The 115,343-nt window shown below is 40.4% G+C and carries 83 protein-coding genes and 1 CRISPR repeat array (2 of these 84 running past the window's edge); of the genes, 24 read left to right on the top strand and 59 right to left on the bottom strand.

Translation table 11 applies throughout. The features are described from left to right. A protein-coding gene (locus J7338_RS01100; protein WP_210794805.1) for an efflux RND transporter permease subunit crosses the window boundary here: on the bottom strand, positions 1–2,248 show its 5' portion. It extends 908 nt beyond the left edge of the window; only the first 2,248 of its 3,156 coding nucleotides appear in the window; its start codon is at positions 2,246–2,248; the stop codon falls past the left edge of the window. Between the two features lie 8 nt (positions 2,249–2,256). Further along, positions 2,257–3,423 carry an efflux RND transporter periplasmic adaptor subunit gene (locus tag J7338_RS01095; RefSeq protein WP_210794803.1) on the bottom strand — a complete coding sequence of 389 codons (1,167 nt, stop codon included), beginning with the start codon at positions 3,421–3,423 and terminating at the stop codon, positions 2,257–2,259. 118 nt (positions 3,424–3,541) lie between these two features. Here J7338_RS01095 and J7338_RS01090 point away from each other — a divergent pair, with 118 nt between their 5' ends. Next, positions 3,542–4,489, top strand: a complete 948-nt coding sequence (locus J7338_RS01090; RefSeq protein WP_210794801.1) for a LysR family transcriptional regulator — start codon at positions 3,542–3,544, stop codon at positions 4,487–4,489. A gap of 694 nt (positions 4,490–5,183) precedes the next feature. Further along, entirely contained in the window at positions 5,184–5,909 is a 726-nt protein-coding gene (locus tag J7338_RS01085; protein WP_210794799.1) for a tetratricopeptide repeat protein, read from the top strand. A gap of 40 nt (positions 5,910–5,949) precedes the next feature. Here J7338_RS01085 and J7338_RS01080 read toward each other — a convergent pair whose 3' ends face one another. The 20 genes from J7338_RS01080 to J7338_RS00985 all read right to left on the bottom strand — a co-directional run bounded on the left by J7338_RS01080 (position 5,950) and on the right by J7338_RS00985 (position 33,730). Beyond that, the gene (locus J7338_RS01080; RefSeq protein WP_228732887.1) at positions 5,950–7,380 is read right to left on the bottom strand and encodes a coniferyl aldehyde dehydrogenase; all 1,431 of its coding nucleotides are present in this window, start codon (positions 7,378–7,380) and stop codon (positions 5,950–5,952) included. A 199-nt stretch (positions 7,381–7,579) separates the two neighbouring features. Then, positions 7,580–9,055: an SLC13 family permease gene (locus tag J7338_RS01075; RefSeq protein WP_210794796.1), complete on the bottom strand. Its 1,476-nt coding sequence runs from the start codon at positions 9,053–9,055 to the stop codon at positions 7,580–7,582. Between the two features lie 12 nt (positions 9,056–9,067). Then, complete coding sequence (locus J7338_RS01070) at positions 9,068–10,030, bottom strand: porin (protein WP_210794794.1); 963 nt, start codon at positions 10,028–10,030, stop codon at positions 9,068–9,070. 228 nt (positions 10,031–10,258) lie between these two features. Next, on the bottom strand, positions 10,259–11,626 hold the full coding sequence (locus J7338_RS01065; protein WP_210794792.1) for a sigma-54-dependent transcriptional regulator: 1,368 nt from the start codon (positions 11,624–11,626) through the stop codon (positions 10,259–10,261). Next, entirely contained in the window at positions 11,623–13,362 is a 1,740-nt protein-coding gene (locus tag J7338_RS01060) for a sensor histidine kinase (protein WP_210794790.1), read from the bottom strand. The genes J7338_RS01065 and J7338_RS01060 overlap by 4 nt, the downstream gene beginning before the upstream one ends. 36 nt (positions 13,363–13,398) lie before the next feature. Continuing rightward, the gene (locus J7338_RS01055) at positions 13,399–15,375 is read right to left on the bottom strand and encodes a TonB-dependent receptor plug domain-containing protein (protein WP_210794788.1); all 1,977 of its coding nucleotides are present in this window, start codon (positions 15,373–15,375) and stop codon (positions 13,399–13,401) included. Between the two features lie 119 nt (positions 15,376–15,494). Further along, positions 15,495–15,758 carry a CBU_0592 family membrane protein gene (locus J7338_RS01050; protein WP_210794786.1) on the bottom strand — a complete coding sequence of 88 codons (264 nt, stop codon included), beginning with the start codon at positions 15,756–15,758 and terminating at the stop codon, positions 15,495–15,497. Between the two features lie 160 nt (positions 15,759–15,918). Beyond that, on the bottom strand, positions 15,919–16,248 hold the full coding sequence (locus J7338_RS01045) for a hypothetical protein (RefSeq protein ID WP_210794784.1): 330 nt from the start codon (positions 16,246–16,248) through the stop codon (positions 15,919–15,921). 8 nt (positions 16,249–16,256) lie between these two features. Further along, entirely contained in the window at positions 16,257–16,607 is a 351-nt protein-coding gene (locus tag J7338_RS01040; RefSeq protein WP_228732886.1) for a hypothetical protein, read from the bottom strand. After that, positions 16,604–16,939 carry a hypothetical protein gene (locus J7338_RS01035; protein WP_210794782.1) on the bottom strand — a complete coding sequence of 112 codons (336 nt, stop codon included), beginning with the start codon at positions 16,937–16,939 and terminating at the stop codon, positions 16,604–16,606. Before J7338_RS01035 ends, J7338_RS01040 begins: the two co-directional genes overlap by 4 nt. 21 nt (positions 16,940–16,960) lie before the next feature. Further along, complete coding sequence (locus tag J7338_RS01030) at positions 16,961–17,296, bottom strand: hypothetical protein (RefSeq protein ID WP_210794779.1); 336 nt, start codon at positions 17,294–17,296, stop codon at positions 16,961–16,963. A 34-nt stretch (positions 17,297–17,330) separates the two neighbouring features. Further along, positions 17,331–17,642: a hypothetical protein gene (locus J7338_RS01025; RefSeq protein ID WP_210794777.1), complete on the bottom strand. Its 312-nt coding sequence runs from the start codon at positions 17,640–17,642 to the stop codon at positions 17,331–17,333. A gap of 33 nt (positions 17,643–17,675) precedes the next feature. Next, positions 17,676–17,984, bottom strand: a complete 309-nt coding sequence (locus J7338_RS01020; RefSeq protein ID WP_210794775.1) for a hypothetical protein — start codon at positions 17,982–17,984, stop codon at positions 17,676–17,678. Between the two features lie 601 nt (positions 17,985–18,585). Next, on the bottom strand, positions 18,586–29,037 hold the full coding sequence (locus tag J7338_RS01015; RefSeq protein ID WP_210794773.1) for an FG-GAP-like repeat-containing protein: 10,452 nt from the start codon (positions 29,035–29,037) through the stop codon (positions 18,586–18,588). Positions 29,038–29,039: 2 nt separating this feature from the next. Then, positions 29,040–30,410 (bottom strand): hypothetical protein, encoded by a 1,371-nt coding sequence (locus tag J7338_RS01010; protein ID WP_228732885.1) that lies wholly within the window; start codon positions 30,408–30,410, stop codon positions 29,040–29,042. A gap of 124 nt (positions 30,411–30,534) precedes the next feature. Then, positions 30,535–30,786: a hypothetical protein gene (locus J7338_RS01005; RefSeq protein WP_149980101.1), complete on the bottom strand. Its 252-nt coding sequence runs from the start codon at positions 30,784–30,786 to the stop codon at positions 30,535–30,537. A 43-nt stretch (positions 30,787–30,829) separates the two neighbouring features. Then, a complete protein-coding gene (locus J7338_RS01000; RefSeq protein ID WP_210794771.1) occupies positions 30,830–31,234 on the bottom strand; it encodes a DUF1761 domain-containing protein in 405 nt (134 codons plus the stop codon). A gap of 282 nt (positions 31,235–31,516) precedes the next feature. Continuing rightward, a complete protein-coding gene (locus tag J7338_RS00995; RefSeq protein ID WP_210794769.1) occupies positions 31,517–32,047 on the bottom strand; it encodes a response regulator transcription factor in 531 nt (176 codons plus the stop codon). After that, complete coding sequence (locus J7338_RS00990; RefSeq protein ID WP_210794767.1) at positions 32,044–33,297, bottom strand: ATP-binding protein; 1,254 nt, start codon at positions 33,295–33,297, stop codon at positions 32,044–32,046. The genes J7338_RS00995 and J7338_RS00990 overlap by 4 nt, the downstream gene beginning before the upstream one ends. Positions 33,298–33,325: 28 nt before the next feature. Further along, a complete protein-coding gene (locus tag J7338_RS00985; RefSeq protein WP_210794765.1) occupies positions 33,326–33,730 on the bottom strand; it encodes a nuclear transport factor 2 family protein in 405 nt (134 codons plus the stop codon). Between the two features lie 390 nt (positions 33,731–34,120). On the opposite strand from J7338_RS00985, the gene J7338_RS00980 reads away from it, so the two are divergent. After that, the gene (locus J7338_RS00980; protein WP_210794763.1) at positions 34,121–35,194 is read left to right on the top strand and encodes a ketoacyl-ACP synthase III; all 1,074 of its coding nucleotides are present in this window, start codon (positions 34,121–34,123) and stop codon (positions 35,192–35,194) included. Between the two features lie 55 nt (positions 35,195–35,249). Then, positions 35,250–35,636 (top strand): SMU1112c/YaeR family gloxylase I-like metalloprotein, encoded by a 387-nt coding sequence (gene gloA2, locus J7338_RS00975; protein WP_210794760.1) that lies wholly within the window; start codon positions 35,250–35,252, stop codon positions 35,634–35,636. On the opposite strand, the gene J7338_RS00970 is transcribed toward gloA2, so the two are convergent. Both J7338_RS00970 and J7338_RS00965 read right to left on the bottom strand, forming a co-directional pair. Then, a complete protein-coding gene (locus tag J7338_RS00970) occupies positions 35,633–36,994 on the bottom strand; it encodes a leucyl aminopeptidase family protein (protein WP_210794757.1) in 1,362 nt (453 codons plus the stop codon). The genes gloA2 and J7338_RS00970 overlap by 4 nt on opposite strands. A 94-nt stretch (positions 36,995–37,088) precedes the next feature. Next, a complete protein-coding gene (locus J7338_RS00965) occupies positions 37,089–37,538 on the bottom strand; it encodes a hypothetical protein (protein ID WP_210794754.1) in 450 nt (149 codons plus the stop codon). A 152-nt stretch (positions 37,539–37,690) separates the two neighbouring features. Between J7338_RS00965 and J7338_RS00960 the strand changes: the two genes are divergently transcribed. The 3 genes from J7338_RS00960 to J7338_RS00950 all read left to right on the top strand — a co-directional run bounded on the left by J7338_RS00960 (position 37,691) and on the right by J7338_RS00950 (position 42,387). Then, a complete protein-coding gene (locus tag J7338_RS00960; protein WP_210794751.1) occupies positions 37,691–37,873 on the top strand; it encodes an oxidoreductase-like domain-containing protein in 183 nt (60 codons plus the stop codon). A gap of 303 nt (positions 37,874–38,176) precedes the next feature. Then, positions 38,177–40,825, top strand: a complete 2,649-nt coding sequence (locus tag J7338_RS00955; protein WP_210794748.1) for a TonB-dependent receptor plug domain-containing protein — start codon at positions 38,177–38,179, stop codon at positions 40,823–40,825. 107 nt (positions 40,826–40,932) lie between these two features. After that, positions 40,933–42,387 (top strand): tetratricopeptide repeat-containing sulfotransferase family protein, encoded by a 1,455-nt coding sequence (locus J7338_RS00950; protein ID WP_210794745.1) that lies wholly within the window; start codon positions 40,933–40,935, stop codon positions 42,385–42,387. Here the strand turns inward: J7338_RS00950 and J7338_RS00945 are convergent. Further along, on the bottom strand, positions 42,341–43,255 hold the full coding sequence (locus J7338_RS00945) for an alpha/beta fold hydrolase (RefSeq protein ID WP_210794743.1): 915 nt from the start codon (positions 43,253–43,255) through the stop codon (positions 42,341–42,343). The genes J7338_RS00950 and J7338_RS00945 overlap by 47 nt on opposite strands. Positions 43,256–43,379: 124 nt before the next feature. Here J7338_RS00945 and rlmF point away from each other — a divergent pair, with 124 nt between their 5' ends. Together rlmF and ltaE are read left to right on the top strand one after the other, a co-directional pair. After that, positions 43,380–44,315: a 23S rRNA (adenine(1618)-N(6))-methyltransferase RlmF gene (gene rlmF, locus J7338_RS00940; protein ID WP_210794741.1), complete on the top strand. Its 936-nt coding sequence runs from the start codon at positions 43,380–43,382 to the stop codon at positions 44,313–44,315. Between the two features lie 8 nt (positions 44,316–44,323). Continuing rightward, the gene (gene ltaE / locus J7338_RS00935) at positions 44,324–45,337 is read left to right on the top strand and encodes a low-specificity L-threonine aldolase (protein ID WP_210794739.1); all 1,014 of its coding nucleotides are present in this window, start codon (positions 44,324–44,326) and stop codon (positions 45,335–45,337) included. Here the strand turns inward: ltaE and J7338_RS00930 are convergent. The 11 genes from J7338_RS00930 to J7338_RS00880 all read right to left on the bottom strand — a co-directional run bounded on the left by J7338_RS00930 (position 45,314) and on the right by J7338_RS00880 (position 60,633). Continuing rightward, on the bottom strand, positions 45,314–45,904 hold the full coding sequence (locus J7338_RS00930; protein ID WP_210794737.1) for a thymidine kinase: 591 nt from the start codon (positions 45,902–45,904) through the stop codon (positions 45,314–45,316). The two genes, ltaE and J7338_RS00930, sit on opposite strands and share 24 nt — an antisense overlap. A gap of 132 nt (positions 45,905–46,036) precedes the next feature. Next, positions 46,037–46,510 (bottom strand): methylated-DNA--[protein]-cysteine S-methyltransferase, encoded by a 474-nt coding sequence (locus tag J7338_RS00925; RefSeq protein WP_210794735.1) that lies wholly within the window; start codon positions 46,508–46,510, stop codon positions 46,037–46,039. After that, the gene (locus J7338_RS00920; RefSeq protein WP_210794733.1) at positions 46,507–47,868 is read right to left on the bottom strand and encodes a DNA-3-methyladenine glycosylase 2 family protein; all 1,362 of its coding nucleotides are present in this window, start codon (positions 47,866–47,868) and stop codon (positions 46,507–46,509) included. The genes J7338_RS00925 and J7338_RS00920 overlap by 4 nt, the downstream gene beginning before the upstream one ends. A 78-nt stretch (positions 47,869–47,946) precedes the next feature. Next, positions 47,947–48,573, bottom strand: coding sequence for a superoxide dismutase (locus J7338_RS00915; RefSeq protein ID WP_210794731.1), 627 nt, complete (start codon positions 48,571–48,573; stop codon positions 47,947–47,949). 30 nt (positions 48,574–48,603) lie between these two features. Beyond that, positions 48,604–49,110, bottom strand: coding sequence for a hypothetical protein (locus tag J7338_RS00910; RefSeq protein ID WP_210794729.1), 507 nt, complete (start codon positions 49,108–49,110; stop codon positions 48,604–48,606). A 91-nt stretch (positions 49,111–49,201) separates the two neighbouring features. Continuing rightward, complete coding sequence (locus tag J7338_RS00905) at positions 49,202–49,684, bottom strand: GNAT family N-acetyltransferase (RefSeq protein ID WP_210794727.1); 483 nt, start codon at positions 49,682–49,684, stop codon at positions 49,202–49,204. Between the two features lie 21 nt (positions 49,685–49,705). Beyond that, positions 49,706–54,454 (bottom strand): PAS domain-containing protein, encoded by a 4,749-nt coding sequence (locus tag J7338_RS00900; RefSeq protein WP_210794725.1) that lies wholly within the window; start codon positions 54,452–54,454, stop codon positions 49,706–49,708. Positions 54,455–54,561: 107 nt separating this feature from the next. Beyond that, positions 54,562–57,702, bottom strand: a complete 3,141-nt coding sequence (locus tag J7338_RS00895; RefSeq protein ID WP_210794723.1) for an efflux RND transporter permease subunit — start codon at positions 57,700–57,702, stop codon at positions 54,562–54,564. Positions 57,703–57,713: 11 nt separating this feature from the next. Beyond that, the gene (locus J7338_RS00890) at positions 57,714–58,943 is read right to left on the bottom strand and encodes an efflux RND transporter periplasmic adaptor subunit (RefSeq protein WP_210794721.1); all 1,230 of its coding nucleotides are present in this window, start codon (positions 58,941–58,943) and stop codon (positions 57,714–57,716) included. Continuing rightward, complete coding sequence (locus tag J7338_RS00885) at positions 58,940–60,199, bottom strand: TolC family protein (protein WP_210794718.1); 1,260 nt, start codon at positions 60,197–60,199, stop codon at positions 58,940–58,942. The genes J7338_RS00890 and J7338_RS00885 overlap by 4 nt, the downstream gene beginning before the upstream one ends. Positions 60,200–60,252: 53 nt before the next feature. Beyond that, the gene (locus J7338_RS00880; protein ID WP_210794714.1) at positions 60,253–60,633 is read right to left on the bottom strand and encodes a hypothetical protein; all 381 of its coding nucleotides are present in this window, start codon (positions 60,631–60,633) and stop codon (positions 60,253–60,255) included. Positions 60,634–60,799: 166 nt separating this feature from the next. On the opposite strand from J7338_RS00880, the gene J7338_RS00875 reads away from it, so the two are divergent. The 5 genes from J7338_RS00875 (at position 60,800) to bfr (J7338_RS00855) (ending at position 65,800) form a co-directional block, all read left to right on the top strand. Further along, positions 60,800–61,663 (top strand): cation diffusion facilitator family transporter, encoded by an 864-nt coding sequence (locus tag J7338_RS00875; protein WP_210794712.1) that lies wholly within the window; start codon positions 60,800–60,802, stop codon positions 61,661–61,663. Positions 61,664–62,076: 413 nt separating this feature from the next. Continuing rightward, complete coding sequence (locus J7338_RS00870) at positions 62,077–62,358, top strand: hypothetical protein (protein ID WP_210794710.1); 282 nt, start codon at positions 62,077–62,079, stop codon at positions 62,356–62,358. 122 nt (positions 62,359–62,480) lie between these two features. Beyond that, a complete protein-coding gene (locus J7338_RS00865) occupies positions 62,481–64,619 on the top strand; it encodes a TonB-dependent receptor (protein ID WP_210794707.1) in 2,139 nt (712 codons plus the stop codon). Between the two features lie 232 nt (positions 64,620–64,851). After that, positions 64,852–65,325 carry a bacterioferritin gene (gene bfr / locus J7338_RS00860; RefSeq protein WP_149980077.1) on the top strand — a complete coding sequence of 158 codons (474 nt, stop codon included), beginning with the start codon at positions 64,852–64,854 and terminating at the stop codon, positions 65,323–65,325. Positions 65,326–65,335: 10 nt separating this feature from the next. Further along, positions 65,336–65,800 carry a bacterioferritin gene (gene bfr / locus J7338_RS00855; protein ID WP_210794705.1) on the top strand — a complete coding sequence of 155 codons (465 nt, stop codon included), beginning with the start codon at positions 65,336–65,338 and terminating at the stop codon, positions 65,798–65,800. A 95-nt stretch (positions 65,801–65,895) separates the two neighbouring features. Here the strand turns inward: bfr (J7338_RS00855) and J7338_RS00850 are convergent, their stop codons facing one another. From J7338_RS00850 to J7338_RS00825, 6 genes are all read right to left on the bottom strand, one after another. Beyond that, positions 65,896–66,090: a (2Fe-2S)-binding protein gene (locus J7338_RS00850; RefSeq protein WP_210794703.1), complete on the bottom strand. Its 195-nt coding sequence runs from the start codon at positions 66,088–66,090 to the stop codon at positions 65,896–65,898. A gap of 351 nt (positions 66,091–66,441) precedes the next feature. Further along, a complete protein-coding gene (locus tag J7338_RS00845) occupies positions 66,442–69,909 on the bottom strand; it encodes an ATP-binding protein (protein WP_210794701.1) in 3,468 nt (1,155 codons plus the stop codon). Position 69,910: 1 nt separating this feature from the next. After that, the gene (locus tag J7338_RS00840) at positions 69,911–72,205 is read right to left on the bottom strand and encodes a response regulator (protein WP_210794699.1); all 2,295 of its coding nucleotides are present in this window, start codon (positions 72,203–72,205) and stop codon (positions 69,911–69,913) included. 9 nt (positions 72,206–72,214) lie between these two features. Beyond that, positions 72,215–73,483 (bottom strand): ABC transporter substrate-binding protein, encoded by a 1,269-nt coding sequence (locus tag J7338_RS00835; RefSeq protein WP_210794697.1) that lies wholly within the window; start codon positions 73,481–73,483, stop codon positions 72,215–72,217. A gap of 98 nt (positions 73,484–73,581) precedes the next feature. Continuing rightward, entirely contained in the window at positions 73,582–74,502 is a 921-nt protein-coding gene (locus J7338_RS00830; protein WP_210794695.1) for a GGDEF domain-containing response regulator, read from the bottom strand. Further along, a complete protein-coding gene (locus tag J7338_RS00825) occupies positions 74,493–76,607 on the bottom strand; it encodes a GGDEF/EAL domain-containing response regulator (protein ID WP_210794693.1) in 2,115 nt (704 codons plus the stop codon). Before J7338_RS00825 ends, J7338_RS00830 begins: the two co-directional genes overlap by 10 nt. 490 nt (positions 76,608–77,097) lie before the next feature. Between J7338_RS00825 and J7338_RS00820 the strand changes: the two genes are divergently transcribed. Then, positions 77,098–77,655: a TMEM165/GDT1 family protein gene (locus J7338_RS00820; protein ID WP_210794691.1), complete on the top strand. Its 558-nt coding sequence runs from the start codon at positions 77,098–77,100 to the stop codon at positions 77,653–77,655. 13 nt (positions 77,656–77,668) lie between these two features. On the opposite strand, the gene J7338_RS00815 is transcribed toward J7338_RS00820, so the two are convergent. The 3 genes from J7338_RS00815 to J7338_RS00805 form a co-directional block, all read right to left on the bottom strand. Then, positions 77,669–78,862: a PepSY-associated TM helix domain-containing protein gene (locus J7338_RS00815; protein ID WP_210794689.1), complete on the bottom strand. Its 1,194-nt coding sequence runs from the start codon at positions 78,860–78,862 to the stop codon at positions 77,669–77,671. Between the two features lie 17 nt (positions 78,863–78,879). Continuing rightward, the gene (locus tag J7338_RS00810) at positions 78,880–81,036 is read right to left on the bottom strand and encodes a TonB-dependent siderophore receptor (RefSeq protein ID WP_210794687.1); all 2,157 of its coding nucleotides are present in this window, start codon (positions 81,034–81,036) and stop codon (positions 78,880–78,882) included. A gap of 99 nt (positions 81,037–81,135) precedes the next feature. Further along, a complete protein-coding gene (locus tag J7338_RS00805) occupies positions 81,136–81,699 on the bottom strand; it encodes an isochorismatase family protein (protein WP_210794685.1) in 564 nt (187 codons plus the stop codon). Between the two features lie 216 nt (positions 81,700–81,915). On the opposite strand from J7338_RS00805, the gene J7338_RS00800 reads away from it, so the two are divergent. Continuing rightward, complete coding sequence (locus tag J7338_RS00800; RefSeq protein ID WP_228732884.1) at positions 81,916–86,364, top strand: EAL domain-containing protein; 4,449 nt, start codon at positions 81,916–81,918, stop codon at positions 86,362–86,364. On the opposite strand, the gene J7338_RS00795 is transcribed toward J7338_RS00800, so the two are convergent. Then, positions 86,365–89,142, bottom strand: coding sequence for an ATP-binding protein (locus J7338_RS00795; RefSeq protein WP_210794681.1), 2,778 nt, complete (start codon positions 89,140–89,142; stop codon positions 86,365–86,367). A gap of 76 nt (positions 89,143–89,218) precedes the next feature. Then, on the bottom strand, positions 89,219–90,106 hold the full coding sequence (locus J7338_RS00790; protein ID WP_210794679.1) for a cation diffusion facilitator family transporter: 888 nt from the start codon (positions 90,104–90,106) through the stop codon (positions 89,219–89,221). Between the two features lie 218 nt (positions 90,107–90,324). Between J7338_RS00790 and J7338_RS00785 the strand changes: the two genes are divergently transcribed. Continuing rightward, positions 90,325–91,767 carry a sensor domain-containing diguanylate cyclase gene (locus J7338_RS00785; RefSeq protein ID WP_275074574.1) on the top strand — a complete coding sequence of 481 codons (1,443 nt, stop codon included), beginning with the start codon at positions 90,325–90,327 and terminating at the stop codon, positions 91,765–91,767. Between the two features lie 344 nt (positions 91,768–92,111). Then, positions 92,112–94,312: a CRISPR direct-repeat array (repeat unit 32 nt; unit sequence GTTTCAATCCACGCGCCTGCGTGAGGCGCGAC). A gap of 180 nt (positions 94,313–94,492) precedes the next feature. On the opposite strand, the gene cas2 is transcribed toward J7338_RS00785, so the two are convergent. Genes cas2 through J7338_RS21180 form a run of 8 tightly spaced genes read right to left on the bottom strand, consistent with a single transcriptional unit; the run spans position 94,493 to position 102,752 of the window. Continuing rightward, positions 94,493–94,786 carry a CRISPR-associated endonuclease Cas2 gene (cas2, locus tag J7338_RS00780; protein WP_210794677.1) on the bottom strand — a complete coding sequence of 98 codons (294 nt, stop codon included), beginning with the start codon at positions 94,784–94,786 and terminating at the stop codon, positions 94,493–94,495. A 36-nt stretch (positions 94,787–94,822) separates the two neighbouring features. Next, positions 94,823–95,854, bottom strand: a complete 1,032-nt coding sequence (gene cas1c / locus J7338_RS00775; protein ID WP_210794674.1) for a type I-C CRISPR-associated endonuclease Cas1c — start codon at positions 95,852–95,854, stop codon at positions 94,823–94,825. Then, positions 95,851–96,474, bottom strand: coding sequence for a CRISPR-associated protein Cas4 (gene cas4, locus J7338_RS00770; protein WP_169018861.1), 624 nt, complete (start codon positions 96,472–96,474; stop codon positions 95,851–95,853). The genes cas1c and cas4 overlap by 4 nt, the downstream gene beginning before the upstream one ends. 3 nt (positions 96,475–96,477) lie before the next feature. Beyond that, positions 96,478–97,347, bottom strand: coding sequence for a type I-C CRISPR-associated protein Cas7/Csd2 (gene cas7c, locus J7338_RS00765; protein ID WP_210794672.1), 870 nt, complete (start codon positions 97,345–97,347; stop codon positions 96,478–96,480). Positions 97,348–97,359: 12 nt separating this feature from the next. Beyond that, on the bottom strand, positions 97,360–99,336 hold the full coding sequence (gene cas8c, locus J7338_RS00760) for a type I-C CRISPR-associated protein Cas8c/Csd1 (protein ID WP_210794670.1): 1,977 nt from the start codon (positions 99,334–99,336) through the stop codon (positions 97,360–97,362). Beyond that, positions 99,333–100,037 (bottom strand): type I-C CRISPR-associated protein Cas5c, encoded by a 705-nt coding sequence (gene cas5c, locus J7338_RS00755; protein ID WP_210794668.1) that lies wholly within the window; start codon positions 100,035–100,037, stop codon positions 99,333–99,335. Before cas5c ends, cas8c begins: the two co-directional genes overlap by 4 nt. Before the next feature lie 39 nt (positions 100,038–100,076). Then, the gene (cas3, locus tag J7338_RS00750; RefSeq protein WP_210794666.1) at positions 100,077–102,581 is read right to left on the bottom strand and encodes a CRISPR-associated helicase Cas3'; all 2,505 of its coding nucleotides are present in this window, start codon (positions 102,579–102,581) and stop codon (positions 100,077–100,079) included. Continuing rightward, positions 102,582–102,752, bottom strand: a complete 171-nt coding sequence (locus J7338_RS21180; protein ID WP_477742914.1) for a BrxR family helix-turn-helix transcriptional regulator — start codon at positions 102,750–102,752, stop codon at positions 102,582–102,584. Between the two features lie 784 nt (positions 102,753–103,536). Here J7338_RS21180 and J7338_RS00745 point away from each other — a divergent pair. The 7 genes from J7338_RS00745 (at position 103,537) to J7338_RS00715 (ending at position 110,496) form a co-directional block, all read left to right on the top strand. Further along, on the top strand, positions 103,537–104,490 hold the full coding sequence (locus J7338_RS00745) for an SPFH domain-containing protein (protein WP_210794664.1): 954 nt from the start codon (positions 103,537–103,539) through the stop codon (positions 104,488–104,490). A gap of 17 nt (positions 104,491–104,507) precedes the next feature. Beyond that, entirely contained in the window at positions 104,508–104,960 is a 453-nt protein-coding gene (locus tag J7338_RS00740; RefSeq protein WP_210794662.1) for an NfeD family protein, read from the top strand. A 318-nt stretch (positions 104,961–105,278) separates the two neighbouring features. Beyond that, positions 105,279–105,953 (top strand): ABC transporter ATP-binding protein, encoded by a 675-nt coding sequence (locus J7338_RS00735; protein WP_210794660.1) that lies wholly within the window; start codon positions 105,279–105,281, stop codon positions 105,951–105,953. Continuing rightward, a complete protein-coding gene (locus J7338_RS00730) occupies positions 105,947–106,918 on the top strand; it encodes an HlyD family secretion protein (RefSeq protein ID WP_210794658.1) in 972 nt (323 codons plus the stop codon). Before J7338_RS00735 ends, J7338_RS00730 begins: the two co-directional genes overlap by 7 nt. Next, complete coding sequence (locus tag J7338_RS00725; protein WP_210794655.1) at positions 106,908–108,068, top strand: efflux RND transporter periplasmic adaptor subunit; 1,161 nt, start codon at positions 106,908–106,910, stop codon at positions 108,066–108,068. Before J7338_RS00730 ends, J7338_RS00725 begins: the two co-directional genes overlap by 11 nt. Next, positions 108,065–109,261, top strand: a complete 1,197-nt coding sequence (locus tag J7338_RS00720) for an efflux RND transporter periplasmic adaptor subunit (protein WP_210794653.1) — start codon at positions 108,065–108,067, stop codon at positions 109,259–109,261. The genes J7338_RS00725 and J7338_RS00720 overlap by 4 nt, the downstream gene beginning before the upstream one ends. After that, entirely contained in the window at positions 109,261–110,496 is a 1,236-nt protein-coding gene (locus tag J7338_RS00715) for an ABC transporter permease (protein ID WP_210794651.1), read from the top strand. Before J7338_RS00720 ends, J7338_RS00715 begins: the two co-directional genes overlap by 1 nt. Positions 110,497–110,768: 272 nt before the next feature. Here J7338_RS00715 and J7338_RS00710 read toward each other — a convergent pair whose 3' ends face one another. The 4 genes from J7338_RS00710 to J7338_RS00695 all read right to left on the bottom strand — a co-directional run. Beyond that, complete coding sequence (locus tag J7338_RS00710) at positions 110,769–112,394, bottom strand: methyl-accepting chemotaxis protein (protein WP_210794649.1); 1,626 nt, start codon at positions 112,392–112,394, stop codon at positions 110,769–110,771. Between the two features lie 392 nt (positions 112,395–112,786). Beyond that, positions 112,787–113,974: a hypothetical protein gene (locus tag J7338_RS00705; RefSeq protein WP_210794647.1), complete on the bottom strand. Its 1,188-nt coding sequence runs from the start codon at positions 113,972–113,974 to the stop codon at positions 112,787–112,789. A 25-nt stretch (positions 113,975–113,999) separates the two neighbouring features. Further along, the gene (locus J7338_RS00700; RefSeq protein WP_210794645.1) at positions 114,000–114,797 is read right to left on the bottom strand and encodes an outer membrane lipoprotein-sorting protein; all 798 of its coding nucleotides are present in this window, start codon (positions 114,795–114,797) and stop codon (positions 114,000–114,002) included. Next, positions 114,784–115,343, bottom strand: partial view of an efflux RND transporter permease subunit gene (locus J7338_RS00695; RefSeq protein WP_210794643.1) — the final stretch only. 1,783 nt of this gene lie beyond the right edge of the window; 560 of the gene's 2,343 nt are visible here — the last part of the coding sequence; the start codon falls outside the window, past its right edge; its stop codon occupies positions 114,784–114,786. Before J7338_RS00695 ends, J7338_RS00700 begins: the two co-directional genes overlap by 14 nt.

The raw sequence follows: 115,343 nt of genomic DNA, 5'->3' as shown, positions 1-115,343 counted from the left end.
GAATACCTTGAATAAGCGCTTGCTCTCGGTCGATATCAATATCCATTTGTGGTACTTGAATTCTAAAACTTGAATAGAGCCCCATTAACGCCGGATCTTGCTGAGCTTTACCAATCACCGTTTGCAAACTGTTAAATAGTGTTTCAAAGCCTTTATTACCGCGATCTTCAATTTGCAGTTTAAACCCACCCGTGGTGCCTAAACCTTGAATTGGCGGCGGTGGAAATACAGCCACAAATGCTTCATCAATAGCACTAAAACGCTGGTTTAACTGTGCCGCAATAGCCATCGCCGATTTACTCGGATCGCTTCGCTCACTAAAGGCTTCTAGCGGTGTAAATACAATGGCGCTATTAGGACTGTTAGTAAAACCATTTACCGACAAGCCAGGAAAGGCAACTGTGTGAGCAACACCAGGGACTTGCAGTGCAATTTCTTGCATTTGTCTAACCACATCTTGAGTACGGTCTAAACTCGCTGCATCAGGTAATTGTGCTATCGCAACTAAATATTGCTTATCTTGTGCAGGAATAAAACCACCCGGCACGGCATCAAATAGCTTAATTGTTCCACCTAATAAAACCACGTATGCAATCACCACTACCACGCTCATGCGCATTAGTTTTTGTACCAGCTTTTGATAGCCTTTGGCACCACGGTCAAATACTCGATTAAAGGGTGCAAATAACCAGCGACCAAATAAACGATTTAATAAACGCGTCAGCGCATCCGGTTTAGCATCATGGCTTTTAAGTAATAGTGCCGCCAACGCAGGTGATAAAGTTAATGAGTTAAATGCTGAGATAACCGTTGAAATAGTAATAGTTAACGCAAACTGTTTATAAAATTGACCTGATAAACCACTAATAAACGCAGTAGGAATAAACACGGCACACAACACTAACGCAATCGCGATTATAGGACCTGTCACTTCAGTCATCGCCACACGCGTGGCTTCCAGAGGTGATAAACCTTGTTCAATGTTACGTTCAACGTTTTCGACCACCACGATAGCATCATCGACCACAATACCTATGGCAAGTACTAAACCAAATAACGACAGCGTATTGATCGAGACCCCTAACCACTGCATCACCGCAAAAGTACCGATTAGTGAAACTGGCACAGCTATAAGTGGAATAATCGAAGCACGCCAGGTTTGTAAAAATAACACCACTACAATTACCACTAACGCGATAGCTTCAAGTAACGTTTTGATCACCGCATCAATCGAGCCGCGAACAAATACCGTAGGGTCGTAGACAATGTCGTACTCAACACCAGCTGGAAAATCTTTCGATAAACGCGCCATGGTTTCGCGTACTTGATCTGAAAGCTCAATCGCATTAGAGCCAGGACGTTGAAATATCGGCATCGCCAGTGCTGGTTGATTATCAAGTTCAGCTCTAAGTGAGTAAGTGTTTTGGCCTAAATCGACACGTGCAACATCGCTTAGACGTGTTAATTGACCTTGTTCACCCACTTTAATGATCACTTGCTGAAACTCTTCAATGCTGTTTAAGCGCCCTTTTACATTTAACAATATTTGAAATTGACTGTCTGTCGAAGCAGGTTGTGCACCTAAGCTACCCGCTGCAACTTGTTGGTTTTGCGCACGCAATGCGTTGACGACGTCCATTGCGGTTAATTCTCGTGCTGCTAATGCATCGGGGTTAAGCCACACTCGCATTGAATATTGACCACCACCAAATAATTTTACATCGCCTACGCCACTCAAACGTGCAATTTGGTCTTTCACATATAAGTCAGCGTAGTTAGATAGATACGCTGTATCATGTGTTTTTTCCGGTGAGAATAAGTGTACCACCATGGTTAGATCAGGTGATGATTTTTCAGCGACGACGCCTAAGCGCTGCACTTCTTGTGGTAGTCGCGGCAAAGCACTGTTAACCCGATTTTGTACTTGTACTTGCGCACGATCTAAATCTGTTCCCAATGAAAACGTTACTGTCAGTGTCATACGCCCATCACTGGTCGCTTGGGAAAACATATACAACATGTTTTCAGTACCATTGATCTCTTGCTCCAATGGAGTCGCCACAGTTTGTGCTATAACAGTTGGGTTTGCTCCTGGGTAGTTCGCAGTTACCACAACTGTCGGCGGAACAACTTCTGGATACTCACTGACCGGCAGTTGAAACAACGATATGGCACCAGCAATTAAAATCACCAATGACAGCATGGCTGCAAATATCGGTCGTTGAATAAAAAAGTGAGAAAATTTCATTATTTGTCCTACTTCTTAGCCATAAGCGTGTGCTGCGCCGTTGGCGATAACGTAAAAGCAACACCAGTTGTGTCTATGGTCACTGTATTAGGTGAAATCGGCATGCCAGGTCCAACACGCGCAGGACCATTAACCGCAATCACATCGCCAGCTTTTAAGCCCGAGGTAATAGCGCGAAAACTGCCATAGCGCTCACCGGTTGTAACCAGTTTATATTCGAGAATATTGCCTTCACCTACAGTAAGCACAAAGCGATTTTTCAAATCGGTGCCAATTGCTCTATCAGGCACAATAACTTGCTCTGTAACGTCATTGGCCGCTAACTTAATACGTGCAAATGAACCGGCGCGTAAGGCGGTATTTTCATCAAATCGTGCACGCACTCGCAAAGTACCTGTTGCTGCATTGATTTGATTATCAATAAAGTCGATATAACCGGTGTGTGCAAAGCCATTTTGACCCACTTTTTGCATGACTACTTGCTGATGAGCAGCGGCGGTTACTTCATCAAATGAACTATTCCAAGTGCGTTCATCAACATCAAAGTAAGCATACATAGTTTGATTTGATACGATTGAAGTCAGTACACTTTGCCCTGCAAGCACATTATTACCTTTGGTAATATTTGCACGCGAGATCACACCATCAATGGGTGAACGTATATCTGTAAATTCTAAATCTAAATTAGCTGCAATTAGCTGGGCTTTTAAGGCCGCAAGTTGTGCTTCACGTTGGTGTAAGGTTGACGTACGTGATTCCGCTTGCTCTGTTGAAATCGCTTTACGCTGCGTTAATCGCTGCGCTCTTTTAGCTTCACTTTGCGCTTGCGATAAAGCCGCTTCAGCACTGACTACTTGTGCCTCTAAACTTGCTACAACTGCAGCATATGGGCGAGCGTCCAGTTTAAACAGTAAGTCACCCTGTTTAACCTCGTCGCCCTCATTAAACGCAATATGCTCAATAACTCCGGCAACACGCGGCATAAGTGATACTTCTTCCGGCGCTTCTAAACGCGTAGTGTAGGTGTGCCAATTTTGCACTGGCTTAATGATCACTGAGGCAACATCTATTGGTTGAAGATGTTGTTGACTCGTTTGTTGGGCTGGCTCTTCAGCACAACCAGCAAGGGCAAGTGATGCCCCTAAAACTGCAATAGCTATTAAGTGTTTGTTCATGACGACGCTCCTGTTAGTGTATTTTTCCATGGTACGGAACAAACATGCGGACAAAAACCATAGATTTTTAAATTCATTAATGCCAATATGGCATCAATTAAATATTGGTGAGTAATTAATGGATACCACGAGTCGCTTATTAATGTTGTTAGAAGTCGTTGAGCGAGGCTCATTCGCTAAAGCAGCAGAAACCCGTAATATTGATCGTTCAGTGATCTCAAAACAAATAAGTCGCCTCGAAGATGATTTAGGGGTACGTTTACTGAACCGCACCACCCGCTCATTTTCACTGACAGCCGCAGGGGCCGAGATGATAAAAAAAGCCAGTGAGTTGAGGCAACTATTAGGTGAAACTGTACGTTTAGCCGAGAACTATCACCAAGAGCCACGGGGAGTGTTAAAAATCACTTCGTCAACCATTATTGGCAGACGTTATTTACAACCTGTCATTAATGATTTTCAAAAACGCTTCCCGCAAGTAGAAGTTGAACTAAGACTCGATGATAAGTTAGTTGATCTGGTATCTGAAGGCTTTGATCTTGCTTTTCGGGTCGGTGAGCCAAAAGATTCATCGCTGATCGCACGTAAAATTGCGCGCAATAGATTACTAATATTAGCCGCACCTGAGTTTATTCAAACGTATGGATTGCCAAGTAAAATAGAGGATTTAGCTGATTTACCCTCTGCCAGCTATTTTAGCACCTCGTTACGCGTTGAAGGTATTCGCTACGTAGATCAATTCGGTCTACCACAAGAGCAAAAAATTAAGAGTGTATTTAGAGCCAATGATGCAGAGGTATTACTTGATAAAACGCTCTCTGGAACAACCTATGTGCTCGCACCAGCATTTATTATTAATGATGAAATAAAGCAAGGCCGTTTAGTGCCTTTGTTAACCGATATCAAATTACAAGAGTACAGTGCGATGTACGCGGTATACCCGCACCGTGATCTACCAGTGAGAACACGGTTATTTTTTGATGCGATACGTGAGCACCTCGGTAAAGAGGCCCCTCTTTGGGAAAGTAATATTCCTGGTTTCGATCACATGTATCAAGGCGGTTAAGGCTATCGCGATAAGCGACTAAGCCGATACGTGCGCCTGAACAAAAACAAATCTATTTCAGCAAATTTTCCGTAATACTTGAGAACTATCTAAAGCTGCGATATCCATTGACTCACTTAAATTCAAACGAAAACGAGTGAGTATAGCGGCTAATTTAAAATTCAAGCTCATGTTTTATAGCCTTATTTATGGCACTGCGTTAATCAACTTAGTGCATTACATAAATGGAAGAATTAAAACAAAACCAATAAATAGAAATAATTATCATTTACCCATTGACGAACAATTAAATACAAGTAATAATCGTTCGTATCAACACGGAGTAGCATACCACAATAAGTTTGCGCTTATTGTATAAATCTAACGTACCGACCTCAGTGCCCTAGGGAAGATCGACCAGTAAGGATGCTGGACCCCTTTAGTACAAAGTTGTTGATGGAGATGGTGACGCTTCGAGCGTATTACTTACTCGACCCAAGTAATATAATTTAAAGATCACATTCACTTGCTACATTGCTCATATCGGTGACGGTTGATATGACCCAAAAAGCCCCTTTGGGGCTTTTTTATTTCTTTAAATTTTCTGTAATATCTGTATCTTATGTCTAAGGGTTATCATTTATAGTGCGAAACTGGGCAATTGTGGTTGTTGGGACTAAGATTAAACAGTAACACGCTAATAGGAGGTATTGTCATGTGGCAGCCGAAGTTTAAAATATGGTTGATGGTCGGTGCACTTAGCATCTGTGGTGTTGCTCATGCGGGGCTTGAAGAAGGGATCCGTGCAGCCAATGAAGGACAATTTGAAGACGCACTTAGAGAGTTTAACTACCTTGCAGAAAAAGGCTTTGCACCTGGAATTTACGAGCTAGGACAGCTATATGAAGGTGGCCACGGCGTAACACGCGATTATCACAAAGCAGCTGAACTTTATCAGCAAGGCGTTAATAAGCACCACGTCGACTCAATGTTTGCATTAGCTGTGCTTTATCAAGAAGGTAAAGGCGTTAAACTTGATAAACAAATGTCCGTTACACTCTTTAAGCAAGCAGCAGCAAAAAACTTGCCCGCCGCTCAGTTTAACTTAGGTGTGATGTACGCCAACGGCGATGGCGTTGCGCAAGATTATAAAGAAGCTATTAAATGGTATGAAAAAGCCGCAGGTAACAATTATACGCTAGCACAGTTTAATATGGCACTGATGTATTTCGAAGGCCATGGAGTCGAAAAAAATATAGAAAAATCATACATATGGAATACTGTTGCTGAATATAATGGTAGTTTAGATGCCAGTCACAGTCGTAAGCTAGATGAGCGCAAGCTGATGCCTACGCAAATTGCAGAAGCCAAAGAAAAAGCTGATGCATTGTATGAAAAAATCCAAGCAGGCCTTTATGCGGGCGAAAATCGGATGTTTTAACTGCCAGTTAAAACGCTATTGGATTGTACTTAACGCCTATTTATGGCCGCAAGTACAACCATTTAAGTATTTTAATCAATATCTTATTTTGCGCCAGTAACAATCCTAATTTAGGATTAAAACCACCCGTTTTCAATGTATTGCGAGCATGACTAAAGGTTAAAAAGCCTTCAATACCGTGATAATTTCCCATCCCAGAAGCACCTAAGCCGCCAAATGGCGCATCATCAGCAGTCACCTGCATTAAGGTGTCATTAATGGCAAATGTACCACTTTGAGTATGGTGCTGAATATGGGCATTGAGCTGTTTATTTTGTCCCATTATATACAAAGCTAACGGTTGAGGACGTTGGTTTAAAAAATCAATCGCTTGGCTGAGTTGCTGGTAAGTAACTATAGCAAGAATTGGCCCAAACAGTTCTTCTTGCATCAACCTCATATTGTCATTTACATCAGTCACAATATGCAAACCAAGACGGTGCTTATGTTCGTCACTTTGGTTTTCATCTAAAGGCTTAATTATTTGTGCGCCCTGTTGCTGTGCATCTGCCAATAAATCTGTTAAGCGCTGAAAATGATGACTGCTAATAACCGATGTTAAATTTTTACCTTCAACACCTAATTTATAATGTTTTTTATATAAGCTACAGAGACTTCTGACTAACTGGTGCTGTAACTTTTCAGGCACTAAAACATAATCGGGGGCAACACAAATCTGCCCTGCATTGGTCATTTTACCAAATAAAATAGCTTTAGCCGCCTTATCTATATCTACTTGCTCAGTAATAATGACTGGGGATTTTCCGCCTAACTCAAGAGTGACTGGGGTAAGGTTTTTACTCGCAGCGGCCATAACATGGCGCCCTACAGCTGTAGAGCCGGTAAAAAATAAGTGTGCGAATGGCAAACAGCTAAACTGTTGACTTAATTGCGCTTCACCTTCGATCACTGCGCAATGTTCGCTAAGCTCGCCTGTAAATAGTTTTTTGAGTACTTGATTGGTGTGCGGAGTAAATTCACTGACCTTTAATAATACCCGATTACCTGCGGCAATAGCGGTGATCACCGGCACAATTGATAATTGAATTGGGTAATTCCATGGGGAAATTATTCCCACTACTCCCTTGGGTTGATAGCTCACAGCAACTTTTGATGGCGCTAGGCTCAAACCCGCTTTTCGCGGTGAATCTTTTGCCCATTTAGGTAAATGCTTGATGGTGTGGCTGATCGTTTTGACCGTCGGCAATATATCACCCAAAATCGTATCAAAAGCAGTACGAAAGCCAAAGTCTTTCGAACTTGCAGCGACTAGTTCAGCTTCTAATATCAACAATTCACGCTTTAACGATTTTAATAAACGGATCCGCTGTGGTAATGCTAAATATGGCTGATCATCAAAATGTCGCTGCATTTCATCAAACTGCGCTTTTAGATCAACATTGCATATAGTATCTGTGTCAGACAAAGGCATACCCATAAACGAAATAAAGATTAAACCACTATAACTTTGTTTCTTATAAGGGGCAATATATAACCCAACCACCTTAAGATGGGAGTGTCGTTGGAATTAAAAGCGATTTAGGCAAGCTATTGATTGCAAGGAATAATGGTTTTGATATAGAGCGCTATCAACAAACAAATAGCGCTCCGGTTGGGTAACTTTAAATTACTTAAAAATTAAATACCGATGCCGCAAGGGTCATAGTGACAAATGTGATCAGCGCAATTGCAACAATATTTAATGCAAAGCCAGCTTTGATCATATCCTGCATTTTAATTTGCCCTGAGCCAAACACAATGGCATTAGGCGGAGTAGCAACAGGCATCATAAACGCACAACTACAGGCTATAGCCGCAGGAATAACCCAGACCAATGGTGTACCTGTGACTGACTCGGCAACAGGGCCAAGTAGTGGTAAAAATCCGGCTGCGGTTGCTGTATTACTGGTGATCTCAGTTAAGAAGGTGATCAAGGTTGCAATTGCTAACACACTCAATACTAATGGAATGGCGCTGGCGCCTTCAATCATATGAGCTATGTATTCAGCCAAACCTGATGATTTTATTTGTGCCGCTAGGGTTAAGCCACCACCAAATAACAATAACACTCCCCAAGGAACTCCTGCCGCACTTTGCCAATCAAGAATACGTTCATCACGGCCTTTATTCGCCGGCAAGACAAATAATAATAATGCAGCGGCAATGGCAATACCGGTATCCGATATTTTTAAACCAGAAAAATCAGCGATCAGAGGTCTAAATATCCAGCACACAGCGGCAAATAAAAACACCCATAACACCCCTTTTTCAGCGCGCTGCATAGTGCCTAGATCTTTTAACTGCGAACGAAATAGTGACTTGGTGTCGACTTTTTGAGGTTTTTCATCCGTTTTATCAACTTTATAAGCAAACTTGGTCAGCCACAGCCAACAAATGATCAACATAGTCAGTGACAATGGCACACCCACCATCATCCATTGCGCAAAACCAATTTCAATTTTATAACTGTCTGATAAATAAGCGGCCATCAATGCATTCGGTGGCGTACCAATTAAAGTTGCAATGCCGCCAATGCTGGCACCATAAGCAATAGAAAGTAACAGTGCTTTACCAAAACCATTATTATTTGGATTAGATTTTTGCACTAAATGAGTGATAGACATAGCAATAGGTAACATCATCACTGCTGTTGCAGTATTTGACATCCACATTGATAAGAATGCCGTTACTAACATCATCGCTAATATCTGCAAACTCGGTTTTGAACCCGCGTAAAGCATAGTACGTAAAGCAATGCGCTTGTGTAAGCCCCAACGCTCCATCGCAATGGAGATCAAAAAGCCGCCTAAAAACAAGAATATTAATGGGTGCGCATACGGTGCAGCGACACTTTTTATCGCAGCAATGTCAGCCAACGGAGAAAATACCAGCGGCAGTAGCGCAGTAGCCGGAATAGGAACCACCTCACTCACCCACCATGATGCCATCCAAAACGCTAATCCTGAAGTACGAAGAGCAGCGCTACTCATGCCAGCAGGAGGGTCGATCAAACACGTAAGTAACATGACCGCAGGGCCCAATAACAATAGCAACATCTGTATCATTGGATTTTTTTCAGGTTTATCGTCTAAAGTTTGTGTGCTCATATTAAACCCCTATTAAAATTTATACTTTAAGCCAAGGGCTAAGCTACTATCCGTTTGCTGTTGCAAATCTAAGTCAGTATAAAATAAGTACGCGGTAGTTTGTTTATCAAATAAATAATCCACACCTGCAGTCCACTGGTTGCCCTTAGTACTTTGGCGAATAGTTGAGTCATCACTGGCAAATTGTAGTTTTGGCTGCCATTTGTCAATGGTATAACTGGCACTCAACACATAGCCGTTTCCTGATTTAGTACCATCTACTGACTCACTGTGCTGGTAAATAGCACCTAGTTGTAAATCATTTTTTTGCCACGCGCCAACAACACGACTGGCATTGATATTATTGAGTGAATCAATATGGCTGATCGCCACGTAATAATTTTTATTTTTTAAACCACGGTCACCGTATATTAACGTAGCGGCATAGCCTGCTTCATTATTGGCGCTGTCATCCTTCAAAGCATAGGTAAGTGATAACTGAGCTCCCGCATATGATTTTGAACTATACGTTATGGTATCACCAAGGCGATCTTGACCGGGTAGTAATTGAGCAATATCGGCTTGAGTTTCATTGAAGTTATCGACTTTACCTTCTGAATACTTAAAGCGAGTATCGTTTCGACCAACCACAACTTCACCAAAATTTCCCGCTAAACCTAAATAAGTATTGCGGGCGCTGAATGGCTCATCTGTATCATCGTGCTCAAAACCCTTTACTTGCACTTCGTATTTAAATACCGCTTTTAACGAATCAGTGAGTACATGTTGCCCTTTCACACCAATACGTGAAAAAGGCGCATCGATTTGCGTTCCTTTTTTAGCATAACGCATTACGCCGTTGTCAGTATTAGCAATTTGCACTTCTGCTTTACCATAAATGTCATACTCTGCGGCATGAACACTTTGCCCAAAGCAAGCAGCTGCAAAACTTGTGGCTACAAAAACAGGGATTAGTTTTTTGTCTATTATTATCATTGTGTACCCTTATTATTAGAATCATTTGTTGTTCCCGCTAATAAAGGCAAGTTTACTGCCAACTGCTTATAAAACAGTAAAGTTTAAAATATTCAAATACTTAAAATCAAACTTGAATTCTGCTTGCAATAAAAAGTGCGGGATCCCACACACTCTCAAAGCGTGGCTGTCACCATTTCCACCCATCAAATCAAGCTGAGCGAGTAAATCCCTGAAGCAAAGTTCTGGTCAATCAATAAACATGTCACGGTTGAGGCTATATTTATTCATTTTGTCATACAAAGTTTTACGGGCAATTTGTAAGGTATTCATGGTTTCTTTAATACTACCTTGATGGCGTTCAAGGGCTTCTTCGATTAAAGATTGCTCATAAAAACATACTTTTTCCGCCAAACTCAGATCGGGCGATAACTCACTACCATTATTATTTTCGGTATTGGCGAACGCTAATTCGGCGCCCAGTAGCACCGCTCGTTCAGCTTGGTTTCTAAGCTCTCTGACATTACCTGGCCACTGATAACTAAGTAAACGCTGTAATATATCGCTGCTTAAAGGAGCGGGAGGTTTATGAAAACGAGTTGCGGCAATTGAGCTGAAATGTTTGAATAATAAAGGAATATCAGCTTTTCTATCACGCAATGCCGGAATACTTACCTTCACTAAATTGAGTCGATAATATAAGTCAGCTCTAAAGTCCCCTTTTTCGACCAAGGATAATAAATCAACTTTGGTTGCCGCAACAATACGTATGTCTAAGTCAACGGCGGTATTAACGCCGACGGGGGTCACTTTTCGCTCTTCTAAAACGCGAAGTAACTTTACTTGCAATGATGCCGGTGTGCTTTCTATCTCATCTAAAAACACCGTACCACCTTGAGCAAACTCAAATTTACCTTGGCGACTGTGTGTTGCCCCTGTAAACGCACCGCTGGCCGCACCAAATAGTTCACTTTCAATCAGTTGCTCTGGTATGGCACCACAGTTAATTGCCACAAAATTACAGTTTGAACGGCTGCTTTGATCGTGTAAAAAGCGTGCAACTAACTCTTTACCGGTGCCAGTTTCACCTTCAATCATCACATCTGCGGGAGTGTCGCTCACCGCATTGAGCAAGTGCATCATTTGCTGCATTTGCACGGTTTCCCCTAAGATCCGTACACCTGGGGCTGACGTTTTTTCTACCGCTAGTTTTAAAGCACGATTTTCCATTACCAAGGCACGCTTATCACACGCTCTGGCAATACAATCTAATAACTGCTCTGTAAGGGGTTTTTCAAATAAGTCGTAAGCCCCTAATTGCATGGCTTTAACGGCCACCGATACATCAGCAAATCCAGTCAGAAAGATCACCGGTAATTCGCTATCAAATGCTTGAACTTGTTCTAAAAAAGCCAGCCCATCCATTTTCGGCATATTAATATCACTGAGCACCACCCCGTTAAAACGACGATTAAGTTTTGATAAAGCACTCATTGGATCGCTAAAACACTGTACTTGATAGCCTTCGAGTGTCAGCAATTGGTCAAGTGAATCGCGGATCATTGCTTCGTCATCAATAACAATAACTTGCTTACAATCAATTGCTAACGTATTCATAACACTCCTTTAGTACTTGCTAAGGTAATAATAAATTGAGCACCACCGCCTGGGCGATTATGTGCAGTTAAACAGCCATTAAATGAATTAATGATTTGCTTAGAAATAGATAGCCCTAAGCCAAGGCCATTAGTCGATTTAGTGCTATAAAAAGGCTCAAAAATAGTCCCCAGCATATGCAACTCTATACCAGGCCCAGTATCCAAAATAGACAGCTTAACGCGGTCATCAAACTGCTCTATTTCAAAACTCAGCTCTCGCACAGGACTGTCGGCCATTGCTTGGCTAGCATTGGTGAGCACATTCACTAATACTTGCTCAAATTTAATACCATCAACCCATACTTTTACAGTGTCAGCAATATCAGCGGTGTTAACGTTGACATCATCCTGCTTTAATTGCGCGGAGGCGATCACCATGGCATTTTTAAGTAACTGGTTTAAGCTTTGCTCTCTTAACTGTGTTTGTGCCGGTTTACTAAAGTGCTTTAATTGTCCAACAATTTTATGTACTCGTTCGATCAACGATTGCACAATAACAATATTTTCAGCTGCCTTTGTAATATCACCTTTGGCAATCAAGCGTTTAGCACTAACCAAATACGTACTCATTGCACTCAAGGGTTGGTTAATCTCATGATTAATACCCGCGCTGAGTTGACCTATGGTGGCCAATTTGGCTGTTTGCAGCAGCGCTGTTTGTGCTTTTTCGAGGGCATGAGTGCGCTCTATAACTTCTTGCTCAAGGCTGTGGCGAGAAAAAAGTAATTTTCTATAGCCAGCAAAGCGTGCCATTAAGCTATAAAAAAGCATTAACCCTCCGGCATAAATCACACTCAACCAAAACAACCGCCCTAGTTGATTAATATTCACCGACGATATATCAACAAGCACCGTTATTTTTGCATTCAGTCGCTCAATCGGCGCACTGGCAGGCACATATTTACTGCGTTTATTCGCAGCATCATTAATGTATAACAGTGATATCCCTTGGCTGGTAATGTGCTCAGCTGTGATAACTTTTGGTATATAATCTAGATAGCGACGACTTGTCTTAAAATGTTGGTAGTCGCCTGCGCTAAGGCTATGCAGCGAATTGAGTCGCCATAATGGACTATCGGACATAGCGATAATATTATCGTCTAAGCTTAAATAAAAATGGCTAGCGTGGGACGCATTCAGTAATTGTCGATCAGTTTCAAACTTAGACACATTCACTTTTAAGGTGACCACGCCAATCACTTGCGCACCGCGATAAATCGGTTCAGAAAAATAAATACCGCGCTCTTTAGAGCGTGAGCCTAAGGCAAAATAGGCAATTTTATTACCCGCTAATGCCTGATAAAAATACGGGCGAAATGCAAAGTTATTACCGATATAACTGTAATCAAGTTGCCAATTGCTCGATGCAATAACATCCCCTTCGCGATTAAGGACATAGACGTCTGATGCACCACTGGCTTGTTGGATATCGGCCAAATAATTATTAATAGGCTGCACGGGCTGATCAGTATCGCTAATAAATGCAGAGAGTAACTGGTTATCAGTAACTAAATGAGGGATAGTTGCAAAACGAGAGAGTTCAGTATCAAGATAATTACGCAATTGATTCACTTGGAGGTCAGCTTGCTGCTTTGCTTGACTTAAATCATAGTGTCGGCCAAATAAAAAACTAAGCAACAGCACACTAATTAAAATGGCAACAGCGATTAATATTTTTCGGGGAAAACGTAGCATGATCAACCAAAGGGCATAGCTGAGCGCCCCTAAAACTTAAAATTTGATTTGATAGTGTACCGAGTATTCACTGCCGACACCAGCAACAGCGCCATCGGTGACTCTTGGATCGTACACACGGTAGTGCTTATCTAAGATATTATGGGCTTTAAAACTAATTTCACTGCGTGCAGAAAACTGCCAACTCACAGCTGCGCCTAGCAACAAGTAAGCCGGTTGAGTAAAGTCGTTTGTCATTGTCGGGCCACTGACGGCATCGCGCCAAACACCATTAAGGCTCAGCACCCATTGCTGATAATGATAATTAGCAATCATACTAGCAAAGCGTTTAAACGTTGGCTTAATGGGCGTATCAAAATACTCGCTGTAGGTCGCTTCCACTGATAAATCACTAGTGATGTGGATCATGCTATCTAATTCAACACCACGATTAATGTCATCTAATTGGTTTTCAAAACTAAACTGATTATTGACGGCAGAGTTTGGCACTAGATTAATAAAATCAACAAGCTGATTATAAAAAAGCACTGAATTAATATGCCAATCTTGTCCCTCGTAGCGCCAAACAAGCTCTGTGGTTTTAACATATTCAGACTTTAAGTTTGGATTGCCCTTAGTCACATCATCATCTGAATACAATTCATTCGTCACAGGAGTGCGAAACGACTCACCGTATTGTAATTTAAAAGTATGCGCGCGAGTTGGTGAGTAGATTGCGGAAATGCGCGGCGATAATTTACTGTCTATCGCTTTAACATCATCATAACGTGCCCCTAAAAATAAGCTCAATTGCTCAGTAAAAGGCACTTTGATTTGCCCATAAATACTTCGGGTTTCAAAAGTCGATTGCAAACTCTGAAATGGCGCATAACTACTGATTGTAACAATCCCCCCTTGATAAAACGGATCCTCAACAATAATTTCACCGCTGTTTACATCAAAATAATTAACACGTAAGTCCGCTTTATGTTGCTCTGCACGGCTATATTGCAAGCCTGAATTGATTGACCAACCATTATTAAATTGCTGACTGGCCTCTACACTGACAGTTAAATCCGTTGTATGCCAATCAGGACCAACAAAAAAATCATAACTAGCGTTAGGTAAAGTGGCTGCCGGTGCAATTAATCCAGCACTTTGTATTTGATGATGCGCATACGCTATTTTTGTAGCCAAAGTACGTGTATCCGTTTCAAGCCAATCATAACCTACTGATAGAAAAGTATTCTCACTACGATGTTGGTTACTGTCAGAATAACCACCAAGGTTTAAAAACTCATTCAGTTCAACCTGGTTATAACGCGCTCTCACAGCCAGTTTATTGATATCGACACCCGCTTCAAAGTAAACTGATTGCAGCGGATCGTTAACCCCTTGTGGATAACGCTTGCCACTTTTTTGGTTATACGCGCCATTAGCAAATAGATGTGTTTGCTGATCAACTTGATGACTAACCGAGAATGCAGCGCCAGTTTGACCTACATTCCCCACAGCCAGCGACATTTCATTATTTTGGCTTTTAGTCACTATATTCATCACCCCTAAGAATGCATTACTGCCATATAATGCAGAGCCAGGGCCACGTATAAATTCAACTTTATCAATGATTTCTACAGGTATATAAGGCATATAAACTGACGCTTTGCCAAATGATGACTCATTTAAACGCTCACCGTTGACCATCACTAAAATATTGCCGCTATCAAGATACACACCCCTTGCGTGATCTTTTGGTACAGCGCCTACCCAATCACCACGCGTAGATTGCATACCTGGAACAAAATTCATCAATTCAAACGCATTATTCACCCCAAGCAAGGTTATTTTTTTGCGGTTAAAAACAGTAATAGTTGAGGGGGCTGAAGCGAGAGTTTCTAACGTTTTTGAGGCGATATCGACATGAACGTCAAGCAAATCTTCAAAGCTAAGCACAAATAAATCATCAGCATCACTCGCCAATAAAGGGGCTGTATAAACACATAAAAAAAGACATGCCGTTAGCTTTAAAATCATTACGCCGCTTTACACCTATATTTTTTATTAGAGTTTCTACATCATAAAATAACGTAGCACTTACAATATTAATACAAATGTGACACGGCGTGAGAGTTTTTCTCTATTAATTTATAAATTTAGGCTACAGCTGTAGTCTGTTTAGCTTTTAGGTATTTGTATAAACCAATTAATGACGCTGCGATCCAAAATATTTCGATTACAAAACTTGCCAAATTAAAGTTATAACAAAGACTTATTAGCAACAAAATAGCGCCAGATAAGTTCATCATGTTATATAAAAGCCCAGTAGGTTTAGCTTTACCCAGTTGTAGCATAAAAAACGCGCCAACCACTAAAAACGTACCTGTCATACCAACAATATCAAATAAAAGTGCAATCACGGGTGTCCCCTATCCTTTTTAATCATACCCAAAAAACTGGCCCATTCCATGGGGAGGGTTATTTTCAATCATTGAAACAGCAAACCGAGCAATTCTAACAAATCGACTTAAACTTCACAGGATAAATGTCCGCTAGCAAAATGAAATACCTAAAAGGGAATTAAAATTTGATAAATAGCCGATTAATGTCACAAGTGGTACTTTCGTTATCAAAACTAATAGTTAACTCTTTATCTGATGAACCAGCAACAAGCGCAACCGACAAAAAATTAGCAATAGCAGCTTGAGTAACGCCATTTTTACCTTCGGACACATAGTAATATTTGGGGTTACTATTATTTTTACAGGTTGCGTTATCAGCCTTAAAGGTCAAAATAAAGCCACCATTAGCCAATGGATAAACGCTATCTGCTTTGGCTGTGTGCCAAGTGGGTGCAGCTGTTAAATTTAACGAAATAAAAGCTGTAAAAATTACCAAAAGCTTTTTCATAAATATCCTTATTTTGGTTCTAGAACAATCAATTTTAATTTGCACTCTTTCGAGCTTAAGCCACTCCAATCTTGATTTTCATCAGCATGAAGCATCACTTTAGTATTACTGTGATAGGCAGCTAGGGCGGTGCTATAAATAGCGCTGTTTTTATCATTTGCCCCATCCAACCAAAAGCCAGCGGGGCAGTTGCTTTGGATTGATTCGCTTTGATTTTTTAATGTAACTTTAAAAACCCCTTGCGTGTAATCTCCCCAAGTATAGATTTGGCTAATTTGGTGGTATCCTCTAGTGTTCATCGCTTTTGATGAAAATACAGCAAAAAGGAATAAACAGAGTATAACTTTCGTTTTCATCATTTTATTGTTCCAATATAAACTGGGGCTGGTGTATTGCCATAAGTTGCAAGCTCCTTACAGCTACCGTCGCCTGGATAATAAAAGATCACTTTTTGTGCATTAACTTGAGAATTTTGTAACAAGCTGGTCCACATAGCGCAAGTTAATGGCTCAACTCCTTTCCAAGTACTGTTTAAATTACAAATATTAGTATAATCACCACGCCCTGTATGCAAGATATTAATGCCACCCGTTGCGTACACAAGCACCCTTTGCACATCAACGGTGCAGTTAAAACTTGCAAATGCAGAACCTGAATAAGCCAATAATAGTGTGTATATAACTGCCTTCATAATCTTTTTTCCTTAAACATTTTAGCCAACCCGATGAACACGAATATAACCATTGGCACAATTACCTTGCGAATCATAACCAATATTTACTTGCTCTTTGGAAGCCAGCGCCAGCATTAAGCGGGACAATAGCTGATCCCTGCGCTCTTGTGGCACAGTGCCACTAATTACAAAAAAATTTGCTTTACAGGTTTCGTGGCTCGCTGGCTGAGTTTTAAAACGAAAATAAATAGCATCATGATCTGTATAAACGTATACACCTTCAAGCTCGCCGCGAATATTACTGTCATAACCAGCAAAGGCTTTTGTATGAATAAATAGTGTGAATACACACATTATAAAAACTCTGATTTTCACTTCTTATTTCCTTATATAGATTTAGTCGTTATATCTATCTAGCGACTTCTTGCAGGCCAGTTATAATGCAAGTTGTTTGCTCGCTGTCTACTACGTATTTTAATTTTTTATCTTTGGCTTTCGCGGATAGCGCATAAGCATATTGTGCTTTATTAAACTCTGTACCATCCATATTAATTTGCCCACGAGAATATGAGCAATGCTCCGCAAACTGGGGGGAAGAGATATAAGCAACACCATTGTTTAAAGACAAAGTCCAATTAACTAATTCACTAGGCCAATAACGCTTAGCGCTGAGTGATGGGCTTATAAAAACCAGTAAAATTAATAACAAGCAGGTTTTCATTCATATTCCTTTATTTATGCGGTTAAGATCTAATTATGATATAGCGGGACTTAACATAACTGGGTAAAGTTTTGCATCATTATTGTTGTTGATATACACATCCACCGATTTATTCGCAGCCAGCACAATAGCATTGCCTTTGTCAGACGCTGGGCATATCCACTTACCATTTGAACCTGTGGTTATAAACGCATAACCACCATCACAGTATGCAGGGTAATCCATCACCGCAGTAACGGTGCCTTTACAGTTGATATCTTTAGCATGTGAGAAAAACGATAACCCTGTTAAAAGTGCTATCAGGGTTAATTTTATTGCTATTGTTCTTTTAAATGTTTGCATAACAATGACTCATTAATAAGTGAAATAACGAACATTTGCCCGTTTCCAATTTCCCCAAGAGCTACAATCCGTTGCCACATCGTCACCATCAAACCACACTGCCTATATCAGCTTATAAGAAAATTACAGGAGCTAGGTTCGTTGCTTCACAACACTACTCATATACCAATACCTGAACAATCATGACAAAGTATTATGAAGCAAGTGATCTGACCCCTATTATTTTTCTTAATAACATTTTATTTAAAATCCTTATTAAAAATAACTATCATGATAAGAAGGCAAAAAGAAAGACCTGACCCTATTTATTTGTTTACTCTATTCCTTGATGTTTGAAGTCAACATTTAACCTCTTTGGCTTTTTAACTTTGTTAGTAATTATAGATTCTTGTTCGGAAACACCCACAAAGCTATAAGAATAAGAAGAAAAGTAAACCCTCCAATAATTCGCTCACATAAATTAATCTCCATATCCTTTAGCATTATTATAATAAAGAACATAGGTGTTCCATATATTAACAAGTGGAGATACTTACTGTATCTGACTTTCAGACCGACCATAAAAATCATTAAACTAATAATTATTATTAGTAAAGGCATGCTAGTTTCCGTTTATTGTTTTGCTGTTCATATAAATACTCGCTAAATCATTAGCCAATATTGGCGTACTAAATTTTCCATACATAGGTACAGAGTTTTGTATCACGTCAGGATGGAAGAGAGGCCTGCTTGTGTGCTGATATAAGTTTAGCACTGGTGCCTTTATGATCCCACCAACTATTAGTGCGCTATCTACGTAATAATAAGTATTTTCGTTACCTGTCATCTCAGTCCAAAATTCTCTAGCATAGTTTTCTGGTTTAACATTAAAACCAGATTCCATAGCTATTTTTCCTAAACCTTCTTGGGTATTTGCAGCGCCGTGTATCGAAAGAGGGGCTCCCAATAAGCACGCCCAACCGGATGCACAAAGTCCTCCACCAACAACAGAAGATGCCAGCCCACCAACTACTTGAAGTTCAGCTAATGCTATCCTACCGAACCTATTGAAATACTCTTCCCATGACCACTTGCTAGCACGGTTCATTTCATATGCAGTTTGACCTTCAGCATTAAGCAAGTGCATCATTGCTGCAGTCTTAGCACCATTAGCAAACTTGCCACCAGTCAAGGAGCTTGTCGTTCCACCAATTACAGCCGCAATAGTGGTTCTTCCAGCTATAGCAGACCATTTACGGTTGTTCATATTAAACCCTGCATTACCCATTGCTAGTTTTGTGAAACCCGCAGAAATGAAACCATGTCCAAACTTGCCGCCAGAAGCTACAGAAGAAATACCACCAACCATTGCATGCGTACCCGCCCATTGTAACTGCTGCCCAACCCCCAAATCTGAGAACGTTACACCAGATTCTGCTGTAATACCAAACTCGGCTTTAAAATGTTCTCCAACTTGTTGAAAAGCTGCTGCTGTTATGCCTGCAATAGCACCTGCTCTGAAAGCTTGAGAAGATGAGCCCCCCATTGCCCTTGTAAATTCATAACTCCAAGCAGCTGCGCCCCATGGCCCTCCAAAATATGTTGATACAACAGAGCCAACTAAATTTACTAATTCAGCACCGAATATTTTTGTAGCTCCTTTAATCAAACCTCGAGTTATTTTCTTAAACGGGTTTAATGAGATATAGCCACTTGGATCTATTCTGCTCAACGGATTATTCAACACATAACTGTACGCGTTGTAGTTTTGTAAATTACTCGGTGCTTGTACTACGGGATCGGCTTGCATCATACGGCCGGTGCCGGCGTCGTAGATACGGCCATTCATGTGGATCACGCGGTTATCACCGTCGAGCATCACTTGTTCGTGGCCAGTGTAGCCACGGGTATTGCTGGCAATCGCATTAAAGGCACTTAAGTTACTTTGCTGGGCATAATAAAGTTGTGCTTCAAGCGCAGTCGGGGCAATCTCAGATTGTTGACCAAATACATCATAAGCAAAGCGTTTTAACAGTTTAAAACTGCCATCAGTAATGGCAGTAATGGAGCCTTGATGGTCGGTAAACAACCATTTTATGCTGGCATTACCCGCGGCGTAATAGGTTTGCATGGCGTCGTTACCAATATAGCGTTTGATATATTGATCGTTCACTGTGTGGTTAACCGTCAGCTCTAGTGCGCCTACGTAATAAATTGTTTGCTCAGTGTCTACGCGTTTATAACGGCGGTTATTGGCATCATATTTAAAGAATGCCTTTTTACCATTAATGCTAATTTCAGTGGCTTTATTACGGCCACTGTAGGTAACAGTACGCCAATTAGTGCCGTTTTTCTTCGCCCAAGTTTGGTTACCGTTTTTATCATAACCAAAGGTTTCGGTCATGGTGCCTTTACTGCGACTGCTTATGCCATGAATAGGTGAGTTTGCCGTTTCGTTATAGCGCTGCTCCCAATCGTCTTTACGCTCTAAATTACCGTTATCAGCATAACTATAAACAACTTGACCATCGACCGTAGTAACACGGTTAAGGTTATCATAAGCAAAGGTTTGTTGCTGCGATGCCGTTAAATGGCGTGAGGTTAAATTACCCATGCCGTCAAAGTTATACGTATCCGCTTGAATATAGTCGGTACTTGTACTAATACCTGCTACATGGCCTGCATCATCATAGCTTACCGTCATCAACTCTTGGCCTTTGTTGTAGCCAATTACTTGGCCACGGTCGTTGAGCGCATTGACTTGATAATACACACGGCCAAAGCTTGTGCCTTCGCGGGCTTCTTGGCGTTTAAGTACTTGGCCGTTTTGATACGTGGTATGTATGCCGCGTGCCTCGCTATACTTACCGCTAGCATCTCGACGGTAATCATCAAAACTAAGTAGTGGTCTGCCAAACTCATCATAGTTTGTTTGCTGTATTATACAACGACTAGTTAGCGGGTCGTTAAGGCGTGCATCTGTGTAACGTAAATCGTTACTACGACTGTTAAATGCCACCATACTGGTACAATTTAGGGCACTTTCAACATTGGTTAAACTGGCTACCGCGCGGCCAACGTTATCGTAGTAGTAATTCTTTTGCCATTCATTGCCAATACTCTCCGACACCAATTGGTGAACCGTATTACCGGTGCCAAACAGCCATTGACTGGTTTGCTCACCGGTGACTGTTTGCTTTGTTTTACGGCCTAGGATGTCGTAGGTATTGGTTGTAACAACGCCCCGTGCATCGGTTTGCGTTTTAAGCTCACCAAAGGCGGTGTAGGTATAGCGCCAATTACCACGGTCTTTATCATTCATTGATTTTTTACGACCTAAAGCGTCGTATTCAATTGTTGATAATATTTGATTATCGGCTGATGAATGCACTGTTTTTAAATTACCCAGTACATCATAGGTATAGGTTAAAACATTACCAGCGTTATCGGTCACAGAAGCTGTTTGGCCAAGCGCATTACTGAGCGTGGTTTTAACTTGCGTGCCTTCGGGGATATCGCCCGTTAAGGTGACGGTTTCTTCAAAACCACTCAATTCATAGTTGGTAGTAATGTTTGAATTGGGATCGTCAATTTGTGTTGGTCTGTCAAACACATCATAGCTGCTGGTAATAGCCAACATACCAGGTGATGTTTGGCTCAGTGAACGGCCGTGTTTATCATACTGAGTATAAGCGGTTAACCAATCACCCAATACGGTAATTTTACTTGCTGCCGTTGTGCGCCCTGCTTTATCAATGTATTGCTTTTCAACCAATTCGCCATTAACTAGCTTATTAACTTGTGCCACACAATTACTGCTATCGCAGTCACTCATATACGTACTCGTTTGCGCGCCAGTGGCACTATAACTTGATACTTTGCTGCCAAACACATCATATTGAAAATACGCATTGGTGCCATTTACATCGGTTACTGCTGTTGGCTGACCAAACTTGTTACGGCTATTCACCGTTTGCTCGGTAAATAAATCGTTAGCAGTAGATACTGCGTAGCGCCCTTCATTATCAAAGGTTGAGCTTTTACTGCGTGTTTGATGCTTTTGCCCTGCTGCATTATTACAACTAGGTAAGTTTGTTGTTTGTATTGCAATTTCATTACCCAGTGCATCATAGCTATGGGTTGTTTTTAGGTAGCTATCACAACCACCTTGTGGCATAACTATTTCACTTTGTAACATGCCTTCATTTTGATGGTTGCTTGGGTAATAGCTAAACGCTGTATTACGTGTAACAGGTGTAAGCCCGTCTTGGCTTTGAGTAACCGTGGTCGCACTTAAACGGCCAAAACGTTTATCGTAATCACTTGTGCCGTAGTTATTTGCTGTAACTACAGATGACAGTGAAACACCAGAACCGAGCGACTCTAAAAACCCATGGCTTTGCTCGTATTTATCGACCGTTAACTCAGACACATTGGCATGTTCATCTTGCACAGTGGTTGTTACTGTACAGTTATAACCACTCACGGTTAAGTCTGTATCAATACGAGCGGAGCATTCTTTGGTGTTGGCGTTATACACTTGATAACTGGTTAAACTATTAGCATTAACCGACGCTACATTGGTGTAGCTATTAGCCGCAGAGCTTAATAATGTTTTGCTACTACCTGAGACCATGTATTTTTCGGTTTTATCAGGCATGCCAATAAACGGAAATGCTTGGCGGTAATAAGTATTGGTTTCAAACCTGTAACCGTCTTTTTCAGTTTCGGTTGTGAGCTTTCTAAAGCCCAGCCAACCACGGCCACCAAATTGCAACCTCGCACCAGCATAACTGTAGTTAACCGATAAAGTATCACTGGGTGACAAGGTACTTGGACTGTCGGTTGTCACTGTTTTAACAAGTGGTGATGAACCTATTAAATCCGTAACATTGAGGTTTTGCGCATCATAGAGCGCTCTATCTGCTGCGGCCGATTGGTTTTCACTTGCTGCTGGGTATTGTGCCGCGTTTTCTAAATTATATTTGCTATATAATTGTGGATCAGACATTAAGCCATAATCAATAACGGTTTTACTACCATAGCCTTGGCTCACTTCGCGTAGCATGCCTTGGCTGAATACTTCGTTTAGGTTGTACTTAACCTGGATGCGATTACCATCTTTAAAGAATATATCGGGCACAGCATCATGGTTGTGATCGGTGAAATACGCATAATCACCTTCTTCATAATTAATACCAGAGGTATTAAAGGCTAAGTTTGCATTTTTATAAAAATATTTAGAGCGAGGATCCCACTGATAAGCAGTCCAAGTACTTGATCCCTCCTCTATAAAGAACAGTTCGAGTTTACCATCACGGTCGATATCAATACTAAGCGGTGCAATATGCTCGCTCATATTGCCTACTCTAAATACTTGAGTAAACTTAAGTTCTTCGCCACCCTCGTTAAGTAAAATTTTCCAGTTGTCGTCGCTTATATCATAAAATAACAAGTCAACTAAACCATCGCCATTAAAATCATTTGGTTGTAAGTGTTTTGCCTTACCACTGCGAATAACAACTTGTTCTAAGTCTTTGCCATTATTGGTATTTATATAGGCTGAGATCTGGTCTACTTCAGTATTACCATCGCACTTATAGCTGCTACAACCGAGCGTTAGTATATCTGCTAAGCCATCAAAATTTAGATCCAGCATGTACCATGGCGTGTCATCTTCCACAAGGTTACGCTGGTAACTTATGGTTCTACCTATACGCTCATTGTTTTGGGTTATAATGCCTAAGCCAACTTTAGCCTTATAACTTTGCGTATCCTGATCCCAAAAACGAGCATAGAGTTTTTCATCATCACTGCCTCTTTTATGAATGATATCAGCATAACCATCGCCATCCAGATCACCAAGCCTAATATCGGTCATATATCTATCAGTGCCGATTAATGGTAAGAGGCTATAATCTATGGAACTATTATTCTCATTAAAGCCATATTGATACCAATAATAATCAGTGTCACGAGAATGCTTATCACGCATGTTGACCCACAGCACTTGCTTACCATCCCCTTCCGGATCAACTGCCATCATTTGCACAATATCAGCGCGATCAGAGCGGTAAATAGTTTTACACACCTTTGAATTAGTGCCATCAGTGAAGTTCAAACATAGCAAATACTGCTTATTATCTACTCGCTCAAGCGTGGCAAGTTCGGGTTTACCGTCGCCTTGCGTATCTATTTGCGTCACTGCGGCTAACTTATTGCCGGAACTGGTATAAAATACAGTGTGATAAGCTTCAAAGTTTAAGCTGTTATTAAATTCGTTGTACTCAAACTCAATGGGCTTTTTGCACACATAATTTGAACACTGCGCTACAGATTTAAGTAATCGAACTCCATTTGCTGCACTTTCAAATGTTAAATTGTAATTAAAAAGCGGCTCATTCCTATGGTTATAAACTTTAATACCATTTAACTGTGCACGGGCAGTAAATTCACTACCATTTACATATGCTTGGCTGCGAATGTCACCAGCTTGATATTCAAAAACAACTTTATTACCGCTATAACTAATTTGTGCTAAGGCTTTTTCGCCAAACCCTAGATCCGCTGAATTGCTCGAATTTTTGTCTGTATAGCTAAAGTTAATGGCTGTGCTGTCGTTTTCTAAGTTGTCGTAAATTTTACGGATGTTCCATGTCAGTACTTTATCTGCTGCTATTGCTACTTCTGAATTTAACGTACCACCATAGTATTTTTTACTACCGTCTTTACCTTCAACAACAAACATTTTTTTGCTACCAGTTGTCGTGTTTGCAATTGTTATTAATAGCTGACTGTCTATTTCGGTTTTATAAGTAGCACCAACTTCGCCTTCAGCATAGCTACCATCGAGTAAAATAAGGCGTTGGCCATCTAAACAATAGCGATCAGACTCAGTAAACGTTAAGCCACTAAATTGGCCATCTTGCGCAACTGTTTGACGACAGCGGCTAATAGAAGAGCCAGCACTTATGCCCCAACCAAGTCCCACTGACGTCTCTGGTGTTTGGGAATCATAGGTAAGCGCCACTTCAGGTTGCACACCAGCAATTCCTGCTGGCAACGAGATAGGAACCGTATAATTAGCAGAGCCATTTTCAGTGACTCTAAAACTGCCTAATGTCGGTGAAAATGATGCTGATGTGTTAAGCGCATCTATACCTGGCCAATTTTTTTCAGCAACTGACTCATTTAAGGCCACATTAATGGCTGCTTCTTGCACGCTAGTGGTTACTAAAATTGTGGCAGGATCGGAGCGCTCTGAACATTGCTTTTTAACTTGGCCAGTTTTAAGCGTTACTTCAATACAAGCTTCAGCCCAAAATTGATATTCGCCATTAGCCAAATCTACAGCATAACGATTGTTAGTTACTGAGGCTAATAACCGCTCACTTTGTGCGTTATATGACTGGCTTAACTCATAAAATGTAGTTGCTGCTGGGTGGTTAAAGTTTAGTTCATATTGGCCTAAACCAAGTTCAGCATAGCTCAAGCTTGGTTTATCGCTTAAGCCATCACGCGGATCGAGTGGATTTTGCCCTAATAGAATTTCGACTTCATCTGAAAGGTTATCGCCGTCAGAGTCCGTATCGTATTGGCAATTACGCGAGCTTAAACAAAAGTCATAAAAATAATAAACCGTATTATTGGCAATAATATCAAAGCGCGAGGCTGAAAAAATCAGCTCATCGATTAAAGCGGCGCGTGTTAGCCCTTGGTTTAGCTGTGCTAACCACTGCGCTTTTGTTTTGCCTTTTACTACGGGGTTATTGGCCGCAAACAATAAAGTATAAAGTTTATTAATAAATACACTATTACTATCGGCTAGCGGTAAATTAACTAAGCCTTCATCTGAATTTAAAAATGCATAGATCAGTTCAATATTTTCTACACCCAACTGCTGAGCATAAGCAAAAAAGGTTAACTCTGCTTTGGTTGGCGCACGCTGTAATAATGCATAAAATAGTTTAGTAATTTGAATAATATTTTGGCTTTGTTGTGATGGTTGCCAACCATCAGGTTCATTATTTAATAAATTTTTAATCAGTGAACTGTCAATGTCATCCCATTTTAATGCATTGAGGCTGACACTCGTTCTATCGATAATATGCAGTTGTTTATCTTCGGTGGTAACATAAATTTTATTATTTGCTGCAACAATTGGTTGCTGAGTAATGCCACTGGTTAAAATATATTGCCACTGTACGGCACCCGTGTTTTGATCAAGCGAATAGAGAGCTTTGTCCATAGAGCCAACATAAATATTGTTATGTTGATCAATTTGCGCAGCGGCTTTTATAGGTCCTCGAGTTTGGGTAACCCATTGCTCAACACCATCATGATTTAATGAGTAAACTTTGTGATCAAAAGAGCCAACAACGATATTGTCGCGGCCATTTTTAGTAGTTAACAATGGCATAGCAACGACTTGGCCACCTGTTGTTACTTTCCAACGCTCTTGCCCTGATGAACTAAGTGCGTATATATCATTACCGCTGCCCAAATAAATTGACCCGGTAGAACTTATAACTGGGGCATGTAAAATCATGTCAAAGCCAGCATTAGCACCCGTGTTGTCTACGATGATTGAGCCTTTTTCAGCATCTGATACACCGTTACCTAGCTCTAGATACAAACCACCATTATTTAAACCTTCAATTACTCGTAATGGTGCTTTAAATTGCAAGTTATAGTCATCTATATAACTCAACTGAGCACTAGATAGCGAGTAATTAAAAACCTCCGCCGTATTGCGTAGTCTTACAGCTAAACTCATACTTTTAGAGTTAAAACCAAGGCCCTTTATTTTTAAGCAATTACTGCCACAACTGCTATTAAGTTCAGCTTGCTGTATATAGGCGGGTATATGATTAAAAGTAAGTTGCTGCCCTAAAGTACATAGGTTTTGGCTATTACAAGCGGATAATTGATAGGTGTAATTACCGAGTTGTAGACCCGTAATATCTTTGAACAACCCTTGCGTAGTTGAAATAACAGTTTTAGCTGCGGTTTGCGAGTCAGCAGCAGTTCCCTGCCATCTTTCCAACTTATAATAACTTGTTAAGCCATCATTATTATTTTGCCAACTAATTCTATAAGGGCCACTTTGTTGTAAATTGTGTGCTGAAAAGGTTGGTGCAACAGGAGTTGGTTGCTGATTATTTATTGTAATAGAACTACATTTATCACCCACTCCCTTAGAGCTCTCCTGTACTTTCCCATTGACAATATTTTTAGCACTTGCACAATAGGCAAAAGTTGTATTGTGTAGATTATAGCCTTTGCTGATCAGTACATTTGGACTTTGGCTTGAGTACTCACCATAAAACTTATTATTTTCAAAAAGTTTGTAAGTTTGTGCATGACTTACTGATGCGATATTTACTGAGTATTGGCCAGCAGTTTGCGCGCCAATAGTTACTTTTGGAACGCCCGGTTTAGGCAATGTAACCTTACCAGTCACTGCTGCACTGGTTTTAGATTTTTCGTCAGTATCAGTGACAACTACCTGAACAGATATGTCACCTGCTGTTTTAGGTGTCCAAGTTAGGCTGAACGTTTTATGTTTGCGATTATCACTGGGCAGAGGTTGCGGGGTACTTAGACTCGGGCTAATCGTAACCGATTGCTCCGTACCATTAACTAAGAGTTTCAGCGATTTCAGAGCGTTAGCTTGGCTTGTTAATGCACCAACTTTTGCTGTTAAGGTAACGGCTTTATCAAGTGTTAGCGTAGTCGGTAATTGCTCTAACCTCACGCCAAATGGCGCTAATACATTTACCGCTACATTTGTGTGTTGTGCTAAGCCATGACTATCTTCAGCATAAATATAATAACTATAGGTACTTGCCATATTTTTACTAATGGCAAAGCGACAAACGGATGAACTTACATCACAAGTTTTAAGTAACTTGGAGCCGCTGCATTTTGTTGGCGAGCTAGGTATAGTCCCCGCTGGGTATTCACATATTTGATATGTGTTTAAACCTTGCGCATCGTTTGCTGTTGATTCAATAGTAAATGACTCACCAATAAAAGGGCTTGCATTACTGCTTTTAACAGATACTGTTGGAGTATCGTTGAGAACAATATCTTTAAGTTCTTTAAATACAGGTGCGCCGCTATCAGTGGCGACTGCTTTAAAAGTGGTGTTGCTGGAAACTCTTAAATCAAAGCTACAACTAAGATTTGTACCAGCAGTGGCACAACTCGATTTATAATAAGAGACCGGATTACAGGTGCTGCCAACGCAAAAGTTAAATGATTTTATTTGATTGATACGTTGCATATTTTTATCTTTGGCAGTTAATGTAAATTTTACACTACCGCCAGAATTAACTAATTTCTTATCAGCACTTAGGGTAACTACAGGCGATGTGTTTCTCTCAACCACATTGACCGTTGCTGTAGGACTAGATGTACTTTTTATACCAAAGCTGTCTTCAGCGACTGCGGTGAATTTATATTGACCAAATGCAGTTCCTTTGAATGAAAAGCTGCAATTACTGAAATTTGATCTGCAGGTTTTAACAACTTTATTGCCTTTTTTAATTTTTAGGGTCTTTAAATCATTACCAGCATCAAATGCAGAGAATTTAATAGTTTGAAATTCATTCAAATAGATTGTAGCTGCGGTTTTTGGTTGTGTTAAAGATACTTTAGGAACTGTTTTTTCTGTCACAAAAATACTCTTGGTACAACTAATAAAAGCTACACCACGAGCATAATGTATGCCGGCTGAAGGCGATATTCTGCCGAATGAAGCCAATCTATAGTCAGAACGTACTACGTTCTGACCTACTTCATTTGAGACAAAAGCAGTCTCTACTTTTAAATTCCCTTTGTATACTTCTATATCAGAAAAGCGGATAGTCGTACTTTTGGTATGATTAAAGCTACCAACAAAATCAGTAAATTCAGAAACGTTTTTTATTAATTTTACGTTTACAACTTTCCCTTTTAATGTATTTACAGATGATGTATCACAATATTTCTCTTCTAAAGAGGCAAGCACACTAAATGAAGATAAAAATATATAAATTAAAAATACAACCCGAGTAATACTATGTGTCATAATTACAACTCCTTTTGCCATGCAATATCTAACACTTGCGGATGTGTACTTTGAGTATCGTCGCTGCTCGTTGTAAAAAAACGTTGTACGCTAAAAAAAATATCATCACCTCCACCTGAACCAGAGGAAGGTATAAAAAAAGCAGTGACTTGATTGGGCCCTGTGCGCAGCAGGAGTTCGTTTTGCTTTGAAAGTTTAGCATCAGATAATATTGGGTTATTGCGATAATCGCCTGGGAGTATAAATTGGTTTTTTACCGTTAATGTCTCAAGGCTATACTCATTGACTAAACCCGTTGTACTGACACTCAGTAGACTATTGTTGAAACTTCCCTGAAAATAATTAGAGATAGAAAATGCCTGGACATCTGGTGGTAACGTACCATTGCGATTATGCTTAATAACAGGGCTTGCGATAACTTCCCCCCCGGTGTTTTTACACTGAGTATCAGATGAATGCATATAAGTTTTGCATATTTCTCCTTCACCGCTGATCAAACTAACACTGTAATATAGATAACCATTATCAATAATTGGTTTATTAGCTATAACACCATTGAGGTTTTTGCTCCAAATAATCTGCGATTGATTATCTACCTTGTGTAAAAACCCATCTTGAGTAGGAACATAAGTAAAACGGCCATTTGTTACAATTGCTCGTTCAACAATATCTAGCCCAAGGTTCATAAGTGGTTGCAGGTATCCGCTTAACTCGACTTCTTTCATTACTTTTGGCTTATCCACTACCACTGCCGTTTTTTGCTTTTTAGTGCTGCCAAAACCCACTGCGGATAACTCAAATGAACTATAGTCATACGCTGTTATTGCTTTGTTGCCAGTAAATGGTAACGCTTTATAATGTGTGCCATTTACTTTTAAATTGACTTCACTCGCCCCCTCAACGTTCCACGACACAACAACTCGCTCACCTTGAGCAACTTTACTTTTGTTGGTAGAAAAGGAGGTAATATGTAGTGGTGACGTATTTACATTATTGATACTCGTCCAGCCTGCGCAACCATACTGATGACACCCTTTAACTCTGAATTTATTACCTAAACTTTTATCAGCACGATATTCATTACCTGTAAGATTGCTCGCAACTAACTGCCAACTACCATTAATGTAATGCTCAATAACATAATACTTACTGTCGGAATTTTTTGTCCATTGCAGCCAATATTCTGTTGGCGTTTCTTTGATAGTTAGGTAAGTTGTTGTATCTGGGTATAATTCGATGGGCACAAAAATTGTAATACCAGATACATTAATTGGAGCATACGCTTGTTGAAAGTCATCGTCGGCATTTACTAAGCACGAATAGAAAACTAGCACCATAAGCTGTACACGAAATAACGCTGCACTGACTTTCATTTTAATCCTTTAATTTAATGAGTATTACATCCTAGTAACAATTATACTTACATTAGATACAGGAACAATCAGACTAAAAGATGATTAAATGAATGAAATATGAATATACGCTCAAATTAAATGACTACTTAAACGTCACTTTGCCGCCGATCATTTTATACGCGGGTGCGCCTCGGATGATTGCTTCTCGAGCAAAAGGGCGTGAGCAGTTGGGGCATACGCAAGGAATTGTGGTGAAATCTTGACTGATCCGTTCGATAAAACATTTAACCAATGCCCCTTTGCCGCCTTTACGGTATTTAAATAAAGGGGCTTTACATTGGCTACAAAAAATATCGACGGTTTTAGTAGGGCCTTTTTTATTCGGTTTTGCCATTATTTTATTACTTTTACTACAAACACGCGAATAGATTAACAGCTTATGGCCAAAGTCCAAAGATTAAGCCCATTAAAGTAAACTGTAAAATATGGTAACCGCTATTAATTAAAAACAGCTTTAGTGGCCGTTGTTCATAAATATAGCTCATCCCTAAGGCACTGCTTACCAAACATAGTCCAACCGCAAAGCCAACGCCTACCGCAACTCCTAAATGTGGGTGTGGCCCTAAAAGCAGTGATAAACCAAAAGCGATAAATAACGATAAAACAAAACCGCCACCAAATACCCATGTTGGATTTGTTGCTTTTAAATCTAGCTCCGTTAGTCCACAGCCTTCTAGCCAAGCTCGTTGAAACAACCAAGGTGAATACCAAACGCCTCCTAACATAAAAGAAGACATGGCAGCTAATAATACGGCTACAAAATCTAGTTGTGATAAATCCATAATGACTACTTATGCTGATTGCAAAAAATACAATGATATTTTACTGTAGTTAATGAACGCCATTGCAGCAACTATCTAAACTGCAAAACTATCTATGATGCGTAGCTGCGCCTAAAACATCAACATATTTAAGTAACTTGAGATTCATTTAAAGTGATAAAAACGACTGTATTGTAACGTTTGTCGGGCCAATATTATTGCTTAAAAAGCAACAACTAGCTTACTGAGTATTAATAAACCGGAAACCGCGATCTGCGATAACTATCACTATTACGTTAGGATTTACTGCTGAACGGGTTTTTTCTGTAGCTTGCGCTGCAAAGTCCGCCTATGCATATTAAGTTGCCGAGCAGTTGCTGAAATATTGCCTTGATTGGTATGCAGCACTTGCTGAATATGTTCCCACTCAAGCCGCTCTGGCGACATAGTTGCAATATCATCTGCAACTAACTCAGTACTTGGCTCACATTTGCCTGTTAATGATCGTAATAACGTGGGCATATCAACGGGTTTTGTTAAATAATCATTTGCACCTAGGCGCATAGCCTCTACAGCCGTGGCGATACTGGCAAAGCCAGTTAACAATACAATATGTGTGTCTGTTAGTAAGGCTCTCAGTGGTGCGATCAGTGCTAAACCGTTATCGTCAGCTAATTTCATATCGAGCAGAATATGCGTCGGTGCATAGCTTTTAGCTACACCAATAGCTGCAACTTTACTATGTGCCTGCTGACATGTAAAACCGTGTTTGGTTAAGCGCCGCGCTAGCGTATTGGCAAGATTAATATCATCTTCAATAATTAATAGCTTCATGCAGGCTCAACTTGTGGCCCATCAATGGTTAATTGCACCTTGGCAACCGCGCCACTTTGTGGGTGATTAAATAATGTTAAAGAGCCTTGTAAACGCTCAAATGTTACATTTGAAAGCATCACTGCCAATCCCATTCCCGTTTCACTAGGCATTAACTGACCCCCTAACTCTGACAATTGTGCTGCGCTAAATCCTTTACCAAAATCACGTATAACTAAACTCACTGTTTTAGGGTTATCTGGAGTCTGTTGCCAGCTTAATTCCAGTGTTTGTTGCTGGGCCTGTTGATTGGCAAAAGCAGCATTTTGCAATAAGTTTATTATTGCTGGCAGTAACATAGCATCATTAGTAACCGAGCTAGCAGGTGCTACATTCAGCCAATTAAGCTGTTGATCTGGATATTGTAACAACATTGTATCGCTAATTTGTTGGGCTAATACGCTTAACGATACTGTCGCCGCAGCCGTTTGTGTACGTAGTTCAGATGACAGGGTACGAAACTTTTTTAACTGCTGTGCACATTGCAACAAGGGCTGCTGCATGTCTTTCACAATCTCATTATCAGGCTGCTCTTCAAGAAGTTCTTCGTACAATAATTGTAAATTGGCGATTGGGCTGGCTAATTGATGAGTAATTTGTGCCGCAGCACCATCAAGCGTGACTAATTGCTCTGCTCGTAATTGTTTTTCACGCACTGTTGCAATGGTACGTTCTCGCGAATGCAGAGCACGATTCATAGTGCCCACAACGAGTGCAATTACACTGGCACTGATCACAAAATTAACCCACATACCGATAAAGTGACTGGTCATTTGCATATGAGGCATACTATGTTCGGGTATTTTTAATAACAATACGCTATAAGCAGTAAGTGCCAATACAGCAATATAAGCTAAACCTCGGGCACTTACACTCACTGCTGCAATCATTATTGGTAACAACAATAACGACACAAATGCATTGGTCGCACCACCACTTAAAGACAGCAATACCGCTAAAAAAAGCACATCAGCCGTAAGCTGCATTAACATCCCAAGCTCTTTCGCTTTACTAACATTACGATAAGCAATCACGCTTAAAATTTGAAATACAGCTTCAAGGGAGATCACTAGCAGCAAAGGCAATAAAGGGATTTGGTGCTCAAGTAAAAAATAGACTGCTACAACAGCCAATAGTTGAATAGCAATTGCACCACTGCGTAACATCAGTAAACGGCTAATCGCAGGATCAGTGCGTATTAAAAACGCCATACATAATTACCTAATTAAAAAGGTTAACCTAATCATCATCCATAGAGATATTAAACACAGCACACGGCGTTCCTTGATGAAACACCATTTTCCACTGACTACCGGTTAATCGCCATAGCGACATCCGTAATGAATAGTTAAACTCAGCGCGCGCAGAGCGCCGATATGCGGCTTGATAACTTAGTTGGGCAATATCGTCACTCAGCATTCGGCCTTTAAAATGCTGATTGTAAAACTGCGGCACCACTTCAGTAGGTAACCGCGTTAATACTTGGTATTTATTAAACACAGTGCCATTGGCGGCAATTTCTATAAAATCATCATCGAGCAAGCTATCCAGTGCCTGCTCAGATTGACGAACGTCAGGATCTAATAATTGGCGCTCAGCGTCAATCAAATGATTAAACAATGATGCCTTAATTTTGCTGCCCATACTGTATCCTACAATTGCTGTTTATATACTTGCCCTGCTTTATCACAAACGGTACATTTTGCTATGCCGTTTATCATCCAGAAAATGAGACATTGGCGCTGATGATATCTGCTTGTTTACCAACACTCAACTGCCGTAGTCTATCTTGGTTGGCCAAGTAACTTAGCTGCATTAACTGTTGCTGATATAATAGTCAGCGTTATAGCTTGCGTTTCAGAGATGCCATATTTAACTAATCATAAACTCATTTATCTACTACCATTAGCCCAAATTACGTTTAATTACCACTATTTACGACGTAAGCTAAGTTATAAACTAGTCTTAGAAGTGGATTTTTGGTATAAATCAAATATAGATAATACATATCTGACCACTTAAAGAGAGCATACTATGACCTACGCACACATTACAGGTTGGGGTAAATGTATTCCACCTGCGCGTATTAGCAATGACGAAATCAGCCAATTAGTTGATACCAATGATGAATGGATCACCTCACGTACGGGCATTAAAGCCCGCAGAGTGAGCCACGTAAGTACTGCAGAGCTGGCCACTGTGGCAGCTAAACATGCAATAGCCTGTGCTGGCATTGATGCTAAAGACATCGACTTAGTGTTACTAGCAACATGTACGCCCTCTACTATGGTGGCAAACACCGCTTCGTTAGTACAAAAGAATATTGGAGCAGTTGGCGCAGCCGCTATGGACACCAATGCAGCCTGCTCGGGTTTTTTATATGCCCTACAAGCCGCAACAGCACAAATTCAAGCGGGTATGATCAAAAAAGCCGTAGTGATCGCCGCTGAGCGCATGACCTGGTATGTAAATTGGGATCGCCGTGACAGCGCTGTACTATTTGGTGATGGTGGTGGAGCTGTGGTGCTTGAAGCAGCTGAGACACCCGCAGGATTATTAGCCAGTAAAACAGGCTGTGATAGCGAAGACCGTGATATCTTGCATATCACTAACTTTGGTAGTGACTTAAATAAATATGTGCCTATTGGGCCGTCTGATTTATTGTTTGAAGGTCGCGAGATATTTAAACGTGCTGTAAAAGGCATGAGCGAAGCCTGCGACGATGTGCTCACACAAGCAAATTTACGCCTTGATGACATCGATGTACTTGTACCGCACCAAGCAAATTTACGTATCATTCAAGCCATTCAACATCGCTTAAAAGTACCCGATGAAAAAGTAATGGTTAACATTGGCGAATACGGCAATACCTCAGCTGCAACCATCGCAATCGCATTATGTGAAGCTGTTGAGCAAGGATTAATTAAACCACATGCTAATCTCATGTCTGCAGCATTTGGTGCAGGGTTAACCTGGGCTGCTAGTTACATAAAATGGGGCGAACGCGTCACGCCTATCAACATCAGTGAGGCAGCGCTGCCTCCGTGTGATAAAACCGGTTTAGAACTTGTTGAAGCCGCTGTAGCTGCATGTAAAGGCACAGATTAATCTCATAATGTATCAATTAAAGCGCGATTTTCGCGCTTTTTTTATTGGAAAAAATATGAAACTACTCGCGATTCATCACATTGCCATTATTTGCAGCGATTACCAACGAGCTAAGCATTTTTATACTCAAATACTCAAACTACCTATAATTCATGAACAATACCGTGCTGAACGTGACTCTTATAAGTTGGATCTAGCATTGCCAGATAGTAGCCAAATAGAACTATTTTCATTTTCTGGGGCGCCAAAAAGACCTAGTTACCCAGAGGCGCAAGGATTAAGACACCTAGCTTTTGCAGTAGCTGATATTAACCAAGCTAAAGCTTACCTAGAAGAAAATGCTGTAGAAGTAGAAGAAATAAGGGTTGATGAAATCACCGGGAAGCGTTTTACATTTTTCGCCGACCCCGATGATTTACCACTAGAGCTTTATGAAGCTTAATTAAAGCGACTTTGTAAGTAGTTAAATACGGCACGAATACCGAGTGCTTCACCACCAACTGGACGACCAGGTAATGAGCGGGTATTCCATGCCATTACATCAAAATGTACCCAAGGTGTGGTTGGCTCTACAAATTCTTTTAAATATAGTGCGGCAGTAATTGCGCCGCCAAATGGAGTATTTGCACAGTTAGCCATATCTGCAACATCACTTTTTAATAAATTTTTATATTGCTCAAAAAGCGGTAATTGCCAAACGGGATCGCTTACTGCAATACCGGCGTCAATAATACCATTGGCAACATCACGCTCAGTTGAGAAAAACCCTGGTAACTCAGTGCCTAACGCAATACGACAAGCACCGGTTAAGGTTGCAAAATCAATGATCAGCTCAGGGTTATCATTTTGTGCTTCCGTGAGTGCATCACATAACACTAAACGCCCCTCTGCGTCGGTGTTATCGATTTCGACCATAATGCCTTTACGTGTTTTAATTACATCGCCAGGGCGAAATGCATTGCGCGATACCGCATTCTCAACTGCGGGGACCAACACGCGTAAACGAATTGGTAAATTTGCCGCCATAATTAACTGCGCTAAACCAATTACATGAGCTGCGCCGCCCATGTCTTTTTTCATATTGCGCATACCTGAGCTTGGTTTCAGGTCTAAACCACCAGAGTCAAAACATACACCTTTACCGACTAAAGTGATCAAAGGTGCATCTTTAGCGCCCCAATGTAAATCAAGTAAACGCGGTTTATTTTCACTGGCACGGCCTACCATGTGGATAGTTGGATAGTTTTGTTCTAATAATTCATCTCCTACCCATTCATTGAATTGACCATGGTATGTGTGCGCTAAATCAGCCATCACTTGTGAAAGATGCTGTGGCATCATATCTGCGGCGGGAGTATTAACTAGATCTCTCACTAAGTTAATTGCATTTGCCTGGCGTGTAATACGCATAAATAATGCTTCATCGGCTATCGCTAATTGTGCTTTTACAGCACCTTTAGCTTTATATTCGCTAAATTCATAACCACCAAGTATAAAACCCAGAGCAATCTGTTCTAATTGCTGTTCACACTCTTGAACTTGATAAATTCCTGCTGGCAGTTTGCTGGCTAATTCACCCGCGAGCCAAAAGTCATCAACGCTATTAACTAAACAATACACCTGACTTAGCGCTCCACTTTGTGGATTGACCACCAAGGCTAAACCTTGTTTTGCAAAATCACAGCTATTTAGCCAGTTTTGTAAAAAAATCGGCTGCTGTGCTTGCCATGTCACTAAGTCATTTTTAACAATAAAAGATAAAGGAATACCCGTAGAACTATGGCGAATTAATGTACTCATTAAATGACTCGTTTAAAATTATATGATGATCAAGCATATCAATAACTCAGCATAAAAGGTATAGCACAAAGGCTATCCTTTAAACTGCATGGCATTATTTTTTTACAGGTGGTTTTACGTCTGATTTTGCCGTTTTTTCAGCGTGGTGGTGTTGCTGCTCTTCATCAGCGATCTGCTGATCAATGTCTTTAAGTGATTTATTAATGTTAAATGAACTTGGCAGTACATCAACCCCAACCCATTGACCCAACTTAACAACCAGTGGGATAGTCAATGGTGCAAAAGGTAAAACAGCAAAGACACCTAAACCCAACCCTTTGAGAATATCAACAAACTGGGCATTCGCTTTTTGCAGATCCTCTTTACTCACATCTCCTTGGGTGTAGCGACGATAAATTGTGAGCATTTCTTTGGTTTCTTGTTTTTCTTGCGCTAACGCAATTTTAAGTGCCACCATAGCGCGCTTGAAACGCAACTGTTGGCGTTTAGTTGTAATTTTTGCCACTCGAATCGGGGCACGATGAATAACTTTATATAGTCGCATAACGCTATTCTCACATAGCCTTTACACTTCACAAAGCATAATTTAATACAATCACTGATTAACAGATCCACATTATTTCTTAGCTAGTAAAAAAGCCATGTTCAAGTATAATCACAGGCCAATAAACAGCCATACTATTAAATCTGTTAGTAATGAATAAAATACCGCAACACACAGCCGATATATCAAACCGAGTTGACGACTCAAAACCATCCAGACCAGCTGCGGATCAGTGCTGTGGTGGTGGCAGTTGTTGCCCATGTGTTTGGGATGAATACCGAGAAGCGTTAAAAACTTGGCGACAACAAAACCCTGAACTAAGCGACCATCTATAATGACCATTGAACTTTACTGAATAGTATCCAGCCTAAAAACGTCTATTTATAAAATTATTATTTCATTTACTTATAAAAAAATCCTACTTATTACTTTATTTCTAATTCTCTCATTTAAAAATATCATTATTTTTCATGCAAGTATGTAAATCTCTGCTTTCCTCTATAGAAAAACAAAAAAAAACCAAAGCATTTAACACCTTGCACAATTATTTAACAAGTTGTATAACTTTAATAGACTATTTGGCTTTTTAAAAATCATATAGTTACGAAATCACAATAATTCTAACTGGGGAAATTAGAATGAAATTTAAAAATAATTTATTAAATCATGCAGTTAAACTTGCATTAACGACAACCACCGCAGGCTTATTTATTTCAGGGACTGCCTTAGCTGCAGATGAGCAAGCTAAAGTCACTAAAGTAAATAAAAATGTAGAAAAAATTGCCGTAGTAGGAACGCGCTCAGCACCACGCTCCATTGGTGATTCACCAGTACCTATCGATATCATCGGCGGTGAAGAACTTGGTAAATCTGGTAATACGGATATGCTCGAGTTATTAAAAGGCTCAATTCCATCATTAAACGTACATTCAATGCCTATTAGTGATGCAGCATCTTTAGTTCGCCCAGCGAACTTGCGAGGCTTACCGTCTGACAGTACATTGATATTACTCAATGGCAAACGCCGTCATAGAGCCTCGGTTATAGCCTTTTTAGGTGGCGGCATAAACGATGGCGCACAGGGTGCAGACATTTCCGTTATTCCTAGTATCGCACTGAAACAAGTTGAAGTACTACGAGATGGCGCAGCAGCACAGTATGGTTCAGATGCAATTGCTGGGGTTATTAACTTTGTACTTAAGGATGCCTCTGAAGGCGGTAGTTTTGAAGTACGCCAAGGGCAATACTATGAAGGCGACGGTGACACGACACAAATTTCCGGTAATATTGGTTTACCATTTACCGACAATGGCTTCGCTAATTTAAGTTTTCAATATAAAACAGCGGATGCAACGAGTCGCTCAGTGCAACGCCCTGATGCAGCAGCCCTTGCTTTGGCCGGCGTACCCAACATAGCTCCTATCACACAAGTATGGGGAGCACCAGAAGTTGATGACGATATCTCTATTTTTGGTAATGTCGGCCTTGAACTAACTAAAAATTCCGATTTTTATATGTTTGGTAACTACTCAGAGCGTGATGTTCGCGGTGGTTTTTACTATCGTAACCCAACAACTCGTCCAGGTGTGTATGGCGGAACAATTCGTGATGTCAATGGTACAAATATGCGTCGCCCTGGTGATGATAATCCAGCAGCTCAAAAGCTGTGGGATGAGGCAACTCCAACAGTGTTAGTCGCTTCATTGGATGGATATGATCAACAAATAAACTGTCCTCTTGTCGAACTGCAAGCAAATGGTGCACCAGATCAAGCTGCTATAGATTCTCTAAGTGCTGCAAATTGCTTTGCCTTTAACCAAACATTACCTGGCGGTTTTACGCCTAACTTTGGTGGCAACATTACAGATACCTCACTTACAATAGGTACTAAAGGCGAGTTCACTGGTGGTATGTTAGAAGGAGCGTACTACGATATAAGTGGCACGGTCGGCTTTAATGAATCTCGTTACTTTATTTACGATACTGTTAATGCGTCGTTGGGCCCTGATAGTCCGCGTGATTTTAGCCCTGGTAAATATTCGCAATTAGAGAAAAACTTTAACTTTGATTTATCAAAAGGCTTTGATTTTGATCTAGCATACGATGTAAACATAGCCGCTGGCCTTGAATGGCACGAAGAAACTTTTACCGTTACCTCTGGTGATGTGGCATCATTTACAGCAGGCCCACTGACAGAGCAAGGCTTTGGTATCGGTTCAAATGGTTTTCCAGGTTTTAAACCATCTGATGCTGGTGAATATACTCGTCGCAACTACGCCGCTTATGTTGATATTGAGGCTCCATTTACTGAGGAGTTTTTAATGGGCTTAGCGTTGCGCTATGAAGACTACGATAGCTTTGGCTCTACTGTTAATTATAAATTAATGGCTCAATACCACTTAACCGATGATTTAAACGTTCGTGGTTCAATAAGTTCCGGCTTTCGGGCACCGACAGTTGGCCAAGCCAATGTCAGTAACGTGCAAACAAACCTCAGCAGTGGTGTGCTGGTTGACTCCGCTTTATTACCCCCAACCAATCCAATTGCGGTACAGTTAGGAGGGACAGAGCTTGAGCCTGAAGAATCGAAAAGCTATACCTTTGGCGCTGTATATACCATAGGTGAGGTATTTCTAACTATTGATTATTACAATATCCAAGTTGATGACCGTATTAGTCAATCTGAAAAAATCGAGCTAAGCCAATCAGATAAAGACACCCTCGAAGCCGCTGGCGTGCCCAACGTACAAAGCCTAGCGCAAGTAAGCTTCTTTACTAATGACTTTGATACTACGACTCAAGGTGTAGACTTTGTAGCAAATTACGCCACAGATTTACTCGGTGGTAGTTCAACATTTAGTTTAGCGTACAACTGGAATGAAACAGAGGTTACTCGTTCAACTGATATTACTGGGGCGTTTAAGGTAAGCCGACTAGAAAATGACTTACCAAATCACCGTGGTACACTTAGCTGGTCACAGCAATGGGAAAGTTTCTCAATGTTTACTCGTGCAAATTATTTTGGTGAATACCAAGGTGTGCATGTCGATTATGATGCTACAGCAAAAACAGCTGATGCAGCAATTACTCTCGACGCTGAAGTGACTTACTTTTTGAATGATTCGATTAGTTTCTCAGTCGGCGCACAAAACCTGCTCGACCAAGAAGCAGAGAAACTTGATTTTACCGTTGCACCTAATAATAACTGGGGTGGTAAATATTATGAAACCTCGCCATACGGTATTAACGGCGGCTTCTATTATGCCAAAGCAACGTATACTTTTTAAACGTAGCTAAGCATTGAAAAGATAGGCGAAATGCTCAAGACATTTCGCCTTTTTCGTGCTATACCCAAATAATAAATCTAGTAACTAAAAAATAAAAAAAGTGATGCATGTTGCTAAAAAAAGCTAACCAACTACTTGCCGACAATAAACTCCAAGAAGCGGAGTTTCACTATAAAACCATACTTGAAAGTGATCCCCAAAATGGTGAAGCACTATTTGGTTTAGGCCGGATTGCGCTGCGCTTAGAGCGTTTTGATGCTGCGGTTTATTTACTACAAAGAAGCTGCGAACGCCTGCCTAATATGTTGGAGCCACTGCATGCCTTAGCCGATGCATTTAATGGCGTTAATTCGCCAAATGATGCATTAACGGTACTGGAGTATGCAAAAAGCATTGCCAGCCATAACCCAGAGCCACACTATTATCTTGCACAACATTATTTAACCCATGGCGAATTAGATAAAGCACATACTACCTTTTCCCAAGCGTTAAGCATCGGCTTGTACCCAGTTTCGGCGTATATTTTATTTGAATTAGTGCAACTTGGTCGCTTTGATAAACAACATAACTACATCAGTAATTTGCACCATTTACTGACACAAACCAATAATTTACGTTTAAAAATGGTGTGTTATTACGCCTTGGCAAAAAGTTATGATCAACTTGATGATATAGAGCAAGCTGTAAATTATTACCAACTAGCCAATAAATTGCAGCTGCAATTGAGTAATTTCAACACTGAACAATTAACGCCGTTTTATCAAAGTATTATGCGCTACAACCCAAAGAGCTTATTTACTACTGTCAAGTCAGGGTTTACAGGTACTGTCACACCCATCTTTATTATTGGCATGCCACGCAGTGGTTCTACATTATTAGAACAAATGTTAGCTTCACATAGCGAGTTTGCAAGCCTTGGCGAAGACCGCTGTATTAGCTCGCAAGTTGTCGCATTCATAGAGCAACAAACCAAGTTGCCCTACCCTGAATGTATTAGCGCACTCACCCCACAACTTATTGAGCAAGCGCGGGCTATTTATACCGCACGGTTAAAACAAGCAAAACCTATTCGGGCGTTTATGATCAATAAATTACCCTCAAATTATCAATCGTTAGGGCTTATTTATTTATTGTTTCCAAATGCTAAGTTTATTAACTTGCAGCGCGATTTTAATGCCACAGCTTGGTCCGTGTATAGTAATTACTTTGCAGAAAATGAACCTTATTTTTGCTCATTACCTGAATTTAAGCGTTACTTTGATTTATACCAAGGTTTGATGACGCATTGGCAACAAGCAATACCGACGGCTATCTTAGCTGTTCATTATGAGCAACTGATCAGCGAGCCGCACGATACGTTAAAAAGCGTATTTACATTTTTAGATACCACATTTGAAGAACAATGTTTAGACTTTTATAAATCAAAAAACCCAGTTACCACGCTTAGCAAAGCCGCAGTACGAAAACCGCTACATAACCGTGCGATAGAGCGCTGGAAACGTTTTGAAATACCTCTTAAGGCGTTGCTGAATAACGCTCAAACCACGCCACTAGATCCTTAAATTGATCTGCTTTAGCACAGGCGTGCGTTAGCATATTAATATGATCGTAATCATATTGATGGCCGTGTTTTTTCCCGTACATTTGCAGGTGTTGAATACCGACTCCTGACTCGGCAATAAATTTTTCAATATCAACTTGCTGTGCAAGTGCTTTATCTTTCACCCCACCAATGTGTAAGGTCGGTGGCAAGCTTAAGCCAGCTACAGCTTGCGCGTAATCAAACCCGTCATCGCTATCTAACCATGGTTTACGTTTAGCCCATTGCATACTTTGATAATGAGATTTTTGAGTTTCATCATCACTGCCCCACTTGAGACTTTTTGCGGGTAAATAACCATGTTTTTTAGCCAGTATTGGCGCTAAAAAATACCAAATCAAATTTCCTTGTAGGTACTTTTGTGGATGATGATTATAAAGTGAGCGTTTAGTGCCAAAGTAAGCACATGCTTTTACATCATTGATATACTGTGGGAAACGCGCAAACACACTGTTCATCAATACCCCTCCCCACGAGTGGGCTACCCAATAGGCCGGTGGTTTACCCTCACGCTCGGTAATTTTAGCGATAAAAGCGGGGATATCTTCAATAATGGCTTCGGTTTGGCCATAGTGAGCATGCCTTGAAATAGCGGGTTTACTGTCACCACGGCCACGTAGATCAGCCACATAGCACACGTAGCCTTGCTCAGCTAAAAAAGGGGCTAAGCCCTTATTCGAATAGGTATAAAATATTTTGCCATTTTCCACAGCACCATGCATAAAGAATACCGCAGGCCCTGTTGTTTTGCTGGTATCGGCTATTCTACGCATGTGCAGTGTTTGCTGCTCGGTGAGTTTTATAAACACCGACTCTTGTACAATCAGCATTTCAGTTCCTTGTTGTCATTGTTATTGAACCGTAACTCATCCTACCAGTATTTCAAACAAGATCACACGCTAATGTATTTCTCTGGTAAAATAACTTTTTTGTTTGCTAAGCTAATTATCTGTTATGAAATCAACGCCATTAAAATCAAAACTACATCCTCGCAATCGCCATAATCAAGGTTATGACTTAGCGTATCTAGCGTGCCAAGTGGCTGCGTTAAAGCCCTATATAGTGATCACTCCAAATGGCACTGAGAGTATTGATTTTAGTGATGAGCAGGCAGTTAAAACACTCAATCAAGCGCTGTTAAAAGCTTATTATGATGTTGAATTTTGGGAGCTTCCCGCTGGTTACCTTTGCCCGCCCATTCCTGGTCGAGTTGACTATATTCACTACCTTGCTGATTTATTAGCCGCTGATAATAACGCGCTGATCCCAACTGGCAAACACGTAAAGGTATTAGATATTGGCACTGGTGCAAATCTTGTTTACCCGCTTACAGGCAGCCATGAATACAACTGGCATTTTACAGGCAGTGATATTGACCCTGTGGCAGTTAGCATAGCCAAACAAGTCGCTCAATTTAACCAACGTAAAATCACCATTAAACAGCAAAAAAATCCACAGCAGATTTTTAAAGGTGTTATAAATAGCAAAGATCTATTTCACTTAACACTGTGTAACCCACCATTTCACGCAAGTGCTGAAGAGGCTAACAAAGGCAGTGAACGTAAATGGAAGAATTTAGGCAAAAGCCCTAGCAAAACCCTTAATTTTGGCGGTCAACATAATGAGTTATGGTGTGAAGGTGGCGAGCAGCAATTTATTGTTAATATGATTATCGAAAGTGAGCAATTCGCACAGCAATGTTTGTGGTTTACATCGCTGGTATCTAAGAAAGACACTTTACCTGCACTACAAGCACAGTTGCAAAAACAGCCTGTTGCCGAAGTAAAAGTAGTAGAGATGGCACAAGGGCAAAAAGTGAGCCGCTTTATTGCATGGAGCTACTTTGATCAAGCCACCCGCGAAGAAATTTGCCAACAATTTACAGCCTAGGAGGCACCATGATTGATTTTCGTTCTGATACTGTTACTAAGCCCTGCGCTAAAATGCGCGAAATTATGTTCAACGCCCCTTTAGGTGACGATGTGTATGGCGATGATCCCAGTGTTAATGCGCTTGAAGCATTTGCTGCACAGTGTCACGGCTTTGCCAGCGCCCTATTTTGCAGCTCCGGCACCCAAGCAAATTTATTAGCATTAATGGCTCATTGCGAACGTGGTGATGAGTATATTTGCGGGCAAAATGCACACAATTATAAATTTGAAGGCGGTGGCGCGGCAGTGCTTGGATCAATCCAACCACAACCAATTGAGAATGAAAATGATGGCAGCCTCTGCTTTGAAAAAATACGTGCCGCTATCAAACTTAATGACTTTCACTTTGCTAATACCCGCTTACTCAGTTTAGAAAACACCATTGGCGGTAAAGTGCTACCATTAAGTTATTTAGCCCAAGCGCGTGAGTTCACTCACAGCCATCAATTAGCACTGCATTTGGATGGTGCTCGCGTTTATAACGCTGCGGTTGCGCTTGAGGTAGATATTACCGAAATAACCAAACACTTTGACTCCGTGTCTATTTGTTTATCAAAAGGTTTAGGCGCACCAGTTGGGTCATTATTGCTTGGCTCTGTTGAACTTATTAATAAAGCAAGACGGTGGCGAAAAGTGCTTGGTGGCGGTATGCGCCAAGCAGGTATGCTGGCGGCTGCGGGGCATTATGCGCTTGAACACAACGTCACCCGCCTAATAGATGATCATAGCAATGCACGCTATTTAGCGCAGCGGCTCAATGAAATTGAAGGATTTCACGTCGACCTAACAAAAGATACCACTAACATGGTGTACGCCCATGTTTCCGATACTATTGATATTCACTCGCTGGCACAGCAGCTAACAGTAAAGGGGGTTTTATTCAGCCCGAATAAAACCTTACGTTTAGTGACCCACTTAGGCGTTAATCGTGCTGATATTGAACTATTTATAGCGGAATTAACTGCTGCGCTGCATGTTTAACGCAGCTTTATAGTGTTTGCGGCACACCGATACATAGCGGTCGTTGCCGCCAATTTCCACTTGATTGCCATCGGCAATCGCTTTGCCTTGCTCATCCGTACGTAATACGTGATTTGCCTTACGCCCACAATGACACACAGTTTTAAGTTCAACCAGCTTATCTGCCCACGCCAGTAAATACTGCGAGCCACAAAATAGTTCACCTCTAAAGTCATTACGCAAGCCGTAGCACAATACGGGTATACCTAATTCATCAACCACATCGGTTAATTGCATTACTTGCTGGCGTGATAAAAACTGACATTCATCTACCAGCACACAGTGACGTTTCTGTTCACTATTAAGTTGTTTGATCAGTTCAAACACATCTTTTTCTGCATCAAAGATATGCGCATCAGCTTGTAAGCCAATTCGCGATGACACAATGCCAACACCAGCACGGTCATCCAATGCAGCGGTTAAAATAACCGGCTCCATGCCGCGTTCACGATAATTAAATGCCGATTGTAATAACGTGGTAGATTTACCAGCGTTCATTGCAGAATAATAAAAGTACAGCTGAGCCATGAAAATGCCTACCCTGAAAAAATGCGCTAATACTACCTTAATCTTGATTGAACACCACCTTTTTTACCCACTCATTACTGGGATCTATTGACCCTTCAGGATTAAAACAGCTTCCTAATAACTAAGCGATAATTAAATGATCCCTTCGTGTTCAAGTAACCATTGCTTACGCTCTAAACCACCCGCATAGCCAGTTAACTTACCATTGGCGCCAATGATCCGGTGACACGGCACAATAATACTGATTGGGTTTTTACCATTCGCGGCACCGACCGCTCGCACAGCTTTGGGATTACTCAGTGCATGCGCAATATCAGAGTAACTTTGCGTTTGTCCAAATGGCACTGCGGTGAGCGCTTGCCATACCGCTTGTTGGAAAGCAGTACCATGGGTGGCTAGAGTGACATCAAAGGTTGTTCGCTTACCTGCAAAGTAGTCATTAAGCTGCGCAGCACAATTTAAAATATGTGGCTGCTCAATCTCTGAAAATGGGGTTTCTGGGCACTCTATAACTGGATAAAAGCCCACATAACTCACCCCGTGTTGGTTACCTTGAATAATAATGTCATCAATTGGGCTGGGTATGCGGGTTTGGATAATAGTCATATTAGCTGTTGCCATAGTTGAAAGGTTAAATAGGAGCGAAATGGCGCACACAGCTCATCATTAAATGGTTTTGCCTCCGCTTGCGCTTTCTTTACGCCTAAATCTCCCGCCAATAAAATATCGGGCTGACTTTGGCCGCGTAATTTTGCATAGTTTACTGTCCAAGGTCCAATCCCTTTGAGTGGCAGCCATTGATCAAGCTGTTGGCAATCAGGGTTATCGGCGCAAAATTGCGCTAAATTACGCAGCGCATTTTTGCGTCCTTGAGGCATTTTAAAAAATGCCAGCTCACTGTTTGCCACTACCTCAGGGGTTGGAAAATACACTCGCTCGCCATCTTGTTCGCCCAGTTCAGTCACCAGCTGAGTCACTAAATTATGCGCGGCAGCTACACTAACTTGTTGGCCAAGCACCGCACGAATACCCGCCTCGAATACCGACCAAATACCCGGTAACCGCAGCCCTTGGGTTAGCACAATTGCCCCTTGAAGCTGAGCTGCTAGGTGTTGTTCGATTTGCGCAGTATCAGCATCTAAATCGAGGACTCTGCGAATTTCACTTAAAATGGGCTGTAAAAAGCGTGGCTGATCAATATCAATACTGACTAAAAAATGATGTTTGTGCTCTACAAACTCAGCCGTAAACTGGCCTTGGCAATGCTGATTTTTAAAGCTGCGGCCATAGTGTGTCTCGCCAAGCCATTCGAGAGGTGAAATTAATCGCTTCGCTAAAAATTGCTGTAACGCAACCCAATTATAAGGGGGCCGAAAAGGTAATTTAAGCGTCAACACCGCATGTTTTGTACTGTGCTGCCCACGCATTTTTGAGGGACAAATATGCAATTGCTGTAAAAACGCATCATTAAATCGGCGAATACTGTTAAAGCCCGCTGCAAATGCCACTTGGGATACCGACAGGTTTGTTTCTTGTAATAATTTTTTAGCGAAATGGCACTGATTAAATAGCCGATACTGAGTTACTGAGATACCAAAATGTTGTTGAAATAACTGCCTTAAATAGCGGCTGCTCACGCCTAGTCGCTCAGCTAATCGTTCACAGCTTTGTTGCGTTGTTAAGTCACTGTCTATCAGCTGCTTGGCTCGCAGCGCTGTGGTTTTTGTTCCTTGCCATGCGCTACTTCCAGGGGCACTGTCAGGGCGACAACGAATACACGGACGAAATCCAGCCTGTGCAGCATTGTGCGCATATTGGAAGTATTCTACATTTTGCTCTTTTGCAGTTGGGGCAGGACAAATTGGCCGACAATAAATACCGGTGCTTTTAACACCGATAAAAAAGAGTCCATCAAAACGATGGTCGCGGCTTTGTCTGGCAAGTCGCCAATGGCTAGTATCCATAAGGTGCTCTTAACTATACATCTGCTAATAGAGTACGTGAAAAAATACAGTTTACTAGCCATTTTCGGCACTCAACCTTTATTCGCTAATTGATTTACTGATAGCAGCTAAATAACGACGCTCAACTTCAGTCCAATTAATAACATTATAAAAAGCTGCGATATACTCCGGGCGGCGGTTTTGGTATTTCAGATAATAGGCGTGCTCCCACACATCTAAACCTAAAATCGGCGTGTTGCCGTGCATTAATGGACTGTCTTGATTTAAACTACTTTCCACCACAAGCTGGTTATCTTTATTAACACTTAGCCACGCCCAGCCACTGCCGAAGCGACTAACTGCTGCTGCGGTAAATGCCTCTTTAAAGTTATCAAAGCCGCCAAGCTGCTCTGTGGTAGCATCTAATAAGCTCCCTTTTGGCTGTTCCCCACCATTGGGGCTCATAACTGTCCAAAACAATGAGTGGTTTGCATGACCGCCACCATGTTCTTGCACTACTTTTTGCAGCTCAGTTGGCAACGTGTCAATCTTTGCGAGTAACTCATGTACATCAGTATCGCTATACTGGGTATTTTCAAGTGCCGCATTGGCTTTATTGATATATGTTTGATGATGCAATGTATGGTGGATCTCCATAGTTTTAGCATCTAAATGTGGCTCTAACGCATCGTACTCATATGGTAATGGGGGTAATGTAAACGCCATAATTGTTCCTTGTCGGATTAAGATAAGTGATCAATGCACAGTGGCAGTTTGATCTGGGGTATAATTTAACGTCTGATTGATCTGTGCTATTAATTGCGGGTAATGACTGTGCAATTTGGCAAACTGTACTAACTCTGTGTAGGTTTTGTGATGATGGTGCACAACCACTGTACGTACCGTATTACATGGATGCTGAATTAAATGACTCAAAGTGATATGCACATCGCACAGCCACTGACAGGCTTGCTCTGTTTGATTCATTGCGCGGTAAGTGTCGGCTAGATTATGTGCTGCAACAACCAATGCTGGGCAGCAATGTTCTATCGCAGTGATCACGGATTGGCATATTTGGGCTTGGCTAAATTGACTTAATAAATGAGAGGCCAAAGTATGTGCGGTTGCGTATTTGTCTCTAGCTTCGAGTAAAGCGCCCCTTTCAAAGGCGTAATTACCAGCCATAATATTAGCTTGCCAAGGACTCAGAGCTTGATCAACACATGGAAGTTCTGCGCAAGTAATGCGCTGAAGCAGTGTCATAAAAATCACCTACACAGATTAATTGATGTGTTTAATTTACACATCGGAACAACCTAATGCAAATGATTTTTATTTATATTAGCCTTTAGTTTTATTTCTCTGCAAAATCAATCAAGGCTTGCCCAGATAATCGATAAATAATCCATTCGTTTTGTGGCTCTGCTCCTATACTATTGTAAAAGTCGATAGCTGGTTGATTCCAATCAAGTACCACCCATTCAAAACGTCCACAGTCTTTTGCCAATGCTTGACGTGCTAAATGTTGCATTATCAACTTGCCCGCACCTTTACCACGGCTATCTGGGCTGACATAAAGGTCTTCCAAATACAGGCCATTTTTGCCAAGCCATGTAGAATAATTATAAAAATAAACGGCAAAACCAATTGGTGTATCGCCCTCGAAACAAATTACACTGTGTGCTGTGGCGCTTTCACTAAACAACGTGTTTAAAATTGCCTGCTCATCGGTTTTAACCGCATCAGGTTCTTTTTCATACACCGCAAGCTCAGTGATAAAGTGTAAAATAGTGGCTGCATCTGCAGGGACTGCGCCTCTTAAAATAATATCAGTCATAAACTCTCTTTATTACTTTGGTTAATACTGCTCGAGTTTATCCTTGAGCGTTTGTAATTGAATCGGTTTAGCAAGGTAATCATCCATACCAGAGGCTAAACACTGCTCTTTATCTTCACCCATCGCATTAGCCGTTAACGCTATAATGGTAATGTGCTGATGTTTACTGCCAGCCTGCCCTGATCGAATCGCGCGAGTGGCATCAAAACCGTCCATAATCGGCATTTGGCAATCCATCAAAATCAAGTTAAAACGCCCCACGGGTGCTGCTTGTAAAATGTCGAGCGCATGTTGACCATTTTCCGCTAAGGTGACTTCATAATTTAATTTGCCTAACATTAACTTAGACACTTGTTGATTAATAAGGTTATCTTCAACTAACAAAATATGTCGGCTTTTCTCATAACTGCCACGCAGCGATGAAATATAACTTGATGTAACTAAAGGTAAATCGGCGCTACCACCACCGTGAGCGATGACGGCCATGGCACTGATCAAATCTGCCGTGGTGATTGGTTTTGGAAAATACGCTTGGAACCCTGCATCACTAAAACACTGTGCTCCTTCCATGCCTGCAATGCTGGTCATCATTACTAATGGCATTGCTTTAAAATCATCATCAGCTTTTAGCTTTCGACACAGTGTTAAACCATCCATTCCTGGCATTTGCATATCCAACACAGCAATATCATACAAATTAAGATTATCCGCGAGGCGTTTTTCACATAACTGCAAGGCTTGTTCTGCATTACAGGCAAGCTCTACTTTAGCGCCCCAATGAGCAAGCTGTTGGCTTATAACAATCCGGTTGGTTTCGTTATCATCAACCACTAATATAGTGAGCTTGGTCATATCTATACTCGGTATACTGCACTCAGTTTCACTTCCTGCCTCTAACATCACTGTCGCGGTAAACTCACAACCATGCCCTACCTCACTGACTAACGTAACTTCTCCACCCATTAGCTCACACAATTGTTTACTAATCGCCAAACCTAATCCGGTGCCACCATATTCACGCGTAGTCGAAGCATCTACTTGCGAAAATGGGCTGAATAAATCTTTTTGCTTGGTTAGATCAATTCCGATGCCGGAGTCTTTTACACTAATACTGAGCTGATATTGTTGCTCAACAGGAGTTACTGATGCGCGGATCACGACTTCACCTTGCGCAGTAAACTTAACAGCGTTACTCAGTAAATTAGTCAACACTTGACGAATACGCCCTGGATCGCCTTTAAAATGTGTTGGCACCACCGCCACTAAATCAAGAATAATTTCGATGCCTTTATCTTGCGCCGCAAGGGCTTGAGATTCCGCCACCTCTCCGAGCAAGTTACAGACATTGAAGTTGATACTTTCTAGCTCTATTTTACCTGCTTCAACTTTTGAAAAATCTAAAATATCATTGATCACCGATAGCAACGAATGCGCGCTATTTTTAGCTATCGCTACTTTAGTTTGCACCGGCTTTGGCAGGGTTTCGAGTCCGATCAGCTCAAGCATACCCAACACCCCATTCATTGGGGTGCGGATTTCATGACTCATGGTCGCTAAAAACTGACTTTTTGCGGTTGCAGCGGCATTGGCTTTGACTAATGCAATTTTCAGCTCTTCGGCGGTTTGCTTACGCCTTTGCGACATTAACACGCTGCCAACCAAGGTCGCTAATGAGCGTAAATAAGTTTCTTCATTTTGGCTCCAACAGCGATAGCTACCGACACTTTCCGCACAGAGCACCCCTAAAATACCCTCACCGGTAGATATAACGGCATCGAGCATCGAATTAATATTTAATGGTGTTGTGTAAGTGTCAATCAATTCGGCGGTTGCCGGATGGCAATTAACATCATTAATTGCCACTAAACCTTGTGCAAATATTGCTTTGTAATAAGCGGGAGATTCGCTCGCTTTAAGCACTAAAGGCTGGTCAACAAAACCTTGCTGATCGATAAATAAACTCACGCACGTCATTTCATCGCTAGCTTCGTCAAATACCCACACTGCTGAGCGTTGCACATCAAGTACTTCACACATTGACTGCGCAACTAAGTTTTTCACCTCATCAAAATTACCCGCCAACACTTGCGGTGACACTGTTAAACTTGCCAAGTTTTTGTTGTATTGATTGGCTTTCTCACTTTCCAATTCAAGGTGCTTATAAGTATCTATATTTTGGAATGAACCATAAACACGGATACAACGACCATTCTTAAATTCTGCTTGGCCAATTGATTTAACCCAGCATTCATTTCCAAGGGCCGTAACGATGATTAATTCAATTTCCCAACTGCTCCCTGTTGTTACCGCCTCTTCAAATAACTGGCCGATCCTTTCTCGGTGCTCACCTTGTTTATAAAAATCCAGCACCTGGGCTATAACTGGTTGGTAGTCTTCGGCTACTTCATGAATTGCTTTAACTTCATCTGACCAGTACATGCTATTTGTTTCTAAATCCACTTCCCAGGCACCAATTTGGCCTTGTTTACTCATCGCTTCAAGCAGACTTTGCTGGCGGTAAAGTTGCGATTGAGTATGATAACGCTCGGTTATATCATGAATAAAACCATCTAAATACAGGACGTTGCCTGCCAGATCATACACGGCTTGACCTTTTTCATGCACCCAATGAATACTGCCGTCAGAAGCGATCAAACGGTACTCCAATGACCATGGCTGATGAGCATCAATATCGGCCTTCACTTTCTCAGCCACGCTTGCTGCATCATCTGTATGAATTAATTCAACAAAGTTCAACTTATGGTTATCAACTAAATCATTTGGTTCATAACCGGTGATGACTTTTATTTGTTCACTCAAATAGAGCATGCTCCATTGTTCATCATATTTACACCGATAAACAATCCCTGGAATATTGCCAACCAGAGACACAAATCGATCGCGACTTTGTTGCAGTTGTGCTTCTGTTTCTTTTCGCTCGGTAATATCAAGGTGAGTACCTATCATTCGTTTGGCAGAGCCATCACTATTATATTCAACAACTCGACCTGTGGTTAGCACCCACACCCAATGTCCGAGACGATGCAACATACGAACTTCGCAGACATAATAATCGCTCTCACCTGCAAAATGCTGCTCTAAAAGCTGCCCTGAAGTAACAAGATCATCTGGATGAGTATAGTTGTTCCATGTATTAACATCAGTTGGTTGTAGTTCTTCTAATTTATAACCGATAATACTCGCCCAGCGATTATTAAAATACGCTTTGCCGGTATCTACATACCAATCCCAAATCCCTACTGCAGTGCTGTCCAACACTAATTGTAGTTGTGTTTTATGTTGTTCAAGTTCTAACTCTTGTAGTTTTAATGCTGTGATGTCGGTGCGAATAGCGATATAACTTTGGGGCTTGCCCTGTTCATCTAAAAAAGGCGCAACTGTGGTATCAACCCAATAAAAAGCGCCATTTTTCGCTCGATTACAGATTTGAGCGTGCCAAACCTTGCCCTGTTTAAGGGTTTTGTACATGCCTTTAAAAAAGCCTTTAAGATGGACACCTGAATTTAACAAACGATGATTTTGACCAATTAATTCGCTTTGGCTATAACCACTAATTTCACAAAACTTTCTATTTACAAAAGTAATTTTTCCTTTTATATCAGTCACTGCCACAATAGCATGCTCATCAAGTGCACTTTTTTGTTCCGCTAATTGCTTTAAGGCAAGCTGAAGCGCTGTGCTTTGATGTTCTAACCGTTTTTGCTGCTGTACTTTACTACTGACTAAGTGTTCTAGATCAATCGACAGCTGATGTAACTCACTGCTGTCGTCGAGAATAGGAATATTGGTACGTTCACCTCGAGTGATTTCAGCACTGGCATTGGCAAGGCTAATAAACGGACGAGATAAACGTCGCCCAAACCACCACGATAAGGTTAAGATCACTAAAAATGCAAAACTATTGGCAAGCACAGCTACATACTTATAATCACTGGCACTTTGCAACATCACGGCAGCAGGCTTTTCAACCAATAACTGCCAGCCTGTGGCGTTTGCAAAATTCAAGTCAGTTAAAATGGCGTAATGCAACGTATTATCTGTTTTGTGATAGGTAAAAACATGCTCAGTCTTTGCCGAATTAGTAAAATAATCAGCTTTTGGTAATACACTCGGGTGTAATTGGACACCTTTGATTTCACCTGCTTTCACAATAAAGAAAGTTAGTCCCTCATTCTTATTATGAATATGTTCTAAATTATCGAGTAAACCTCGAAAGTTAACATCAACTAATATTATTGCGTGTAAGCCCCGTTGTTTATCTACCATCGGTAACGCAACAAAATGATGTGGTTCTACACCCATTGAAGATATGAATACACTTTTCTGTCCTTGCTCTATTGCCGCCAACATTGCGATTAGCTGATCGCGGTGTAAAGCTGAAAACACCCCGTTATTAACTGGGTTTGGGGTATTTAAGGGATCGAAAATAATATGAATTTCATTGACAAAATCATATCGGTCAACAAACTCATCAATCAGTAGCCGTTTATTTAGTTGGCTATGACTTAGTTGATCATTTAATAGATATAGGTCTTTAATGTGATCTGCAAACCAAATATTCGCAAATTGCTTACCAATACTGCTTAATTCACTAAGTTCAGTTTGGGCACTTTTTTCAAGGGAGTTGCTTACATGTTGAAGACTAAACCAAGACATTAAAAATAATGGTGCTAGCGCAATGACAATAAAAGTAACAATCAGTTTCGTCCGTATAGATTGGCTTTTATTTTTTAACAGGCCATTCAGCATTGTATTCCCATAATCAACTTTTTATTGTTTTAGAAACTTACTTATATTAATGCACTAAATAACACAAGACGCAAGTTTATGCGCCTTGTGTGAGGTCATTTACAACACTATTTATTAATCCTATGTGTACGGTAGAACTGCTGACTAAATTGAGCGTAGAGTACCGGCAATACAAATAAGGTAAGAAAGGTTGCGGTAAATAATCCGCCAACAATAACCGTTGCTAATGGTTTTTGAATTTCAGCGCCGCTCCCTGTAGATATCAACATGGGTATCAAACCAAGCGCAGAGGTTAACGCCGTCATTAGTACGGGTCGTAGCCGAGATAGTGCACCATTAAATGCAGCTGTATCTAAACTATCACCATTTTTCACGCGGTTATTAATACTCTCAACCATCACCACACCATTAAGCACCGCCACACCAAATAAGGTAATAAAACCTACCGAACTTGGCACTGATAAATATTGCCCTGAAACGTAAAGTGCAACCACACCACCAATCACCGCTAATGGCACATTGACTAAGATAAGTAATGCTTGACTCATCGAGCCAAATGCAAAATACAAAAGTAATGCAATCAAAGCCAGCGAAATAGGCACCACGATAGATAAACGCTGCTGCGCCCGTTGTTGGTTTTCAAATTGACCACCAATACTAATGCCATAACCTGGCGGTAAATCAACTTGCTCAGCTATGGCAAGGCGCATATCCGCAACCACAGAGCCCATATCGCGCCCTTGTACATTGGCTTGGATCACTACTCGGCGCTGAACGTCATCACGGCGCACTTGTGGCGGACCAGATTCAATATTAACCGTTGCGACATCTCCAACCCTCACCATGGCACCTGTCGGTGATAACAAACGTAGATCTGCAATGGCTTCAGGGCTGTCACGAAACTCTGCCCCAATGCGCACATAAATATCATAGCGCTCATTGGCATTAATAATTTGCCCTGCTGCAGTGCCGCCAATGCCATCTTGCACTATCGACATTAAATCCCCCACAGATAAACCATAGCGAGAAAGTGCTAAGCGGTTCGGTTTGATCACTAATTGTGCTTCACCAGCAATTTGTTCCATTGCCACATCTTTAGCGCCAGCAACGTCTTTTACAGCTTGCTCAATTTGTTGCCCTTTAGCGACTAACACATCTAAATCAGCACCAAACAGCTTAATCGCCAATTGCGCTTTCACCCCTGATAGTAGCTCATCCACCCGCGTGGCTATCGGCTGTGAAAAGTTAAACAATAAACCAGGAAACTGCGCTAATTTTTGTTCCATTAACACTTGCAGTTGTGCACGATTAGCCGCGGATCGCCATTCACTCACCGGCTTTAAACCTAAGTAAATTTCGATATTATTAACTGGCTCTGGATCCCCCCCGACTTCTGGGCGACCAATTCGGCTAAGCGCATACTCAACTTCAGGAAAGGCCAACAGTATCGATTCCAATTTAGGAGCGACCATTAATGCCGTATCCAAGCTCGCCGAAGGTGCCAATGTTATCCGTAAGTTAATAGTGCCTTCTTCAAGCTCTGGCACAAACTCAGTGCCTAGTTGCGGCAATAAGATACCAGCAATCACCACTAATATTCCCGCCAGCGAGATCACCGTTTTACGTGCGTTCATTGCCCAGCGCAAACATGTTTGATAGGTTTTATCTAATGGCTCAAGTAATACACTGCGCCTAACTATGACACCTTTAGAAAATAAATACACTGCCATTGCAGGCACGATCACTAGCGCAACAATCACAGCAGCAATAATAGCTAACATGATACTTATAGCCATTGGCTGGAATAATTTAGCTTCTACGCCTTCAAAACTAAACAGCGGCATAAACACCACTAAAATAATTAGTGCAGCAAAAAATACCGGCCTAGCAACTTCTTTAGCCGCCATAGTGATCAATTTAGCCGGTGAGTGATCAGCATCAGTATTGTTAGTTAAGTGGCGAAAAATATTTTCCACCATCACCACCGAGCCATCCACCAGCATACCAATTGCCACAGCAATACCGCCGAGTGACATCAAATTAGCCGAGAGCCCTAACCACGACATGACACATAAAGCCATGCTAATGGAGATTGGTATAGACAATAAAACCAATAATGTGGCGCGTAAATTCATTAAAAATAACGCCAGCACAACCACAATAAATACAAACGCTAATAGCAAGGCATCCACCACAGTATCAACCGCTTTGGTGATCAAATCAGCTTGGTCATATAACGGTTCAAACGTTACTCCCTCTGGTAGTGCTTGATTGATCATCGCAATCCGCGCGCTAATACCATCAATGGTTTGCTTGGTATTTGCACCAATGCGCTTTAATACCACTCCTGTTACCACTTCGCCCAGCGATGTAATATTACCATCGACATCTTTTGTACTCATGGTCGCCGCACCTTGGCGAATTTCACTGCCAAGCGTCACCTCAGCCACATCGGCAATGGTGATCACTGTGCCATTAATGGTTTTTAATGGCGTTTGTGCTATTTCTTGCAGCCCTTGAGTGCCGGCATTAAACCAACCAGTACCACGAATAACTAATTGCTCTTGGCCACGGTTCATATACCAGCCACCAACATTGGTGTTGTTTTCTTCCAGTGCAGTTACAACTTGCTGCTGATCTAATTGATAAGCCAATAACTTATTTGGATCCAGATTGACTTGATATTGACGCACATCACCACCGAACGATAGCACTTCGGTGACCCCATCAACGGGTAAAATGAGTAACTTCACAATCCAATCGTTTAAGCTGCGCAGCGCCATACTGTCCAAGCCAGATTCAGGCGATGCCGCTAATAAGTATTGGTAAACCTGCCCGAGTCCTGAGGTATTCGGCCCCATTTCTGGCAAGCCAATACCTTCCGGGATCAGCTCTTTTGCTGCTTGCAGGCGTTCAAATACCAGTTGGCGGGCAAAATAGATATCCACCCCTTCTTTAAACACCACAGTAACACCAGAAAGCCCCGTTTTAGAAATCGAACGAACTTGCTCTACATCAGGTAATGCATACATGACCGCTTCAATTGGGTAAGTGATCAGCTGCTCAACTTCAACGGCAGCCAAACCTGGTGCTTCGGTATTAACAGCCACTTGCACATTGGTAACATCAGGAAAAGCATCAAGGTTGAGTTTTGGGATCACCACAACACTGGCGACAATGAATACACAAAGAGTCAGAAAAACCAGTAGTCGATTAGCAATCGCACTATCTATTATATTATTAAACATAGTGTTAGCTCCTAATGGTTGTGCGGATCAAAACCGCCTTTAGCTTGTTCTGATGCGACAAAAAAAGCTCCTTGAGTTACGACTTTAGTGCCCTCAGCCAATCCTTTAATTTCACGAAGCTGACCAAACCGTCGGCCACGTTCAATTTCAGTTGCTATAAGTTCACCGTCTTCATCTTGCACATATACCGCCCAATCACCATCAGGGTTCCTAAGTAGAGCTTGCTCTGGTACTGCCAACACTTGTTGCTCAGTTGAAAATTCAAAATACACGTCACTAAACATCCCTGGGTGTAATTGATGCTGGCTGTTTTGCACACTTAAACGCACAATCCGCGAACGAGTGATCTGATCTATAGTGTGTGCTTCTTGGATCACCTTGGCCGGGTATATAAATTGATTCACTTTCACTTGCGCTATTGTGCCTGTATCTATATTAATGGTCTGATTTGCTGACAATTGTGCTTCAACCCACAGTAGACTTTCATCAGCAATCAGCATCAGTTCAATTCCTGCATCGACCCGCTGCCCTTGTGCAAAATTATCACTGAGCACAGCTCCTGACGTACCTGCAAATAATGTGTACTCACCCAGTTTATCGGCTGGGCTGACCGCACTTTGCGCAATTGCTTTAGCCGATAAACCAAACGCTACCAGCTGGCTCTGCGCCACTTCATATTCAGCCTTGGCTGTGAGTAAGCGTTTTTCGCTCACCGTACCTTTGCCCATTTTTTGCACCCGCTGCCACTGCGCCTTAGCTAACCGGTAAGTGGTTTGCGCACTGGCGACCTCGGCACTAAATAAAGTCACTAACGGTGCGCCTGCTTGAATATGTTGCCCCAAGGTTGCGTGACGTTTCACCACAATTGAATCTACTCGTGGCGACAACACATAGCTGCTATAACCATTAGCTTTGATTTCACCAGGGGCATACAACTGCGCTTGATACGTACGTTTCACTAATGGGCTGATCTGCACATTTGCTAAACGCATTTGTGTCGGGGTTAAACGTACCCCACCTGCTTGATCATGTTCAACATTCTCACTCAGTTGTACTGCTGTGGTAGCATTATGATCAGGGGCTGCATCTGGTGTATGAGCATGCGAAGCGTGCGGTGCTTCTTCACTGTGTTGATGGTCTGTTTTTGTATCATCAAACTCTTGTGGAGCAACAGTGGTTGCCTGTGCTAAATTGCTAAAAATAAATAGCAGAGCAGAAAAAGTAATTTTTAAGCGCGTCATAATGCAGCTCCATCAGTTAGGGGATCCGTAAAGGTAGAAATATAATGGCTAAGTTGCCCACTTTGCGTTAACCAATTAACGCTTGCTAATTGGCTTTGTTGAACAATTTCAATGCCAGCAAGTAATCCAGAAATACGCTGTTGGCGCATAGTTAGGTACTCGGCGGTACTAATATCACCGCTTTGCCATTGTTGCTCTATCAACGCAAGGCTACTATCTGCATTTGCTTGGTTAATCGTCTGCCAACGTTTAACGCGCTGAGCGTACGCTTGCATCACCTCTTTACTGGCTTGTGCTTGAAACGCCATGGTGCGCTTTAAAGCTTGATATTCAGCTTCTTTTGACATCGCCATCAATTCAGCGGCTTGGTATTCATCACTAAAATTATTCATTATATTCAGCGGCATAGAAAAACTAACAGAGACAAGGTTCTCATCACCACTTTTACCTGCAACAAGCCCAATGGTTGGTTTGATGGCTCGCTCTGCTTTGATCACCTTTACTTGCTGACGCTGTTGTTGCCATTGTGATTTCACCAGCAAAAGTTGTGGATGTTGGACCACATTTTCAGTATCTGAATTGAGCTTAATACCATTGAGTAACTGTTCAGGTGTCAGCTGCCCGTCTTCGTGCCACGTTGGTAACAGTGCCTGCACAGCTAATTTAGCATCGGCATAAGCACTGGCTTGTTGGGCGGTTTGATTCAAAATTTCTGATAGTGAGTACAACGCTAATTGTTCATCCAGCAACCCGACTTCTCCAGCCGCTCGACGGCGCTTAACCACGGTAACTAAACGCTCTAATTGCAGTTCTTGCTGTTGCGCTAACTGAAAGGCTGCTTTACTACTGCGCCAATTGATAAGGGCGATCAGGGTTTGTTCAACTAATTGTAAATATGTTAATTGCAAACGCTGCTGCTGCGCAACCAATGTAAGTTGCGCCGCACTATGTTGTGCCTGTTGTTGATCATTAATATCAAGTGTTTGGCTCAGCCCAAGAGTAAAGTTATTAGCATCGCCTTCTTTTTCAATACTCGACTCAAGGTTTGGATTATATAGAGATTGCCCTGCGGCTCGCACAGATGCAGTGGCACTTTGCAGCTGCTGAAAATCAGCCTGTAAATTTGGGTGTTGTTTTAATTGCGACAACAACCAGGTTAAATCGCCGGTATTATGCGTTGGCGCAGCCAATGCCGGCGGTGCAGCTAATACAGTCGCACACAGGCAAGCAAACCCAAATGATTTGTATAAATTCATAACGTATACTCTTACTAAATAAATCGGTGACCATGATGTTGGCCAGCTAAAAATTAACTTAGTGAGTAAATAATTGGAGGGCGTAGATCGGGAATAAGCAGACGTGAATCAAATGCAGGGGCGTTCAAACTAATAATATCGTAGTTTGGTAAATTGACATGCTGCTGCCACGGCTCAGTAAAAAATACGGGGATATGACAAACATGACAATGCGCATCATCGGCGTTATCAGCTAAAGCTTGGCTTAATTGCTGATGCTGCAGTTGGTGAATATCATGATCGTTATTGACAGAGCAGTGTTCGTCTAATTGATTTTGTTGATGTAATAATTGCGAGGTTATATTAATAGCTGCGTAATGATCAGCCACGTCAAAACTATCCAGCACAGGCTGAAGTAGTACAAACGCTAAAATTAACAACACTAATTGCTTCAAGCAATATATCCTTTGAACGATTTCCAAGCTAACTTAACACATCTTTCCCTTACTGAGAAGTACTTAGCCGCCCACCACAGATGCCAACATTATGTTGCTGGCTAATTCAGCCATGCTCATTTAATATTGTAGTATCAATATAATAATAACTTAGGTAATGCCGTATATGGCTCATCAACATTCTCACAGTCATCACAATGACGACCAAAGTGATCGCCAGTTAGGCTTCGCTGTTTTTATCAATGTGCTACTTACTATTGCCCAAGTTGTTGGCGGTCTCATCTCTGGCAGTCTGTCTTTAATTGCCGATGCGCTGCATAATCTCAGTGATGCAGCGGCTATTTTTATCGCATTAATCGCCCGTAGAATTGGTAATAAACCGGCTAACGACCACTATCATTTTGGTTATAAACGTGCAGAAATTTTAGCCACCTTGTTAAACAGCAGCACCTTAATCATTATTGGTGGATTTTTAATACTAGAAGCCATTGACAGCTATTTTAACCCAACCCCAATCGATGGCTGGATTGTAGTCTGGGTGGCAGCATTAGCATTGGTAATTGATGTTGCGACGGCGGTGTTGACCTTTCGTGCGGGGGCTAAAAATAGCATGAATATTCGCGCTGCATTTATTCATAATGTGTCTGATGCAATGGCCTCGATCGTGGTAATTGTGGCAGGTACCTTAATTATTCTCTATCAATGGTATATTGTTGATTTGATTGCCACAGTATTCATTTCAGCATATGTTATTTATCATGGGGTACTATTACTGGTTGATAGTTGCAAAATTCTTATGCAAGCTGCGCCCAATGACTTTAACCGTGAAGCAATCACTAATGCGTTACAAAAACACTTTACAATTAGCCAAGTACACAGCATTAAAGCCTGGCAACTTGATGATAAAACAACCTATTGTGAACTGATGATCATAGCTACACAGCCACTTGATATTGATGCAATTAAAGACTATTTACACCATAAATTTGCCATTGAGCAATGTATTATTGAATATAAACAACCACAATAACAAACCATGGTGCGGCTATCATTGCATTTAACTGGATTTTTATTGAAAACAGCTCGCGTACTCATTTAATACTGACATTAGTTAGTGGGCTGTTTTTGATCTGTTTAAGCATCACCGGCGCTATTTTAATTTACGCAATATTGGACAGTAATCCCGCAATCAACACCACAGGTCAAGCCCTGCAATCTTACGATGCCTCAAAGGCCAACCTCACAACTCACGCCAATCTTACCTTTCAAATAACTGCCGTTCCTGACTCGATGTAAATGTACTTTTTGCCTTGTGGCACTGCATACTTTAAACAAGTGACGTTGCTTTATTTTTCCTATTTTAGCTCCTAAAATTAATCGTACCCATTACATTAAATTAATCACTTATTAGCGCATCAGGAAAAAAGCTTAAGGACGAGAGCTATGAAAAGTGTTCTATTATTATTTATAATCAACTACCTGTGTTTTTTTATAGCAGCCGAGTTTTTTACTGGCACCTTGAGCAAACTATCAGGTAATAGCTTTCTCTCAGTGATAGGACTCATTTATGCCTTTGTGGGTTTTCCACTCCAGCTACTTATTGAACTACTACTGCTTATTGGCTTTTGTTATCAAATTTTTAATGTCGGAAAATATCAAGCAAGTGCGCCGCTTTGGTTGGCATTTTTTGCAAGCATAATGCTGATGTTTAACTTTTTTGAATAGCAAAAAAACAAAATGCAATTGATAATAACTATCAATACCCTTGCCTTTACACTTCTTTACACTTATTATTGCGCCAATAAAAACAGCAATATCTCATAATTACATAGTCGTAAAGGATCTTCATGTTTAAAACCTCTTTCACTTTATTAGCCCTCGCTATAAGCACTGCCACTTTTGCCGATGAAGCAATCAATAAAAACCAATTAACCGATACGCAAATGGAGCGTGTGGTTGTCTCTGGTAGCCGTGTTTTTGAAAGCATTGATGAGGTTCCTGCATCAATTACTATTATTAATCAACAGCAAATTGAAGAGCATTTAAAAGTAAATCCTGAGCTACAAAGTTTGCTTGCGCAAATGGTGCCGGGCCTTGCTCCTAATACAGGTAGTTCGAGTAATAGCGGGCAAACGCTGCGCGGTCGTGCACCACTTATAATGATTGACGGCGTGCCGCAATCAACCCCACTGCGTAATGGCTCTTTAGGTATAAAGAGCCTCGACCCAAGTGCCATCGGTCGCATTGAGGTGATCAAAGGTGCCACCTCTATTTACGGTAACGGCGCATCAGGCGGTATTATTAATTACATCACTAAACAAGCAAAAAGTGATGGTAAAACCGAAGGTGAAATAAGTTTATCGAGTCGCTTTAATGCGGTAAAACTAGAGGAAAGTGCCGGTGCAAGGCTATCAGCAGCCATTAATGGCCGTGCTGACAAATTTAGCTATTTAGTTACTGCCAGCTATGAAGAAAATGGCGTACAACGCGATGCCCAAGGTGACATACTCGGTTTACAATATGGTTTATCCGACGCAGTTACACAAAACTACTTTACTAAATTGGGTTATGATTTTGATGACGAAAAACAGCTAAAATTTAGTTATAACTACTTCAGTTCGCAGCAAAAAACTGACCTAGGCGATGTTGCTGGCGATATGAGCTTAGGCGAAAAAACCTACGCAATCCATGTACCACCAGAATTACAAAAACAAGGTAAACCACAAGGCCCCGATGGCAACGAAAATATCACCCTAAAGTACATAGACTACGCGCTATTTGATAACACCCAAATGACCTTAGATCTTTATATGCAAGATATAGAAAACGTGTTTTTCTTCTCCCCAAGCCTTGCTAATCAAGACGAAAATTATGACGGCGGCCAGTCAATTATCAGATCAGAGAAAAAAGGCGCTCGGGCAACATTCAATACCCAGATAGACTTTGACTCTATCGAAGCCTCATTTATTTATGGTATCGATGCATTAACCGATGTGACTTCTCAGCCACTTGTTGATGGCCGTATCTGGGTTCCAGAGATGGATATGCAAAGTGTTGCTGGCTTTTTACAAACCAAATGGGTGATTGCTGATGACCTTATTGTCAAAGCCGGTGTTCGCCAAGAGCGCATTGATTTAAGCGTAGACGATTACCGCACACTTAAATTATGTAAAACACCGACTCAATGTTCAGTGCCTATTAGCGTAAAAGGCGACACCATAGATTACGATGCGACGACCTATAATTTTGGTATTAAATACAACCTTGATGAAAAATTCAGCCCATTTTTAAGCTACTCACAAGGCTCCGATATTTCAGATGTTGGCCGTCTGTTGCGCGCTGCAACGGTAAACGATATTGGACAGATCCAAACGCAAGCCTCGATCATCGACAACTATGAAATTGGTTTTAATTCACAGTTTAATAATGTACGTATTGAAGTTGCCGCCTATCGTAGTACCTCTGAACTTGGCACAACCAATAAATTTAATGAAGTGACCGGCGTATATGAACCTGTGCGAGCACCACAGGAAATTTGGGGCTACGAAACACTGGTAGATTATACAATTTCTGCAAACCTAAAATTACTGGCAACGTATAGCTATGTTGAAGGTAAAAACACCGAAGCAGATGTTTATTTAGGTTCTAAACAGATCAGCCCACCAAAAGCGACAGCTAACCTAAACTGGCAACCTAGTGATGCTATGTCACTAACATTAAGTTACCTGTATGTCGGCGATAGAAAACGCTTTGCAGCAAATGCCGATGGTAAATATGTGGGCGATCAAGGCCCTGTCGAAAGTTATAATATTTTTAACTTAACTGGCCAATACCAGTTTGCCGATAACTGGCAAGGGTTTGCAGGTATCGAAAACTTATTTAACGAAGGTTACTTTCCAGCCCGTGCTCAGTCGTATACCTACGGCGGTTATAACATCAAAGGTTTAGGAACAACAGCAACAGTTGGCGTTAAATATAAATTTTAAGCATCATTAAACTCGTTCATTGCGCTGTGCAATGAACGAGCCTCTATTACCTTACCAATTCAGCCGACTTTAACAGAAATATAAATAGCAATCTGTTCATAAAGCAACCAACAATGCAAACTTAAACGAGAATCACACGCAATATTAACCATATGATTTAAAAGGAAAATACTTGCAATTTTGTGATTTTGCACTAAACTTGTCGCAATTATGAATTTCAAGGTAGGCCGTTATGAAAGGTAATCAAAAAGTTATCGACAGCTTTAACACATTACTTGCAAATGAACTTGCAGCAATCGATCAATATTTTATCCACTCACGCATGTACGATGATTGGGGTTTAGATAAACTTTATGTACGCCTTAATCATGAAATGGAAGAAGAAAAAGATCACGCTGATTGGTTAATTAAGCGTATTTTATTCCTCGAAGGCGTACCAAACATGACCAAACGCCGTGATCTTATTATTGGTCATGATGTTAAATCAATGATGCAAAATGACTTAACCCTTGAGCTTGAAGTCGTTGAATGTGTTAAAGAAGTAATTGCAGTCTGTGAGCAAGAAAAAGACTATCAGTCACGTGAGATCCTTGAAAAGCTATTATTCGATACCGAAGAAGATCACGTTTACTGGCTTGAACAACAACTTGGTTTGATTGATAAAATTGGTAGCCAAAACTATCACCAATCACAAATGGGCGAATAGGAGCTAAATTATGAAAGGCGATAAAGACGTTCTTGCTGCATTAAATAAAATACTGGCAAATGAATTAGTAGCCATTAACCAATATTTTTTGCATGCCCGTATGTTTAAAGATTTTGGTTTTAGCGTATTAGACAAAGCCGATTACAAAACCTCGATTCAAAAAATGAAAAACGCTGACCGCTTAATTGAGCGTATTTTATTTTTAGAAGGCCTACCTAATCTTCAAGATCTTGGCCGTTTACGCATTGGCGAAAACAGCGAAGAAATGATTGCCTGCAACATGAGTTTTGAACTAGATTCATTGGTTGATCTAAAAGATGCGATCAAACTTGCTGAAAGTAAAAAAGATTATATTAGCCGCGAAGCGCTCGATCACATTTTATCTGAGCAAGAAGAGCAAATTGACTGGCTAGAAACGCAACAACTGTTAATTAAAAGCACCGGTATTGAAAACTACCTGCAGTCGCAAATGTAACGCTTGGTTAATACCCAAAAAAGCAGCTTAGGCTGCTTTTTTAGTTTTTATAATACAGATAAATGTCACTGAGATTAAACAATTACCATCAATAGCTACGCCACTTGATCGGTAATATCAGCGATTTGGATAAGTTTACGATTGAGGATCTTTTTAGTACAGCCGCAGCATTTGCCGCACTGGCTACCGACTTTAAGCTCTTTAGTTAGCTCGCGCATTGTAGTCGCGCCTTCGTCGATTGTTTGTTCAATTTTTTTATCTGTCACACCGTGACATAAACAGATATACATGAATACAAACCACTCTCAATAACATTCTAGCTTTCATATTAATCTAAACGTAAACAGTTCGCAATTAATAAACACATAAAATTAAGAATTATTTTTATTTGCTTAATTTCATATAGTTTTAGATGATCACCGCAATCCGGTTATACCAATCGTGTTAAGTTACTGACCATGTATAGCGACAGATAAATACAGTGATAACAAGGCGTAAATTTTGACATGTAATTGTTCTACTTGAAAAAATTACAACGCAGTTAGCGCTTTATTTAGCTCGCTAGAATGGTTAAATATTTAAGTCGATTGGTATTAAGATTTAAGAGGTTGATATGTGCCACTTCATAAAATAGCGCATATCTAAACGTTATTTTCTTCAAGCCATTCATTCATGTCATTCAGTAGCACAGGAAGCAGCTTTTCCAGAAGTGAAAACTCTTTTTCAATATCTAGTTGCCCCTTGCTTGCTTGTAGTTCAATCTCTGCAAACACACTTCTTAGCTTGTCGGCGCTTATCTCACCACATAAACCTTTAAGAGAATGCGCAACTTGGCGAACTTGTTCATAATTACCATCATCGACAAATTCTGTTAGCTGTTTAAATTTCTCTGGTGCTGTTTTAATAAACATAGTACAAATTTTAATAAGCAAAGCTTCTTTGTTAAGTAAACGAGAAAGTGCTGCGCTTTGATCCCATAGCACTTCTTTTTCAACCAAAATGCCAGTTACAGGGGGTACATTCTTTTCGTAATTAGATAATGCCCACTCTATCACTTTAGCTTGCGCTTCATTAGCTTGAATGGGCTTGCTAATATAGTCGTTCATACCAACTGATAAACACTTTTCTTTCTCCCCCATCATGGCGTTAGCGGTCATAGCAATAATAGGTATATTTATAAACTCATTACCAGCATCTCCTGCACGAATTTTCTCACAGGCTTGGTAACCATTTAAGATAGGCATTTGACAATCCATCAAAATACAACGTATTGGCTTTGCTAAGCAACTAAGCTTTAATGCTTCTATTGCTTGTTCACCGTTACTTGCTGTTTTAATGTGAATTGGTAACAAATCAAGTGCGCCAGCTGCTACTGCGATATTTATCTCATTATCATCAACAATTAATATACTACATCCATCAATTTGCTCTAAAATTTGTACTGGTATATCACTGTTTTCGCTTGCTTCTACCGTCAGCAGCTGCAATCGATCAAGCTTACTCAGCGTTAACCCAATCACTCTTAGCAAATCACTTTGTGTGAATGGTTTACTAATTTTCGTGACCTTACTTGAAATACCTTTAGGTAATGGTGATCCTGGCTTATGTAATACGACAATTTTAGCGTTTGAATTATGGTGCATAAAGTCATCAATTATTTGTTCTAACTCACCATTTTTATTGTCTTGTGCATCAAAGAAAATAATGTCATAGGGTTCAGCTGTTACATCAGCTAAATCTTCAAAACTTGAGAGTTCAACATCGCCCCCTTCATGACAAATTAACTGCCCAAGTAACTCTTGATATTCTTTATTACTATTAACAACAAGGGCTTTTTTAGACAAATAAAGTTTGCTCTTTGGTGTATTCTCAACACTATCAATTACTATCTCAAAACTAAACGTACTGCCCTCATTTGGGACCGATCTGACTTTTATGTCGCCCCCCATCATAAGGCATAATTTTTTGCATATTGACAACCCAAGTCCCGTACTGCCAGATCCAACATTAAAAGAGCTATCTGCTTGGTTAAATGCTTTAAACAAGTGCTGCTGGGCGCTATATTCAATGCCTGCGCCTGTATCTTGAACGCTAATAATTAATTTGTGTTTTTGATCCTCGATCTTTTCTAAATCAACTTTGACTTTAATGAAACCACGCTCTGTAAATTTAATCGCATTATGAATTAAATTATTGATTATTTGGGTTAACCTTAATGGATCAGATACTGCTCGCTGGCAATTTAAACCCCGTGTATCAAGATAAACCTCAAGCTCCTTATCAAAGGCCATTATAGAGGACGATTCAACTAAGCCTTCAATCAAATATTTAGGATTAAATGTTTTAAAATTTAATGTAAGTTTACCCGCTTCAATCTTAGACAAGTCCAATATATCGTTTATTAACACGCTTAAATTAGCTGTATTTAACTCCATAGTGCTAATCAGCCTACGTGATTTTTCTGGTAATTCTTCACGCTTTAAAATATTCAATGTGCCAATTACACCATTCAGCGGGGATCTTAGTTGATGACTAATATTTGAAATAAAAGCACTTTTAATATCACTATTTTTGATAGCCTGATCTTTCGCTTCAGCAAGATCTTGCGTTCTGTTTCTAACTTTTGACTCGAGTTCAGAGTTCAAACGTTTTACCTTAACCTCCGCCTCTTTTTCTTTACTAATATCCCTAATAATAAGCGCAAGACCATTGATTACAAGCTGTTCAGAAAATACCGGACTTACAGAAATAGCAAAAAAGTAACATTGCCCATTTACCTCTACGGAGCGTTCATCATGAATTTGTGGTTTCGAGCTTTCTAAACCTGCTATATACGTATCTATGGGTAATTGTTGAAGCAACATCAATTCGCTGGTGTGCCTGCCTATCGATAAAGATCTAGACGTTGATAACAATCGTTCTGCACTAAAGTTAAGGCTGGTTAGTTCGCCTTTAAGATTTAAACCAACAATGGCATCAATTGAACCATCGACAATAGCAGACGATTCTCTACGTGCTTCTGCTAGCATTTGGCTTCTGGTCGTATTTCGATAAGAAGTAATAAGTAATATTACGCTGAAGAAGATAATTACCAATAAAAAACCATACGTTAAAAGCCGTTTATCGCTAATCATAGTATCGATATACTGCTTTGAAATAACCGTACTTAAATTGATATAACTAAACTTTTTCCCTGGTCGCATTTGAACTGTATCGGAACACACATAATATTGATCGCCCGCTTTTTGTTTCAGATCCAGAAGATAAAGTCCTTGGTATCGGATCGGCTGCTCATATAGCGTATCCCATGTGATGTTCGGTGCTAAATCTCTTGTAAAGCGATACTTTTCGTTAGGATGGTATAAAAAGTCGCCTTCAGAGGTGCTGATAATTAGCTGGGAATAGTCAAACACCGAGGCTGTTAATTTTTCAATTAGCGCATTTGCATTCACGTTCATAATTAAGAAAGCAAAACGCTTACCTTCTTCACTGTAAATAGGGATAGAAAGCCGTAACATCGGCTTATATGGAAATGTAACCTCTCCAAACTCGCGATTCAACGACATGGGCGATAAATATATTTGCTTAGCCTCAAGCTGCGAACTCGGTAAAAAGTACAGCTCCCCACTTTTAGGTTGTAATGAATAATCTGCTACAGCCTCGACTGACGCACCTCGACGCTGCACGCGAATAAGCTCTTCCCCTGCGGCTGTAACGGCAATAATGCGCAGTTGCTCAATATTTAAATTATTTTCCATAAAGCCAATAAAAATGGTCTCTAATCGCTCTTTCCACTGTGTATAAGTGGTTCCATCATATGGATCTATTCCATTGTTATAATGAGCTCTTGGCAACCCTGAAATTGGTGGGGTAGAATGCAAAAAACTAATATCCGATTTTGCTCGAGATATAAATGAAGTCACCACTTCTTTTAATCGCAGGTTTGTTGTTGAAAACTCGCTATCTATTTGCATTAGCACATCTTTTTTTACATGCGTTTCAAATAATAAAACCGCCAAAACCAACAACAGACCAAAAAAGAACGTGAGCCACCTAACGAGCGTCGTTGAAGATACAACTGACTTATTTGCTTTCATGGAAATATTCATTTTAGCCCTTTGTTACTAATGCTAAGTTAGGTGAATTACACCACTTTAAGAGTACTGCCCTTAAACACTCATAATTTATTGGTTTGGTGATAAAATCATCCATGCCGGATTCAAAACAACGTTGCTTATCACTTCCTAATACATTTGCAGTTAAAGCAATTATTGGTGTTGTTAAATAAGCTGGCATCGTTCTAATTTTAACTGTTGCTTGAGGCCCATCAAGAACTGGCATTTGCATATCCATCAAAATAATATCAAACGCACACATTTCGCACTGTGCAATCGCCTGCTTACCATCACCAGCTACATTGATACAAGTGATATTAAACTCTTTCAAAAGCGCTTCAATAACAATTTGGTTAACCTCATTATCCTCAACAACTAATACATTTAAGTGAGATAGATCAATCTCTTTCGGTGCTGATAATTTAGTATTTTCATATTGTCGACTCGCCTGTTTATCACTCCTTTGAGTCTTTAATTCAAAATAGAAGAGCGAGCCTTTACCAAGCTCACTTTCTACCTTTAAAGGCGCATCCATAAGCGCTAATAACTTACTGGTAATCGCTAAACCAAGCCCAGTTCCACCGAATCGGCGTGTAATCGAGGTATCGGCCTGTGAAAAAGCTTCAAAGAGTGTCTCAATATGCGCGTGTGATATACCTATACCGGTGTCCGACACACCAAACGACAATATAAGCTCATTATTCGCCTCTTTCTGAATATTTACACTTAATGCAACACTGCCTCGTTCGGTGAATTTAATGGCATTACCTAACAAATTTATAAGTACTTGCTTTATACGTGTTTCATCTCCTGCAAAAATAATATTCTCTTCGTCCGTCGGCGATGAAACAAAAAACTGCACCTGTTTCGCATTTGCTTGCTCATTAAATAGCAGCTTTAACTCTTCTAGCATTTTATGTAAATTGATTGATTGGTTTTCAAGCTCGACTTTTGCGGCATCAATCTTACTCAAATCGAGGATATCATTAATGATAACTAGCAGGCTGGCCCCTGAAGACTGAATAATCTCCAACATTCTCGCTTGCTTATTTGTCAAAGAGGTATTGCCAAGCTGTCGCGCCATACCTAAAATTCCATTCATAGGAGTGCGGATCTCATGGCTCATATTCGCCAAAAATTCAGATTTGACCTTAGAAGTATGCTCGGCCGTCTTTTTTGCAGAAATAAAGTCTTTACTTAATCCCCTAAAACGATTTGCAGCACCCGCTAACACACCTATTTCATCTTTGCGTGTTAAATCGTGAATGGGCGCCGATAGGTCACCATTAAGAAAGCTTTGAAAACTTTTGGTTAATAGTTTAATAGCATGTGCTATATGAAAGTGAAAAAATAACGCTAGTCCAATGATATACAAGATAGCGCCTACTCCGAGTAGCTGTAAAATATGCTCGGTTTTTGAAATACTTACTGAGCCTGTTTCCTTTATTATATTTAGACGCAATAAAGATTGCTCTCTAAGGGCATCTGCTAATGCACTAAACTCAATGGCATCACCCGCCATAACAACATTAACTAAGCTTAAGTAGTTACGATTTGCTTGGACACTTTTAGTAAAAGCTCGCTGGTAATCTACAGCTAACTTAACTGTTGGGTTTAGTGACATGTTTTGCTGTTTTTGCAAAGCGACTGAAAAATCAAATTCAGTGTTTAAAATATTTTTCAGCGCCTTAGTGACTTGTTGACGCTTAGAGTAGTCCTTTTTAGTTAAAAAAAGCTGCGCATTGTGATGTAATGTGTGCCATATATTTATATTCTGCGTAATTAGCAACTTATCTTTAAAATCTGCATTGAGTTGCAGTAAGCCTGTTAAATGGGCAACAGCGCCTGAATAAATACGTGGCAGCTCTGTATCTATCAATGCTGTTTTTATATTATAGCGCTTTTTTAGCACGTTTAAATTATCGCCATACCTAAGCACAAGTTCAGACATGGCATCGATATAAATTTTATCGTCAACTTCACTATTTTTTTTCTCAATTGCTTTTAAACGCTGGTCAATACTTTGGTAGTTCTGTTCAATCTTAGCAAATACCGCATCACTTCCTGATGCGCCATAGACCGAAATATCACGTTGCATTTCAACAATATCTTTGTTTATTCGTAAAATACCAATAGCATGATTACTAATATCCGTAATATTATTTACCGATGTATCAATTGCTTCTAAGCGTTTGTCCATGACTATGTAACTGATACTGAGTGTAATTACCACCAGTGCTAACGCTAATGTCATTTTCGCTGCAATAGAACGCGATATTAAATGTACCAAACGATGTCCTTAAGCATTAAGTAATTCATACCATTTATCTAAACTATAATCGTAATTTTGCATTACCGTATTCCACACAGCTATATTTGAAAAACGTTTAATATAACTGCCGCCATCTCGAGTCTGACCTGCTTGTACAGAAATTTTACCATCCGTACCAATCAGCTCAGTGGTTGCTTCTTTTCCTTCGTACCAATAATCCCATTCAGGCTTAGACATTAACGGCTGGCTACGCTGTGGGTTAGATATATAGTAACCTTGACGAGCGATAAAGGCGCCAGGATAACCAGATAGCCACCAATTCATATAGTCATAAGCCGCGTCTTTTACATGCCCCGTGGTATTAGCAGATAAACACATAACACCATGCCAAGCACGATATCCTTCCTTCGGGGATGCATTGACAACAGGAATACCTTGGCCTCGACAGGCACTCACACCCGGTGAAAACATACTTTGAATATTAACGCGCTTGGTCTTCATAAAATCCACTGACTGCGGTACTGATGTCCAAAAACCTGAAAAGTGGCCTTGTCTTTTTTTCGACAATAAAATTGCAAACAATTTATCTAGTTCGTCAATGCTCATGTTGCCAATATCGTTAAATGTCATCAAACCTTGGCCCTGAGCTGCAAGCGCAGCATCAAATATGCCTATTGTTGGTGCATTAACTAGGGCCACTTTTCCTTTATTTTTATCATCCAATAACCAAGACCAAGACTCAGTTTTATAGGCTTGCCCCTTTTCGATGTAATCTGTGTTATAGCCAAATGAGTCAACATTATGGACATATGGCATAAAACTTATTTTTTTTGTAGGTGTACTTGCTAATGAGCCATCATTTTGAACAAATAAAATTTTGTTTGGTGCATCACCTGCACCTAGTTTGGCCAAGGGAGCTATTTTGCCTGTTTTAGTAAGGTCATTTATTTCATTCCAGTAGACAAGCCTATCGACGTCTATTGGCTGAATAGCACCAGCCTGCCATAGGATATTGATTGAATCTGACCACTGTTCATAAAGGTCAAAAGAAGTTGGATCCGCAGCCGCTTTTTGCAAAACGGCTGCACTACCCATAGGTATAAACTGTAAATTTATACCAAGCTCTCGCATAGCTCGCTGCCGAAGCTCTTCTTGCAGTGTAACGTGAGTGCCCATGACGCGCAAAGTTGTCACTTTTTTTGCAAATACATAAGGCGCTTTGAATGCGATTGTTGATACAGCGGCTCCTGCCCCCACTGTACGCAGGAAGTGTCTACGCTCAGGTGAATAACTCATTATTATTTATCCAATATCAATGTCCCTTAGACAAAAAGTATAGACTAAACAATTTAAAAAAAAGCAAATTAAATTTTATACTTCGTTTAGAGGCTAAATTAAAAAACCTGTAATTTATAGCAATTACGGCCATCTCGCTTGGCGCAATATAGTCCTTCGTCAGCCAATGAGATCAACTCGTTAAGACCCATTATATTCTGTTTATCATACGTTACTCCGCCAATACTCACGGTCACTTGCCCAGTGGACGATTGACTATGCTCAATATTTGATTTATTAAGCTGTAAAATTATTTGCTTGCATACGTGGGTCATCCCTTCAAGGTCGGTATAAGGTAGAACAATCAGAAACTCCTCACCTCCAAATCGAATCGCTACATCATGCGGTCTTTTTATAGTATCAGCAAACACGTTGGCAATTTGTTTTAAACAAATATCACCTTGAAGGTGGCCATAATGGTCGTTATAAAGTTTAAAATGATCAATATCGATCATTAACACACTAAACGGCTTTTTTTCACGCTCTGATTGTTTCAGCGCATTGCCGACTTCTTCCTCCAGATAATGCCGATTGTATAGTCCTGTAAGAGAATCTTTATAAGTCAACTCCATCAACACTTCCAAACGCAGCTTGTTCTCTACGTGGTTTTTAGTTCGATGTATAAGCGTTGAGACCGTCACAGGTTTACTAATAAAATCTGTGGCGCCAGCTTCCCAACAGGCGTTTTGAGAATCAGTATCATAGCTTGCAGTAATAAATACGATAGGAACATGCTCAAAAGCTATATTCTGTTTTAGCTCTGTACATATTTCTAAGCCACTTACACCAGGTAAATTTACATCCAATAAAATGAGGTCTGGGATATTGGACTTACAATAATCCAATACTTGCGAGCCCATCGATAACGTTTCGACTTCAAAATAGTCTTCCATGATCGTCTGTAGTGAAACGCGAATTATTTCATCATCATCAACAATTAATATTTTACATTGCGTTAATGGCTTAAGAGCTAAATGCATATATTTCCTTTATTTTTGGCTTGAGTAAACACGTCCATAATATCTACAAAGGGCATTGGTTTACCAAGTAAGTACCCCTGACCAATCGCACAGCCTAGCGATCCTAGCTTATCTCTTTGTTGGCTTGTTTCAATACCTTCAGCTACAATCTGTAGGCTTAAAGAATTGGCTAAATCAATAATTGCAGTAACAATGTCAAGTGATTGAGAGTCACTAATCATATCCCGTACAAAAGACTGATCTATCTTTAGCACATCAAGGGGAAATAGCCTTAAATAGGACAGGCTAGAATACCCCGTACCAAAATCATCTAACGCCAGGCTGACTCCCATATCAGCGATCGCCTGTAATTGCTTTATCGTTTGTTCAAAATTATCAATCAGTGCTGATTCGGTTACTTCCAGCTCTAAGTAACGACTTGGTAACTTGGTTTTTTCTAATATTGATGCAACCGTATCAACCAGCGATACACCAGTAAATTGTTTAGCTGAAATATTAACAGCGACTTTTTTTGGATACCCTGCATCAAGCCACTTTTTAGCATCAACACAGCTTTGTTCCAAAACTTGTTCACCTAAACGATAAATTAGCCCTGAGTCTTCAGCATATTCAATAAAATTAAGTGGCGATATAAATTCTCCATTGTCATCTTTTAACCTTACTAAGCCCTCAGCGCCAATAACGTCATTAGTTACTAAGTCATACTTTGGCTGATAAAGCACCACTAGATCATTATTATCTAGCGCGTTGCGTAAGCAATTACCCACTTTTAAACGCTTAGTCATTTCAACTTGGAGATCATTACTAAAATAATAATAGCTATTAGCGCCTTCTTGTTTTGCTTTATACATGGCTGAATCTGCATGACGGAGCATTTCCTCGACACTTGATGCATCATCAGGATACACACTTATCCCCAAGCTTGCTGAAAGAACATGTTGCTCATTAGCTAATCTAAAAGGTCTAGCGATGACGTCTAGCACTTGACTAATAAGCGGCTCAAGAGCAAATGTGTCCTTTTCATAGGGAACAACTAGTGCAAATTCATCGCCGCCAACTCTTGCAACAGTAATATCATTACATGCAAACTTATCAAGGCTATGACCTATGTGGGCAATTATTTCATCACCAATATGGTGTCCTAAAGCATCATTTATGTATTTAAATTTATCTAAGTCAAGAAGCATTAGGCTCACTTTAGTATTATTAAATGAGGCTCTAGCTATTCCTTGAGTTAACCTATCATGCAGCAATACGCGATTGGGTAATGCCGTTAGTTGGTCGTGATGAGACAAATAAGTCATTTGAACTGACATAGCAAGGACTTCGCTAACATCTTGAAAAACCATTACTGCGCCACGCTTATTGCTATCTTTATCTAATATTGGCGCCGCACTATCTTCTACTCGGTGCAGCATACCTTGCCGACTAACTAACTGTGTGTTTATAGCCATAGCAACCGGTCTCATTTCCTTTAAAGCTACTGACAAAGGATTGATAGACAGTTTTTTAGTTGAAGCATCTCTGAGTACCATAACGTCTTCAATATGCCGTCCTCTTGCTGCGGTTTGTGACCAACCAGTTAGGCGTTGCGCTACGGGGTTTAGATATGTGATACACGCATGCTCATCAGTAGAAATAACCCCATCAGCTATAGAGTCTAACGTGATCCGTAAGTGCTCTTTTTCAGCAGCCAAAGCTACTTTAGTGCGCTGAATGGTTTTTTCTTGTAGTCGAATTTTTGCATGATTTTCAACTCTCATTCGACATAAAGTTAAATTTAAAGGCTTAGATATGAAATCAATGGCTCCCATGGAAAGTGCCTGTTTCTCTATTTCAGGGTCACTATGAGAAGTGATGATCAGAATGCGTAAATCACTAAGATGAGGTCTTTTTTGAATTTCAAGTAATAGGTCAAATCCGCTAACATTGGGCATTTCTAGATCGAGTAAAAGTATATCGGGTATACACTCCTCAATAAGAGCGAGGGCATCCTCACTTTTATTACATGTACAAATAACCCCAACATCATCCAGAACATGCTCTAGTTGCAAGGTATTGATCTCTTCATCATCTATAACGAGAATTTTACAAAGCTCTGCCATCTAAACAGTCTCAATAATCTGATTTGCCATATAATTAAAGATAGCCCTAATTTCAATGAAAAGCGATATAACCCAGTTTTAATATATATGTTGAATTATCATCCACATAAGTGGAAACAACTCAAATCACTATATAGTCCTAAAGAGCATTGGAAAAAATAAGCCTGTAGGATAAAGGTTGCTTCTTACACTTCTACAAATATGAGCTAGTCGAATTCAATTACAGAGTTCAGCCACACCACAAAACCTGTTGTTGTACCTTTACTCTAAAAAAAAATTGTGGCAAAGTGCGCACTTCTCGGGGGAGTAGCCTGCTTGATGCCTTTTAACTTAAAGCGCAGCAAGTAAACTTATCAACATAATTGCACCTCATGTGCATGGTAAGTTTGTAATGTAGCAAGCATTATCGGCAAGACCTGGGTAAACACTATCCTCATGGCGGGAGATAGGCGTTTACCTTGGTTTAATATTCCCGCCTTATAGAAGTAAAATGGATACATTTATCACATCAACCGTCACCGTTGCTTTAGCTGAAATAGGCGATAAAACGCAACTTTTATCCCTGCTGTTAGCTGCCCGCTTTGCCAATAAACCCGCACTTATTTTAGGTATTTTAGTCGCTACTATTATCAATCATGGTTTATCTGCATGGTTGGGCGATTATTTAGCGGGAAGCTTTACCTCTTCGTACCTGCCTTGGATTGTGAACGGCTGTTTTATTGCCGTTGGCTTATGGCTACTGATCCCAGATAAAGATGAAGAAGTAAGCAATAAGTACGATCAATACGGGGCTTTTTTAGTTGCCTTGGTGCTGTTTTTCATTGCCGAAATTGGCGATAAAACCCAAATAGCAACAGTATTGCTTGGCGCTCAGTATCAATCAGTGTTGTGGGTAACCATAGGAACCACTGTAGGTATGTTACTTGCCAATGTGCCAGTTATTTATGCTGGCAATGCCTTGCTAAAACGTATTCCAATGGCAAAAGTAAGAATGCTTGCTGCAATAGTGTTTGTTGCTTTGGGTTGTTACGGCCTAGTTACTAGCTAACTTTATCTGCACGTTACAGCACCGGCGAATATAATTTTGCTGGTGCTTGGCGTACACTAAATGTTTGCGTTGTGAGGATCAGCGAACAACATACTAATAAAACACTTACTGCACCCATGATACCAAACCATTGCAATAATGAAGGCTGCTTACGCTTTACTCTCAGCCAATTCATATACAAACCAGCCATACATATACAGGTCATTAAAAAACCAAATACAGCCCAAATTAACTTCGTGCCAAGCCCTGCAAAGTTACCAAAATGCAAAGGATCGGCGGTATCTTTGATGCGTGCGATAACAGGTAAATCTACGGCTTTTTGAATTGCCAGTACATCTGCTGAAGCTGGATCTAAATACACTTTATTAGCTCGTAAGCGTACTAAAACGTCATCATTATCGCCCTGTACCACAACAGGTTTATTTGCTTTGCTTGGGTATTGTATAGCGCGAATGTGTAAACTTGGAAACGCTGATTGCGCCGCGTTTACCATGGCACTTATCGCTGGCGGATGCGCGACGTCAGTTTGTAGATCCGTAACCTCTGCGGGGGGGTTTATATAATGGTCAATTTTGGCTGTTTGTAGGGTGTGTTCAACTAAGTACCACACGCCAGTAATGGCCATGACCACAATAAACCAGTAACTCCAAAGCCCCAGTAATTTATGCCAATCAGCCCAGCTGCTACGATTGGTTGTTTGTAATTGCCGTGGCTTTTTTAAAAAATGTCGCCACCACTGGCGATAAACAATCGGACTAGTAACCACTAAAATAACCAAGAGAATGGCTAAACTCGTAACGATCAACTTACCTGTCCAACCCATCGATAGGTTCATGTGCCAGTTACGTAAAAAGCGCGATACTCGCCCCCACTGGCCTTCGCCAAGCCATTGCCCCGTTGCACCATCAACATACACAAACAAAAACTGTTGCTGCCACTTAAGCGACACTTCGGTTGCTAAGTAAGGTTGCTGATGGCGCAGTATGCTAATGATTTGGCTGCCAGGATAACGCTGGGCAAGTGTATTCTCAATTGCAGCAAAGTCAGTATTAGGGGAATGCGAGAGGGCACGGAATTTACTATCACTAAGATATTCAATTTCGTGGCTCAAGGTTGCCAACGTGCCAGATAAACACGTTATCAATAACAAGCTGCCAACCAAGAGCCCTGCCCAAGCATGTAAGTTAAACCACTGCTTTGCTTTCATAGTGCGAAATTGTCAGTTTAGAATGTGTACTTAGCCGACAAATAGACGCGGCGTGGTTCGCCCGGGAAATGCCCTGTACGGGTGATAAAGCCACTTGATGCATATTCTTTATCAAACACGTTTTTCACTGATAGCTGCCAAACCCATTGCTGGTATTCGGTTTTCCATGCCATGTTATAAACAGTGTAGGGCTGCACTTTATAACCATCGAGACTCACTTGTTCATCCACATAATCAAGACCTGCCGCAATTGATGAATGCAACTGTGGTAACTCATAACGCGTCCACAACCCTGCGGTATTTTGTGGCGCATTGGCAAATTTATCGCTGCCTTTTGCTTGCGCGGAAAACTTTTCGCTTTGCTCAACAATACGCGTGTCGTTGTATGCGTAACTTGCAGTGATCACTAATCGCTCAGTGACATCGCCAACAATCTCAAGTTCAAAGCCTCGGCTGTCAACTTCGCCTAATGCTTCCATTTGATCAACGCCAGTGTCTGATAACTCAGTGCTGGCTTGTAAAATATTGTTTCGGATAATACGGTACGTTGCCATGTTCACTGCCAACGAGTCATCAAGTAACTTAGTACGTAAACCAAGTTCACGAATATTGCTATGCTCTGGTTTAAATGGCCCACCTACATCTTGGTTTTGATTACGGGCTGATTGTGGCATAAAGCCTGTGCCATAAAGTGCGTAAGGAAAGAAGGTATCGTTTAAGTTATAACTTGTGCCGATACGATACGTCACATCGCTGTCTGAAAACTCGGTGTTATTAAGTACATTGATGTCTTCAAAGCGGTCATAACGTAGGCCAACCGTAACATTCCATTTATCGGTAACATCTACTTGATCTTGTGCATACAAACCAATACGTGTTGACTCAGTACTTGATAAACGCGGTGTTACGTTTGCTAAATCATAATCATCTTTTGAAGTCAGTCCATACACAGGATTTAATATTGAGATCCCTGGAACTGGGCCGCCTTTGCTGGTTTGTACAGCTGTTCTATATGCTGATTCAAACTCATGCTTATACCAATCTACCCCCACCAGCATCACATGTTGCATAGCGGCAAGCTCAGTGTCAGCAATTAAATTGGCAGTAAAACTAAGCCCGGTATTTTCGCGTTGTTGATCACGAAATTCGCGCTCGCTCCAATCCAGTACCCCATCGCCGTCAGTATCACTTAGTCCACGCGGCTCATGATAGTTTTGATTAGCATCGTTACTAAAATAACGCGCAGTGATATCACTGCGAAATACCTCATTAAATTGGTGCTGAAAACTTGCTTGAAACACGTCAGCAATAACGGTTTGATAATCCGTTGCTTCATTATGATTCCAGCTAATGTCGGCAATGAAGTTACCATTTTTATCCACTGGCACGCCACGTAATCTAGCGCCGCCTAAATCTTGATCAACATGGGTATATTGCAATACCAAATTAGTATCGTTACTAAAATCAAAACGATAGCCTAAATCAATAATGGTATTATCTTCGCTGGTATTTTCACGAAACGGTTTATCTGAATCTTTATAAACACCAACACGGTAGGCTTGGGTCTGTGCGTCATTGGCACTGCCCGTTGATTCGACTGCGGCACTAAAAAAATCATCATTACCCAGTTCAACTGCAACGGTTGTTTTACTATCATAGCTGGGCTTTTTGGTCATATAATTAATGATCCCGCCAGGGTTACCACTGCCGTACACTGCGCCACTAGGGCCTTTTAAAACAGCCACTTGCTCAATATTAAACAACTGTGGTACTGCAAAACCACTAAATGGGTCACCTTTTACACCATCGTATAAAATTTCATCTTGGCGAAAACCACGAAACGTAACACCTGAGTAACTAAAGCCATTTACACCCGCGATATTGCTGTACAGATCAGTTACTTGACGTGCAGCCTGATCGTTAATTAATGCTTGCGGAATAACCTGAATTGACTGTGGAATTTTCTCTAGCGGCGTATCGGTACGAGTACCAAACGTTGATTCTGTTGGGCGATACAGTGAAAACGCTCGTCCAACGACTGAAATGGTTTCTATGTCGTTTTTCGCAACAGTAGACTCATCAGTTGCAGATCCTGCTACCGTTGTTTGCGCAGCAACGATAACAGGCGTCATGGTAATAGAACTTAGGGCTAATGCTATTAAAGAAGGTTTCATTGATATTTATACAGCAATCAAAATAATTTACGGCATGATAATAAAAACCACTATCATTTACAATGCTGAAGTGAAATTATTCTCTTCTTGTTGCCACGCTTATTTAACAATCTTTAAAATCTCTTTAAATACAGGTGTTGCAGCCACTTCGGCCCATTGAAAAATGACACTTTCAGCGCAGCTGATCACAGCACCTGCTTGTCTTAACTGAGCGATGGCTAAATCGCGGTGCAGATCATTACGCGAACTAACCGCATCCATGACTAAAAACACCTGATAACCTTGCGTCAGTAAATCTAAACAAGTTTGTAATACACATACATGCGCTTCCATACCAACCACAATGATCTGCGGGCGTTTATAGCTGGCAATAAGCTCTAAAAAACCAGCCTCTTTACACGCGCTAAAGTGGGTTTTATCAACGTATTCAGCCTGCCCAATCTGAGCTTTTAATTGCTGATCAGTTTCGCCAAGCCCTTGTTTATATTGTTCGGTGACTAAGATAGGAATATGCAACAATTGCGCGGCTTTTACTAATTGCACTGTGACCTGTTTTACTTGTTCGTAACGAGGCATCGCCGCACTTAATTTGTCTTGAATATCGACAACTAACAGCAGACTTTGCATGGTGTGAGCATTAAATGAATGAGGCAATGTAAACATCCTGTGATCTAAACATAACTAACATCATAATATAAAGGTAAATCTTATTTTAATTCAACTGTAAATTGCTATGCTATATTTACTAATGGCTAACAGCTACTTTATCTCAGGGGAGCAGTATCTTAAGTGCGATTGAGTAATTTTTTTTTCATCTTATTTAGTTTTTTATGCACTTTTTTTAGTGTTAATAACAGTGCTCAAAGCTATGCTCAGCAATTGCAACGCTTATCTACTAGTGAAGGGTTATCACAAGGCCACGTTACTAGCACACTACAAGATAAACTAGGGTTTATTTGGATCGGCACACAGCAAGGTCTAAATCGGTTTGATGGCTATGAGGTAAAAATATTCTCTGGTGAATACACTCTGGATCAACTCTCAATTATTGTATTGTTCGAAACACACAACGGCGATATTTTTGTATCGACTGAGTATTCTGGTGCATTTATTATTGATCCTGTGACACTCAAAGTCAGCAAAATTTATTCAGGTAAATTAAACGCTGAAGATAAACACTTTTCTCCTATTTTTGCCATCGTCGAACATCAGCAGCTGTTTTATTACGCTATTAACGAACATGTGTATACTTTTGACCCGCAAAAAAATACTTTAACTCATGAATTTTCAATCAATAAAGATGACAATGTCGTACGGGCACTTACCATCTACAATGATTTTTTGTATATCGCCACCACCGATGGTTTGTACTCAAAATCATTAATTGATGAACACATTACTAAAATACCTTTGATTGCAAAAGACAAGCTCAATCCCGATAACAACAATATCAAATTTTTATCAATCGACTCGCAGCTTGGCTTACTGGTTGGCACGGTCGAAGGCTTTTATTCGATCGCATTTAATAACCATAGTTTATTAGACTTCAACAACGTAAAAACGCTATTCGCGGAGCATAATATTTGGGACTATGTTAATACCCCATATGGTGAATTTATAGTCACTGAGGATGGTCTTTATCAATACCATCGCCACACTGATCACAATGAGTTTCTATTACGGTTTGATCAAAGTAAGTTTCATATGACCGACAACACTATTTTAGATGTGATGGTTGATAAAACAGGGCTTATGTGGCTTGCCTCGCGCTCACAAGGCGTGTTTACTTGGTCAACTTTAGCAAGACGTTTTGGTAATATTCAAATCACCAGCAGTGATAAATTGCACAGTAATGTGATCTTTGCTGTTTATCAAGACAATAACACCGTTTGGCTGGGCACCGATGATGGTCTTGCCAAAATGCGCCAAGATGGGACAACCGAAAAAACCTACTTAGCCAGCGATGACAGCAAAGCGTTTTATGGCCAATTTGCTGTGTATGGCATTGCCTCGGCACACTTAAATGAGCCAGATCGTTATTTGTGGTTACTACTGTATGATGGCCTTGCTTTATTTGATAAAAAAACAGAGCAAAAAATTGCCCTACCAATACAAGGAAATACACACGCTATTCTCAACAGTGGCCCAACTTACGGCTATCACCAAATTACGACTGATACTTTTGCATTTTTTACCGATAGTGATTATTTCCTTTATGATGGAAGCAGTGGGCAGACTAACGCCATTAAAGGCCTCAAAGAGCAATTAGATCCCATTAATGCACATGCGTTTTTAAAACCGTTACCCAATAAACCCGCTGACTACGTGATCAGTGTATCTGGCGCGTTATATCGTTATAATGAGCCAAGCCAAAAACTCACCTTGATCTACGAAGTTGAAAATTATAATCCGATAAATTATGTCACTATTGATGATTGGGTCATCGATTATAACAATACCCTGTGGCTTGCCTCTTCTCAAGAAGGTTTGATTGGTCTTGACGCCGACAGCTACGAAGTAAAACACCGTATTAACCTTAGCAATGGTATAAAAACGAAAACAATTACCGCCTTGCAAATAGACCAATTTGGCTTTTTATGGATCAGTAGTAAAAATGGCCTTTATCGACTCGATTTAAGTTCAATGCAATTGAATACATATACCGTTAAAGATGGCTTAACTGTGAATGAATTTAATATCGACTCACAAACACAATTAAACGATGGTCGCTTAGCTTTTGGTAGTACACGCGGCGTGCTAACGCTCGCCCCGCAAGACTTTTTATCTGTCCCTAACGACCGCCACAGCACTGTGACTGAAATCACCGATATATCGTTACTTTCCCGCGCACTCAATTATCATCCATTACAATATGCTAACCAACGCTTACACCTGACTGATGAAGACGTGGGCTTAGAAGTTAGCTTTTCCAACTTTGATTTTCAAAATATTGATAGTACACGCTATAAGGTGTCATTAACGGGTCCCAGTACATTAAGTTATGACAAGCTAAACAATAATAAAGTCTTTTTCACTAAGCTCCCAGCTGGCGATTATCAACTGACAATCGCGGCATATAACTTAAATGACTTAGTCCTCGGTGATAAAAAAACGCTTAACTTTACTGTCGCCTATGCCCCATGGCGCTCACCGCTTGCAATAAGCCTTTATTTAGTAATTACGTTTTTGGTGCTATTTATAATTTTTTGGCAATACCGTTCCCGGCAGCGCATTATTAAGCACAGCCACGATGAAATACTGCATTCACAACAACAAACAGAGCTGGCTTTAAACAGTAGTAAAAGCGGTGTATGGGAAGTTGATATTGCCGCACACTGGATAAAACAACTACGCTTAAAGCATGAATTAGGCTATAAAACTTTGCCAAAAAATTTCGATTTTGACGATTTTTACGCATTAATACACCCTGATGATAAGCGTAAAATGCGTCATGATTGGCATATATTCATCACTCAAAAAAATGCTCAGCAATGGCAAGCCACTTATCGACTTCAACATGCCAATGGTAATTGGCTCTGGTATCACGACATAGGGAAAGTAATAGAAACGAATGAACAAGGCTATCCGAGCAAATTAGCCGGTATTTATACCAATATTACAGAGCAGCGTGCCACAGCACAGCAAGCAGCGATATTAGGTGAAGCCTTTAGTCAAATAAACGACTGGCTACTTATTTTAGACAGTCAACTCACTCCATTTTCTGTTAATAATAGCTTTGCAGAGGCATTCTCAATTCAAATAACCCCAGCAAAGCTTGAACTAAAACGGTTTTTAGCAGCCCTTGGGAAAAAACAATATGTCGATTTCATCAGTATTCTAAAATCATTGCAACCCAAACAAAACTGGCGAGGAGACGCTTATATAAAAACCAATATAAATCCGTCGCATCCTATTCATATTAGTATTACCGCAGTGGCAAAAGACGGTAATGTAGTGAGTTATTATGTGGTGGTTATTTCTGATTTAACTGAGCAAAAACGCGCTGAAAATGAACTACGTTATCTGGCCAATTATGATCCATTAACTAAGTTACCAAATCGGTCATTAATGTACCAAAAGATATCACGTGCGATAAAAGATGCCGATACACATGCGAGTCTGGTTGCTTTGCTGTTTATAGATTTAGATAAATTCAAGCCAGTGAATGACTCGTTTGGTCATGCGGTTGGCGATCAGCTGTTATGTGATATTACCTTTCGCATGAATAGTATGCTTGATAAAGATGCCATTGTAGGGCGTCAAAGTGGTGACGAGTTTTTATTATTAATTAAAAACTTAGAATCACCACAAAATTTAAGTAACTTAGTATGTAAGCTCACCTCAGAGCTTGCTAAACGGGTGGTGATCAACGATTTTTCAATTAATATCTCGGCCAGTATAGGAGTTGCACTCTACCCATTTGATGCCGACACCCCCGATGAGCTTATTCGTAATGCCGACATAGCGATGATGCATGCTAAACAATCAGGCCGCAACGGCTTTAAGTTTTTCACTGAACAAATGAATAACCAAATCACCCACAAGCTATTGCTCGAAAATGCCTTAAAAGATGCCTACAAGGACGATTTATTTTTTAATAATTACCAGCCAATTGTGAATAATAAAAGCAAAAAAATAAACGGTGTAGAGCTCTTGATGCGCTGGCAACACCAAGCTGAATTGATATCCCCAGCAGTGTTTATTCCTATTGCTGAAGAAACAGGTTTAATCGATGTACTCACCGAGCAAGCGTTGACCCGTGCACTTGAAGATCTCGCACCATTATTTAAAACTAACCCACGATTTTACTTATCGTTAAATCTATCACCGGTGCATATTTTAAAATCTAATTTAACCGAACGCTTATTACTTATTTTAAATCAGCACCATATAAAACCCGTACAATTACGCTTAGAGATCACTGAAAACACCTTGCTTGATGACAAAAACAAAGCGACTAAGCAGCTGCAAACGCTCAGAAACGCAGGTTTTAAATTATTACTGGATGATTTTGGTACTGGGTATTCGTCTTTAACATATTTAAGTCAATTTCCAATTGATGTGATTAAAATAGATCAAAGCTTTGTGCGTAATATCGGCCAAGATAGTAATAATGAATCGATCATCAAAACAATCCACACCTTAGCTGAAAACCTAAATCTCTACTGCATTGCTGAAGGCGTAGAAACAATTGAGCAAATACACTTTTTAAATCGCATCGGCTGTGATGACCTACAAGGCTATTATTTTGCAAAACCAACAACTGCCGACATACTCATTAGCGATGCGTATATCCAAGCAGTGCAAGAGAAGTTGCAAACTACATAGCTAACTCAATGTATCAGCCCATTTTTTAAGGCATTGAAAAAGTTGGCCGCGATCCACAGGTTTGGCTATAAAATCATCCATCCCAACTTCTAAACAACGTTTTTGATCGTCTTCAAAAGCATTAGCGGTAATGGCAATAATAACCACAGAGCCAAATTGAGCACTGTTGTTACGGATCTCAGTTGTGCACTGGTAACCATCCATAATAGGCATTTGGCAATCCATTAAAATAATATCGGCCATATTGTGTTGTAAACACGCCAATGCTTTTTCACCATCGTTAGCAACCTCTAAGGTGCAATGGGTATCACTAAGCATTTTTGAAATAACGATTTGATTGATTAGATTATCTTCAACCAGTAATAGTTTCAGCCCAGTTAAATCGGGGAGGCTTTGCTGTATGTCTACTTGATGGCTAAATTGCGTCACTTCAACAGGAATGATGATCGTAAAACAACTGCCTTTGCCAACTTCACTGTGTAATTTAAGCTTGCCCCCCATTAACTGAACTATTCGCTTACAAATAGCCAAGCCTAACCCTGTGCCACCATATTGCCGCGTAGTTGAAATATCCGCTTGAGTAAACTCATGAAACAACGATGATTGCTGCTGCTCAGAAATACCAATGCCAGTGTCGGTGATCGCCACAGACAAATGATTATCAGCATAATCAATGTTCATTGTTATACTGCCTGTTTGTGTAAATTTCCCCGCATTACTCAGCAAGTTATTGACAATTTGGCTTAACCTTAGTGAATCTAACTGCACCACATCAGGTACTGACGAAGCAATATTTAATGTAAATTCAACGCCTGGCTGTACACCTGTATTTGTAAATACCTGCGCTAACTGGGTAAGCAGTTTTCGTACATTAACGATATGAATATCTAGTTTGACTGCCCCCGCCTCAATTTTAGAAAAGTCTAAAATATCGTTTAGAATCAATAATAGATTTTTTGCGCTTTGCTGGATCATCTGTAACTGTTCACGGTGTTCCAGCTTCACGTCATCAGTATTAAGTAAAATATCAGTTAGCCCCATAATACCGTTAAGCGGGGTGCGAATTTCATGACTCATGTTCGCTAAAAATTGTGATTTAGCTTTACTAGCCTGATTAGCAACTGCCACAGCTTTAACCAATTCATCTGTTTTTTCATTGACTTGATACTCTAACTTCACATTAAACTGTTTTAAATGCAGATTCAGTGCTGCATTTTCTGTATTCACTTGCTCTAGATCTTTAAAGTTGCTGGTCAATTTAAATGCTAAAGTTGCAAATTGCTGCTGTAAACTCAGTATTTCCAGCCACGCATTGTTTTGCGTCTGTAACTCACTGATATCAGCATTAGGATCAAACGCATCGATTTGTTCAGTAAGCTCTTCTATAGGCCTCACCAACCATCGGCTCAACTGGGTGATAAAAATACTGATCAAAATAATCACCATAAGAGTGAGTAATAGTGATTGCCCCCATGCACTAGCCGCCACAAGGTTTGCGTATTTCCGTTTTAATAAGCTTGCTACATACCAACCTTGTTGTTGTGATAAATATATTTTTACATAATATTGTTCACCATCAATGTCGGTAGTCATTATGGACTGTTGATCACCTTGTAACTGGGTAAATTTATCTTCAGTGAGCTGAGTTAATACCGAGTAATGGGTAGGTAAAGTGCTAAACACCACGTGTTTTTTGGCATCAAGAATTATCAATTCGCCATCATTATCAAATATGGTTGGCCTAAATTGCAAAAATGAGCCCAACACTAATGAGCCTTCAACCACTCCCTGAAAACGCCCGTTAACATGCACAGGTGCAGAAACACCCACAATAGGCTCATTACCAAACCCTCGGCCCCTAAAAACATTAGAAATATACCCTGTGGGCGAGTCTTTACCTATCGTAAAGTAATCCCGATCGGCAACCGATAAATTACTGCCTGTTAATTTTTTTTGTAAACTTAGCGGGTTGAATACCTGCGCTATTGCGTTTTCATCCGTGACCATTGATGTAAGAAAATTTGGGTAAAGTGCCATTAACTGATTCAATGCTAGCTGTTTACCAACCCCCTGCTCGATGGCTTTTGCAGTTAATACGATGCCACGACGATAGTCATTTAAATACAGGTCAATTTTTTCAGCAATATCTTCAGATTTTTCAGAAAGCTGCGCCTTCACTTCGTATTCGATACGCGCGTAATGATTGTTGGTAAGTACAATAGTGGTTAATAGCACCACTAAAATAATAAGAATACTTACAATGTAATTAAGAATTTTATACAGAGAATTCGGTCGCTTTTGCCATACCTGCTGGATAAAGAAAAAGCTTAGTAAATCAATAACACATAAAATAATGGCGGCATTTAATAAGTACTTAACTAAGGCGGTCACGATAGCAAGTGAGGGTAACTCAATGACAAAATAACCAATAAGGCCCAGCAGTGGAATACCAATTAACAACCAATAAATAATACCACGAATAAACAGCAGCCGCGCGGCTTTAAAACTAAAGTAATACAGCCAAAGTACTTCACCAACAAACACGATCGATGGCCAACAATGTCCCCAACGATAAAAAATAAAAGCACCGCTGATAGTGCACGCAACTAACGCGTAGCGTAAGCCAAATAGTAACAAACAAATTAAAACAAAAAGCTGACCAAATAAAAATTCAGAGCTGTCCAAAAACCAAAACGGCAGTAAATTAACAAAGCCAGCCAACACGCCCAAAAGTATGGAGCAGCTAAATGCAAAATATCGATGCTGAGAAAACGGCAATGTTCGCTTCCGAATAAAATAGGCTATATCTAAAAGTAAAAGAAAAAACGCGTTTTGCCAAGTTAACTAATTGTATTTAATGCTGACATCCATGGCTTTCGATTTGCAATACACAATTACCAACATTAAATTGCCTCGCTAGTAATTGCTCAACTTTAAGTCGGCATGCTTCATCATGTTTCTCGTTAGTACAATGGTGTTTAAGTACCACATGTGCTCCTACCACTAACTCCTTATCGCGGCGCATAACCGTAACATTATGCACATTTTCTACATGCTCAACTTGCCCTATAGCACTTTCAATATCAGCCACATCGGGTAGCTTTGCTTTATTTAAACGCAGACCTTTAACGCACCCAACAATCACTTTTGCGCCAGTAAACATAACAAATAACGCAATCAACATGCTGGATAAAATATCAATAACACTCCAACCAGTTAGATAAATAAGTATACCGGCGACAAACGTAGACACGGTTGAAATCAAATCAAAAAATGAATGTAAAAATACCGCATAAACATTAAAGCTGGCTTTTCTACCTTTATATAATACCCAGGCTGCGGCACCATGAAATAAAAATCCAGTGGCGGCAATAACCGACATTAAATAACTATTAACGGCGGGGCCTTGTCCTTCATGGTGATGCATAAAACGCTCGCCGCCTTCGTATAAAATCACCAGACTGATCGCCAAATACAAACAACCATTGATCAAACCACCAGTTAACTCTGCTTTTTGATAACCATCGTTGTAATTTTTAGCTAAATGAATCGCTAAGCTCGATGCGATCAAGGCAATAAATAAAGAACTATTATGAACAAATAAATGCCCCGCATCGGCTAATACGGCAAGAGAGTTTGCATAATAGGCACCAATAACTTGAATAACCATAAATGCGCTTGTGATGGCTAATGCAATTAATAATCTACGTCGTGATGCTTGGTGAGTTGTAATATCGGTCATGAAAGGCGGTTTTACCTGTGCTTTAGTGTGCTAAAAGTCATCATTCTAAGAAACGTTTAAAAGAGTAATGATATACAGTATCAATTGTAATACTTCCATCAGCCAAACGCACTAAAAACTTAATATTGAGTTAATTTATCTATAAAACGGCCAATTAAAGTACCATTTTCTTCAAACTGAATGTAAACTTAACATGTTAACAAACCGTTGGAATTCCAGTGAAACAGTATTCTGTAGACGAAATTTGGCAATCTTTACAAGCATTACCACTTGCAATGATACTGTTTGATCAACAAACAGATACGCTGCACGCCAACCCATCAAGTCAGCAGTTACTTAAATTAATGCCAGCAATAAGTCCAGTGGAAAAAGCATTTCAACACTTATCGATTCAACAAATAGAAAACCACACGATTGTTGATTATCACACATTTTTAACTCCCCAAAATAACACAGAACACACCTATAATATTGCCACAAAACACACAACCCTGCGTGTTACAGTCACCTATAGTTTAATTGGCCCACAGTTAATAATGCTGGCGCTTGAACCGCACTCATCGTTTGCTGTGCAAGCTGATTTTGACGAAGTAATAGCAAAAATATCAACACAACTTATTGATATACAAATAGACAACCTCGATCAACAGATCGAAAGCGCTTTAAAAACCATAGGTACTTTTTGTGATGCCGACCGAAGCTATTTATTTCAATTTAGCGACGACGGCAAAGCCATGAGCAACACTCATGAATGGGTTAATACGCAGATCAAACCATTTAAAGAAAAGCTGCAAGATATTCAACAAGACCTATTACCGTATTTTTTTATCACCATGAACGAAAAACACGTTTTTAAGGTATCGGACGTTAATTTGCTCCCCCCAGCTGCAGCAGCTGAAAAAGCTGAATTTGAATCAGAAGAGATCAAATCGGTTTTATGTATTGGACTACGCTCTGAAAACACCTTATTTGGCTTTATTGGCTGTGATTGCGTAACACATATACGCCACTGGACCGACACCGATCTTATGCGGATCAAACTGGTAGGTGAAATTATAACCAACGCACTCAAAAATGTTTTTTATAAACAACGCCTAGAGCAAGCTCAACAACAACTACTATTAGCCAACCAAGAACTGCAATCACAAGCAAATCTCGACAGCCTAACAAATATCGCTAATCGTCGCTGTTTTGATCAAACCTTACTCAATGAAATTCAACGCGCAACACGCTCACATCAACCATTGAGTTTAATCATGTGTGATATTGATTATTTTAAACTTTATAACGACAATCATGGCCACCCGCAAGGCGATGAGGCACTCAAACAAGTTGCCCATGCACTGCATAACTTATGTAAACGACAAGGTGATTTAGCAGCCCGCTACGGCGGAGAAGAATTTGCAATTGTGTTACCCAGCATTAATAAAACCCACTGTTTAAAATTTGCCAAATTACTGCAACTGCAAATAGGCCAACTAAATATCCTGCACCCTAACTCAAACATAGCCGACCACCTCACCCTCAGTATCGGGTGTTACAGCTGTAAACCAACTAAACACACCACCGCCGATATGATGATCCTCGCCGCCGACAGCGCACTTTACGTGGCAAAGAAATCAGGCCGCAATCAAATTAAGGTCTTTGATGAAGAGCACTAGAGCCATGTATTCGTAGCTGCGAGTTTACCTCGCGACAGATCAAAGCGAACTTAATTTCAAATAAACCTCGCTGTTAACAATCCATCCATGGAGCTTGGTTACAGAAGTCATTGCCTAAATGTATTTAGGTACTTAGATTTTGTCGGAAACAAAAATCTGCCATGACCTCACTTCTTCGCACTGCACTCTTTACTGGATATGTCGTTTACTTTAGGCGTCCTACCCTTCGCCATAAAGGCCTGCTTCGCAGTTCAAAAATATTCCCGACATTTTTGTCGGTCACTCATCAGCTAAGCTGCCTGTGCGACAGTGAACTCATCTTCCTCTTCGGTGATAGTTACTTTGTTTCAATCCACGCGCCTGCGTGAGGCGCGACTAGATAAAAATTAGGAAAGGGTTTGCTCACTGCTGGTTTCAATCCACGCGCCTGCGTGAGGCGCGACAGCTCAAACATTGCCAACCCCACTTATTTTTTCTGTTTCAATCCACGCGCCTGCGTGAGGCGCGACTAGTTCACTAGGAGCGCTTTTATATATGCTGCTTGTTTCAATCCACGCGCCTGCGTGAGGCGCGACAACTGTATTTTTAAATTTTAAATATGTTGATTTGTTTCAATCCACGCGCCTGCGTGAGGCGCGACTGACGTACCAACAATTGATCGCAAAATCCCCATAGTTTCAATCCACGCGCCTGCGTGAGGCGCGACACCCACGACCAGCTCTTCTTATTTGGATCTAAAGTTTCAATCCACGCGCCTGCGTGAGGCGCGACTTGTCAAAACTGGTGACTAAAATGCCGCGAGCGGGGTTTCAATCCACGCGCCTGCGTGAGGCGCGACGCAAATCAACTATTGTCTAAACTTGACATTCAAGTTTCAATCCACGCGCCTGCGTGAGGCGCGACCTGTTTGCTCTCATACCTGCAATTAGTTTATTCCGTTTCAATCCACGCGCCTGCGTGAGGCGCGACTTTATGCGAGTCTGCAAAATCCGGTGTAAGTGATGTTTCAATCCACGCGCCTGCGTGAGGCGCGACTTATCTTTTTGCAGGGCAAGGTATAGACCCGCTAGTTTCAATCCACGCGCCTGCGTGAGGCGCGACAGCCAAATTAAGTAAATAAGAGGATATCGCACATGTTTCAATCCACGCGCCTGCGTGAGGCGCGACATTTATACCACTTAAGTTATTGGAGCGCATTAAGAGTTTCAATCCACGCGCCTGCGTGAGGCGCGACAACACTGCAATTTACTGCAACACTGACATCATGGTTTCAATCCACGCGCCTGCGTGAGGCGCGACGAATCTCAGGGAAGTAACGATTAACAATATACTGTTTCAATCCACGCGCCTGCGTGAGGCGCGACGTTGAAACTGTTAACGACAAGCCGATTGGCTTTGTTTCAATCCACGCGCCTGCGTGAGGCGCGACGAATGTAAATGGCGTTGTAGAGCTGTCATTTTCAGTTTCAATCCACGCGCCTGCGTGAGGCGCGACGTTTAAAAAAATTGCTAATACCGATGACTCTCCGGTTTCAATCCACGCGCCTGCGTGAGGCGCGACCACTACTTATAATGACTATTAATTTAATCCCAGAGTTTCAATCCACGCGCCTGCGTGAGGCGCGACATTAAATAGATGTACTATAATAAAGTACTAGTTTGTTTCAATCCACGCGCCTGCGTGAGGCGCGACTCATCCCAACTACGATGTATAAAAGTAAACGTGGTTTCAATCCACGCGCCTGCGTGAGGCGCGACGTAAGAGTCTTTCTTTTTTGATGTACGGATTTTAGTTTCAATCCACGCGCCTGCGTGAGGCGCGACTTGATCATTCGTGGCTTGCGTGCCTGCCCTAGTTGTTTCAATCCACGCGCCTGCGTGAGGCGCGACACATTGGATGAATTAACGCCATTACCTTTACAAGTTTCAATCCACGCGCCTGCGTGAGGCGCGACATTGCATAGTGAATTAACCACCAAGCGATTCATGTTTCAATCCACGCGCCTGCGTGAGGCGCGACATTTCAAAAGAATCAATACGACCAATATAACCAGTTTCAATCCACGCGCCTGCGTGAGGCGCGACCACCTAAGTTAAAACACATTTGAGTATCAGGAGCAGTTTCAATCCACGCGCCTGCGTGAGGCGCGACAGAAATGAGCGAAAAGTTAAAAACAACTAAAGCGTTTCAATCCACGCGCCTGCGTGAGGCGCGACGAACTTAAGCGATGCCGATGAAACAGCACTAAAGTTTCAATCCACGCGCCTGCGTGAGGCGCGACGTTGTAGATTTTGTAGGTAAAAACGTCACATCTTGTTTCAATCCACGCGCCTGCGTGAGGCGCGACACAACGGTATCAATACCGATGCCTGTAAAAATGGTTTCAATCCACGCGCCTGCGTGAGGCGCGACGATTAACATGACTAAAATAATAGATTGTATCGATGTTTCAATCCACGCGCCTGCGTGAGGCGCGACTTGCGGTATCGGGTAATTGGTCGCCAAAATATAAGTTTCAATCCACGCGCCTGCGTGAGGCGCGACTGCCTTAAATAAAAGGCATGGCTAGCCTAGCATAATTTATAATATGCCGCTAACCACATAGATAACATCATAATAAAATAATCATTACAGTGTTACTCGTAATAAATTCCTTGTTTTTAAAGAGCTTAAAAAATCGCTAAGACCCCTGTATTTTGATGAGAACAAAGGGGTAGCGCGAGTTTATAAAATTAATGTGTCTCTAAAAATATCTATGGCGACTTTTGCACCATAATGCTCAACTTTACTTTGCCAATTTTTACCTAATTTATAAAACCTTAGGCTATCAACATCAGGATCGTATATTGAAAGTAGCTTTTCTTTAAACATAAGCCATTGTGTTGAGTCAACCTCACATTCAAAAACAGAATATTGAACTCGCATACCATAATCTAAGCACACTTTTGCCAAATTACGTAGTCGTCTCTGCCCTCCTTCATTTTCAAAAGAAACATCATAAGTTACTAATATCATCATTGTACTATTTCCTTATAAATGAATTTATTTGAGTGATTATTTTTGTACATAATAAGCAGGGTACTTAGCCAAATCACCACGAATATGACGGGCAAGCAGCATTGCTTGTACGTGTGGTAAGAGCCCAACTTGTATTTTTTCGCCTAAAAAAGGGTGTGTTATTTCTTCTTGTTTTTTTGCTTGATAAGCCTGAAAAACCAATCGCCTAGCATCATCTTTTAGGGTAAAACCGCCTACTGCATCTTGAGTAAAATCTTTGCTATTAAGTTGCTTATTGTTGAATAATTTAATGGTTATACTATCGACAATGCTCGCTCTAAATTCTTCGAGTAAATCTAATGCTAAACTGTTGCGTCCAGATCGTTCTTTATGTAAAAAGCCAATTTGTGGATCAAGGCCAACACCTTGCAAAGCGCCACTTATTTCCTGCCCTAAGACTGAGTACAGTAGTGAAAGTACGGCATTAACAGGATCTTTGGGGGGACGACGGCTGCGGTTTTTAAATAACATATTATCTTTGTTTGGCTTTATCAGTTCGCCAAATATTGCAAAATAATGCGATGCGGCTTCGCCTTCTAACCCTAAAACCGTTTGGTATTCATTTATATAGGGTAACTGAGCAACGATTTGTTTAAGGCGATCTATTGTTTTGGTTAATTGAACTGAGTCACCATGATTTCGCCTATGGCGCATTAATAATACACGAGATGAGCGAATTTTAGCTCCTACACAGATTTTAGCAATATCAAGTGCTTGTTCATTTTGAACACTAAATTGTTGGCGTCTAAGTAATACGTTCCCCGTTTGCTTGCCGACTACATTGGCTAAAAACTTTCCATACATATCAAAAAAAGCTAAGTGTGTGCCACTTTCACCACAAAACCCAAGTAGTTGCGGCGATACCATAATATTACCAAAGCAAAATATACTACCGATAGAATGAATTGGTATTTGCAATAGTTTTTCTTTTTTGCCTTCGATACGTTGCTCTATTAACAAGGTATCCCTTTGTTTATGAAGGTAGGCACCCTCTTTTGTGATGTATAAACAATTTTGTAATTTTTTCATTCATCATCCATGTTAAATAAACGCGTAATATAACGCGATGAGCTGTCTTTAATTATGAGCTCAGGTTGGCAGATTTCATTTAAAGAACATGCTTTGCAATGCTTGCCAAATATTGGGGGTGGCGTTTTAGCACTATAAAACATGCTTTGAATATCGGAGATCAGTGTTTTGGTTTGCAAACGTAATGCTTCATCAATATCTACAGTAAGACGTTTGCGTGTTTGCCAATACCATAATGCCCCCTGATTAACATCTACACCTAGCATTTCTTCTATGCATAAAGCTTGCGCGCACAATTGCACTTTATCAACATTATTGGCTTTGGGTTTACCACGTTTATATTCCACAGGCATAAATTGATTAATTGACGCTTGATATTCTAATAAATCAAGCTTACCGGTTAACCCTAATTGCGGGGCATTAACTGTCACCCCTCTTTCAAAACGTACTCCTTTACGTGTTTCAGGCCCACCGTGATCTACTCTCTCGTGTAATTGGCGACCATGCGCCGTTAAAAAGTTTTCTTGCCATACTTGCTCTAAATGGATCAGCGCACATTGGCGCTGACAAAATAAATAGTGTTGTAAGGCTGAGATAGAAATTAAGCGGGCCTCATGCATAATTTAAAACCCTTCTATCACTTGTGTTTTAAGATCTTGAAGAGTTGATATTAATGAATCGTTTAAAGCGGCAGTGTTAAGTGGTAGACCTTGTTCAATATGGTCACGTAAAGTTTGATGCACTTTTGCTGATGAATACTGCCCAGACTTAGAATTATGTTGCCACCATACTAAATGTGAAACTGCCATAGAACCTTCTGGACGTGCTGATGATGCATCACCTTCAAATAGCTTAGTGAGTACTTCTTTTATTTTTGCAGCATCTTCATCACTGAATGCTGTTTTTTCTGCGAGCTGTGGCGTCATTGCGCCAAATGTAACGTATATTGAACTATCAACACGGTGTTTCATGCCCATAGTATCGGATGATTTTTTGCTGCCATCACCTTCACCACTGACACTTTTGGTGATCTGCGTGCTTGTGATACTTACTGGCTCTAAACTAAAGGCACTTTGAATAGTCACAGGCCCACGAATGGGAATAGAAACGCCGTCTTTGTTAGCACCTTTAAACGCAAACACTTGCCCAAAAGCACGTACATCTAGCCATTTTTCACAGCATTTTTTGGCGGCTTCATCTACTGGCGTTTTCTTACTATTAAATGCGTCTTTGCCTAGACCAAACTCATCCGATTCAGCGCGGTTGCGTAGGCTTGTCATGCCATCGTTTTTTTTCTCATCTGATTGGACAAAAATACTTTCTCCCGCTTCTTGTAATCGGTCACGGATTTTACGTTTTAAACATACATCGGTAATTTCGCCAAAACCGTCGTAGTCGGTACGTGGGCGATTACCATTTAATGGATCGCCATTTGGGTTGGCATTTTGAACTTTAAAAATAATTGCGAAATCGATTTTATTGGATAAACTCATTAGATAGTCCTTTTATAATACTTGTGTTGGTTGTTCTTCTACTATTAATGCAGAGTCAGTTTTATTTACCCACTGACCTTCAACTACTTTATGCTTCTCTAACCATAACATTTGGCTGTGAAAACCAAGTAAAAATTCCGGTGATAGCTTTTTATCTGATGTAAATTCATCTATTTCAAACATATCGGTAATGCTCGTAACTAATTTTTTAGTCGCACTATCATACCCCGAGAGACGACTGTGTAATCTTTGCTGATATGGCTGTAAAGCAGTTGAAATGGTTAACCATGTAGCAGCTGGTTTACTTACAAAGCGGTTCATATAACGCTCTGCTGTGGTAAGCCTATTACCTTCGCCAATAGAAAGTGCCACTTGTTCAATTTTATTTGCTGTTGCTAACAATCTGCCAAATAAATAATCACGCGAGGCATAAGTCTCTTGTAATGCCATGTTATAGTCCTTTTTATGTGTTAGGTTTGCTGTGCGCTTGCAATACCCTTTGTACAGCGCGCACGCAATACCAAGGTTTTGTAACCACAGCCAAGTTTGGTCTGATTTATAAGCAACGCGATTGGTTGCCCGCTGAAAAGCATTATTTACAATGTCGATAGGAATGGGTTGCCCTTCAACAATACAGGGGTAAAGCCGTGCGACAAGGTTCTTTTTTAATGTCTCAGATGACTTTAAAACATCGCCATATACGCCATCGAGCACTTTGTATAAACTCGGTGCACACGGCAACCACGTGGCTTTTTCATTCTTTTTCACTCGCTGCCACCAGCCTAGATCCAATTGCCATTTATGGAGTTGATCAATAAATTCTTGAGCAATGGTTTCTCGGTAATAAATAATCCCCATTCGCCCTGGGGTTGCTGAATCTAAACCTAGTAATGCAATTTGTTCATTGGCTTCTAATTTTTCATTGGCTTCTAAATCATTATGGCCAACCATACCTGAGAAATAGCGGTTTAACTGCTCGGCGTAACTCTCTCCTAAGTTTTTTTGGTGATCAACTTCCTCTGAATTAGCAAATAAACTCATAAGATCTAATTCAGTAGGAATAGGAGTTTCTTTTCCTGATACAGCCCATGCAAGGTAGACCTGTTCGCCTGTTCTATACCCTTGCTTGGCTAACAGCCAACGCAATGCATTATGTGCTTTTTGGGTCACTTCAAAACTGACATTAGCAGCATCATTAACGGTTAAAAATTTTCCTCTAAACGTAAAGCCGCTGGTATCATTCGCTGAAATTAGCTTTGCTTTATCACCACTGTGGCGAATTTTCGCAGGGTGATTAGTCGCAACGACTTGTTCATTACCAGTAACAAAACACAATGCTTTTTCACCACCATTTTGACTCTCATAGTCAATCCAGGATTGTTGAATTGTTTCATCAAGCCATGTTTTGCTTTGTGCGATGCCTTTGGTTTCAACACTCCAACAAACAAGCGCTGAGCCTTGATCGAGTTGACCTTTTTCTTTTGGTAGCACTTTAAATAATGCAGGTGCTTCCCCATCATCCTGCCACTGTGTTAAAAGTTGATTATCATGTGCAAACATAATTTTTGCAGCAATCAAATCTTTAACTAACTGGCCTTTTTCAACATAGCTAAGTATTGCTTGCACGGCACTATGCTTAAAATCGGATGCAACCCAATTACGTAACTGGGTTAAATACAGATCATAACCAGGCTTTTTTATGCCTCCAAATGCAGCGTAATCTCCAGCAACATATTGTATTTTGTCGGCTAAAGCATGCGGAGCCAAACCACTAGCTCTACCTGCTGATTGCTCTGTCGCAGGTAATATCAGTACTTGCTTTTCTAAAACTTCGGCTCTTAAGAAATCACCATTTTCATTAATGACCAAATGCACATGAGCTGTCTGCGGAGTATGACTGATTGGCATCACTTGCTGATCAATAGGTAAATCATCGTAGCGTATTTTTGCCTGTTCATAGGTTTCATAGAGTTTTGTAAGCCAACTCATAATTCTGCCTCCAGCTGCATGACTGGTTGCAAGTTCTGATCTAAGTCGAACTGCTTGGCGTGCATTTCTTTGACAAACCGCGTTATCGGGCACGCCTGCGTTTTAGGGTATTCAATTACGCCATATTTCATGTGTGCATGCCAAAACCGACTAATTAACTCATTTTTTCCCGTTTCATCTGGGTAACCAAAACTATGGAACATTAAGCCAAAACCAAGCTCGTCAATTTGATCATATGCGCCTTCTCCTTCACCAAATACACAAGGTTCAACATAACCTTGGCAATCTCGAGTACCTAAAAACACATCTTGGCGACCGCCTTTATCGAGCATGCGTTTAGCTATTGAAAAATGCTTACCGTCAACTCTATCAGCTGCAAGTTCAGGGCGATGTTCGTTCCACTCAAAGTGTGCTTCTACTTGATATTCCACCTCATGTAAAAAGGTATAAAATGCGAGCGTATTCCCCCCCCCCCAATTTAATGGTTTGGTGCCCTTTGTGTGTGTTCGTAGCGGTTTTATTACCCTTACTTTATCAACATGCCATATTAAGGTGGGTTTCCAATAAATGGATTTAAGTACACCTTTTATAGTCTCGTAAGTGGGTATATGGTATGAGCACTTTTCACCACCCACTTTAGTAATTGGATCGGTAAATAATGCATACCTTCCCCATAATCGAAAACTAATGCTATTTTTCACTCAGTTCTCCTTGTTGTCACAAGCAATTCTGCCTGTCCTTTATAAAATTAGATCCTGTTGCGTGTTACTCACTTCTGCACTTAAACCGAAGTCACCGCTGTAAAACTCATCTAACAAATAATATACTTGTTCGTCTTCACCAATCGGATAAACAGCCTGCATATCCACCAGCTTAGCCCATACATTAGGAAATAAATTGACGCTGTATTTTTGACTGCGTTTCAATAGTGCTCGGTATTCAGCGGCATTAAAGCGGGTATCGAGCGCGCATAACTCTGTAATGATACTTTTAGCTTCTTCGTTATAAGGTACGATCACTGAATGGCTTGGTGCATCAATCGCTTTAAACGCTTTTGCGGCATCCATAAACGCATGTTTTAATGGCAATGGTGAGTTACTAATATTATTTTTATTACGGCTTAAAAGGTCTAACAAGGTTTGTGTGCCTTTGGTAAGCCCTGATTTTGTGATGTTGTATGGCATCTCACCGGCACGTTCATAAAAATAATATTCAAAGTAACGAGTCATTGCTTGGGGAGAAAGTAACTGGGTTTCATCAAACTCGTCAAATATACGTTTCGTTGCGTCAATCCCGGTTTTTATGTCGTGTAGCATGCCGATATTTTCTTGTTCAGGGTTTACCACTATCACTTTGGCGCTATCACGAAAACCATGACGATTACAACGCCCTGCTGCTTGAGCGATTGAATCAAGCCCTGCCATAAAGCGCACCACACAAGAAAAATCAACATCAACACCGGCTTCAATTAATTGGGTACTAATACACAACGTTGGCAAGCCATTTGCCAGCCTTGCTTTCACATCACTTAAAAGTGCTTTTCGGTGCGCAGCACACATGCCCGTACTCAAGTGGTACACTTTGACTTGCTCATCAACCTGTACTTTTAATGCCATAAAAAGGCGTTTTGCCCAGTCTTTAGTATTAACAATAACAAGGCAACTTGACACAATTTGTAGTTGTTCAGCAATCAATTGTGTTAAATCACTTTCACTCCAGCCGCTATCACGGGTTAAGTTTGTTACTTGTACACGTTCAAGTACGTTATAAAGGGTAGTGATATCAGGTGTTAATTCGTTAGCAGGCGTTAATGCTAATTGCCCCAACATTGCTTTTTCATTAGGAAGCTGGTGAAGTAAAGGCTGAGTAGCAGTGCACATCACCGCGGTTGTTTTACAAAATCGTGTCAAATAATTTATTGTATTATTAAATAAATGCACACAGCGAATAGGTAACGTTTGTATTTCATCAAATACCAAGACTGCATTACTCATTTGGTGGAATCTTCTTGCTCCTCGTGTACCACTGCCGAATGTACTTTCTAAAAACTGCACCATGGTAGTCAGCACAATTGGCCGATCCCAGTTTTCAGCAGCTAACTTAGAGCGCCAAGTTTGTACTTCGGGCTCTAAGTTTGAGTGATGCTCTAATACCCAACTTTGCTTATTTTCGTCATCAAGCACCTTGCGTATTGCATCGGCATTTTGTTCGATGATGGAGGTAAAAGGAATAATGTAAATAATGCGATCAAGATTATATTTTTTGGCATGGTGTAATGCAAAGCGAAGGCTGGCATATGTTTTACCACCTCCAGTGGGCACTGTTAGACTAAATATACCCTGTGGATCCTGTGCACGAGTGAGACAGTTATTAGATATGTCTGCACGTATAGCATCAATCGGTCCATCAGCTGAAAACTGCGCTACAAAACGCTCAATTTTTTTGCAAGCCTTCTTCCAATCAGCCACTTGATTACGCTCAGGTTTATTATCAGGGTTTTCGAAATCAGCACTGTCGATTCTGTCAGCATCTATCAAACTACTAAACAATAATTTAGTGTACATGCCTAGATAAAAGTCATGCTCTACGACGCTTAAGCTATATTCGCCGAGTAGTACTTTTAACTGGATACTGGTTTTAAGTAAAAAGGACTTTGTCGCTAGTTGCTGCGCTTTTTCAATGACGGTAACATCCGCATTTTTTACACACTCATTAAAATGCGCTTCTTCTTCACTTTTCAACATTCGTTTTGCAAAGCCGCCTGTCGGCTCAGGCAGATTATTTATTAAACCACTATGATGCGACACTACGCATAAACTAAGTATTTGCAAAATAGCCAATGCATACATTTGTACACTTGGATCTTCTTTACAAACAGATGATAGGTGGGCTTGAAGTGCTTTAGCTATCCATTGGGCTCCCGCAGTGGAGTGATCAATAGAGCCTTTTAATTGTTTAGAGCTTATTCCATCTAAATCAAGGTCATAACATTCTGATTGTTCATTAATAATTATCTGCATATAACGCTGAAATGCATCGCTATATTTTCCAAAATCATGCAGCAGACCTATTAATGCCCCTGCACCTTCACAATTAAATTTTTTAGCAATATTTGCTGCTATTTTACTAACAGAATATAGATGCAACTTTACTGATTGATGCTGTGAAGCATCAAAGCTTGGATGAGCAATTGCAATTTTTTGTATTGCTTTTGTATTTAAATTACAGAGATTGAAGTCATCCATTCAAATCGATTCCAAAAGTAAGAAAAAATGCGAGCGACTTATACCAAAATGCTGCTGCAAATGATTGGTTGTCAGGCGTCCTTCCCATTGAATAATGAGCTCAATAAAATGAAAGCGTTGTTGGATATTGTAGTTAACTGGATGGCTATTTTGATCGGGTGTGTCAACCATGCGTTCCCTGCACTATTGTTTTTATTATTATGCCAAGTTATCAGAAAAACCATTGATTACAAGCAGAATTCCTTTTCTACTTGCACGGCTTGTTTTAGATCAAAAATCAAACATACTTTCGAGCGCGGCCTCTAATGCCATGGGCATATGGCGTTTATCTAAAATCCGATCGTTTAGTTCTTCTTTGAGTACTTTTACGGTTGTGCAATAGCTTATAAATAGCTTTTCTAGTTTTGCATCGGTCCTTTGTTGTTTAATTTCATCACGATCAAACTGTGCATATTGGTCAAAAAAGTCATCCCAATCTTCATCATCATTGCTTTGCGCATCGTCTGCATTAAAGGGGTCGTCTGTGCTATCTGCTGTGCAATCATCTGTGCTTGATACTGCTCGTGCGGCTCTACTTGCTCTTTGAACTGAGTATATAAGCCTTGCTTTTTAGTATCAAAATTAGTGTTACGCTTAGTGTGTTTTTCTATGCGCTGCCATAATCGTTCTAACTCTGATACTGGCTCAGCCCCAGTTGGTTGTTTTACATTTTGTAAAAAAGTTGTGTTTGGTTTTATGACAGCCTATCTATAAAAATATTTTCCCTTAGAATAACACGACAGCTATAGTCATTTAAAAATGAACCTTCAAAATCATTCGCAAATATTTATTGACATACTTTGTCACCAATTATCGCTAGGCCGGTTAGTCTCACAGTGGTAATCTAGCTTTTGTCACGTTAATGCATAAATAAATCGGTGACACGCCATGTTGGCCACTATTTAGGAGAGTATCTATGGACCCTATCGCGCAAATTCTCAACATGTTATTTACTGTTGAAGCGTTTTTACTCATTTTTGTTTTAGTGCTGCTTAAAAGCAGTGTTAAGTTTGTACCACAAAACCGTGCTTGGTTAATCGAGCGTTTTGGTAAATACCAATCAACTAAGGAAGCCGGTTTAAACTTTATTGTGCCATTTGTTGATCGTATTGCCGCTGATCGTAGCTTAAAAGAGCAAGCACAAGATGTCCCTTCGCAATCTGCAATCACCAAAGACAACATCTCTCTGATTGTTGATGGTGTGCTGTATTTCCGTGTACTTGACCCTTACAAAGCCACTTATGGCGTTGATGATTATGTATTTGCGGTAACCCAGCTGTCACAAACAACGATGCGTTCAGAGCTGGGTAAAATGGAGCTTGATAAAACCTTTGAAGAGCGTGATTTACTCAATACCAATATTGTCGCAGCGATTAACCAAGCGGCTGAGCCTTGGGGTATTCAGGTGTTGCGTTATGAAATTAAAGACATTGTGCCACCGCAATCTGTAATGGAAGCGATGGAAGCGCAAATGAAAGCGGAACGTGTGAAACGCGCACAAATATTAGAGTCTGAAGGCGACAGACAAGCAAATATCAACGTCGCTGAAGGTAAAAAGCAAGCCCAGGTACTGGCCGCAGAAGCTGAAAAAGCCGAGCAAATCCTGCGTGCAGAAGGTGAAGCTAAAGCCATTATTGCCGTAGCCGAAGCACAAGCTGATGCACTGCGTAAAGTAGGTGAAGCAGCTGATACTGAACAAGGTCAAAAAGCCATTCAGTTAGACCTTGCCTCAAAAGCCATTGCCGCAAAACAAGCCATTGCTAAAGAATCGTCAGTTGTTTTATTACCCGATAACGGTACAGATACCAGCGCCATGGTGGCACAAGCGATGTCAATTATTAATACCTTAAATACCAAGCAAAAAGGTTAATTGTAAAGGAGCGAAGTATGCAGTTTATTATTGATAATTTACCGCAATCGCTAATGATATTAGGTGTATTAGCGCTGATAATAGAAGTAGCTGTACTGGGTATGTCTACGTTTATATTGTTGTTTTTAGGTATCTCTTTATTTGCTACTGGCTTAATGATGAACTTTGGTTTATTAGATGCATCACTCACCACTGCACTTTGGAGTAACACGCTAATCACTGCTGCTTGCGCATTATTATTGTGGAAGCCGCTAAAACGTATGCAAGAAAACGTAGACAACAAAGATGTAAAAAGTGACTTTGCTGAGCTTGATTTTGTGCTTACTAATGACGTTAATGAGTTAGGCCTTACAACTCACTCGTACTCTGGAATAACCTGGAAACTGAAAAGCCAGCAACCACTGAATGCCGGCACCCATGTAAAAGTGGTAAAAAAAGAAGTCGGCGTTATGTGGGTTGCAGCAATTTAGCCGATGTGAGTATGATGCTCTGAATATTTTTTATAATTTTTTACTATAAAAACCCGCCAAGTTATTCTTTATTGAATCACTTGGCTTTTTTGTAACAAAAAACACTCACTAACACCGCACAATTATTAGCTAAAACGTAACAAACCAACTGTAAAACCATACGGTTGTTAGCTAATAATGATTTAATTGTCATTTAAATGTTAAAGCAGTTAAAAGCCACAAACAGGCGAATTTTCAACCACCTGATTTAGACTTGTTTCTCATTATAAAACTCGCTATTTTAACCCGCTACGTAATAATAAAAACACAAGTAACTGTATGATCAGGGTCGAAAATCTTTGCCGTACTTATGGCGCAGGCGAAACACAAGTCATTGCATTAAGTAATGTTTCATTGCATATTCAAGAAGGTGAGTTTGTAGCCGTAATGGGCGCTTCTGGTTCAGGGAAGTCGACTTTAATGAATATTCTTGGGTGTCTCGATACATCAACCTCAGGCAGTTATTTGCTCTCTGGCGAAAGTATTAAAGAAATAGATGACGAAAGCTTGTCGGCTATCCGCAATAAAAAAATTGGCTTTATATTTCAAACCTTTCACTTATTAACTCGCCTTAGTGCTCAAGAAAATGTGGCTTTGCCGCTGCGCTATACCGACACCCCAAAACAGCAAGCCAGTGAGCGCGCTATGGCGATGCTGGATAAGGTTGGCTTGCAAAATCGCGCACACCATAAACCCTTTGAAATGTCCGGTGGTCAGCGGCAACGAGTTGCTATTGCCAGAGCATTAGTAAACGAGCCAAAAGTCATTTTTGCTGATGAACCAACGGGTAACCTCGATAGTAAAACGTCTCATGAAATTATGCAGTTGCTTTGCTCACTCCACCAACAAGGGCATACTTTGGTCATGGTAACCCATGAAGAAGATATTGCTGCTTATGCTAAGCGAATTATTCGGATGAAAGATGGCATAGTCATAGAGGATAGCGGATGTTAAAAAGTCAATGTTTCAAAGCCTGTTTAGGATTATTACTTTGCAGCTTAGCTTTCTCAAGCAATGCGCAAAGTTTGTTACTCAGCGGTGAGCTAAAAGCCAGCGATAAGCAAATTTTTTATGCTCCAAAATCAGACAATTGGCGAGTACAAGTGCAATGGATGATGAAAGAAGGCGAAATAGCGCAACAAGATGATGTTGTTGTGGTGTTTGATAGCGGCTCGATTGCCAGTGAAATTGAACAAGATGAAGTAAGTTTAGAGGCCGCCGAAGAAGAGCTGCTTAGGATCACCACTAGCAATCAAGAAAAACAAATAGAAGCTGAGTTTAACTTTAAGCGCACTGAGCTTTTACTAGCGCGTGCCCGTATTGATGCCGCTATTCCACACGCTAACTTAAGTACCTATGATTATCAAAAAAATCAGCTCGAACTTGAAAAAGCCCTGATCAATAAACAAAAATCATCCGAAGAACTCAGCCAAGTTAAAACTGAAAATACCGTTGCGCGCAATAAGCAGTTACTGACTATTGAACAACTAAAAACAGACCTTGCATACAATAAAGCGCAACTGGCAAGTATGAGCATTAAGGCACAGCGTACAGGGCCCGTTTTGTATGCAAACCATCCGTGGAATGGCGAAAAAGCATTTGTTGGTATGACAGCCCAACCAGGCTGGAAAATTGTCGAAATACCGGCCATGAGTGAGCTCTACATTGAAGCCTGGGTACACGAAATTGATTATCAACATTTACAACTTGGCCAACAAGCGCAATTGTTATTTGACGCCTATTTACAACAGCCGCTCAATGCCACTTTAAGCGAAATTTCAACTCAGCCAGAAGAACGCCTTCAGTGGGGCAAAGATGCCTACTTTAGAACTCGCTTTAACTTTAACGCTCAGAACTTAAAACTGTTACCCGGCATGAGTGCAAAATTAACAATCGGAGAAGACTCTGATGAATCATAACGTTTTATGCATAATATTGAGTATGTTGCTATTAACTGCATGTAATGACGATAAGCAACAACATTATCTGGTGAAAAACAGTGATATTGCTATCACGGTTAATGCCAATGGCGAACTGGAGTCATCAACCAGTGCGATCATAGCCCCACCGTCGGTTGCTCGTATGTGGCAATACCAAATTAAGACTATGCTAGCGGAAAACACCCAAGTTAAAAAAGGCCAAGTGGTGGTATCGTTTGACGACAAACAAGTTCGCGATAAGCTAATCGACAAACAATCTTCATTAGAGCGAGCAAAAAAACAGCTCGAAAATGCGAAAAATAAAGAACTTATCAAAGAGCAAGAACTGACCCTCAGCGTTGCCGAAATGAAAATGAACTACGATAAAGCTAAACGCAAAGCAGAGATTATTGATCAATCTCGCTCTGAAGTTGAACGTAAAAAGTCACAAATTGATTTTACTATTGCAAACAACGATCTAACACTTGCTAAAAGTAAGCAAACGTTTCAGCAACAGAGCAAAGAACTAAACTTAAAAATGGTGCAAAGCAAAGTTGCACGGCTGCAAAGTGAGGTAGACGGGTATTTACAAGATATTGAACGTCTTAAGGTAAAAGCCCCAATTGATGGGCTGGTAATTTATAAAACCAATTATGAAGGTGAAAAGTCATCCATTGGTGAAAGTGTGCAATTTGGTCAGCCTGTTATTGAGCTTGCTGTACTTAAAAATATGCAAGTAAAAGCACAAATCGATGAACCCGACAGCGGTAAAATTGCCCCTGGGCAAACAGTTAAAATAACCATTGATGGCAGTAGCGAACTAGTTGTATCAGGGAAAATAAAGAGTTTAGGTCGTGTATTTAGAGAAAAGTCATATCAAGATAAGCGTCGGATTGTGGATGCCATTGTTAGTATTGATAATATTGACACCAGTGTTATTCGCCCAGGACTTACTGCGCGCTTAGAGATCACCACAGCTCGCCTACCTCAGGTATTAAGTATTCCTTTAACCAGTTTGCAATATGATCAACAAGGTCCCTATGTTGCAACCACTGAACATAACAAACAATTTATAGAGATAAGTCACTTTACCGATAATCTCGCCGTAGTTAAAAGCGGCCTACAATTAGGCGACGAGGTAAAATTATGAAAACGTGTTTTGCACTGAGCTTAATGGTTACGGCTTTATTTATCAGCGGTTGTTCAGAAGAACATGAAATTCAAAACGCGCTTACTTATACGGTTAGTGAACACAGTTTTAAAACTGAGGTTGAAGCCAAAGGGCATTTGATCGCAGCAAATGAAACCCTAATTGTTGCGCCAGCATCAAGCCGTGGGCCACAAACTTTAGCGTGGTTAATGCCAGAATATAGCCAAGTTAAAAAAGGTCAGGTGATTGCTCGTTTTGATGGCGAACAAATGCGCCGGCAAAGCCAAAAGAACACCAACCAAGCGGCGTTAGCTGCGCAAGATTTAGCACAAAAATCAGGAGAAATAGATAAAGATAAAACTATTTTAGAACACGATATTGTATTGGTTAATGAAGAAAAGCAATTTGCCGAAGATTACTCAATTGAAGATGAACGCATTCGCTCTAAATTAGATATTTTAGAGTCACAACAAAATGTTGAGTTTTTAAATGCAAAACATGACTACTACGACTGGCAAACTGGCCGTTTTGAGCAAAGTGCCACTGGGGAGTTGATGTTATTAAAAATGAAAGAAGACCAATACAAACAAAAATTAGCAACGTTGAACACTAACCTATCATTGCTTGAGATCATCGCCCCTCACGATGGCTTATTAACCCATAGTACGAATTGGCGCGGCGAAAAACCGCGAGCGGGTGAATCTTTATGGCCTGGTCAAAAAATAGCAGCACTGCCTGATGTTAGCCAAATGCAGTTGATGTTATATGTGTCTGAACGTGAAGCAATCGATTTAGCAGTCGGTCAGTCACTTACATTCAAACTTATTGCGCTGCCTGAGCAGCCATTTAGTGGCGAGTTAATTGAAGTATCGCCGTTTCCTAAGTCAATAAAACGCGGCGATCCACAAAAATTTTACGAGCTAAAAGCAACGATAAATCAGCAAAATGATGCTCTACGTCCGGGCTTAAAACTCAATGCGACTATTTTAGTGACGCCGCAAAGTGAGCGCTTAGTGGTACCCAAACAAAGTGTTTTTACCGAACAAAATGCGCATTATGTTTATGTTGAAGAAGCTGGCGAATTTGTCAAAAAGGCCGTTTCATTAGGCAAACATAACCTTAGTCATGTAGAGATCCTCGCGGGTTTAGCTGCTAATGATGTGATCTCACTGATTGATATAAAGGACATCTGATGAAATATTTAACTTTATTTATCGACACCGCCTTAGAGCTTGCGCAGCATAAGTTACGTACTTTACTGACTTTATTAGGGATGATATTTGGTGTCGGTGCCGTCATTGCGATGCTCAATATTGGTGAAGGTGCTGAACGTGAAGCCATGAAAATGATTGACTCTATGGGGTTATATAATTTGATTGTTAATGGCAAAGAGTTCGATGAAAAAGAACTCAAAGAGCAGCGTAAGCATTCGGCCGGTTTAAGCCTGCGTGATGCCCAAGTTGCCCACGACTCGCTGCCTTTTGTTACCGATTTTACCGCACAAAAAACCATCGAGACGTATCATATTTTTAGCCAATACAATAACAGTGACGCCAATGCCGTAGGTGTAAGCGCGAATTATTTTCAGCTGTCACATTTTCAACTATTTGCTGGGCGTATGTTAAATAAAAACGATCAACAACGGTTTGCTCAAGTGGCAATGCTTGGCGCAAATACGGCCAAGCAACTATTTCCGTTAGGTGATGCACTCGGTCAACAAATAAAAATTAATCACTTATGGTTTAAAGTAGTCGGTATTTTACAAGCGCCTTATTTAAAGAAAAAAGAATTTCAAGGAGTCAAACTCGGTAACGAACAAAACCAAGTATTTATTCCACTTAGTACTGCATTACACCGCTTTGAAAGTGGCTTACTTGATAGTGAAGTCAGCAGCTTGAAACTAGCCATTGATAAATCGGTTGATCCAATTGTTGCCGCACAAGCACTGGAGCATTTACTGCAAAATCGTCACAGTGATATTGATGATTTTGAATTAGTTATTCCTGCTGCATTATTAGCTCAACAAAAACAAACTCAGCAAATATTTAATATTGTGATGTCCTGCGTGGCAGGTATCTCCTTGTTGGTCGGCGGTATCGGTATTATGAATATCATGCTGGCGACGGTGCTTGAGCGCACGAAAGAAATTGGCTTACTGCGTGCTATTGGTGCGACACAAAAAGACATTCGGATACAATTTATTGCCGAGAGCTTTACCATTTCTATTTTAGGTGGCTTATTGGGTGTGGTATTTGGTATTGGTTTGTCTGAAATTATCTCAATGTACTCGCAGTGGGCGGTATCGTGGTCAATGACCGCCATTGTGCTGTCGTTTAGTATTTGTGCGTTAGTTGGCCTTATTTTTGGTGTATACCCGGCAATTAAAGCATCGCAACTTGATCCCATTGAAGCACTACAGAGTGACTAATATTGCGGCTTATTTATGCCCACAAACCAAGCGTAATCCTAAGTGATCATGGCTGATTCAATTTCGATCCACAAAGCCTATAACATGTGGATTGTAGCTGCACAGCAAAACATGCAGCCATATAACAATGATTTTATTTATGAGAAGAGTCGAGCAGCTTATTGTTTTTGCTGATATTGTCAAAAAGTTACGCTGAGCCAAATCGTGTAAAAGCTTACAAATTTAGACTGTATATTGTCATTTATACTCTATTAATGACAAGGGATACTCAGTTATATTTTAAACTCATTAACTTGTTGCTGTAACCTGCTAGCGAGTAACGCCAATTCTTGTGATGCTTGCGCGTTTTGCTGTGAACTTTCACTCACTGATGTAATACTAGAACTAAACTCGTTGATATTACTACTTAATTCATTGGCAACCATTTTCTGCTCTTCTGTGGCTGTTGACACTTGAGTATTCATACCAGCAATTTCGGTTACCTCTTGGTTTATTTCAGTTAAAACTTGTGATGAATATTGCGCATGATCAACACTTTCTTGAGCACTACTTTCGGCGTTGCCCATAGCAACAACAGCTTGTTGAGCCATACCTTGTAGTTTGTTGATCATTTCATTAATGCTCGCTGTGGCTTTTTGGGTATTATGAGCAAGTTGCCTTACCTCATCAGCAACAACAGCGAAGCCACGCCCGGAATCTCCAGCTCTTGCTGCTTCAATCGCAGCATTTAAAGCCAGTAAGTTTGTTTGCTCAGCGACACCTTGGATCATCATTACGACCTGATTTATATCATTTGTTTGTGTATTAAGGTCGTTTATTAACTGTGTATTGGCATTTACTAACTTAGATAAAGTTTGGATTGAGCTAATATTATCAGCAACGGCTTGCTGCCCTTGCTGTGCTTTACCATCTGCATTAGTAGCTTTTTCTGATGTCGCCATCGCACTTTGTGCCACTTGTTCAATCGCACTACTCATTTGTGTAATAGCTGTTGCAATCATTGCCGACTGTTGCTCTTGCTCTGTTGCTGTTGAGGCAACTTGATCACTAATTGAGTTCATTTCTTCTGCCGCAGAAGATAAGGTCAACGTCGCCCCAGACATGTCGGTTACTAAGGTATGAATACGTGACAACATATTATTAAAGTTACGCGCAGTATCTGCAATTTCATCTTCGCCAAGTACATTAGCTCGTATTCGTAAGTCAGCATTATTTGCAATTTCCGCAATGCTATCGCGCAGCGCTATCAATGGATTTTGAATAGAACGGTAAATAAAATAAGCTATAGCTAACAGTAAAAAAATCAACAGTGCTACTGATATTTTCATCACCTGGCTCACTAGCACAAAGTTTTCGTCTGCTTGTTTCTTGAAGTGATTCGCTTCATTTAGTTGCAGTTCTATTATATCTTGATAGCTTGCGCTTAATGGATCAAATACATTATATAGATCAGTAACAAACTGCTTTTGAGGGAGGGACTGAAAATCCCCATTGCGTATTTTATTCAACACGTTTTTTAGGTACGCTTGAACTGGCTTAAGTTTTTGCTCAACAATATTAACTAAGCTTTTTTCTTTACTGGTTAAGTCTGTACTAAGGTAAGCATTCCATTCTTTATCGGCGGTATTTTGAGACTGTTGCACTGCTGCTAATAAATCACTTTGGCTTACAGTCCCCGCTCTAAATTTATGGAGCAAATCAACTATATTAACTGCGTAGTTATCTGACACTGTTTTTATCTGTATCAATGGTACGACACGGTGATCATATAAACTGTCAATTCCCTTGACTAACCCCCCCATAGTACTAATTGAATATATGGCAGTAATCGTAAATATGATAATGGGCAAAAGAGCGAGCACGATCAAACGGGAGCGGACTAAATAATTATTTAACATAGTATTCCAAAGCTGCATCTTTAATATTTACAAGTATAATGCGTAATTCAAAAGCCTCTACGTTTTTATAATATTTTTTTCAATAAATTATAAAAATGTAGTGTCATAAACTTTTAAGTTACAACTCAGTAATAAAGTTTTGTCTGACTTATGGGTGTTCGAGGTATTATGCCTTAAGTATCTATTAGCGTTGCATATGCTAATGAAGTAATCTCTCACCTTCACTAACCGGCCCCAGTAACATCCGATCCCATAGGTAATCTCTATATCCTTGTGCTGTTAAGGCCTCGTTGTTGCTGAAACTCTCCCCACTTTAGAGTGATTCACAATTAACGCTGAATTTTAACTAGTAAATCTGTACAATTAAAATATTTACCTTAAATATCAACAAACTAAAAAGCATAATGTATGCTTAGTTTAAAAAACTCTTCATCAGACAATGCAAATAGACGCTTATCTTCCATAGGTGCACTTAGCACTTTGGTAAATTTACTCTTAAATCGAAAATAATCACTCAATCGATACTCATAGCTTAATTCAGCATACTCGCTTTTAAAATCAAAATCATAGCTATATAAAAAACGTACACTACCTTGATTACTATGGCCAAAATCAAACTTAGTGCCAAGAAAAATATCATTTTGACCATGACTCTCTCCTTGCTCGCCTCTATCATCAAATACGTATTCTGCGATAAAAATGACCTCTTCAATATACTCAGAAAAAGCATAACTTGGGTATTCAAGGCCTAAATTAGATGCTGTAAAGCCATGCTCAAGTTCTTTACCCGTTTTCAATTCCAATTTAACTGTAAAATCATCGAGTAGGTAAACCCCATCAAATATGAAATTTTCTGTTTGTAGATAGTAAGGTGACCGTACTGATAAATTTGCGACTGATTGCAACAACAGCGGGGAACGTCTTGTCCCTTTAAAAAAAGATAATGCAAACTCAAATTCATCAATGTAGAAAAGCCCTCGCGCGGCTATTCCCCCATTTTTTTTATCCTTCTCAAATAATGCATACTCAGACACTGGCAAGCCATAGACTGGTCGCTCAGGATAGGCTTGTTCTCGAAACACTGGTAAGTAGTAAACACTAATGTAGCCATTTTTAACGCGATTACTTAGCGATACAAACGTTTGTCCAAGCTTTACCTTGCCATCAATGCTTTCCATTATATCTGCTTGATTGAGTACATTGGCAATATTGATCGACTCTGATACTCCCCAAAAAAAAGTATCCACCCCTAAACCAAATTTCAAATTATCCTGGCTAACATAAACGTTTGCTTCTCTAAAATCATAATACCGGCGTGGTTCATCAGCACTATCCCAATTAGCAAAAAGATGAGTATTAAACTTTACTCCACGGCTACTTTTATTGAATTTAAACTCACCTTTAACACCATGACTAAATTGATTGTTTACGGTTTTATTTCGATCTTTTTCGTGAACGTAATAACGCGCAGTTGCAGCAAGATCAACACTGGCTGAGTCAAAAAAGCTAGTCGCTGCTACGGGAAAAACAGTACCAAACAAGCCAAGGCAACAAAGTGAGAACAGTGTGTGTAATTTCAAAGCTCTCGATATAAAAAATGATAATTTACTCACCTAACACGCTACGATGGAAATCATCGCCCGTTAAACCCAACGAAAACGTTATTGAATTGTACAGCAGCGTCGTGGCTTTATTTGTTTGTACATTTTTCATTTCAACATTAGCGGCACGCCAATATTTATTATCGTACAATTTGAACTGACTGGCTGTCATCACTTTTAACAGTGATTTTTTGCGATCATAAAATTCAATTTTGAATACTTTTTTATCCTTTTTGTCCACCCATAACCTTTGCTTGCTATAACCTGAGTGCTTATCTATAGGTGAGCGTTCTATTACATCGCATTGAGCATGTCCATTATTACACGCCTGTTCACTTACATAATTGTATGTATAATCTTCAAGCCTTTTACTCGTCATATCTTCAAATGAAAACTCACTCCCCATAAAGGCACCTGACTTATTGCGTGAAGAAATACGCTTTGTTCGGTTTACCACTGGCAAGTACAGCCACTGCTCATCAGTGCCCACTTTTTGTGGATGAGTTAATAAAGCAGTGCCTTTTATATCAATAGGAAATTGAAACTTTATCAGTGATTTATCACCTTCTTGATGATTTTCAAGAATAGTAACTTCTAACTCTCTTTTGGTTTGCGACCCCATGCCATCTTTTAATATCATCACAATATTAGAACGACTATCTTGAAAACCAAGGTCACGCGCATCAAGTGCACTGGCGACGGCAAAACCTTGCTCACTCGGGCTCTTTGTTGCATATGCTTGAGTGGCTAAACAGCTTGTTAACGAAATAGATAAAATCAAAAATCCATTAAGATATTTCATAAGATGTACTCCTTGAGTTTTTCTGTAAAGATGAAATTGGTGTTGTGCGAATAAACTTCATCGCTAGAACCGGTAACACAATTAAATCAAACAATAATGCCAACATAATTGTCACGCTTGTTAATAACCCCATTTGGGCATTTTTTTCAAATGATGATGTAGCCAGTAATAAAAAGCCTATCATTAATAAGATAGAGCTGATCACTATGGCACCCATAGTACGTTCAAAGGTAAATTGAATACTTTGTTGCGGCGAGAGACCTCGTTTTAAACCATTAATATACTGGTAAAGGAAGTGCACGGTATCATCGACGATGATCCCGATTGCCATTGCAGATACTCCTGCCAGCCCCATCGATATTTGCCCTTCAATGCAATACCAAAAGCCAAAGGCCATACCAACAGGAAGTAGATTTGGAATTAATGTTAATAAGCCAATATACACAGATCTGAAAACGATTGATAAAGCAATCGAAATTACAATAAACGCAATAAAAGCCCCTTTTAATAAACTAATAATATTGCTTTGTCCGATATGTGAAAAAA

This window comes from Pseudoalteromonas ostreae (genome assembly GCF_018069805.1).
Lineage (GTDB): Bacteria > Pseudomonadota > Gammaproteobacteria > Enterobacterales > Alteromonadaceae > Pseudoalteromonas > Pseudoalteromonas ostreae.
The sequence above is the reverse complement of the archived record's forward strand: the minus strand, read 5'-3'. Positions and strand labels throughout refer to the sequence as shown.

What these genes read in the sequence shown, in the direction of transcription:
- J7338_RS00715 (WP_210794651.1), top strand. Translation starts at nt 109,261, where the DNA reads ATGAAATATTTAACTTTATTTATCGACACCGCCTTAGAGCTTGCGCAG.
- J7338_RS00995 (WP_210794769.1), bottom strand. Translation starts at nt 32,047, where the DNA reads ATGAAGCTATTAATTATTGAAGATGATATTAATCTTGCCAATACGCTA.
- J7338_RS00825 (WP_210794693.1), bottom strand. Translation starts at nt 76,607, where the DNA reads ATGGCAGAGCTTTGTAAAATTCTCGTTATAGATGATGAAGAGATCAAT.
- gloA2 (WP_210794760.1), top strand. Translation starts at nt 35,250, where the DNA reads ATGAAACTACTCGCGATTCATCACATTGCCATTATTTGCAGCGATTAC.
- J7338_RS00845 (WP_210794701.1), bottom strand. Translation starts at nt 69,909, where the DNA reads ATGAATATTTCCATGAAAGCAAATAAGTCAGTTGTATCTTCAACGACG.
- J7338_RS01020 (WP_210794775.1), bottom strand. Translation starts at nt 17,984, where the DNA reads ATGCAAACATTTAAAAGAACAATAGCAATAAAATTAACCCTGATAGCA.
- J7338_RS01075 (WP_210794796.1), bottom strand. Translation starts at nt 9,055, where the DNA reads ATGAGCACACAAACTTTAGACGATAAACCTGAAAAAAATCCAATGATA.
- J7338_RS00885 (WP_210794718.1), bottom strand. Translation starts at nt 60,199, where the DNA reads ATGAATTTATACAAATCATTTGGGTTTGCTTGCCTGTGTGCGACTGTA.
- cas4 (WP_169018861.1), bottom strand. Translation starts at nt 96,474, where the DNA reads ATGCATGAGGCCCGCTTAATTTCTATCTCAGCCTTACAACACTATTTA.
- rlmF (WP_210794741.1), top strand. Translation starts at nt 43,380, where the DNA reads ATGAAATCAACGCCATTAAAATCAAAACTACATCCTCGCAATCGCCAT.
- J7338_RS00810 (WP_210794687.1), bottom strand. Translation starts at nt 81,036, where the DNA reads ATGAAACCTTCTTTAATAGCATTAGCCCTAAGTTCTATTACCATGACG.
- J7338_RS00820 (WP_210794691.1), top strand. Translation starts at nt 77,098, where the DNA reads ATGGATACATTTATCACATCAACCGTCACCGTTGCTTTAGCTGAAATA.
- J7338_RS01035 (WP_210794782.1), bottom strand. Translation starts at nt 16,939, where the DNA reads ATGAAGGCAGTTATATACACACTATTATTGGCTTATTCAGGTTCTGCA.
- J7338_RS00945 (WP_210794743.1), bottom strand. Translation starts at nt 43,255, where the DNA reads ATGCTGATTGTACAAGAGTCGGTGTTTATAAAACTCACCGAGCAGCAA.
- J7338_RS00835 (WP_210794697.1), bottom strand. Translation starts at nt 73,483, where the DNA reads ATGAGTTATTCACCTGAGCGTAGACACTTCCTGCGTACAGTGGGGGCA.
- cas2 (WP_210794677.1), bottom strand. Translation starts at nt 94,786, where the DNA reads ATGATGATATTAGTAACTTATGATGTTTCTTTTGAAAATGAAGGAGGG.
- J7338_RS01095 (WP_210794803.1), bottom strand. Translation starts at nt 3,423, where the DNA reads ATGAACAAACACTTAATAGCTATTGCAGTTTTAGGGGCATCACTTGCC.
- J7338_RS00925 (WP_210794735.1), bottom strand. Translation starts at nt 46,510, where the DNA reads ATGACTATTATCCAAACCCGCATACCCAGCCCAATTGATGACATTATT.
- J7338_RS00930 (WP_210794737.1), bottom strand. Translation starts at nt 45,904, where the DNA reads ATGGCTCAGCTGTACTTTTATTATTCTGCAATGAACGCTGGTAAATCT.
- J7338_RS00900 (WP_210794725.1), bottom strand. Translation starts at nt 54,454, where the DNA reads ATGCTGAATGGCCTGTTAAAAAATAAAAGCCAATCTATACGGACGAAA.
- bfr (WP_210794705.1), top strand. Translation starts at nt 65,336, where the DNA reads ATGAAAGGCGATAAAGACGTTCTTGCTGCATTAAATAAAATACTGGCA.
- J7338_RS00745 (WP_210794664.1), top strand. Translation starts at nt 103,537, where the DNA reads ATGGACCCTATCGCGCAAATTCTCAACATGTTATTTACTGTTGAAGCG.
- J7338_RS00870 (WP_210794710.1), top strand. Translation starts at nt 62,077, where the DNA reads ATGAAAAGTGTTCTATTATTATTTATAATCAACTACCTGTGTTTTTTT.
- J7338_RS00980 (WP_210794763.1), top strand. Translation starts at nt 34,121, where the DNA reads ATGACCTACGCACACATTACAGGTTGGGGTAAATGTATTCCACCTGCG.
- bfr (WP_149980077.1), top strand. Translation starts at nt 64,852, where the DNA reads ATGAAAGGTAATCAAAAAGTTATCGACAGCTTTAACACATTACTTGCA.
- cas1c (WP_210794674.1), bottom strand. Translation starts at nt 95,854, where the DNA reads ATGAAAAAATTACAAAATTGTTTATACATCACAAAAGAGGGTGCCTAC.
- J7338_RS01015 (WP_210794773.1), bottom strand. Translation starts at nt 29,037, where the DNA reads ATGACACATAGTATTACTCGGGTTGTATTTTTAATTTATATATTTTTA.
- J7338_RS01060 (WP_210794790.1), bottom strand. Translation starts at nt 13,362, where the DNA reads ATGCTACGTTTTCCCCGAAAAATATTAATCGCTGTTGCCATTTTAATT.
- J7338_RS00920 (WP_210794733.1), bottom strand. Translation starts at nt 47,868, where the DNA reads ATGGATACTAGCCATTGGCGACTTGCCAGACAAAGCCGCGACCATCGT.
- J7338_RS01070 (WP_210794794.1), bottom strand. Translation starts at nt 10,030, where the DNA reads ATGATAATAATAGACAAAAAACTAATCCCTGTTTTTGTAGCCACAAGT.
- J7338_RS00865 (WP_210794707.1), top strand. Translation starts at nt 62,481, where the DNA reads ATGTTTAAAACCTCTTTCACTTTATTAGCCCTCGCTATAAGCACTGCC.
- J7338_RS00735 (WP_210794660.1), top strand. Translation starts at nt 105,279, where the DNA reads ATGATCAGGGTCGAAAATCTTTGCCGTACTTATGGCGCAGGCGAAACA.
- J7338_RS00985 (WP_210794765.1), bottom strand. Translation starts at nt 33,730, where the DNA reads ATGGGCAGCAAAATTAAGGCATCATTGTTTAATCATTTGATTGACGCT.
- J7338_RS00990 (WP_210794767.1), bottom strand. Translation starts at nt 33,297, where the DNA reads ATGGCGTTTTTAATACGCACTGATCCTGCGATTAGCCGTTTACTGATG.
- cas8c (WP_210794670.1), bottom strand. Translation starts at nt 99,336, where the DNA reads ATGAGTTGGCTTACAAAACTCTATGAAACCTATGAACAGGCAAAAATA.
- J7338_RS01025 (WP_210794777.1), bottom strand. Translation starts at nt 17,642, where the DNA reads ATGAAAACCTGCTTGTTATTAATTTTACTGGTTTTTATAAGCCCATCA.
- J7338_RS00850 (WP_210794703.1), bottom strand. Translation starts at nt 66,090, where the DNA reads ATGTATATCTGTTTATGTCACGGTGTGACAGATAAAAAAATTGAACAA.
- J7338_RS00915 (WP_210794731.1), bottom strand. Translation starts at nt 48,573, where the DNA reads ATGGCGTTTACATTACCCCCATTACCATATGAGTACGATGCGTTAGAG.
- J7338_RS00815 (WP_210794689.1), bottom strand. Translation starts at nt 78,862, where the DNA reads ATGAAAGCAAAGCAGTGGTTTAACTTACATGCTTGGGCAGGGCTCTTG.
- J7338_RS00730 (WP_210794658.1), top strand. Translation starts at nt 105,947, where the DNA reads ATGTTAAAAAGTCAATGTTTCAAAGCCTGTTTAGGATTATTACTTTGC.
- J7338_RS00955 (WP_210794748.1), top strand. Translation starts at nt 38,177, where the DNA reads ATGAAATTTAAAAATAATTTATTAAATCATGCAGTTAAACTTGCATTA.
- J7338_RS01065 (WP_210794792.1), bottom strand. Translation starts at nt 11,626, where the DNA reads ATGAATACGTTAGCAATTGATTGTAAGCAAGTTATTGTTATTGATGAC.
- J7338_RS00725 (WP_210794655.1), top strand. Translation starts at nt 106,908, where the DNA reads ATGAATCATAACGTTTTATGCATAATATTGAGTATGTTGCTATTAACT.
- J7338_RS00950 (WP_210794745.1), top strand. Translation starts at nt 40,933, where the DNA reads ATGTTGCTAAAAAAAGCTAACCAACTACTTGCCGACAATAAACTCCAA.
- J7338_RS01010 (WP_228732885.1), bottom strand. Translation starts at nt 30,410, where the DNA reads ATGAAAGTCAGTGCAGCGTTATTTCGTGTACAGCTTATGGTGCTAGTT.
- J7338_RS00805 (WP_210794685.1), bottom strand. Translation starts at nt 81,699, where the DNA reads ATGTTTACATTGCCTCATTCATTTAATGCTCACACCATGCAAAGTCTG.
- J7338_RS01045 (WP_210794784.1), bottom strand. Translation starts at nt 16,248, where the DNA reads ATGAAAAAGCTTTTGGTAATTTTTACAGCTTTTATTTCGTTAAATTTA.
- J7338_RS00875 (WP_210794712.1), top strand. Translation starts at nt 60,800, where the DNA reads ATGGCTCATCAACATTCTCACAGTCATCACAATGACGACCAAAGTGAT.
- J7338_RS00710 (WP_210794649.1), bottom strand. Translation starts at nt 112,394, where the DNA reads ATGTTAAATAATTATTTAGTCCGCTCCCGTTTGATCGTGCTCGCTCTT.
- J7338_RS01000 (WP_210794771.1), bottom strand. Translation starts at nt 31,234, where the DNA reads ATGGATTTATCACAACTAGATTTTGTAGCCGTATTATTAGCTGCCATG.
- J7338_RS21180 (WP_477742914.1), bottom strand. Translation starts at nt 102,752, where the DNA reads ATGGTTGACACACCCGATCAAAATAGCCATCCAGTTAACTACAATATC.
- J7338_RS00905 (WP_210794727.1), bottom strand. Translation starts at nt 49,684, where the DNA reads ATGACTGATATTATTTTAAGAGGCGCAGTCCCTGCAGATGCAGCCACT.
- J7338_RS00960 (WP_210794751.1), top strand. Translation starts at nt 37,691, where the DNA reads ATGAATAAAATACCGCAACACACAGCCGATATATCAAACCGAGTTGAC.
- J7338_RS01080 (WP_228732887.1), bottom strand. Translation starts at nt 7,380, where the DNA reads ATGCCTTTGTCTGACACAGATACTATATGCAATGTTGATCTAAAAGCG.
- J7338_RS00890 (WP_210794721.1), bottom strand. Translation starts at nt 58,943, where the DNA reads ATGACGCGCTTAAAAATTACTTTTTCTGCTCTGCTATTTATTTTTAGC.
- J7338_RS00970 (WP_210794757.1), bottom strand. Translation starts at nt 36,994, where the DNA reads ATGAGTACATTAATTCGCCATAGTTCTACGGGTATTCCTTTATCTTTT.
- J7338_RS01005 (WP_149980101.1), bottom strand. Translation starts at nt 30,786, where the DNA reads ATGGCAAAACCGAATAAAAAAGGCCCTACTAAAACCGTCGATATTTTT.
- J7338_RS00895 (WP_210794723.1), bottom strand. Translation starts at nt 57,702, where the DNA reads ATGTTTAATAATATAATAGATAGTGCGATTGCTAATCGACTACTGGTT.
- J7338_RS01085 (WP_210794799.1), top strand. Translation starts at nt 5,184, where the DNA reads ATGTGGCAGCCGAAGTTTAAAATATGGTTGATGGTCGGTGCACTTAGC.
- J7338_RS00740 (WP_210794662.1), top strand. Translation starts at nt 104,508, where the DNA reads ATGCAGTTTATTATTGATAATTTACCGCAATCGCTAATGATATTAGGT.
- cas3 (WP_210794666.1), bottom strand. Translation starts at nt 102,581, where the DNA reads ATGGATGACTTCAATCTCTGTAATTTAAATACAAAAGCAATACAAAAA.
- J7338_RS00790 (WP_210794679.1), bottom strand. Translation starts at nt 90,106, where the DNA reads ATGACCGATATTACAACTCACCAAGCATCACGACGTAGATTATTAATT.
- J7338_RS01040 (WP_228732886.1), bottom strand. Translation starts at nt 16,607, where the DNA reads ATGATGAAAACGAAAGTTATACTCTGTTTATTCCTTTTTGCTGTATTT.
- J7338_RS01090 (WP_210794801.1), top strand. Translation starts at nt 3,542, where the DNA reads ATGGATACCACGAGTCGCTTATTAATGTTGTTAGAAGTCGTTGAGCGA.
- ltaE (WP_210794739.1), top strand. Translation starts at nt 44,324, where the DNA reads ATGATTGATTTTCGTTCTGATACTGTTACTAAGCCCTGCGCTAAAATG.
- J7338_RS00830 (WP_210794695.1), bottom strand. Translation starts at nt 74,502, where the DNA reads ATGCATTTAGCTCTTAAGCCATTAACGCAATGTAAAATATTAATTGTT.
- J7338_RS01055 (WP_210794788.1), bottom strand. Translation starts at nt 15,375, where the DNA reads ATGATTTTAAAGCTAACGGCATGTCTTTTTTTATGTGTTTATACAGCC.
- J7338_RS00965 (WP_210794754.1), bottom strand. Translation starts at nt 37,538, where the DNA reads ATGCGACTATATAAAGTTATTCATCGTGCCCCGATTCGAGTGGCAAAA.
- J7338_RS00700 (WP_210794645.1), bottom strand. Translation starts at nt 114,797, where the DNA reads ATGAAATATCTTAATGGATTTTTGATTTTATCTATTTCGTTAACAAGC.
- cas7c (WP_210794672.1), bottom strand. Translation starts at nt 97,347, where the DNA reads ATGAGTTTATCCAATAAAATCGATTTCGCAATTATTTTTAAAGTTCAA.
- J7338_RS00910 (WP_210794729.1), bottom strand. Translation starts at nt 49,110, where the DNA reads ATGACACTGCTTCAGCGCATTACTTGCGCAGAACTTCCATGTGTTGAT.
- J7338_RS00720 (WP_210794653.1), top strand. Translation starts at nt 108,065, where the DNA reads ATGAAAACGTGTTTTGCACTGAGCTTAATGGTTACGGCTTTATTTATC.